This is a genomic window from Gordonia sp. 852002-50816_SCH5313054-c, assembly GCF_001665925.1.
GTDB lineage: Bacteria > Actinomycetota > Actinomycetes > Mycobacteriales > Mycobacteriaceae > Gordonia > Gordonia jacobaea.
In genome coordinates this window covers 1-115,343 of the sequence record NZ_LZTE01000058.1, presented here as the reverse complement: position 1 = coordinate 115,343, position 115,343 = coordinate 1, and the positions used below count along the sequence as shown (strand labels likewise).

At 65.8% G+C, this 115,343-nt stretch carries 109 protein-coding genes, 3 tRNA genes and 1 pseudogene (1 of these 113 running past the window's edge); 78 read left to right on the top strand and 35 right to left on the bottom strand.

Annotated features, from left to right (window positions below; all coding sequences use genetic code 11):
- Positions 1-629 carry the 5' portion of a hypothetical protein gene (locus A5788_RS14380; RefSeq protein WP_231894271.1) on the bottom strand. Its footprint begins 73 nt before the window's first position, so only the first 629 of its 702 coding nucleotides appear in the window; the start codon lies at positions 627-629; the stop codon falls past the left edge of the window.
- 181 nt (positions 630-810) lie between these two features.
- Between A5788_RS14380 and A5788_RS14375 the strand changes: the two genes are divergently transcribed.
- The 4 genes from A5788_RS14375 to gatB all read left to right on the top strand — a co-directional run bounded on the left by A5788_RS14375 (position 811) and on the right by gatB (position 5,550).
- Positions 811-2,115, top strand: coding sequence for a sensor histidine kinase (locus tag A5788_RS14375; protein WP_442902899.1), 1,305 nt, complete (start codon positions 811-813; stop codon positions 2,113-2,115).
- Positions 2,116-2,125: 10 nt separating this feature from the next.
- Positions 2,126-2,821: a LuxR C-terminal-related transcriptional regulator gene (locus A5788_RS14370; RefSeq protein WP_064870409.1), complete on the top strand. Its 696-nt coding sequence runs from the start codon at positions 2,126-2,128 to the stop codon at positions 2,819-2,821.
- A gap of 119 nt (positions 2,822-2,940) precedes the next feature.
- Positions 2,941-3,975 carry an ATP-dependent 6-phosphofructokinase gene (locus A5788_RS14365; protein ID WP_005205247.1) on the top strand — a complete coding sequence of 345 codons (1,035 nt, stop codon included), beginning with the start codon at positions 2,941-2,943 and terminating at the stop codon, positions 3,973-3,975.
- A 72-nt stretch (positions 3,976-4,047) separates the two neighbouring features.
- Positions 4,048-5,550, top strand: a complete 1,503-nt coding sequence (gatB, locus tag A5788_RS14360) for an Asp-tRNA(Asn)/Glu-tRNA(Gln) amidotransferase subunit GatB (protein WP_064870245.1) — start codon at positions 4,048-4,050, stop codon at positions 5,548-5,550.
- A 15-nt stretch (positions 5,551-5,565) separates the two neighbouring features.
- Here the strand turns inward: gatB and A5788_RS14355 are convergent, their stop codons facing one another.
- The 3 genes from A5788_RS14355 to A5788_RS14345 all read right to left on the bottom strand — a co-directional run bounded on the left by A5788_RS14355 (position 5,566) and on the right by A5788_RS14345 (position 8,019).
- Positions 5,566-6,003, bottom strand: coding sequence for an Imm63 family immunity protein (locus tag A5788_RS14355; RefSeq protein WP_064870244.1), 438 nt, complete (start codon positions 6,001-6,003; stop codon positions 5,566-5,568).
- Entirely contained in the window at positions 6,000-6,728 is a 729-nt protein-coding gene (locus A5788_RS14350) for a TNT domain-containing protein (protein WP_064870242.1), read from the bottom strand. The genes A5788_RS14355 and A5788_RS14350 overlap by 4 nt, the downstream gene beginning before the upstream one ends.
- 121 nt (positions 6,729-6,849) lie before the next feature.
- Positions 6,850-8,019: a PQQ-dependent sugar dehydrogenase gene (locus A5788_RS14345; RefSeq protein ID WP_231894270.1), complete on the bottom strand. Its 1,170-nt coding sequence runs from the start codon at positions 8,017-8,019 to the stop codon at positions 6,850-6,852.
- Positions 8,020-8,101: 82 nt separating this feature from the next.
- On the opposite strand from A5788_RS14345, the gene A5788_RS14340 reads away from it, so the two are divergent.
- Positions 8,102-9,505: a DoxX family protein gene (locus A5788_RS14340; protein WP_231894269.1), complete on the top strand. Its 1,404-nt coding sequence runs from the start codon at positions 8,102-8,104 to the stop codon at positions 9,503-9,505.
- A 102-nt stretch (positions 9,506-9,607) separates the two neighbouring features.
- On the opposite strand, the gene ilvD is transcribed toward A5788_RS14340, so the two are convergent.
- The 3 genes from ilvD to A5788_RS14325 all read right to left on the bottom strand — a co-directional run bounded on the left by ilvD (position 9,608) and on the right by A5788_RS14325 (position 13,691).
- On the bottom strand, positions 9,608-11,452 hold the full coding sequence (ilvD, locus tag A5788_RS14335) for a dihydroxy-acid dehydratase (RefSeq protein WP_049698402.1): 1,845 nt from the start codon (positions 11,450-11,452) through the stop codon (positions 9,608-9,610).
- Positions 11,453-11,781: 329 nt separating this feature from the next.
- The gene (gene mgtE / locus A5788_RS14330; RefSeq protein ID WP_064870240.1) at positions 11,782-13,125 is read right to left on the bottom strand and encodes a magnesium transporter; all 1,344 of its coding nucleotides are present in this window, start codon (positions 13,123-13,125) and stop codon (positions 11,782-11,784) included.
- Between the two features lie 56 nt (positions 13,126-13,181).
- Positions 13,182-13,691, bottom strand: coding sequence for a PH domain-containing protein (locus tag A5788_RS14325; RefSeq protein WP_064870239.1), 510 nt, complete (start codon positions 13,689-13,691; stop codon positions 13,182-13,184).
- A gap of 335 nt (positions 13,692-14,026) precedes the next feature.
- Here A5788_RS14325 and A5788_RS14320 point away from each other — a divergent pair, with 335 nt between their 5' ends.
- From A5788_RS14320 to ilvC, 3 genes are all read left to right on the top strand, one after another.
- The gene (locus tag A5788_RS14320) at positions 14,027-15,997 is read left to right on the top strand and encodes an acetolactate synthase large subunit (protein ID WP_064870237.1); all 1,971 of its coding nucleotides are present in this window, start codon (positions 14,027-14,029) and stop codon (positions 15,995-15,997) included.
- Positions 15,994-16,494, top strand: a complete 501-nt coding sequence (gene ilvN / locus A5788_RS14315) for an acetolactate synthase small subunit (protein ID WP_049698398.1) — start codon at positions 15,994-15,996, stop codon at positions 16,492-16,494. The genes A5788_RS14320 and ilvN overlap by 4 nt, the downstream gene beginning before the upstream one ends.
- A gap of 98 nt (positions 16,495-16,592) precedes the next feature.
- Positions 16,593-17,606: a ketol-acid reductoisomerase gene (gene ilvC, locus A5788_RS14310; protein ID WP_049698397.1), complete on the top strand. Its 1,014-nt coding sequence runs from the start codon at positions 16,593-16,595 to the stop codon at positions 17,604-17,606.
- 168 nt (positions 17,607-17,774) lie between these two features.
- Here ilvC and A5788_RS14305 read toward each other — a convergent pair whose 3' ends face one another.
- A complete protein-coding gene (locus A5788_RS14305; protein ID WP_049698396.1) occupies positions 17,775-18,437 on the bottom strand; it encodes a peptidase S1 family protein in 663 nt (220 codons plus the stop codon).
- Positions 18,438-18,781: 344 nt separating this feature from the next.
- Here A5788_RS14305 and serA point away from each other — a divergent pair, with 344 nt between their 5' ends.
- The 4 genes from serA (at position 18,782) to A5788_RS14285 (ending at position 22,973) form a co-directional block, all read left to right on the top strand.
- A complete protein-coding gene (gene serA, locus A5788_RS14300; RefSeq protein WP_064870235.1) occupies positions 18,782-20,377 on the top strand; it encodes a phosphoglycerate dehydrogenase in 1,596 nt (531 codons plus the stop codon).
- Entirely contained in the window at positions 20,374-21,384 is a 1,011-nt protein-coding gene (locus tag A5788_RS14295) for a 3-isopropylmalate dehydrogenase (RefSeq protein ID WP_049698394.1), read from the top strand. Before serA ends, A5788_RS14295 begins: the two co-directional genes overlap by 4 nt.
- Before the next feature lie 249 nt (positions 21,385-21,633).
- Positions 21,634-21,984 carry a GntR family transcriptional regulator gene (locus tag A5788_RS14290; protein ID WP_064870233.1) on the top strand — a complete coding sequence of 117 codons (351 nt, stop codon included), beginning with the start codon at positions 21,634-21,636 and terminating at the stop codon, positions 21,982-21,984.
- Positions 21,981-22,973, top strand: a complete 993-nt coding sequence (locus A5788_RS14285) for a hypothetical protein (RefSeq protein ID WP_064870231.1) — start codon at positions 21,981-21,983, stop codon at positions 22,971-22,973. The genes A5788_RS14290 and A5788_RS14285 overlap by 4 nt, the downstream gene beginning before the upstream one ends.
- Before the next feature lie 33 nt (positions 22,974-23,006).
- Here A5788_RS14285 and A5788_RS14280 read toward each other — a convergent pair whose 3' ends face one another.
- Positions 23,007-24,224 (bottom strand): MFS transporter, encoded by a 1,218-nt coding sequence (locus A5788_RS14280; RefSeq protein WP_064870230.1) that lies wholly within the window; start codon positions 24,222-24,224, stop codon positions 23,007-23,009.
- Positions 24,225-24,395: 171 nt separating this feature from the next.
- On the opposite strand from A5788_RS14280, the gene A5788_RS14275 reads away from it, so the two are divergent.
- From A5788_RS14275 to A5788_RS14245, 7 genes are all read left to right on the top strand, one after another.
- A complete protein-coding gene (locus A5788_RS14275) occupies positions 24,396-25,169 on the top strand; it encodes a fumarylacetoacetate hydrolase family protein (protein WP_064870228.1) in 774 nt (257 codons plus the stop codon).
- Positions 25,166-25,990, top strand: a complete 825-nt coding sequence (locus A5788_RS14270; RefSeq protein WP_064870226.1) for an alpha/beta fold hydrolase — start codon at positions 25,166-25,168, stop codon at positions 25,988-25,990. Before A5788_RS14275 ends, A5788_RS14270 begins: the two co-directional genes overlap by 4 nt.
- A 43-nt stretch (positions 25,991-26,033) precedes the next feature.
- Positions 26,034-27,512: a glutamate--tRNA ligase gene (gene gltX, locus A5788_RS14265; protein ID WP_064870225.1), complete on the top strand. Its 1,479-nt coding sequence runs from the start codon at positions 26,034-26,036 to the stop codon at positions 27,510-27,512.
- 85 nt (positions 27,513-27,597) lie between these two features.
- Positions 27,598-27,669: transfer RNA gene (locus A5788_RS14260), tRNA-Gln, on the top strand.
- A gap of 50 nt (positions 27,670-27,719) precedes the next feature.
- Positions 27,720-27,792, top strand: a tRNA-Glu gene (locus A5788_RS14255).
- Positions 27,793-27,953: 161 nt separating this feature from the next.
- Positions 27,954-28,199: a hypothetical protein gene (locus A5788_RS14250; protein ID WP_156525527.1), complete on the top strand. Its 246-nt coding sequence runs from the start codon at positions 27,954-27,956 to the stop codon at positions 28,197-28,199.
- 199 nt (positions 28,200-28,398) lie between these two features.
- On the top strand, positions 28,399-28,989 hold the full coding sequence (locus A5788_RS14245) for a site-specific integrase (RefSeq protein ID WP_231894268.1): 591 nt from the start codon (positions 28,399-28,401) through the stop codon (positions 28,987-28,989).
- A 123-nt stretch (positions 28,990-29,112) separates the two neighbouring features.
- On the opposite strand, the gene A5788_RS14240 is transcribed toward A5788_RS14245, so the two are convergent.
- Together A5788_RS14240 and A5788_RS14235 are read right to left on the bottom strand one after the other, a co-directional pair.
- Complete coding sequence (locus A5788_RS14240; RefSeq protein ID WP_064870220.1) at positions 29,113-29,628, bottom strand: pyridoxamine 5'-phosphate oxidase family protein; 516 nt, start codon at positions 29,626-29,628, stop codon at positions 29,113-29,115.
- 18 nt (positions 29,629-29,646) lie between these two features.
- Positions 29,647-30,384: an IclR family transcriptional regulator gene (locus tag A5788_RS14235; RefSeq protein WP_049698386.1), complete on the bottom strand. Its 738-nt coding sequence runs from the start codon at positions 30,382-30,384 to the stop codon at positions 29,647-29,649.
- 114 nt (positions 30,385-30,498) lie between these two features.
- Here A5788_RS14235 and leuC point away from each other — a divergent pair, with 114 nt between their 5' ends.
- The 3 genes from leuC (at position 30,499) to A5788_RS14220 (ending at position 33,417) form a co-directional block, all read left to right on the top strand.
- Positions 30,499-31,926: a 3-isopropylmalate dehydratase large subunit gene (leuC, locus tag A5788_RS14230; RefSeq protein WP_064870407.1), complete on the top strand. Its 1,428-nt coding sequence runs from the start codon at positions 30,499-30,501 to the stop codon at positions 31,924-31,926.
- Between the two features lie 70 nt (positions 31,927-31,996).
- Positions 31,997-32,590, top strand: a complete 594-nt coding sequence (gene leuD / locus A5788_RS14225; RefSeq protein ID WP_049698385.1) for a 3-isopropylmalate dehydratase small subunit — start codon at positions 31,997-31,999, stop codon at positions 32,588-32,590.
- 176 nt (positions 32,591-32,766) lie between these two features.
- On the top strand, positions 32,767-33,417 hold the full coding sequence (locus A5788_RS14220; protein ID WP_049698384.1) for an HU family DNA-binding protein: 651 nt from the start codon (positions 32,767-32,769) through the stop codon (positions 33,415-33,417).
- Between the two features lie 97 nt (positions 33,418-33,514).
- Here A5788_RS14220 and A5788_RS14215 read toward each other — a convergent pair whose 3' ends face one another.
- The 3 genes from A5788_RS14215 to cofC are packed head-to-tail and all read right to left on the bottom strand — an operon-like array spanning position 33,515 to position 37,592.
- Positions 33,515-34,429, bottom strand: a complete 915-nt coding sequence (locus A5788_RS14215) for an NUDIX hydrolase (RefSeq protein ID WP_049698383.1) — start codon at positions 34,427-34,429, stop codon at positions 33,515-33,517.
- 45 nt (positions 34,430-34,474) lie between these two features.
- A complete protein-coding gene (locus A5788_RS14210) occupies positions 34,475-36,673 on the bottom strand; it encodes an RNA degradosome polyphosphate kinase (protein ID WP_049698382.1) in 2,199 nt (732 codons plus the stop codon).
- Positions 36,674-36,680: 7 nt separating this feature from the next.
- On the bottom strand, positions 36,681-37,592 hold the full coding sequence (gene cofC, locus A5788_RS14205; RefSeq protein ID WP_231894323.1) for a 2-phospho-L-lactate guanylyltransferase: 912 nt from the start codon (positions 37,590-37,592) through the stop codon (positions 36,681-36,683).
- Positions 37,593-37,729: 137 nt separating this feature from the next.
- On the opposite strand from cofC, the gene A5788_RS14200 reads away from it, so the two are divergent.
- The gene (locus tag A5788_RS14200; RefSeq protein ID WP_049698380.1) at positions 37,730-38,743 is read left to right on the top strand and encodes an NAD(P)H-dependent glycerol-3-phosphate dehydrogenase; all 1,014 of its coding nucleotides are present in this window, start codon (positions 37,730-37,732) and stop codon (positions 38,741-38,743) included.
- Positions 38,744-38,780: 37 nt separating this feature from the next.
- On the opposite strand, the gene A5788_RS14195 is transcribed toward A5788_RS14200, so the two are convergent.
- Positions 38,781-39,455: a DUF3515 domain-containing protein gene (locus A5788_RS14195; protein ID WP_064870603.1), complete on the bottom strand. Its 675-nt coding sequence runs from the start codon at positions 39,453-39,455 to the stop codon at positions 38,781-38,783.
- A gap of 46 nt (positions 39,456-39,501) precedes the next feature.
- On the bottom strand, positions 39,502-39,747 hold the full coding sequence (locus tag A5788_RS14190; RefSeq protein WP_049698379.1) for an Lrp/AsnC ligand binding domain-containing protein: 246 nt from the start codon (positions 39,745-39,747) through the stop codon (positions 39,502-39,504).
- Positions 39,748-39,961: 214 nt separating this feature from the next.
- Here A5788_RS14190 and thiL point away from each other — a divergent pair, with 214 nt between their 5' ends.
- The 3 genes from thiL to A5788_RS14175 are packed head-to-tail and all read left to right on the top strand — an operon-like array spanning position 39,962 to position 42,268.
- A complete protein-coding gene (gene thiL, locus A5788_RS14185) occupies positions 39,962-41,020 on the top strand; it encodes a thiamine-phosphate kinase (protein WP_064870602.1) in 1,059 nt (352 codons plus the stop codon).
- Positions 41,021-41,063: 43 nt separating this feature from the next.
- Positions 41,064-41,585, top strand: coding sequence for a gamma carbonic anhydrase family protein (locus A5788_RS14180; RefSeq protein ID WP_049698377.1), 522 nt, complete (start codon positions 41,064-41,066; stop codon positions 41,583-41,585).
- Positions 41,586-41,587: 2 nt separating this feature from the next.
- Positions 41,588-42,268 carry a uracil-DNA glycosylase gene (locus A5788_RS14175; protein WP_049698376.1) on the top strand — a complete coding sequence of 227 codons (681 nt, stop codon included), beginning with the start codon at positions 41,588-41,590 and terminating at the stop codon, positions 42,266-42,268.
- A 49-nt stretch (positions 42,269-42,317) separates the two neighbouring features.
- On the opposite strand, the gene bluB is transcribed toward A5788_RS14175, so the two are convergent.
- The 3 genes from bluB to rpmB form a co-directional block, all read right to left on the bottom strand.
- Complete coding sequence (gene bluB, locus A5788_RS14170; protein WP_064870601.1) at positions 42,318-42,950, bottom strand: 5,6-dimethylbenzimidazole synthase; 633 nt, start codon at positions 42,948-42,950, stop codon at positions 42,318-42,320.
- Complete coding sequence (locus A5788_RS14165; protein WP_082938112.1) at positions 42,947-43,759, bottom strand: enoyl-CoA hydratase/isomerase family protein; 813 nt, start codon at positions 43,757-43,759, stop codon at positions 42,947-42,949. Before A5788_RS14165 ends, bluB begins: the two co-directional genes overlap by 4 nt.
- Positions 43,760-43,846: 87 nt before the next feature.
- Positions 43,847-44,038, bottom strand: coding sequence for a 50S ribosomal protein L28 (gene rpmB / locus A5788_RS14160; RefSeq protein WP_005180428.1), 192 nt, complete (start codon positions 44,036-44,038; stop codon positions 43,847-43,849).
- A gap of 317 nt (positions 44,039-44,355) precedes the next feature.
- Here rpmB and A5788_RS14155 point away from each other — a divergent pair, with 317 nt between their 5' ends.
- The 14 genes from A5788_RS14155 (at position 44,356) to holA (ending at position 60,299) form a co-directional block, all read left to right on the top strand.
- A complete protein-coding gene (locus A5788_RS14155) occupies positions 44,356-46,017 on the top strand; it encodes a DAK2 domain-containing protein (protein WP_064870608.1) in 1,662 nt (553 codons plus the stop codon).
- The gene (recG, locus tag A5788_RS14150) at positions 46,017-48,299 is read left to right on the top strand and encodes an ATP-dependent DNA helicase RecG (protein ID WP_064870599.1); all 2,283 of its coding nucleotides are present in this window, start codon (positions 46,017-46,019) and stop codon (positions 48,297-48,299) included. Before A5788_RS14155 ends, recG begins: the two co-directional genes overlap by 1 nt.
- A 167-nt stretch (positions 48,300-48,466) precedes the next feature.
- A complete protein-coding gene (locus A5788_RS14145; RefSeq protein WP_197494612.1) occupies positions 48,467-49,225 on the top strand; it encodes an HNH endonuclease family protein in 759 nt (252 codons plus the stop codon).
- A gap of 151 nt (positions 49,226-49,376) precedes the next feature.
- The gene (locus A5788_RS14140) at positions 49,377-50,660 is read left to right on the top strand and encodes a glutamate-5-semialdehyde dehydrogenase (protein WP_064870606.1); all 1,284 of its coding nucleotides are present in this window, start codon (positions 49,377-49,379) and stop codon (positions 50,658-50,660) included.
- The gene (locus A5788_RS14135; protein ID WP_064870598.1) at positions 50,660-51,592 is read left to right on the top strand and encodes an AAA family ATPase; all 933 of its coding nucleotides are present in this window, start codon (positions 50,660-50,662) and stop codon (positions 51,590-51,592) included. The genes A5788_RS14140 and A5788_RS14135 overlap by 1 nt, the downstream gene beginning before the upstream one ends.
- Entirely contained in the window at positions 51,592-53,031 is a 1,440-nt protein-coding gene (locus tag A5788_RS14130) for a vWA domain-containing protein (protein WP_064870597.1), read from the top strand. The genes A5788_RS14135 and A5788_RS14130 overlap by 1 nt, the downstream gene beginning before the upstream one ends.
- A gap of 23 nt (positions 53,032-53,054) precedes the next feature.
- Positions 53,055-53,825 carry a nicotinate-nucleotide adenylyltransferase gene (gene nadD / locus A5788_RS14125; RefSeq protein WP_064870596.1) on the top strand — a complete coding sequence of 257 codons (771 nt, stop codon included), beginning with the start codon at positions 53,055-53,057 and terminating at the stop codon, positions 53,823-53,825.
- Positions 53,822-54,184, top strand: coding sequence for a ribosome silencing factor (rsfS, locus tag A5788_RS14120; RefSeq protein ID WP_005205149.1), 363 nt, complete (start codon positions 53,822-53,824; stop codon positions 54,182-54,184). The genes nadD and rsfS overlap by 4 nt, the downstream gene beginning before the upstream one ends.
- Positions 54,181-54,894 carry a histidine phosphatase family protein gene (locus tag A5788_RS14115; protein ID WP_064870595.1) on the top strand — a complete coding sequence of 238 codons (714 nt, stop codon included), beginning with the start codon at positions 54,181-54,183 and terminating at the stop codon, positions 54,892-54,894. The genes rsfS and A5788_RS14115 overlap by 4 nt, the downstream gene beginning before the upstream one ends.
- Complete coding sequence (gene octT / locus A5788_RS14110; protein ID WP_064870594.1) at positions 54,891-55,664, top strand: diglucosylglycerate octanoyltransferase; 774 nt, start codon at positions 54,891-54,893, stop codon at positions 55,662-55,664. Before A5788_RS14115 ends, octT begins: the two co-directional genes overlap by 4 nt.
- A gap of 9 nt (positions 55,665-55,673) precedes the next feature.
- Complete coding sequence (locus A5788_RS14105; protein ID WP_049698367.1) at positions 55,674-56,555, top strand: DegV family protein; 882 nt, start codon at positions 55,674-55,676, stop codon at positions 56,553-56,555.
- Between the two features lie 76 nt (positions 56,556-56,631).
- Positions 56,632-57,741, top strand: a complete 1,110-nt coding sequence (locus A5788_RS14100) for a ComEA family DNA-binding protein (protein WP_231894322.1) — start codon at positions 56,632-56,634, stop codon at positions 57,739-57,741.
- A gap of 7 nt (positions 57,742-57,748) precedes the next feature.
- Complete coding sequence (locus A5788_RS14095) at positions 57,749-59,278, top strand: ComEC/Rec2 family competence protein (protein WP_064870593.1); 1,530 nt, start codon at positions 57,749-57,751, stop codon at positions 59,276-59,278.
- A 46-nt stretch (positions 59,279-59,324) separates the two neighbouring features.
- A complete protein-coding gene (holA, locus tag A5788_RS14090; RefSeq protein ID WP_049698365.1) occupies positions 59,325-60,299 on the top strand; it encodes a DNA polymerase III subunit delta in 975 nt (324 codons plus the stop codon).
- A gap of 249 nt (positions 60,300-60,548) precedes the next feature.
- Here holA and rpsT read toward each other — a convergent pair whose 3' ends face one another.
- Positions 60,549-60,809, bottom strand: a complete 261-nt coding sequence (rpsT, locus tag A5788_RS14085; protein ID WP_049698364.1) for a 30S ribosomal protein S20 — start codon at positions 60,807-60,809, stop codon at positions 60,549-60,551.
- A gap of 244 nt (positions 60,810-61,053) precedes the next feature.
- On the opposite strand from rpsT, the gene A5788_RS14080 reads away from it, so the two are divergent.
- The 4 genes from A5788_RS14080 to A5788_RS14065 all read left to right on the top strand — a co-directional run bounded on the left by A5788_RS14080 (position 61,054) and on the right by A5788_RS14065 (position 65,871).
- Complete coding sequence (locus A5788_RS14080) at positions 61,054-62,187, top strand: hypothetical protein (protein WP_064870592.1); 1,134 nt, start codon at positions 61,054-61,056, stop codon at positions 62,185-62,187.
- 107 nt (positions 62,188-62,294) lie between these two features.
- Positions 62,295-64,046 carry a circularly permuted type 2 ATP-grasp protein gene (locus A5788_RS14075; RefSeq protein WP_049698362.1) on the top strand — a complete coding sequence of 584 codons (1,752 nt, stop codon included), beginning with the start codon at positions 62,295-62,297 and terminating at the stop codon, positions 64,044-64,046.
- Complete coding sequence (locus A5788_RS14070) at positions 64,046-65,026, top strand: alpha-E domain-containing protein (RefSeq protein WP_197494616.1); 981 nt, start codon at positions 64,046-64,048, stop codon at positions 65,024-65,026. Before A5788_RS14075 ends, A5788_RS14070 begins: the two co-directional genes overlap by 1 nt.
- Positions 65,023-65,871 carry a transglutaminase family protein gene (locus A5788_RS14065; protein WP_064864607.1) on the top strand — a complete coding sequence of 283 codons (849 nt, stop codon included), beginning with the start codon at positions 65,023-65,025 and terminating at the stop codon, positions 65,869-65,871. Before A5788_RS14070 ends, A5788_RS14065 begins: the two co-directional genes overlap by 4 nt.
- A gap of 111 nt (positions 65,872-65,982) precedes the next feature.
- Here the strand turns inward: A5788_RS14065 and A5788_RS14060 are convergent, their stop codons facing one another.
- Together A5788_RS14060 and A5788_RS14055 are read right to left on the bottom strand one after the other, a co-directional pair.
- On the bottom strand, positions 65,983-66,399 hold the full coding sequence (locus tag A5788_RS14060) for a type II toxin-antitoxin system PemK/MazF family toxin (protein ID WP_064864609.1): 417 nt from the start codon (positions 66,397-66,399) through the stop codon (positions 65,983-65,985).
- A complete protein-coding gene (locus A5788_RS14055) occupies positions 66,396-67,079 on the bottom strand; it encodes an alpha/beta hydrolase family protein (protein ID WP_064864611.1) in 684 nt (227 codons plus the stop codon). Before A5788_RS14055 ends, A5788_RS14060 begins: the two co-directional genes overlap by 4 nt.
- Between A5788_RS14055 and A5788_RS14050 the strand changes: the two genes are divergently transcribed.
- The 11 genes from A5788_RS14050 to A5788_RS14000 all read left to right on the top strand — a co-directional run bounded on the left by A5788_RS14050 (position 67,078) and on the right by A5788_RS14000 (position 79,299).
- A complete protein-coding gene (locus A5788_RS14050; RefSeq protein WP_064864613.1) occupies positions 67,078-67,527 on the top strand; it encodes a hypothetical protein in 450 nt (149 codons plus the stop codon). The two genes, A5788_RS14055 and A5788_RS14050, sit on opposite strands and share 2 nt — an antisense overlap.
- A gap of 143 nt (positions 67,528-67,670) precedes the next feature.
- Positions 67,671-69,554 carry a translation elongation factor 4 gene (gene lepA, locus A5788_RS14045; protein ID WP_039855239.1) on the top strand — a complete coding sequence of 628 codons (1,884 nt, stop codon included), beginning with the start codon at positions 67,671-67,673 and terminating at the stop codon, positions 69,552-69,554.
- A gap of 4 nt (positions 69,555-69,558) precedes the next feature.
- On the top strand, positions 69,559-71,598 hold the full coding sequence (locus A5788_RS14040) for a M3 family metallopeptidase (protein ID WP_064864615.1): 2,040 nt from the start codon (positions 69,559-69,561) through the stop codon (positions 71,596-71,598).
- A 110-nt stretch (positions 71,599-71,708) separates the two neighbouring features.
- The gene (locus A5788_RS14035; protein WP_082938110.1) at positions 71,709-72,311 is read left to right on the top strand and encodes a TetR/AcrR family transcriptional regulator; all 603 of its coding nucleotides are present in this window, start codon (positions 71,709-71,711) and stop codon (positions 72,309-72,311) included.
- A gap of 57 nt (positions 72,312-72,368) precedes the next feature.
- The gene (locus A5788_RS14030) at positions 72,369-73,295 is read left to right on the top strand and encodes a cation diffusion facilitator family transporter (protein WP_064864618.1); all 927 of its coding nucleotides are present in this window, start codon (positions 72,369-72,371) and stop codon (positions 73,293-73,295) included.
- A gap of 110 nt (positions 73,296-73,405) precedes the next feature.
- Positions 73,406-74,782 (top strand): APC family permease, encoded by a 1,377-nt coding sequence (locus A5788_RS14025; protein WP_064864620.1) that lies wholly within the window; start codon positions 73,406-73,408, stop codon positions 74,780-74,782.
- Between the two features lie 179 nt (positions 74,783-74,961).
- On the top strand, positions 74,962-75,162 hold the full coding sequence (locus tag A5788_RS14020) for a hypothetical protein (RefSeq protein ID WP_049698351.1): 201 nt from the start codon (positions 74,962-74,964) through the stop codon (positions 75,160-75,162).
- A gap of 241 nt (positions 75,163-75,403) precedes the next feature.
- Positions 75,404-76,480 carry a sulfate ABC transporter substrate-binding protein gene (locus A5788_RS14015; RefSeq protein ID WP_197494615.1) on the top strand — a complete coding sequence of 359 codons (1,077 nt, stop codon included), beginning with the start codon at positions 75,404-75,406 and terminating at the stop codon, positions 76,478-76,480.
- A complete protein-coding gene (cysT, locus tag A5788_RS14010) occupies positions 76,477-77,376 on the top strand; it encodes a sulfate ABC transporter permease subunit CysT (RefSeq protein WP_082938109.1) in 900 nt (299 codons plus the stop codon). Before A5788_RS14015 ends, cysT begins: the two co-directional genes overlap by 4 nt.
- Positions 77,373-78,302, top strand: a complete 930-nt coding sequence (cysW, locus tag A5788_RS14005) for a sulfate ABC transporter permease subunit CysW (protein ID WP_049698350.1) — start codon at positions 77,373-77,375, stop codon at positions 78,300-78,302. The genes cysT and cysW overlap by 4 nt, the downstream gene beginning before the upstream one ends.
- A 1-nt stretch (position 78,303) precedes the next feature.
- Positions 78,304-79,299: a sulfate/molybdate ABC transporter ATP-binding protein gene (locus A5788_RS14000; protein WP_005205094.1), complete on the top strand. Its 996-nt coding sequence runs from the start codon at positions 78,304-78,306 to the stop codon at positions 79,297-79,299.
- A gap of 27 nt (positions 79,300-79,326) precedes the next feature.
- Here the strand turns inward: A5788_RS14000 and A5788_RS13995 are convergent, their stop codons facing one another.
- From A5788_RS13995 to A5788_RS13975, 5 genes are read right to left on the bottom strand one after another with little or no spacing between them, the layout of a single operon-like run.
- On the bottom strand, positions 79,327-80,058 hold the full coding sequence (locus tag A5788_RS13995; protein ID WP_064864622.1) for a sirohydrochlorin chelatase: 732 nt from the start codon (positions 80,056-80,058) through the stop codon (positions 79,327-79,329).
- On the bottom strand, positions 80,055-81,365 hold the full coding sequence (locus A5788_RS13990; protein WP_064864624.1) for a sulfate adenylyltransferase subunit 1: 1,311 nt from the start codon (positions 81,363-81,365) through the stop codon (positions 80,055-80,057). Before A5788_RS13990 ends, A5788_RS13995 begins: the two co-directional genes overlap by 4 nt.
- Complete coding sequence (gene cysD, locus A5788_RS13985; RefSeq protein ID WP_064864626.1) at positions 81,365-82,309, bottom strand: sulfate adenylyltransferase subunit CysD; 945 nt, start codon at positions 82,307-82,309, stop codon at positions 81,365-81,367. Before cysD ends, A5788_RS13990 begins: the two co-directional genes overlap by 1 nt.
- A complete protein-coding gene (locus A5788_RS13980; protein WP_064864628.1) occupies positions 82,306-83,055 on the bottom strand; it encodes a phosphoadenylyl-sulfate reductase in 750 nt (249 codons plus the stop codon). The genes cysD and A5788_RS13980 overlap by 4 nt, the downstream gene beginning before the upstream one ends.
- A complete protein-coding gene (locus tag A5788_RS13975) occupies positions 83,052-84,866 on the bottom strand; it encodes a nitrite/sulfite reductase (RefSeq protein ID WP_049698345.1) in 1,815 nt (604 codons plus the stop codon). Before A5788_RS13975 ends, A5788_RS13980 begins: the two co-directional genes overlap by 4 nt.
- On the opposite strand from A5788_RS13975, the gene A5788_RS24080 reads away from it, so the two are divergent.
- Both A5788_RS24080 and hemW read left to right on the top strand, forming a co-directional pair.
- Entirely contained in the window at positions 84,865-85,044 is a 180-nt protein-coding gene (locus tag A5788_RS24080; protein WP_197494610.1) for a hypothetical protein, read from the top strand. The genes A5788_RS13975 and A5788_RS24080 overlap by 2 nt on opposite strands.
- 229 nt (positions 85,045-85,273) lie before the next feature.
- Positions 85,274-86,482 carry a radical SAM family heme chaperone HemW gene (gene hemW / locus A5788_RS13970; protein WP_442902840.1) on the top strand — a complete coding sequence of 403 codons (1,209 nt, stop codon included), beginning with the start codon at positions 85,274-85,276 and terminating at the stop codon, positions 86,480-86,482.
- Here the strand turns inward: hemW and A5788_RS13965 are convergent.
- Positions 86,469-86,990, bottom strand: coding sequence for a MarR family winged helix-turn-helix transcriptional regulator (locus A5788_RS13965; protein WP_064864630.1), 522 nt, complete (start codon positions 86,988-86,990; stop codon positions 86,469-86,471). The genes hemW and A5788_RS13965 overlap by 14 nt on opposite strands.
- Positions 86,991-87,025: 35 nt before the next feature.
- Here A5788_RS13965 and A5788_RS13960 point away from each other — a divergent pair, with 35 nt between their 5' ends.
- The gene (locus A5788_RS13960) at positions 87,026-88,093 is read left to right on the top strand and encodes a substrate-binding domain-containing protein (RefSeq protein ID WP_064864632.1); all 1,068 of its coding nucleotides are present in this window, start codon (positions 87,026-87,028) and stop codon (positions 88,091-88,093) included.
- 25 nt (positions 88,094-88,118) lie between these two features.
- Here the strand turns inward: A5788_RS13960 and A5788_RS13955 are convergent, their stop codons facing one another.
- Complete coding sequence (locus A5788_RS13955; protein ID WP_049698342.1) at positions 88,119-89,183, bottom strand: AAA family ATPase; 1,065 nt, start codon at positions 89,181-89,183, stop codon at positions 88,119-88,121.
- Positions 89,184-89,427: 244 nt separating this feature from the next.
- Here A5788_RS13955 and A5788_RS13950 point away from each other — a divergent pair, with 244 nt between their 5' ends.
- A complete protein-coding gene (locus tag A5788_RS13950; protein WP_064864634.1) occupies positions 89,428-90,465 on the top strand; it encodes an aliphatic amidase in 1,038 nt (345 codons plus the stop codon).
- A 26-nt stretch (positions 90,466-90,491) separates the two neighbouring features.
- On the opposite strand, the gene A5788_RS13945 is transcribed toward A5788_RS13950, so the two are convergent.
- Complete coding sequence (locus A5788_RS13945; RefSeq protein ID WP_049698340.1) at positions 90,492-90,968, bottom strand: type II toxin-antitoxin system VapB family antitoxin; 477 nt, start codon at positions 90,966-90,968, stop codon at positions 90,492-90,494.
- A gap of 243 nt (positions 90,969-91,211) precedes the next feature.
- Here A5788_RS13945 and hrcA point away from each other — a divergent pair, with 243 nt between their 5' ends.
- The 13 genes from hrcA (at position 91,212) to A5788_RS13880 (ending at position 103,499) form a co-directional block, all read left to right on the top strand.
- A complete protein-coding gene (gene hrcA / locus A5788_RS13940) occupies positions 91,212-92,246 on the top strand; it encodes a heat-inducible transcriptional repressor HrcA (RefSeq protein WP_049698605.1) in 1,035 nt (344 codons plus the stop codon).
- Positions 92,247-92,410: 164 nt separating this feature from the next.
- Positions 92,411-93,556, top strand: coding sequence for a molecular chaperone DnaJ (dnaJ, locus tag A5788_RS13935; RefSeq protein ID WP_049698339.1), 1,146 nt, complete (start codon positions 92,411-92,413; stop codon positions 93,554-93,556).
- A gap of 55 nt (positions 93,557-93,611) precedes the next feature.
- Complete coding sequence (locus A5788_RS13930) at positions 93,612-94,361, top strand: 16S rRNA (uracil(1498)-N(3))-methyltransferase (protein WP_049698338.1); 750 nt, start codon at positions 93,612-93,614, stop codon at positions 94,359-94,361.
- Positions 94,349-95,143 (top strand): alpha/beta hydrolase family protein, encoded by a 795-nt coding sequence (locus A5788_RS13925; RefSeq protein ID WP_156525526.1) that lies wholly within the window; start codon positions 94,349-94,351, stop codon positions 95,141-95,143. Before A5788_RS13930 ends, A5788_RS13925 begins: the two co-directional genes overlap by 13 nt.
- A 156-nt stretch (positions 95,144-95,299) precedes the next feature.
- On the top strand, positions 95,300-96,394 hold the full coding sequence (locus A5788_RS13920; protein WP_049698603.1) for a PhoH family protein: 1,095 nt from the start codon (positions 95,300-95,302) through the stop codon (positions 96,392-96,394).
- Positions 96,391-96,984 (top strand): rRNA maturation RNase YbeY, encoded by a 594-nt coding sequence (gene ybeY, locus A5788_RS13915; RefSeq protein ID WP_049698337.1) that lies wholly within the window; start codon positions 96,391-96,393, stop codon positions 96,982-96,984. The genes A5788_RS13920 and ybeY overlap by 4 nt, the downstream gene beginning before the upstream one ends.
- A 2-nt stretch (positions 96,985-96,986) precedes the next feature.
- A complete protein-coding gene (locus tag A5788_RS13910) occupies positions 96,987-98,462 on the top strand; it encodes a hemolysin family protein (protein ID WP_197494614.1) in 1,476 nt (491 codons plus the stop codon).
- Complete coding sequence (locus tag A5788_RS13905) at positions 98,459-98,794, top strand: hypothetical protein (RefSeq protein WP_064864638.1); 336 nt, start codon at positions 98,459-98,461, stop codon at positions 98,792-98,794. The genes A5788_RS13910 and A5788_RS13905 overlap by 4 nt, the downstream gene beginning before the upstream one ends.
- Entirely contained in the window at positions 98,791-99,705 is a 915-nt protein-coding gene (era, locus tag A5788_RS13900) for a GTPase Era (protein ID WP_064864640.1), read from the top strand. The genes A5788_RS13905 and era overlap by 4 nt, the downstream gene beginning before the upstream one ends.
- A gap of 27 nt (positions 99,706-99,732) precedes the next feature.
- The gene (locus A5788_RS13895) at positions 99,733-101,397 is read left to right on the top strand and encodes a YhgE/Pip domain-containing protein (protein ID WP_064864642.1); all 1,665 of its coding nucleotides are present in this window, start codon (positions 99,733-99,735) and stop codon (positions 101,395-101,397) included.
- A gap of 48 nt (positions 101,398-101,445) precedes the next feature.
- Positions 101,446-102,252 (top strand): DNA repair protein RecO, encoded by an 807-nt coding sequence (recO, locus tag A5788_RS13890; RefSeq protein WP_064864644.1) that lies wholly within the window; start codon positions 101,446-101,448, stop codon positions 102,250-102,252.
- Positions 102,218-103,054: an isoprenyl transferase gene (locus A5788_RS13885; RefSeq protein WP_064864646.1), complete on the top strand. Its 837-nt coding sequence runs from the start codon at positions 102,218-102,220 to the stop codon at positions 103,052-103,054. The genes recO and A5788_RS13885 overlap by 35 nt, the downstream gene beginning before the upstream one ends.
- 13 nt (positions 103,055-103,067) lie before the next feature.
- Complete coding sequence (locus tag A5788_RS13880) at positions 103,068-103,499, top strand: hypothetical protein (RefSeq protein ID WP_064864648.1); 432 nt, start codon at positions 103,068-103,070, stop codon at positions 103,497-103,499.
- Positions 103,500-103,530: 31 nt separating this feature from the next.
- Here the strand turns inward: A5788_RS13880 and A5788_RS13875 are convergent, their stop codons facing one another.
- Together A5788_RS13875 and A5788_RS13870 are read right to left on the bottom strand one after the other, a co-directional pair.
- Complete coding sequence (locus A5788_RS13875) at positions 103,531-103,986, bottom strand: Fur family transcriptional regulator (protein ID WP_064864650.1); 456 nt, start codon at positions 103,984-103,986, stop codon at positions 103,531-103,533.
- A complete protein-coding gene (locus A5788_RS13870) occupies positions 103,983-104,423 on the bottom strand; it encodes an ArsR/SmtB family transcription factor (protein WP_064864652.1) in 441 nt (146 codons plus the stop codon). Before A5788_RS13870 ends, A5788_RS13875 begins: the two co-directional genes overlap by 4 nt.
- Positions 104,424-104,610: 187 nt before the next feature.
- Between A5788_RS13870 and A5788_RS13865 the strand changes: the two genes are divergently transcribed.
- The 4 genes from A5788_RS13865 (at position 104,611) to A5788_RS24075 (ending at position 109,510) form a co-directional block, all read left to right on the top strand.
- A complete protein-coding gene (locus tag A5788_RS13865; RefSeq protein WP_005206493.1) occupies positions 104,611-106,014 on the top strand; it encodes a glycine--tRNA ligase in 1,404 nt (467 codons plus the stop codon).
- Positions 106,015-106,140: 126 nt separating this feature from the next.
- Complete coding sequence (locus tag A5788_RS13860) at positions 106,141-106,614, top strand: cold-shock protein (RefSeq protein WP_064864654.1); 474 nt, start codon at positions 106,141-106,143, stop codon at positions 106,612-106,614.
- Positions 106,607-107,914 (top strand): deoxyguanosinetriphosphate triphosphohydrolase, encoded by a 1,308-nt coding sequence (locus tag A5788_RS13855; protein ID WP_064864656.1) that lies wholly within the window; start codon positions 106,607-106,609, stop codon positions 107,912-107,914. Before A5788_RS13860 ends, A5788_RS13855 begins: the two co-directional genes overlap by 8 nt.
- Before the next feature lie 306 nt (positions 107,915-108,220).
- Entirely contained in the window at positions 108,221-109,510 is a 1,290-nt protein-coding gene (locus A5788_RS24075; RefSeq protein WP_231894320.1) for a PE-PPE domain-containing protein, read from the top strand.
- 14 nt (positions 109,511-109,524) lie between these two features.
- On the opposite strand, the gene A5788_RS13845 is transcribed toward A5788_RS24075, so the two are convergent.
- A complete protein-coding gene (locus tag A5788_RS13845; protein ID WP_064864660.1) occupies positions 109,525-111,762 on the bottom strand; it encodes a glycoside hydrolase family 3 C-terminal domain-containing protein in 2,238 nt (745 codons plus the stop codon).
- 143 nt (positions 111,763-111,905) lie between these two features.
- On the opposite strand from A5788_RS13845, the gene dnaG reads away from it, so the two are divergent.
- Positions 111,906-113,825: a DNA primase gene (dnaG, locus tag A5788_RS13840; protein ID WP_049698325.1), complete on the top strand. Its 1,920-nt coding sequence runs from the start codon at positions 111,906-111,908 to the stop codon at positions 113,823-113,825.
- A 6-nt stretch (positions 113,826-113,831) separates the two neighbouring features.
- On the opposite strand, the gene A5788_RS24070 is transcribed toward dnaG, so the two are convergent.
- Positions 113,832-113,990: a hypothetical protein gene (locus A5788_RS24070; RefSeq protein WP_197494609.1), complete on the bottom strand. Its 159-nt coding sequence runs from the start codon at positions 113,988-113,990 to the stop codon at positions 113,832-113,834.
- A gap of 499 nt (positions 113,991-114,489) precedes the next feature.
- Between A5788_RS24070 and A5788_RS13835 the strand changes: the two genes are divergently transcribed.
- Positions 114,490-114,566: transfer RNA gene (locus A5788_RS13835), tRNA-Ile, on the top strand.
- Positions 114,567-114,577: 11 nt separating this feature from the next.
- Here A5788_RS13835 and A5788_RS13830 read toward each other — a convergent pair.
- Positions 114,578-115,270, bottom strand: a pseudogene (locus tag A5788_RS13830) (DUF418 domain-containing protein); the annotation flags it as partial.
- Positions 115,271-115,343: the final 73 nt, after the last annotated feature.

Genomic DNA, 115,343 nt, shown 5'->3' with positions numbered 1-115,343 from the left:
ACGAGGTGCCCGACGGCCGACGACGTCGCGGCGAGCACGTTGCCGCGGTCCTGCGGTGGGCCGTCGCCTTCATGCCAGGTGTTGAGTCCGACCCCCACCCGTGCCAGCTCCGCCGCACCCATACACAGCGGATCGTGACAGGTTTCGCGCATCCGCGTCACCAGGGCGGTGTCGAGACCCAGTCGCGCCCAGGGGCCCAACGGATTTCCGACCCGCGCCGCATAGCGCAGCATGTCGTAGCCGAAATCATGTGTGCGGCACAGTGGTTCGAACCTCGCGGGCATCGGTACAGGTGACGAGCAATCGCCGCCGGGATTGCTCGCATCGTCGCCGTCGAGCACCGGCGAGTACCCCATCCTGGATGCGAAGTCGGACGGCAGCGCCGCCATCGCTCCCGCGCCGTTGCGATCGAGAAGCTGTCGGACGACCGCAGCCGCGGCGGGATCTCCGGTTCTGCCGTCGGAGACTTCGCTATTGGGCGTGGACCGGATGGTCGACGACTGCGCGGTCGCGTGGCCTGCTGGCGTCATCGGCAGTGCGGTGAACGCGGCGACGCCGACGAGCAGAATTGCGGCTGACCAGCGTCGACGTCTCTGGGTGTTACGGGGGAGTCGGTGGCTCGAAGTCATGTGATCGACGCTAGAAATGCAGAGCACAACCCCACATCGGCCGCGAGTGGGGTTGTCCCACAGTCCATTCGCAGTGCCCGCCGTCGTCGACCTGCTACCCCGGAGCGATCCCGATCTCCCTCTTAGGTATGAGGACATCGGGAACGTGCTCGCCTACGGTGGACGTCGAGGTGATCTGATGATGAAGCACGTGCGGACCGGGCTCCGTAAGGCCGGTTCCGCCTTCGTCGACGAGGTGCGCGCTACTCCAGCGCTGTCGGATCCTGATGTACGACGCTACTTCTCGTCGCGCACGAATGTCTTCTTCCTCCTGTGCGCCGCAGTGCTGTTCGCGGTGGCGTGGCCGACGTCGAGCCTGACGCACGACGTCCCGGCGTACGCGATGCCCGCGGTTGCCGCGGCAATCGCATGGCCGGTCGCGCTGGCATGGTCGGCTCCCGTTGTGGGATGGGCGATCTCGCTGCTCGCGGCGATGATCATCGGGTCGGTGGTCCCCACTGTCAACGGGTGGCCATGGTCGATCCAGGTGACGCACATCATCGCGATCTTGGTGCTGTCGTTCATGGCCGCACTCCGATGCCCACTTCGGTGGCTACCGGTGATCTGGTTGGCGTCGACGTTGGTGATGGTCGATTCGGCACCCGACGACCAGCGCCCAGGATGGATATTCGGTCTCACGTTCGGTGCCATCGTCATCGCGCTGCTGCGCGGGCTGCTGGCGTCGCGCAGGCAACTCGCCCAACGCACGCAGGAGACAAAGGTCGCTGAATCCGAGGCTGCCGTACTGCAGGAGCGGGCACGCATCGCGCGCGACCTCCACGACGTCGTCGCACACCGGATGTCCATGGTGGTGGTGATGGCCCAGACCGCTCGGTATCGACTGCCAGATGTCGGCGACGCCGCGGCCGCCGAATTCGACGCGATCGCCGTCGCGGCGCGCACCTCCCTCGACGAGGTACGTCAGCTCCTCGGCGTGCTGCGTGAACCCGACGACACGTCGGGTGAAGCGAGCGCGCGGACAGCGCCCAACCCGGGCCTCGAACACATCGAGTCGTTGGTCGAGGCGACACGTCGTGCAGGCGCCGACGTGCAGTTGCATCAGGCGATTCTCGGAACAGAGGTCGGCGAGGCGTCGGGTCTGGCGGTGTATCGGATCGTGCAGGAGTCCCTGGCCAACGCGACCCGACATGCGCAGGGGGCGCGCACAGACATCTGGCTGCGCGACGGCGCCGCAGGCCAGCTCGAACTCGCGATCGTCAACGGTCCGGGTACCGGGCCGTCGTTGGACCTTGTCGGCAACGGCGCCGGTATCCCCGGTATGACCGATCGAGCGCGCAGCGTCGGCGGATCACTTGTCACCGCGATCACCCCGGACGGCGGATTCGCCGTCCGCGCGTGGATTCCCACCGGGAACCAGCGTGCGATCGGCTCAGCGGACGCGACCGGTTCGTCGGACCCCATCGATTCGTCGGGTACAGAGAGGTAGCGTGCATCCGGTGCCGATCACGCTTGTCATCGTCGACGACCAGGCGATGGTCCGACAGGGATTCTCGGCGTTACTCGCCGCCCAACCCGACTTCTCGGTGCTCGGCGACGCCGCCGACGGCGTCGAGGCCGTCGAATTGTGTGCCAGGGTGACCCCCGACGTCGTGCTCATGGATGTGCGGATGCCCAGGCGCGACGGCCTGTGGGCGGCGCAGCGCATCCTGGCGAGCCAGACGGGTGCCGAATCAGGTACTGGCGCAGGCATTCCGGCCAACGGCGCCGCGGGCAACACGCGTGTGCTGATGCTGACGACCTTCGACATCGACGACTATGTGTACGAGGCATTGCGGATCGGGGCGTCGGGCTTTCTCCTCAAGGACGCGCCGGCCGACGAACTCGTGCGTGCTGTGCGGGTCGTCGCGGCGGGTGATGCGTTGCTCGCGCCGTCGATCACCCGCAGACTCATCGCCGAGGTGACGTCGCGTCGCGAGCGACGCACCAGGTCACCGGAGCTCGCATCGCTGACTCCACGTGAGCGTGAAGTGCTCGAGTTGGTGGCTGAGGGAAAGTCGAACGCCGAGATCGCAGGCGAGCTGTTCGTCACCGAGCAGACCGTCAAGACGCATGTGAGTGGGCTGCTGGGAAAACTCGGGCTGCGCGATCGTGCCCAAGCCGTCGTCTACGCCTACGAGCATGGTGTGAAGTGACGAACCCCAACTGTGCGGCATTCGCTGTCGCTCGGCGCACGGCACGACGGCCAACTAGATTGGACACCGATCACCCAGACCGATAGCGGGACCTCGGACGGCGGAAGGCACGAAGAGACATGGCGAAGAGATACGGCATTCTCACCTCCGGGGGCGACTGCCCTGGTTTGAATGCGGTCATCCGTGGCGCGGTTCTCAAGGGAGAGACCGTCTACGGGCAGGAGTTCGTCGGCTTTCGTGACGGCTGGTACGGACTGGTCTACGGCGACATCATCGAGCTCGACCGCGCGCGTGTGCGTGGTCTGAGCCACGAGGGCGGAACCATCCTCGGTACCAGTCGATTCGGGCCGTACTCCGAGCCGGACGGCGGCGCGGAGAACATCAAGAAGGTCCTCAAGAACCTCGAGATCGACGGGGTGATCGCCATCGGCGGTGACGGCACCGCCGCCGCGTCGCAGCGGCTTTTCGAAGACGGCATCAACATCGTCGGCGTGCCGAAGACCATCGACAACGACATCGCAGCGACCGATTACACGTTCGGTTTCAACACAGCGGTCGAGATCGCGACGGAGTCCATCGACCGGTTGCGTACCACCGGTAACTCGCACAAGCGCTGCATGGTGCTCGAGGTGATGGGCCGTCACGCGGGGTGGATCGCATTGCACTCGGGCATCGCGGGCGGCGCACACGCGATTCTGATCCCGGAGCACCCCGAGAGTCTCAATCAGATCTGCGCCTGGGTGACGAGCGTGAAGAACCGCGGTCGCTCGCCGATGGTCGTCGTCGCCGAGGGCTTCAAGCTGCCCGAGATGGAGACCGCACATTCGACGAAGGGGCTCGACGGCTTCAACCGCCCCCGACTCGGCGGCATCGCCGAGGTGCTCGCGCCGATGATCGAGGAGCGCACCGGGATCGAGACCCGCGCAACGGTCCTCGGCCATGTGCAGCGGGGTGGGGTGCCGACGGCGTTCGACCGCGTCCTGGCAACGAGGCTCGGCATGGCGACGACCGATCTCGTCGCCGACAAGGGCTGGGGTCAGATGGTGGTGCTGCGTGGCACCGAGATCGAACGCACCACATTCGACGAGGCGCTGGCCAACCACAAGCAGGTCCCGGCAGCCCAATATCAGGAAATGCGGGTCATCTTCGGTTGATGGCCCCGCGCGGCCTATCGATGCACACGACCCGACCGACCCGGCGATGCGCGCACGCATAAACTGGACGCCATGACTGCCGCGACCGCCGAACTGATGGACTACGACGAGGTCATCGAGAAGTTCGATCCCGTGATGGGACTCGAGGTACACGTCGAGCTCGGTACGGACACCAAGATGTTCTGTGCGTGCCCGACGACGTTCGGCGCCGATCCCAACACCCAGGTGTGCTCGGTGTGTATCGGCCTGCCCGGCTCTCTCCCGGTGGCAAACGCCAAGGCCATCGAATACGCGATCCGCATCGGCCTGGCGCTGAACTGTTCGATCCGGCCGTCGAGCACCTTCGCGCGGAAGAACTACTTCTATCCCGACCAGCCGAAGAACTACCAGATCTCGCAGTACGACGACCCGATCGCCTACGAGGGGTACCTCGACGTCGCGCTCTCCGACGGAACGACGTGGCGTGTCGAGATCGAGCGCGCCCACATGGAGGAGGACACGGGCAAGTCGCTGCACGTGGGTGGCGACGGCCGCATTCACGGCGCCGATCACTCACTCCTCGACTACAACCGCGCCGGCGTGCCGCTCGTCGAGATCGTCACGAAGCCGATCACCGGTGCCGGGGCACGTGCCCCCGAGGTCGCCCGCGCCTACGTCACGGCGTTGCGAGACTTACTCAAGTCACTCGACGTCTCGGACGTCCGCATGGATCAGGGGTCGCTGCGCTGCGATGCCAATGTGTCGTTGATGCGTAAGGATGCCGTGGAGTTCGGCACCCGCACCGAGACCAAGAACGTCAACTCGCTCAAGAGTGTCGAGGTCGCCGTCACCTACGAAATGCGAAGGCAGGCAGCGGTTCTCGAGTCGGGCGGCGAGGTCGTGCAGGAAACGCGCCACTTCCACGAATCCGACGGCACCACCTCGGCGGGGCGTCGGAAAGAGACCGCTGAGGATTACCGCTACTTCCCGGAGCCCGATCTGCCTCCCGTTCAACCGGATTCGGCGTGGGTGGCCGAGATCCAAGGCGCATTGCCTGAGTTGCCGTGGGTGCGACGCGCGCGCATCCAGACCGAGTGGGGCGTGTCCGACGAGGTCATGCGTGACCTGGTCAACGTCGGCGCCGTCGATCTCATCATCGCGACCGTCGACGCGGGTGCCGCTCCCGAGGCCGCGCGCGGCTGGTGGGTGTCGTTCCTCGCGCAGCAGGCCAATACGCGCGGCGCCGAGCTGGCCGACCTACCGATCACCCCCGCGCAGGTCGCCACCGTCATCGGACTCGTCGACGAGGGCAAGCTGACCACCAAGCTCGCGCAGCAGGTTGCGGTCGCGGTGCTCGACGGCGAGGGCGAACCCGAGCAGATCGTCGCCGACCGTGGGCTCGAGGTGGTGCGCGACGACTCCGCACTGCAGAAGGCCGTCGACGAGGCACTGGCCGCCAACCCCGACATCGCCGACAAGATCCGTGGCGGCAAGGTTGCGGCCGCGGGCAAGATCGTGGGCGACGTCATGAAGGCGACGCGCGGTCAGGCCGACCCTGCCCGTGTGAAAGAGCTGGTCATCGCCGCCTGTTCCTGACGGCGCCTGAGCCGATCAGCTCGGGTTCGGAAGAAGAGCGAGCACATCGTCGTCGACGCGCGCGTCGACCAGTCGTGAGCGCGTCTGAGTAAGCCACGTGTCGGCCCATTCAGGGTCGACGCCGTGCAGGATGTCGTACTGCGCCTGCCACGACACCCTGCGGAAATCAGGGGTGCCGGGCGGGTGCAGTCGCCGCGACATCGCCTCCGATATCTGTTCGGCGACGAAGAAGAGGAACTCGTCGGCAGAAGTGGTCTGTCGGTCGGAGAGGATGCGTGCACGTTCTCTGACCGTCAGATGCCACACACCGTCCTGCTGCCAGCATGACGGAACACCGTCGTCGCGCAGATGTGACAGCTCGGGGAGGTCGTCGGCGACCGCCCCCATACGACGGCCGAGCTCGACGATGCGTGTCGTCATCGACTCGCCGAGCCCGCTGTCGATACCGGTCATCCGGTGGTCACCGGCGGGAACGTCTGCAGCAGGTATCCGGCGCACAGCAGCCAGCCGACGTTGACATCGGTCCCGCACTCCGGGCGGCTCGGCAGAAGCTGTGGAACCACTTCGTACTGAGTGCCGAGACCCGGTTGTTCGAATGCCGGTGCGATCGGGCCGGTGTAGATCGGGAGTTGCTTGACCACGCGGTACACGTGGTAGTTGCAATACCGGGGGTTGGAGCTGTTGACGAGATTCGACGGCGGCAGTGACCGTTTGATGTAACTCGTGCCGGTGGGGGCGAAGAAGTTGCCGCCCTCACCGCCGTACCGGTCGATGCTCTTGCCGACGTCCAGCGCGGCGCGGTGCTTGATGGGCTTGCCGTTCCTGATGACGTAACCCTGTTGTTCCGGATAGCGCCAGTTTGCTTTGGGCTTCGCGTCCGGGTCCCACCACTTGGTCAGGAAGTCCTTGCCGTCGGTGAAGTTGCCGAGGCGCTTATAACCGGCCAGCTGAGGTCCGACCGGCGCCTCCGTCGCGAACTCCTTCGGGCCGAGACGCCAATCGCCAGGGCTGTAGAGTTCCGCCGAACAGCCGGCCGAGGTGCCCGGCAGGCCGGGAATGCCTCCGAGGCTGCCGAAATCGGATGACCCCAATCCCGGCGCCGCGGCCGCTGCACCGGCAGACCCAAATGCGAGGGTGAAAATGAACGAGAGTACGAGAACCAGACCGCGACGACGCATGGGCCGTGCCTTTCGCTGAATGATCAGTGGTGAAGGCAGCGTAGAGTGCGCCGACGCCGCTCATCGGCGGTATCGCGAAATCCGTACGACGAACAGGTGACGGTGAACGCGGCTCGTAACCTTAGGTCCGGTTCTCCGACGACGCGGGCGGGATGAAGCGCACGACGCGGTCGTCGGTGCCGACAGGGTTACCCGACGCCTTGTTGACGGTGGCGAAAAGCATTGCGCCACTTGCAGAGCTGACGATCCTGCCCAAAGCGCCGTAACGCTTCTCGAGAACGACAGCGGGCGGAGTGATCGTCGGCTTGTCGCGAGTCGGTTCGGTGAGGGCGAGAATCTGCTGGGTGCGTGTGGTGGTCACGAAGATCTGACCGGACGAGACAGCGCAACCCGCGACATCGGGTTTGTCCGGCCACGTCCACAGCACCTTGGGCCCGCCCGACTCGACGATCTGCAAGCGATCCTCGGTCGCGGTGCGATCAGCGACGTAGAGCCCTCCGCTGTCGTTGTGGCACAGCGCCACATTCGATCCGAAGCCGGACGCGACGACCTTGGGAGGCGGATTCGCACCCGACCCGAACGAGGTGACGGAGAGCAATTTGCCCGCGAGCGACGCTGGGTTTGCTGCCGCCGACGGATCACCCGCGTCGCCCGTCGCGACGAGGAGCTCGGTGGGGGAGCGGAAGTACAGTGCTCCCATGTTTCCGGTGGCGCCCTTCGGAATGCCCGTGAGAATCGGCTTGGCGACGTCGCCCGGCGCAATGCGGACCACGCGATTGTCGGACGGGGTGGTGATGAGCGCGTAGATGAGGCGGTCTTGGCTGTACGTCGGAGACAACGCGAAGTCGACGAGTCCGCCGTCGCCCGAACCGTCGACGTCGAACGAGGCGATCGCTCGTTGCGGTCCGTAGCGCTTGGCGGTGATCAGTTTGCCTGTCGTGCGTTCGGCGACAACCGTTGTGGTTGCCTGATCGTCGCCGGGCATCAGTCCTCCGGTCGACGCGAGACATGTGGCGATGACCTGGGGGTCGGGGTCGACGCACGGGCCGGTCGGCGGCGGACCCTGATTCTGCGGTGTGCTGGGCTCGGGTGTCGGCGTCTGCTGCTGCTTACGGGGCGAGTCGTTGTTGGCCGAGAATTCGCCTGCCGAGCGGTCGCGGTCCTGAGCGGAGAAATCGGCGCACCCGGTGAGTGCGACGGCCACCAGCATCATTGCGCCCGTCAGCAGTGCCCACAGGCGCACCCGCCGGGATCTGGCGGTTCGGTGCCGCTCGTTCCGCCCCTCTCGCATGCACACCACAGTAGGCGATGGTCGACGACTCACCGCGCGCTGTTGGGAGGTGGCCCGTTGACGACGCTCTACAGTCGACTGTGTGACTGAACGAGACGACCGGACTCCTGCCGACGACGTCTCCGGAGCGGCGTCGGGCTCCGACGATCACGGGCGCGGCACCGGAACCGGGCGCGTGGCGGCCGGTAACGCGGAGACCGGCAGCAACGAACCCTACGTTGGTTCCGACGGCGACTCGGCGAGTCCGTACGACGAGACGACCGGACGCATCCCCATCCAGCAACGCCCGGCCGACGACCGAGATGCCTTCTACGACAGGCATTCTCGCGGACGTATGACTCGCGTCGACGAACTCGACGATCTCGATCCGGACGAGGTGCACACCCGCCCGTTCTCTGCGACCCCGTCGGCCGCGAAGAACATGCCGACCGGGAAGACGACGCCACGGGCAGGCACGTCGACGCCGCCCTCGGTGGCGTCCCCGCCGCCGCCCGCGGGGGAGACAGGACAGCGCCGGCGCCGCAGGCCCGCGCCGCAACGCGGCGACGACGCCACAACCGAACGCTTCGAGAGTCCCGCCGCAGCACAGGAGCCCGCAACGCCTGTACCCGCAACGCCTGTACCCGCAACGCCTGTACCCGCAACGCCTGTACCCGCAACGCCTGTACCTCCAACGTCTGTACCTGCAACGTCCCAGCCCACGCGCGGGTACGCGGAGGTCGCCGATCCCTCGGCCGACAGCTCGTCGGAGCGCCACGACACGGCCATCATCGACACGGGCAACCCCGGGTCCGACCCTGCCACCCCCGAACCCGCCGATACGGCTGCCTTCGACAGTGCGCACGCCCACTCTGCCCACACCGACCCTGCGCCTGCGCAGGTGCACTCCGACCACGACGACTCGGTCGCGGTCGCCGAGCCACGCGCGCGACGCGGCACCCTCGACCTCGGGCTGCTGCTGTTACGCGTGGCCGTCGGTGTCGTCGCGATGGCGCACGGCTTGTCGCGGCTGTTCGGTTGGTGGAACGGCACGGGCCTCGACGGGTTTCAGAACGAACTCCTCAACCCCGCGAACCCCGCGATCGGGTTCGCAGCCGATGCCGCCAAGCCGCTGGCGGCAGGCATCGCGCTCGCCGAGACGATCGGCGGACTGATGGTGATCGTCGGGCTGCTCACGCCGATCGGAGCGTCGGCGATTCTCGCCGTGGCGCTGCTGGCAGCGGCATTCAAAACGACCATCGCCGGTGGATTCGAGTTCTTCGCGAGCGCAAACGGCGTCGAGTTCGAGCTCACGATGGCCGCTGCCGCCGCAGCCATCATCCTCACCGGGCCGGGGCTCTACTCGCTGGACTATCCGCGTGGCTGGGCTCGCAGGCCGTTCGTCGGCTCTGTGTTGTGGCTGGTCGTCGGGATCGCCGTCGCCTGCGTGATCTGGATCTTCTGCAACGGCACCGACCCGTTCACCTCTCCGGGCAACCCGAGCTGACGGCCCCGCAATAGAGACAGCCCCGCTACAACTACAGAACGCAATGAAGAAGGGCCCGACCAGTTGGTCGGGCCCTTCTTGTCGGCGTTCTTCGCCAGGCGCTCAGTCGACCCGGCGAACAGCGCCCTTGTCAGCGGATGTGGCCAGCTTGGCGTAGGCGCGCAGCGCTGTCGTCACCGTGCGCTGGCGATCCTTGGGCTGCCATGGACGCTCGGAAGCCTCCATCTTGGCGCGACGCTCGGCGAGCACGTCGTCGTCGACGAGCACCTTCAACGCGCGGGTCTTGACGTCGATGAGGATCGGGTCGCCGTCTTCGATCAGACCGATGACGCCGCCCGCAGCGGCCTCGGGCGAGATGTGGCCGACCGACAGACCCGACGAGCCGCCGGAGAACCGGCCGTCGGTGATCAGCCCGCACTTCTTGCCCATGCCGGTGCCCTTCATGAAGGCGGTCGGGTGCAGCATCTCCTGCATTCCCGGGCCGCCGGACGGACCCTCATAGCGCACGACGAGCACCTCGCCGGCCTGGATGGTCTTGGACAGGATGACCTGCACGGCCTCTTCTTGGCTTTCGACGACGCGCGCGGGACCCTCGAAATGCCAGAGGTCTTCGCTGATGCCTGCCGTCTTGAGCACGGCCCCGTCCTCGGCCAGATTGCCCTGCAGCACACACAGTCCGCCCTCTGCGGTGTACGCGTGCTCGACGTCGCGGATACAACCGCCCTCTTCGTCGGTGTCGAGTGAACTCCACCGGTTCTTCGTCGAGAACGGTTCGACGGTCCGCACGCCACCTGGCGCGGCATGGAACAGTTCGATCGCGGCGTCGGTGGCCTTGCCGCCGCGGATGTCCCAGTCGTCGAGGGCGTCGGCCATGGTCTTCGAGTGCACCGTGGGAACGGTGTCGTCGATCAGTCCGCCACGACGAAGCTCGCCCAGGATGGCGGGGATGCCGCCGGCGCGGTGGACGTCCTCCATGTGGTAGTCCGAGTTGGGTGCGACCTTCGACAGGCACGGCACGTTGCGGCTGATCTCGTCGATGACATCGAGATCGAAGTCGGCGACCTCACCTTCCTGAGCGGCGGCGAGGATGTGCAGCACGGTGTTGGTCGAGCCGCCCATCGCGACGTCGAGCGCCATCGCGTTGCGGAAGGCCGTCGTGGTCGCGATGCTGCGCGGGAGCACCGAATCGTCGTCGTCGCGGTAGTAGCGTTTGGCCGCCTCGACCACGGTGGTGCCTGCGCGACTGAACAGGTCGTAACGCGCGGCGTGTGTCGCCAACGTCGAGCCGTTGCCCGGCAGCGACAGACCGAGTGCCTCGGTCAGGCAGTTCATCGAATTGGCGGTGAACATCCCGGAGCAGGAACCGCACGTCGGGCAGGCCGAACGCTCGACCTCGGTGAGGCCGTCATCGTTGACGTCGTTGTTCGCCGACGCCGAGATGGCGGTGATGAGGTCGGTTGGCGCCTGCGCGACACCGTCGACGATCACGGCCTTGCCCGCTTCCATCGGGCCACCCGAGACGAAGACCGTCGGGATGTTCAGGCGCATCGCGGCATTGAGCATGCCGGGAGTGATCTTGTCGCAGTTCGAGATACACACCAGGGCGTCGGCGGTGTGCGCGTTGACCATGTACTCGACAGAGTCGGAGATGATCTCGCGGCTCGGCAGCGAATAGAGCATGCCGCTGTGACCCATTGCGATGCCGTCGTCGACGGCGATCGTGTGGAATTCGCGGGGAACGCCGCCTGCGGCGCGCACGGCATCGGCCACGATCTCGCCGACGTTCTTGAGGTGCACATGGCCCGGCACGAACTGCGTGTACGAGTTCGCGATCGCAACAATCGGCTTGCCGAAATCGTCATCGGTCATGCCGGTGGCACGCCACAGTGCGCGGGCTCCGGCTGCTTCTCGTCCGACGGTGGTGGTTCGCGACCTCAGGGCTGGCATGGGAATTCCTCGATCGTTCGGTGTCCGCGCGAGGCGGACCGTGTGGACTCGCGATGCGCCGACTACGGCGCTGTGACGTGTCAACGCCACACCAGACGCGAATATTCGCTCACCGTCTTCGTGTGCGATCGGAAACGTTCGTCTGGCCTGACACCTCGGCGGGTCCGCACCGGGTTCGACTGGGCTGAGCCAACTCGCGTCGTCACTCCGATGGGCGTGGCGACGCGGGTTCGCTCATCAACGGTACTCCCCGCTGACGTGCGGGAACAAAACAGATGTCGGCCGACGGCCCGGTCGTGCCGGCCGCCCAGCGCTTCAGCTGCAGCGGTTCAGATACCCAGTACCGATTTGGCGATCATGAAGTAGAGCAGCAGGCCCGTTGCGTCGCAGAAGGTCGAGATGAACGGAGTGGAGAACACCGCGGGGTCGACCTTGATCGACTTGGCGATCAGCGGCATGAGTCCGCCAACCGTCGCGGCCATGGTGCAGATCGACACGATGGTCACGCCGATGACCGTGCCGATCCGGAAGTCGTAGACCAGGCCCGCGACCACGAATCCGACGAGCCCCAGGCTGACGCCGAGTGTCAGTCCGACTCGGAACTCCTTGCCGACGACCCTGACAACGTCGCGAGGTGTGACGTCGTTGACGGCCAGGGCTCGGGTGACCGTCACCGCGGCTTGCGAACCGGTATTGCCGCCGATACCGGTCAGCAAGGGGATGAACAGGGCAAGAGCCACCATTTCGTCGAGCGTCGCCTCGAAGATCTCGAGCACGTTGACGGTGAGTATCGCCGAGATGGCAAGGACGAAGAGCCACACGATCCGTGATCGCGTGATGGAGAAGACCGAGGCGAGCAGGTACGGCTCGTCGAGTGGTTCGCTTGCGCCCGCACGTGCCTCGTCGACGTCGCGGGCCTGCTCGATCACCTCGACTGCGTCGTCGAGGGTCAGCACCCCGACGACCCTGTTCTCGCTGTCGACGACCGGCATCGCGAGGATGCCGCGGTCGACGCAGCGCTGTGCGGTCGACTCCGCGTCGTCGTCGGCGTTGGCCGCGACGGGCTTGCGCATGAGGTTGCCGACGGGGGTCTCGGGCTCGGCGAGCAGGAGATCGCGCAAGCTCACCACGCCCTCGAGGACGCGATGGCGATTGATCACCGGGATCGTGTAGATCGTCTCGACCTCGGAGCCGCGCTCCTTGACGCGCGCGAGAGCCGCGGCGACCGGTTCGTCGACGTAGGCATGGACTATTTCGGGGCTCATCCTCCTGCCGACCGAACCTCGTGGGTAGCCGAGGACGACGCCGGTCGCGTCACGTTCTTCGGGCGTCAGGTCTGCGATCAACGTCTTGGCGACGGCCGCGGGCAATTCATCGAGTAGTTCTGCGCGGTCGTCGGGATCGAGGTTGTCGAACGCCTCGGCGACCGCCGTGGTGCCGAGGTCGTCGATCAGGTGACGCTGCGACCGCGGGCTGAGGTCGTCGAAGACGTCTACGGCGACGTCCTTGGGCAGTAGTCGAAACGCGATACCGCTGTGCTCGCGGGGGAGTCTGTCCAGAATGGCCGCAACGTCGTGGTGGGGGAGGCTGGCCAGGTATTCAGACGTCTGGGCCAGCTCGCCCGCGTTGATCAGGTCGTCGATGTCGTGGGCGGAAACAGTGGGGCTTGCCACCTGAAGAACCTTAACGCGAAGGCCGGGATCGGGCCGGGCCAGCAGCGCAGGTGATGTCAGGATTCTGCTGCTGCGGCCGCGGCGTACGGATCGGGGATGCGGCCGCGACTCGCAGCCGACAGCAACGGGAGGTCGCGGAACATCAGCGCGGGCAACCGGACCCTCGATCCGTCGGACAACACCGCGCGCACGGGTCCCCACTTGGAGAACTGGAGGCCCGCGATGTCCGACCACGCGATGTGCCTGGTGCGGAACGTGCCGACCGCGGTGATCCCGTCCTCGGTGACGACGGTCCGGATTCGTCCGATCCACAGGGCGAGCAGGATCGGGATGATCAGCGTCCAGCCGAGCCACACCAGCGACGTGCCCGCCAGGATGATCGCCACGACGAACGCCGCGGGCACTGCGAAGTACGCCAGCTTCTGTACCCGGAATGCCTGTGGCAACTCGACTGCGTCCTCTGCCGATGAGTCCTCGTGTGACAGGTGATCCTCACGAGACAGGTCCTCGCTCGGGGGGACGTCGTCGGGGAGGTCGCTGGAAGTCGGCTGGTCAGACGAAGGCACGACCCCATTGTGACATCCTCGCGAGACTGCCCTTCATGCAGTGCATTCCCACGATGTGGGACTCAAGTGTCCGTAGTTTGACTCAGTGATGTGCACAGCCCTACCGTGAACGACGTGATGCACAAGGATCTTCTCGTAGTAATCGGCCGGCGCGTCGTCGCCTGATCGGTCACTTCGTAGACCCAACAAGCATCGACGCGCCACCCTCGAACAGCCTTGCTGTCGGGGGTTTTTTGTTGTCAACGACATGGTGAACCGATCTCCATGCGCAATCACAAATCAATCGAATCCCAGTCCGTCGCAGGACGCCGAACAGAAGATGTGAGGACCGTGCAGTGAGCGCACCAACAGCACGCGCCGCCAGCGGGGCCGATGCCACAACCGAGCCCGCAGCCAAGAGTAATGGCACCGCAGCCAACGTGCTGCGCGAACAATCACCGGCGGCGGGCACGCTCCGCGCCGTGCCGCAGAACACCGTCGCACCCGAGCGGGTCAGCGGCGCGCAGTCGGTGGTTCGATCACTCGAAGAGCTCGGCGTCGAGGTGGTTTTCGGTATTCCGGGCGGCGCTGTTCTGCCGGTCTACGACCCCCTCCTGGACTCGCAGAAGGTGCGCCACGTTCTCGTTCGTCACGAGCAGGGCGCTGGTCACGCTGCCACCGGCTACGCACAGGTCACCGGCCGCGCCGGTGTCATGATGGCGACTTCGGGTCCCGGTGCGACCAACCTCGTCACGCCGCTGGCCGACGCGCAGATGGACTCGGTGCCCGTCGTGGCGATCACCGGCCAGGTCGGCCGGGCACTGATCGGTACCGACGCGTTCCAGGAGGCCGACATCTCCGGCATCACGATGCCGGTCACCAAGCACAACTTCCTGGTGAGCAATGCCGTCGACATCCCCCGGGTCATGGCCGAGGCGTTCCACATCGCCGAGAGTGGCCGTCCCGGAGCGGTTCTCGTCGACATCCCCAAGGACATCCTGCAGGCGCAGACCACCTTCTCGTGGCCGCCGCAGATCGATCTGCCCGGCTACCGTCCGGTGACCAAGCCGCACGGCAAGCAGGTTCGTGAGGCAGCTCGACTGATCAACGCCGCGAAGCACCCCGTGCTCTACGTGGGTGGTGGTGTGATCAAGGCCAACGCGTCGCCCGAGTTGCTCGAGCTTGCCGAGCTGACCGGCATCCCCGTTGTCACCACGCTGATGGCTCGCGGTGCCTTCCCGGATTCGCACCAGCAGCACCTCGGCATGCCCGGCATGCACGGCACCGTGGGAGCCGTTGCGGCACTGCAGCGTTCGGACCTGTTGATCACTCTCGGCGCCCGCTTCGACGACCGCGTCACCGGACAGTTGGCGTCGTTCGCGCCCGACGCGAAGGTGATCCACGCCGACATCGATCCCGCCGAGATCGGCAAGAACCGCGTTGCCGATGTCCCGATCGTCGGCGACTGCAAGGCGGTCATCTCCGATCTGATCGAGACGCTGCGCAACGAGCGCGCCACCAGCGACACGTCGCAGGATCTCACCGAGTGGTGGGCCTACCTCGACCGCATCCGCCGCACCTACCCGGTGAGCTACGACCGTCCCGCCGACGGCTCGATGTCGCCGGAGTTCGTCATCTCCCGCGTCGGGCAGCTCGCGGGCCCCGACGCCGTGTACTGCGCGGGCGTCGGTCAGCACCAGATGTGGGCAGCACAGTTCATCTCCTACGAGAAGCCGCGCACCTGGTTGAACTCCGGTGGTCTCGGCACGATGGGCTACGCCGTTCCCGCGGCGATGGGCGCCAAGATGGCCGATCCCGACGCCGAGGTGTGGGCCATCGACGGCGATGGTTGCTTCCAGATGACCAACCAGGAGCTGGCCACCTGCGCGATCGAGGGCATCCCGATCAAGGTGGCACTGATCAACAACGGCAACCTCGGCATGGTCCGTCAGTGGCAGACGCTCTTCTACGAGGAGCGCTACTCCAACACCGACCTCTCGACCCACTCGCGACGCATCCCCGACTTCGTCAAGCTCGCGGAAGCGTTGGGCTGCGCGGCATTCCGCGTCGAGAACGAAGCCGACGTCGACGACGTGATCGCCCAGGCGCGTGAGATCAACGACCGCCCGGTCGTCATCGACTTCATCGTCGGCGCCGACGCCCAGGTCTGGCCGATGGTCGCAGCCGGTACCGGCAACGACGAGATCATGGCCGCACGCGACATCCGGCCGCTCTTCGACGACGACGAGTCGGCCGCCGAGGACGTCGCCGACATCCACGAAATCGTCAACCAGCAGACCAATCTCGGCCAGGAGGGTCGGAAGTGAGTACTCATACCCTGAGCGTTCTGGTCGAGGACCTTCCCGGTGTCCTCGCACGCGTGTCGTCGCTCTTCTCGCGCCGCGGATTCAACATCGAATCACTCGCTGTGGGCCCGACCGAGATGAAGGGTGTCTCGCGAATGACCATCATGGTCTCCGTCGAGGACTTCCCACTCGAGCAGGTCACCAAGCAGCTCAACAAGCTGATCAACGTGATCAAGATCGTCGAGCAGGACCCGGCGTCGTCGGTGTCCCGCGAGCTGATGATGGTCAAGGTGCGCTCCGACGCTTCGGTGCGCAGTGAGGTCATCGAGGTCGTGAATCTGTTCCGCGCCAAGGTGATCGACGTCTCGCCCGAGTCGTTGACTGTCGAGGCGACCGGAACGTCGGAGAAACTGGAGGCCCTGCTGCGGATGCTCGATCCGTACGGCATCCGCGAGATCGCGCAGTCCGGTGCGGTCACACTGGGTCGAGGACCCAAGAGCATGTCGGCCAACCGCTGACGTTCTGAAGAAAACAACCTGTCGTAAGACAACATACGAGCCCCGGCCGCGAGACCACTTCGACTGGGGCACAAGTAGATATCGAAGGGAATCCAACTGTGGCGATCGAATTGTTCTATGACGACGATGCCGATCTGTCGATCATCCAGGGCCGCAAGGTTGCTGTGATCGGCTACGGCAGCCAGGGCCACGCGCACTCGCTGTCGCTGCGCGACTCCGGCGTCGACGTGGCGATCGGCCTGCGTGAGGGCTCCAAGTCGCGCGAGAAGGCGCAAGAGCAGGGCCTCAAGGTCATGTCGAACGCCGAGGCCGCCGAGTGGGCCGACGTCATCATGCTGCTCGCACCCGACACCTCGCAGGCCAAGATCTTCACCGAGGACATCGAGCCGAACCTCAAGGACGGCGACGCGCTGTTCTTCGGCCACGGTCTCAACATCCACTTCGGCCTGATCAAGGCTCCGGAAAATGTCACCGTCGCGATGGTTGCCCCGAAGGGCCCCGGTCACCTCGTGCGTCGTCAGTTCGTCGACGGCAAGGGCGTTCCCGCCCTCATCGCCGTCGACCAGGACCCCAAGGGTGAGGGACAGGCGCTCGCACTGTCGTACGCCTCGGCCATCGGTGGTGGCCGCGCCGGTGTCATCAAGACGACCTTCAAGGAAGAGACCGAGACCGATCTCTTCGGTGAGCAGGCTGTGCTCTGCGGTGGCACCGAGGAACTGATCAAGACCGGCTTCGAGGTCATGGTCGAGGCGGGCTACGCACCCGAGATGGCCTACTTCGAGGTGCTGCACGAGCTCAAGCTCATCGTCGACCTGATCTACGAAGGTGGCATCGCCCGCATGAACTACTCGGTGTCCGACACCGCCGAGTTCGGTGGCTACCTGTCGGGCCCGCGCGTCATCGACGCCGACACCAAGGACCGGATGCGCGCCATCCTCTCCGACATCCAGGACGGCACCTTCGTCAAGCGCCTCGTCGCCAACGTCGAGGGCGGCAACAAGGAGCTCGAGGATCTGCGTAAGAAGAACGCCGAGCACCCCATCGAGGTCACCGGCAAGAAGCTGCGCGACCTGATGAGCTGGGTGGATCGTCCGATCACCGAAACCGCCTGATAACCAAGCACTCAGCGCCGGCCCGGTTCCCGTCAGGGAGCCGGGCCGGTGTCGTTGTGGGGGTGGCGGTGGCGCTCGGCGTCGACTTGAAGTCGTTCACGCGAAAACGCAACACCCCGAGGCGGATTGCTTGCCTCGGGGTGTTGCGTCGGTTCTGGGGTCAGTCGATCAGATCAGCGAGAAGCCCTTGTACCTGGTCGATTTGACGTAATCGAGCACGGGGCCGATGTTCGTTCCGGTCTCCGGTCCGATGCAGCCGACGAAGTAGTACGCGTTGACCATGCCGACGAGTCGGTCGCCGACAACCACGGGGCTACCCGAATCGCCTTCGATGACGCAGATCTGTGAGAAGTGAGCGTCACCGTCGGAGAACCACGCGATGCCGCAGGTGTTGCCGGTGGTGCGACCCTGCTTGCACGCGATGGTGGGGAAGCTGAGGGGCGTGGGGTCGATGCGGTTGATCGTCACACCGTTCACGGTGCGCAGCGGTACGACGCGGCTTCTGTCGAACTCGATGATCGCCACGTCTTCTTTGGGATCCGAATAGGTGATGGTGCCCGCCTGGCCGCGGCTCTGGAACGTCTCGGAGACCACCTTCTGTCCCGGCTTGCCACAGTGGCCCGCGGTGATACCGATCAACTCGCCGGTCTTGGCGTTGCCGATCGTGGTGAGGGTGCAGGCGGCCGCGCTGTTGCCTCCTTTGAGGACCAGGATTCCCGAGCCGCCGCCGAGATAGATTTTTGCCGGGGCAGCAGTGGCGCTACCGGACCCCCAGCCGGCAAGCAATACCGCTGCGAGAACAGCCAGCATCGCTGTCAGCTTCCTCATCATTCACATGCTCCACTCTTGTTAACACCGGTCCCGCCTGAGCGGCGGGTCATGCACACCGTAACGGTCAGCGGCCAAGACGATCTGCACCTGGAATCCAGATGCGGTTGCTTTGCAACCTGCTCGTGATGACTCGTGTTGACGATCGCCAGCCGCGTAATGACGATCACAATGTACAGGTGTTTCCTGAGTAAGTGCTTCGACGACGCAGACCGGCTGTTCAGGCGCCTCGGACGCCCCTCTAAGCTGAGTCCCGTACGTCCTTGGCGCTTCGATCACGTCCCTCGACATGTCGACACGTCTTCGGCGTCTCGATTCCTGTGTAACCGATCTACGGAGAATTCACTGTGACCTCAGCTGGCAGTCCGGTCGTCCTGATCGCCGACAAACTGGCCCCCTCGACCGTGGAAGCGCTCGGCGATGGCGTCGAGGTGCGGTGGGTCGACGGCCCTGACCGTCCCAAGCTCCTCGAGGCAGTGGTCGACGCGGACGCAATCCTCGTGCGGTCCGCGACCACCGTCGACGAGGAGGTGCTCGAGGCGGGCAAGAACCTCAAGATCATCGCCCGCGCAGGCGTGGGTCTCGACAACGTCGACGTACCTGCCGCGACCGCGCGTGGCGTGATGGTTGTCAACGCCCCCACCTCCAACATCCACACCGCCGCCGAGCACGCGGTCTCCTTGCTGCTCTCGGCCGCACGTCAGATCCCGGCTGCCGACGCGACCCTGCGTGAGCACACCTGGAAGCGTTCGTCGTTCAACGGCGTCGAGATCTTCGACAAGACGGTCGGCGTCGTCGGGCTCGGTCGCATCGGCCAGCTCGTCGCCGCGCGTCTCGCCGCGTTCGAGACACACGTCATCGCCTACGACCCCTACGTCTCGCCCGCGCGTGCGGCGCAGCTCGGCATCGAATTGGTCAGCCTCGACGAACTGCTCGAGCGTGCCGACTTCGTCACCGTGCACCTGCCGAAGACGCCGGAGACCCTCGGGTTGATCGGCGCCGACCAGCTCGCGCGCACCAAGAAGGGCGTGATCATCGTCAACGCCGCCCGCGGTGGACTCGTCGACGAGCAGGCTCTCGCCGACGCGATCACCTCGGGTCAGGTGCGTGCCGCGGGCCTCGACGTCTTCGCCACCGAGCCGTGCACCGATTCGCCGCTGTTCGAGCTGCCGCAGGTCGTCGTCACGCCGCACCTCGGTGCGTCGACCAGTGAGGCGCAGGATCGCGCAGGCACCGACGTCGCCAAGAGCGTGCGTCTTGCGCTTGCAGGTCACTTCGTTCCCGACGCGGTCAACATCACCGGTGGAGCCGTCGACGAAGAGGTCGCTCCGTGGCTGGAGATGTCGCGCAAGCTCGGCGTCCTGATCGGTGCCCTGAGCAGCGAACTGCCGTCGTCGATCGTCGTCGACGTTCGCGGTGAGCTCGCGTCGAGCAACGTCGATGTCCTCGCACTGTCTGCCCTTCGTGGACTCTTCTCCGCCGCACTCGACGAGCCCGTGACCTTCGTCAACGCACCGACGGTTGCTGCCGAGCGTGGCGTGACCAGCGAGGTCGTCACCAACACCGAGAGCCCCACCCACCGCAGCGTCGTCGACGTCAAGGCCGTCTACGCCGACGGCTCGGTGCAGAACGTCTCGGGTGCGATCACCGAGCCGCGCCAGGTCGAGAAGATCGTCAACATCAACGGCCGCAACTTCGACCTGCGGGCCGAGGGCCTCAACCTGCTCGTCAGCTACGTCGACCAGCCCGGTTCGCTGGGCAAGATCGGCACGCTGCTCGGAAACGCGGGTATCGACATCCTCGCCGCGGCGCTCTCGCAGGACGCCGACGGCGGCGGCGCGACCATGATGCTGCGCGTGAGCACGAAGGTCGACGACGCCGTGGTCGCCGAGATCTCGAACGCTGTCGACTCCACTCTGATCGAGCAGGTGGATCTGTCATGAAACTCGCGGTCATCGCCGGAGATGGCATCGGCCCGGAGGTCATCTCCGAGGCACTCGGAGTTTTGACGACGCTCGTGCCCGACGTGGCGGTCACCGAGTACGACCTCGGTGCTCGTCGCTACCACCGCAACGGAGAACTGCTCACCGACGACGATCTGGCGTCGCTACGTGAGCACGACGCGATCCTCCTCGGCGCCATCGGCGATCCGTCGGTGCCCTCAGGAGTGCTCGAACGCGGCCTGCTGCTCAAGATGCGGTTCGCGCTCGACCATCACGTCAATCTGCGGCCGTCGCATCGCTTCCCGGGGGTGACCTCGCCGTTGGCGGGCGACCCGGACATCGACTTCGTCGTGGTCCGCGAGGGCACGGAGGGGCCGTACACCGGAAACGGTGGAGCGATCCGCGTCGACACCCCGCACGAGGTCGCGACCGAGGTCAGCGTCAACACCCGCTACGGGGTGGAACGAGTGGTGCGCAACGCCTTCGAGCGTGCGACCAACCGTCGTAAGCATCTGACGCTGGTCCACAAGACCAACGTGCTGACGTTCGCGGGATCGTTGTGGAGTCGCACCGTCGACGCCGTCGCCGCGGAGTACCCCGACGTGAGCGTCGACTACTGCCACGTCGACGCCGCGACGATCTACCTCGTGACCGATCCTGGCCGGTTCGACGTGATCGTCACCGACAACCTGTTCGGGGACATCATCACCGACATCGCGGCAGCGGTCAGCGGCGGCATCGGCCTGGCGGCGTCGGGCAACATCGACGCCACGGGCACCAACCCCTCGATGTTCGAGCCGGTGCACGGCAGCGCCCCTGACATCGCAGGGCAGCAGAAGGCCGACCCGACCGCGGCAATCCTGTCCGTGGCGCTCCTGCTTGATCACCTCGGATACGCCGACGAGGCGCGCCGCGTCGAAAAGGCCGTCGCCGACGATCTTCTCGACCGCGACGGCGCGACGCTGTCGACCGGCGAGATCGGCAAGCGCATCCTGGATCGTCTCTAGTCAGCTGTCCTCTTCTCGGGCCGGAACCTTCGGGTTCCGGCCCGAGTCGTTTGTGGCCACTGGCTCAACCCGCGCAGATACTTTCACCCGCTACTTTCACCCGCAGAAACCAACGCCCCTCGGGACATCCGCATGTACCGGTACATACGAGCGACCCACTGGACGTAACTTTCTGCGCAGCGCAGCGCGCGGCAGATCGACCCGGCGACGATAGTTGTTCTACTTGAACTAGAACTATATGATTGGGATGTGCTCATCCGCATCGATACCGCAGATCGCGCGCCGATCTTCACCCAGATCGCCGCGTCGGTACGTGGCGGCATCGCGCGGGGAGAGCTGACCAAGGGGGAGCGGCTTCCGTCTGCTCGCGACCTCGCTGCATCGCTCGACGTCAATATCCACACCGTGTTGCGCGCCTACCAGGAATTGCGCGACGAAGGACTGGTCGAGCTCCGCAGGGGCCGAGGTGCTGTGGTCTCCGGCGATGCGCCGCGCAATGCCGAACTCGCTGATGCGCTGGACCGACTCGTCGACGCGGCCCGCCGCTTCGGAGTCGGGCCAGCGGAACTGAACGTCGAAATCACCAGGAGGATGTCATGAACCATCCGTCGTCTCAACGCCGTTCGGGGAGGGTGGCAGCCGTCCTGTTGGGCACGCTTCCGTCGATCGCGGTGCTCGTCGTCGCGCTGGTGCTCTTGCGGATCTGGCGTGCGGAGCTGCCGAAAGAGATTGCTACGCATTGGAACTCACACGGAGTCGACGGCACGATGAGTGTGATCGGCGTCGTCGCCTCCGTGGTGGTGATTGCGGTTCTCGGCGCGGTTCTCGGAGGTGCGGCAGGGTGGTTCATACGTGACAGTAGGCTGCTACGACTGACGCTCGCACTCGTCAACGGACTGACCGTGTTCATGGTGCTCGGGATCGTGGGTAGCGTTGGCTCCCAACGCGGTACCGCCACGGTGTACGAGATCGGTGTTCCGGCAATCGAACTCGCTGTCGCGGGAGTGATCGGACTGGTCGTGGGTCTGATCACCGCTGCGCTGGTGCGCCCGACCCAGCAGGCAGCACCTGTGTCGGTCGGCGAACTACCGATGGCCGAACTCGCAGTGGGAGAGCGCTTTTTGTGGCAGCGTCGGGTTTCGACGTCGGCGGGTTCGCTGGTCATCCTTGGACTGGTGCTGGTGTCGATCGTCGTGCTCGCGGTGCTCCTGCGGGAGCCATGGTTGTTGCTGCCGGGTGTCATCGCCGCGTTGGCCGGCGCGATCCTGTGGTCTGCCCGCGTGACTGTTGATCGGGAGCGGATCGCCGTGCGAGGCGTTGTCGGATGGCCTCGGATGACCGTCCCGATGAGTGACGTCGTACGCGCTGAGGTCACTCAGGTCAACGCGCTGCGCGACTTCGGCGGTTACGGCGAGCGGCTCTGTGTGCACGGGCGGTTGCGTGGGGTACGCGGGATCGTCCTGCGGTCGGGCCCGGCTCTGTTGATCACTCGAACCGACGGAAGCCGTCAACTCGTCGTCGTTCCCGATGCGCAGCAGGCCGCAGGGTTGGTGAATGCGAGTCTCGCGCAGGCATCCTCGCATCGATGAGTGTCTCACCAGGTGGTGAAAAGCGTCGCGCACTCAGGCGACCAACTCCTCCTGCGGCACTGCGTCTTTCGGGATGAGTGGGGTCGCCACAGCGGGAGCGACAGCGCTGACGAGAAAGGCGAGCGGAAATCCTGCAGCGCCGATCAGGAGTCCGAAGAGGGGTGTGCTCGCCGCCGTTGCCAGGTACTGGGCGGTGTTCTGAATAGCGAGTCCGCGGCCACTCCACTGCGGCCCTGCATATTCGGCGATCGCGGTGAATGCGAGACCGTTGTCGGCAACCGTGATCACCGAGGCAATCATCATCAATGCGGGCGCCAACGGCGTGTGCAGCCAGTCGGTGACGGCGAGCAGCGCCATCGCCGCCGCCGCGCCGAGCGCTATCAGCCGAATCGGCCGCATCCGTGACAACCAGGCATCCGACCAGCGACCGGCCGCGATCCTGCCCAACGCGCCGATCACCTGGGTGATCGTCACCAAAATGCCCGCTGCGGCGGGTGACCAGTGCCGCGCGACGATCAGCCAGGTCGGTACGAATGTCCACAGCATCTGCTGCGGGATCACCAACAAGACGCTGACCGCGTGGACCCGCGCCAGAAACCAGCTCTCGCGGTAGGGGTTTCGACGTTGCGCTGCGGCGGTGGCGCCGGTTGTCGACGGTGTGGGCGGATCGATCACACCGAACACGACGGCAGCCAAACCGATTGCGGTCACGACAGCGGGCACCGCCAGCGCGGCCGCGACGGAGTGTCGTGCGGCGATCACTGGCATCGTCAGTGCGCAGACGCCGATGCCGAGCGGCTGTGCCATTTGCCTGATTCCCATTGCCGTGCCACGCAATTCGGGAGGAAACCATCCGACGACGATGCGTCCGCTCGCGCCGTTGGCCGCACCAGAACCCACTCCGGCGATGAACAGACAGGCCGCGATCGCGACGTACGACGCCTGGGCGGCCGCGGTGATTGCGGCAGCGGATGTGCCGACAAGGGTGACGGAGACCGAGATCAGCAGGATCGTCCGCTCGCCGTATCGATCGAGCAGCGTGCCCCAGCCGACGATCGCGATCATGAGGCCGATCGTCGGGATCGTGGCCAGCACAGAGGCCTGGGCGAGCGACATGCCCTGCTGGGTGTGTAGCGCGGGAATGAGGTAGGCGACACCTCCCACGACGACCGCAGTCGTCATCGCGGCGATGAGCGAGCACGCGAGCATGGTCCAGCGCCTGGTGTTGGTGATGGTGGACGTGGTCGTCATCGCGGACCTCCCTCAGGTGTGTCCTGGCAGCGGTGGCCAGGTGGCGTCGTCGCACATCTCGAACGACTCTCAAATAATGAGATGCAGTGTTCACATTCTAAGACTGATGCGACGTCGGCTCAATTTCACGTCCCACAGAGTGGACGCGATGTGTGCGCTAGTGTTCTAGGTATGCGTCTTGGCCGAACTGCGAGTCCTGATGGTGTGGCTTTCGTCTCGATCGAAGAGTCGGATGGCTCCTCGATCGCCAAGGAAATCGCCGAACATCCCTTTGGTACACCGACGTTCACGGGCAGATCGTGGCCTTTGGCCGACGTCCGATTGCTGGCGCCGATCCTCGCGTCCAAGGTGATCTGCGTCGGGAAGAACTACGCGGCACACGCCGCCGAAATGGGCTCGGAAGCGCCGGAGAGTCCTGTGATCTTCCTCAAACCCAACACCTCCATCGTCGGACCCGAGGTGCCCATCGTGCGTCCGCCGTCGTCGGAACGTGTCGACTTCGAGGGCGAACTCGCCGTCGTGATCGGACGTCCGTGCAAGGACGTGAAGGCTGCCGACGCCGCTTCTGCGATCCTCGGTTACACGGTCGCCAACGATGTGACCGCCCGCGATCAGCAGAAGATCGACGGCCAATGGACGCGCGCCAAGGGCTACGACACCTTCTGCCCCCTCGGACCCTGGATCGAGACCACGTTCGACCCGTCCGACGCTGCGATCACCACCGAGCTCGACGGCGAGGTACGTCAGCGGAGCCGCACGTCGCTGATGCTTCACGACGTCGGCGCACTGGTGGAATGGGTCTCACGCGTGATGACTCTGCTCCCAGGCGACGTGATACTCACCGGAACTCCCGAGGGAATCGGTCCGATGGTTGCCGGACAACGTGTTTCGGTCACGGTCGAGGGCATCGGCACCTTGAGCAATCCGGTGGTCGACAAGCCGTGAGCGGATCGGGCGTCGCACGCGTCAACGGAATAGAGATCGCCTACGAGCGCACGGGGACTGGTCCCGCCGTCGTGATGGTGATGGGCAGCGGCAGCCCCGGTCGGGTGTGGAAGGCCAATCAGGTTCCCGCGCTTGTGAAAGCCGGGTACGAGGTCGTCACATTCGACAACCGCGGGATCGCGCCATCGTCGGAGTGTGCCGACGGCTTCACCCTCGACGACATGGTCGCCGACACCGCGAGCCTGATCGAATCGCTCGGCATTGCACCAGCATTCGTCGTCGGAACCTCTCTCGGCGCACGGATCACGCAGGAGCTTGCGCTTGCGCGACCGGATCTCGTCCGCGGCGCGGTGATGATGGCGACCTATGGGCGCACCACCGTTCTGCAGGAGACCTTCTCGGTGGGCGAGCGTGCGCTCTACGACAACGGGGTCGAGCTGCCTCCCGAGTACGAGGCGGCGATCACTGCCGAGCTGAACCTCTCGGCGCACACACTCGCCGACGATCGCACGACCCGCGACTGGCTCGACGTCATGATGTTCTCGCAGCAGAAGATGACGCCCGGTATGCGCGCGCAACTCGGAATCCACACGAACGAGCCCAACCGACTCGACGCGTACCGACGCATCGCCGTCCCATCGCTGGTCGTCGGATTCAGCGACGACAGACGGCTTCCTGTCGAGCTCGCTCGTGAAGTGGCCGACGCGATCCCGACAGCGGAGTATGCGCAGGTCGAGAAGGCCGGGCATTTCGGATATCTCGAGCAGCCGGCCGAGGTGAATCGACTGCTGGTCGACTTCCTCGGTCGCCACCGCGACTGAGCACGCGGTCGGCGGTCGGTACCCATTCGATACGCTGACCTCCATGAGCAGCGCGCAGGGAGTCCGTGTCCGTTTCTGTCCGTCGCCGACGGGCACACCGCACGTCGGAATGGTGCGGACCGCGCTGTTCAACTTCGCCCAGGCGCGTCATGACAAGGGCACCTTCGTCTTCCGGATCGAAGACACCGACGCCGCGCGCGACAGCCAGGAATCCTACGACGCCATCCTCGAGTCACTGCGCTGGCTCGGACTCGACTGGGACGAGGGTCCGGAGGTCGGGGGCCCGTACGCGCCGTATCGACAGTCGGAGCGTCGCGGCATCCACCAGGACGTCGTCAAGCAACTCCTCGACGCGGGTGAGGCCTACGAGGCGTTCTCGACGCCCGAGGAGGTCGAGGCTCGCCACCGCGCAGCGGGGCGTGACCCCAAGCTCGGTTACGACAACTTCGACCGCGACCTCACCGACGAACAGCGTGAGGCTTATCGCGCAGAGGGACGCAAAGCTGTTGTCCGCCTTCCGATGCCCGACCACGACATCACCTGGAACGATCTCGTACGCGGGCCGACGACCATCAAGGCCGGCGCCGTTCCCGACTTCGCACTCACCCGCGCCAACGGCGACCCGCTCTACACACTCGTCAATCCCGTCGACGACGCGATGATGAAGATCACCCACGTGCTGCGCGGTGAGGACCTCTTCTCGTCGACGCCCCGTCAGATCGCGCTGTATGAGGCGCTCATCCGGATCGGAGTCGCCGAGCGCGTCCCGGAATTCGGGCATCTGCCGTTCGTGATGGGGGAGGGCAACAAAAAGCTCTCCAAGCGCGACCCGCAGTCGAACCTCTTCCACCACCGCGACCGCGGGTTCCTCCCGGAGGGTCTGCTCAACTACCTCGCGCTGCTCGGGTGGGGCTATTCCCACGAGACCGACGTGTTCACGCTCGACCAGATGATCGACAAATTCGACGTCCGCGACGTGAACTCCAACCCGGCGCGCTTCGATCAGAAGAAGGCCGACGCGATCAACGCGGAGCACATCCGCATGCTCGCACTCGACGACTTCGCGGCGAGGCTCAAGGCATACCTGGTCACCCAGGGATTGTTCACCGATCCGATCGACGACGAGCAGTTCGCCACGATCGCAGAACTGGTACAGACCCGCATCCAGGTTCTCGGTGAGGCATGGCCGCTCATGTCGTTCCTCTACGTCAGCGATGACGAGTTCGCGATCGACGAGAAGTCGGCAGCAAAGAACCTCGGAGCCGACGCCGCGCCGGTCCTCGACGCTGCGATCTCGACGCTGTCCTCGCTTGCCGAGTGGAATACCGATGCCATCCAGGAAGCCCTGACGACCGCGCTCGTCGACGGACTCGAGCTCAAACCACGGAAGGCATTCGGACCCGTGCGGGTGGCGATCACCGGATCGCACATCAGCCCGCCGCTGTTCGAGTCGATGGAGTTGCTCGGACGCGACAAGAGCCTCGCGCGGCTCCGCTCGGCGGTGGGCCAGGTGGCCAGTTAGCGGGTCTGACCAGGCGATTTGTAGTAACCCGGTCGGCCTCTGCTAGGCTATCGCAGGTTGTTTTCCTCACGGAGAACGAGACCTTTGGGGTATGGTGTAATTGGCAACACAGCGGTTTCTGGTACCGCCATTCTAGGTTCGAGTCCTGGTACCCCAGCGAAAGCCGGGACACCAAACCCTGGCTTTTATAACTGAATATCGAGTCTTGGCCCCGTCGTCTAGCGGCCTAGGACGCCGCCCTCTCAAGGCGGTAGCGCGGGTTCGAATCCCGTCGGGGCTACAACGCAGAAAACACCCCCTCACCAGCAGTGATGCCGGTGAGGGGGTTTTATGTGTCAAAGGGTCGGTAGCCGCCGTGGACACGCTTTGGACACAGGCGCGTCAGTTCAGATGTTCGACTTCGGCGGGTGGGAATGCGGCTTCACGACCAGCGTGGAGTCCGTGGGTGATCTCGACGCCGAGTCCCTGCGCGGTTCCGACTTCGCATCAGCGTCCTTTCCCTACTCTCCGCACGGCCAGACACCGCCGCGCCGTCCCGCCGACCGAGCCCCATCCCGCCGACCGAGCCCCATCCCGCCGACCGAGCCCATCCCGCTGATCGAGCTTGTCGAGATCACCCGCAGCGCGCGTACACAACTCGGTCGTCAGCGCGACGCCAAGACAATAATCTCCTCGGCGCCCCGCTGACGTCACGATTGTGTACGCGCCCCCGCTCGAGCCAGACCTTGCGACCCGAATGCACCGCGGCATCCCGGCCCGGCTAGATGTGTGTCGAATCGAAGGATCTGTGTGCTGCAGCACCCACATCCTTCGATACGGCACAAGATTTCGGGTTATGGGCGGGGTGCGTCAGCGGCGAAGCTGTGCTCGTTCGTCGCCCTCGAAGATGACCGTGACGGTCGCGGGAGTATCGTCGACCGGCTCAGTGTTGGCCGATGTCGACATGCTGCGCCGCCGTGTGCATGTGACCCGCTCGGTCGCGTTGGTCTACGGCCAATTCACCTGGGGCGAGCCGAAGGATCACGAGCAGCGGTGGGTGCCGATACTGCGGCCGGAGGCGAATGAGCTCAGTGGGTTATTGGCGGGTAAGGGTCGTGACACGTTGGTGTTCACCGGCGAGCGCCGCGGGAACCCGTTGCGTGTGACGGTGGTTCGGAAGTCGTGGTGGAATGACGCGGTGATGGCCTCACACTGCCCCGTGGGTTTCACGCCGCACGAGTTGCGGCACACGGCGGCGTCGCTGGCGATCTCGGCGGGCGCGTCGGTGTTGGGGGTGCAACGGATGCTGGGACACGCAAAGGCGTCGATGACCCTAGATGTGTACAGCGACCTGTTCGACACCGACTTGGAGGCAGTCGCGGAGTATCTGGACAAGCTGCGTGGTGGACACCGTTTGGACACGAAGGGCAATGAGGCCGTGGGCAATACGGGTGAGCCTGGTGGGTGTCTGCGCGGTCACAGCCTCGTAGCCGCTTGACCTGCGGTGCGGGTTGAAACTCTCAAGGTGGTAGCGCGGGTTCGAATTCCGTCGGGGCTACAAGAAAACGCACTTCTCCTTTCGGAGAGGTGCGTTTTTCGTTGCCGCGCCTTCGAAAACCAGTCAGGCCTTTGACCCCGATGAATCGACGACGGCCGTCGACCCGGCGACCGGCATCGGGTCGAGGCCCAGCTTCCGGTGATCCCAGGACCGAACGCGCGCCGGGACGAGCCGCACAGCGACGCGCTTGTGCATCATCTGGTCGACGAAGGGCTTCATCTCGTCGGTGTAGGGACCGGTGTATCGCTCCCAGACGCTCACGCCGATGCGGTGGCAATGGTCGGGATCGTCGTAGATCTCCGCATGTCCTTCGAAAGCGACGCCGCGCAGAGTGTCGTAGGTGTCGCCGTCCTCGATCAGGACCGAACAGCGTGCGTCGCGGCCGAGATTGACCGCCTTCTGCGACTTGGCCTTTGTCTCGAACCAGATCTCGCCGTCGATGACGCCGTACCACATGGCGACGAGGTGGATGCCGCCGTCGGCGCCGTGGGTCGCGAGAGTTGCTGTGCGACTGCGTTCGACGAAGTCGGTGATCTCGGCGTCGGACATGACGATCTGTTGACGTTGGTTTGTTCCCATGCCCAGACGCTAACCGAATCAGCCTCGCGCGGTTGGCACTAACCGTTTCTGGATGGCCTCGGCGGCGGCGAGGAGATCGGCCGCCCACCGCGCGCCCGGGCGTCGGCCCATGCGATCGATCGGCCCGGAGACCGAGATCGCCGCAACCACATCGCCGTTGGCGTCGCGCAGCGGTGCCGAGACGCTGGCGACACCCGCGGCTCGCTCGCCGGCGCTCTGCGCCCAGCCGCGTCGGCGGATCTCGTAGAGCGCACGTTCGCTGAAGACGCTGTCGTGCAGAAGTGCCCGCTGAGTCGACGGTTCGGCCCAGGCGAGCAGGACCTTGGCCGCCGAGCCCGCGCTCATCGGGAAGCGGGTGCCCACAGGTACGGTGTCGCGCAGTCCCGTTGGCGGTTCCATGGCTGCGATGCAGACGCGTTCGGAGCCTTCACGGCGATAGACCTGAACGGATTCGCCGGTGATCTCACGCAGTCGGGGGAGCACCATGAGTGCGGCTTCCTGGATGGGATCGTGCGCGCTCGATGCCAATTCGCCCAGGGCCGGCCCGGGGTACCACCGTCCGGCGGCGTTGCGTGCGAGCAGGCGATGCGTCTCCAGGCCGACTGCCAACCGATGGGCCGTTGCCCGTGGCAGGTTGGTGCGCTCGCAGAGCTCCGTGAGGTTGGCCGGAGCCTGCGCGACGGCCCGTAATACGATCACGGACTTGTCGAGGACACCGATTCCGCTCTGCGGTTCCGGTGCGCTATCCTTTCCCATAGGACGATACTAGCGGTCCACATCGTGAGATGCACGCGAGAGACGGCACAGCCCGCCGACCCTCGCCGCACCCCACCCGAAACCACAAGTGCTACAGCCAGAATGAGTGCAGTGATGACGAACAGCGCAAGTAAGCCTCGTACTCTCGCCGAGAAGGTGTGGGACGACCACGTCGTCGTACGCGGAGACGCGAACGGTGGCAACGACCCCGATCTGATCTTCATCGACCTCCACCTCGTTCACGAGGTCACGAGTCCGCAGGCATTCGAAGGTCTGCGGCTCGCGGGCAGGCCCGTCCACCGGCCGGACCTGACGATCGCGACCGAGGATCACAACGTGCCGACGGTCGACACCAACCTGCCCATCGCCGACCCGGTGTCGCGCACGCAGGTCGACACCCTGCGAAGCAACTGTGAAGAGTTCGGTATCCGCCTGCACCCCATGGGCGACAAGGAACAGGGCATCGTTCACGTCGTCGGTCCTCAGCTGGGACTGACCCAGCCCGGAATGACGGTTGTCTGCGGTGATAGCCACACGTCGACCCACGGTGCCTTCGGTGCCCTCGCAATGGGAATCGGGACATCGGAGGTCGAGCACGTACTCGCGACGCAGACGCTGTCGTTGCGACCATTTCGGACGATGGCCATCACGGTCGACGGCGAGTTGCCGCCCGGTGTCACGAGCAAGGATCTGATCCTGGCCGTTATCGCCAAAATCGGTACGGGCGGCGGACAGGGCTACGTACTCGAGTATCGCGGTAGCGCCATCGAGAATCTCTCGATGGAAGCGCGGATGACGATCTGCAACATGTCGATCGAGGCGGGCGCGCGTGCGGGCATGATCGCTCCCGACGAGACCACCTTCGAATTCCTCAAGGGCCGTCCGAATGCTCCGAAGGGGGCGGATTGGGATGCGGCCGTCGAGTATTGGAAGTCATTGCGCACCGATGACGACGCCGAATTCGACGAGGAAGTGCATATCGATGGCGCGTCGTTGAGTCCCTTCGTCACGTGGGGTACGAATCCCGGCCAGGGAGCGCCACTCTCGGCTTCGGTCCCGGACCCGGCCGACTTCGGCGACGAGAACGCGGCCGGCGCGGCGTCGAAAGCCCTTGAGTACATGGACCTCACCCCGGGAACCCCGTTGCGCGAGATCAGCGTCGACACCGTCTTCGTCGGCTCGTGCACGAACGGTCGGATCGAGGATCTGCGTGCCGTCGCCGAGATCCTCGACGGTCGGACGGTCGCCGAAGGTGTTCGGATGCTTGTGGTCCCGGGCTCGATGCGGGTGCGTGCGCAGGCCGACGAGGAGGGTCTCGGCGAGATCTTCACCACGGCAGGCGCGGAGTGGCGTCAGGCCGGATGCTCGATGTGTCTTGGAATGAACCCAGATCAGCTCGCGCCCGGCGAGCGCTGCGCGTCGACGTCGAACCGCAACTTCGAAGGGCGACAAGGCAAGGGCGGCCGTACACATCTCGTGTCACCGGCCGTTGCCGCGGCAACGGCTGTGCGAGGCACGCTGTCGTCGCCCGCGGATCTGTGACGGGCGCGCGACGCGCCGTCTGACTCCGCCATCACCGAAGACAACTCCCAGATCGCAAGAGGCACACACCATGGAACCGTTCATCACCCACACAGGCATCGGCGTTCCGCTGCGTCGAAGCAACGTCGACACCGACCAGATCATCCCCGCCGTCTACCTGAAGCGCGTGACCCGCACGGGTTTTGAGGACGGACTGTTCGCAGGCTGGCGGACCGACCCCGACTTCATCCTCAACGTCGAGCCCTGGAATCGCGGCTCGGTTCTGGTCGCGGGTCCCGACTTCGGCACCGGTTCGTCACGTGAGCACGCCGTCTGGGCACTGTCGGACTTCGGGTTTCGCGTCGTCATCTCGTCGCGGTTCGCAGACATCTTCCGCGGCAACGCCGGAAAGGCCGGCCTCGTCGCCGCGCAGGTCGAGCAATCCGACGTCGAACTGATCTGGAAGCGTCTCGAGGAGCAGCCGGGTCTCGAACTGACTGTGAGCCTCGAAGATAGGACCGTAACCGCGGGAGACCTCGTGGTGCCGTTGACAATTGATGACTACACGCGGTGGCGTCTGATGGAGGGCCTCGACGACATCGGGCTGACATTACGGCAGGTAGACGCGATTTCTGAGTATGAGCAGCGTCGCCCGTCATGGAAGCCGACAACATTGCCGCTCTGATTTAAGGCTCTGCATAAGCCTTTCCGCGATACCACGACGGAAGTGCCCGAAAGCGTGACGAATTGGTGACACGTCGCGCTAATTGGCGTGGAAGATGGAAGTTTTCGGCGTCGACGTTTACCGTGTGGTGGTAGCTGGCCTGATAAGAGGGCCAGATCGGCTTGCGGAGGTATCCAATGAACAAGGCAGAGCTCATCGATGAGCTGACAGTAAAACTCGACACGGATCGAAAGACCGCGACCCAGGCGGTCGAGCAGTTGGTCGATTCGATCGTGCGCGCAGTCAACAAGGGTGAGAGCGTCACCATCACCGGATTCGGTGTCTTCGAGAAGCGTCGTCGCGCACCGCGCGTCGCGCGCAACCCGCGCACGGGTGAGACCGTGAAGGTCCGCGCGACATCGGTGCCCGCGTTCCGTCCCGGCGCTCAGTTCAAGGCAGTCGTCTCCGGCAAGCAGAAGCTCGCCTCGTCGGGTCCTGCCGTGAAGCGTGGCAGCGCGGCCACCACGGGCACTGCGGCCAAGAAGACCACTGCGGCAAAGAAGTCGACAGGTACCGCGGCGAAGAAGACCACCGCTGCGAAGAAGACGACGACCGCGGCAAAGAAGACCACGCCGGCCAAGAAGACCACCACCGCGGCGAAGAAGACCACCGCGGCGAAGAAGACCACGCCGGCCAAGAAGACCACCACCGCGGCGAAGAAGACCACCGCGGCAAAGAAGACCACGCCGGCCAAGAAGACCACCACCGCGGCCAAGAAGACCACGGCCACGCCGGCAAAGAAGACGACGGCCAAGAAGACAGCCGCCAAGAAGACCACCCGTCGCTGAGAGTCAGCAGCGTCGAGTACACACCCTCAACTCACCCCCGATGGCCTTCCCCCGTCGGGGGTGAGGTGTATCCGGACCGATTAACCCGTGTGACAGGTCATTCCACGTCGCGGTGGGGGAGTGGACTGTCGATATGGTCGGCGGCGACGAGCTTGCCCTGATGTGTCGACACCACCCACGCGCTCGCCTTGCGATTGCGCGCGGCGGGCAACGAGGCGCCGTCCTGTTTGCCCCACCACTCCATGAGGGGCGGAATCACCTTGCCCTGACTGCACACTGCGCGCACGACGGGTCCAGAGTCGGTCGCGAGGTCGACGATGCGTCGTTGCGCGGCAACGGGGTCGTCGCGAAAAGCCTCTTCTGACAGCGTCGATTCCATGATGATCGGCACCCCCAACGCACGCGCGGTCGGTGCAAGGGTCTGTTCGCACCTGGTCCGGTCGGCGCTGTGGATCTCGTTGGTACCGAACGCGGGAAGCATCACCGACAGCGCGTCGGCCTGTGCGCGTCCTTCGGCGTCGAGCGGACGCAGCCTGTCGTCGCCGTGATACCTGGAGCGACTGCCCGCCTTGGCGTGGCGAACCAGCACCAGTGTATCGAGATCGGCTGGGAGCCTTAGGAATTCACGTAGTACGCGGCGATCCTGCGAGTAGCTCAGGAGGCGCTCGGCGGCGTCGACGCCGAGCCACTCCATCTCGTCGACTTCATGGTTCTCGACGAAATCTCCGCCGACGGCTCGAGCCGACCAGTAGCGCACGCGCTTTCGGCCGCTCGAGATGTTGTAGCTGACATCGCGGAGATACCTGCCCACGCGCACGCGGTAGCCGGTCTCCTCGCCGATCTCGCGGACCGCGGTCATCACCAGTGTCTCGTCTGCTTCGATCTTCCCCTTGGGAAGCGTCCAGTCGTCGTAGCGAGGTCGATGGATCACACCGATCTCGACACTGTTGTTCTCCCGCGGCCGCCACAGCACGCCGCCAGCAGCCCAGATCGTCTTGTGTGTCTTAGACATTGCCTGTGATGTTAGTGGCCGAAGGTTACGAAAAGGGTGGCCTCGTCACATACCTGCGTCGCGACGGCGGGTACGCCGCATCATCTGTCGCTGATGGTCGCGTACCTCCTCGCCCGCAGCGGGCGAGGCCCGCCAGCTACCGTCCGACTGCAGGACCCAGCATCGCGTGCGGGGGTCGAGTGCCGAATCGAAGATGTCGCCGAGTTCAGCGGTGAGTCGGTCGTCGCGCACCTGCACCATCACCTCGATGCGTCGATCGAGGTTCCGGTGCATCATGTCGGCGCTGCCGATCCAATACTCATCCTGCGCCCCGAAGTGGAAGATGCGTGAGTGTTCGAGGAATTGGCCGAGGATCGAGCGCACATGAATGTTGTCGCTGACGCCCGGCATCCCGGGACGCAAGGCGCAGATCCCACGCACGACGATCTCTACCGGAACACCGTTTTGTGATGCGCGGTACAGGGCATCGATCACCTGCTCGTCGACGAGAGCGTTGGCCTTCAACCGAACTCGGGCGCGCGGATCGCCCTCGTGCTTGAGTTCGATCTCACGGTTGATGCGCTCGACGATGCCGGAACGAATCCCGGTGGGAGCGACCAGGATGTTGCGGTACTCGCGTTTGCGGGAGTAACCGGTGAGCGTGTTGAACAGGTCGGTCAGGTCGGCGCCGATGTCCGGTGCGGCAGTGAACAACCCGACGTCCTCGTAGAGCCGCGCGGTCTTCGGGTTGTAATTGCCGGTGCCGATGTGGCAGTAGCGTCGGATCGACGATCCCTCACGACGCACCACAAGGCATGTCTTGCAGTGGGTTTTGAGTCCGACGAGGCCGTAGACGACGTGCACGCCTGCCTGCTCGAGCTGTCGCGCCCACTTGATGTTGGCCTGTTCGTCGAAGCGCGCCTTGATCTCGACGAGCGCAACGACCTGCTTGCCTGCCTCGGCAGCGTCGATGAGCGCGTTGACGATCGGCGAGTCGCCCGAGGTGCGATACAGCGTCTGCTTGATAGCGAGAACCTGCGGGTCGGCAGCGGCCTGTTCGATGAAGCGCTGCACGCTCGTCGAGAACGAATCGTAGGGGTGGTGGACCAGGACATCGCCTTCGCGCAGCGTCGAGAACACACTCTTGGGTGTCTCCCGCTCGCCGAAGGCGGGATGCGTCGACGGAACGAACGGCGGGTCCTTGAGCTGCGGCCGGTCGAGTGAGCCGATCTCGAACAGCGACGCCAGGTCGAGCAGCCCGGGAACCTGAATGACGTCGGCGGGGTTGACGTCGAGTTCACGCAGAAGCAGTTCGAGCATGTGCTCGGTCATGTCGTCGGCGACCTCGAGTCGGACCGGCGAACCGAACCGGCGCCGTGCGAGTTCACGTTCGAGCGCCTGAAGCAGGTCTTCGTCGCGATCCTCTTCGACCTCGAAGTCTGCGTTGCGCGTGATGCGGAACGCGTGGTGCTCCACGATCTCCATGCCGGGGAACAGATGTCCGAGATTGGCGGCGATCAGATTTTCCATCGGCAGGAAGATCGCGGTGCGATGTCCTTTTCCGTCTTTCTCTGTGCTCGGCGGCATCAGTCGATCGACACGGACGAACCGATTGACGTTGTCGGGCACCTTGACTCGCGCGAAGTGCTCGCCGCCTTCGCCCGCGTCACGCACGGTGACAGCGAGGTTGAGACTCAGTCCGCTGATGTAGGGGAAGGGGTGGGCGGGATCGACGGCGAGGGGCGTCAGTACCGGGAACACGTCATCGTGGAAGTACTCGACCATCCGGGCCTGCTGGGCCTCGGTGAGTTCCGACCACCCGACGACGTAGATGTCGTTGTCCGCCAAGGCAGGACGCACCGAGTCGAGAAACACTCTGGCGTGCCGGTCGGCAAGAGTCTGAGTGCGGCCGGCGATGCGCAGCAATTGTTCGCGTGGGGAGAGCCCGTCGGCTGAACGGACCGACAGGCCGGTTTCGTCACGGCGCTTGAGACCCGCGACGCGGACCATGAAGAACTCGTCGAGGTTCGACGCGAAGATGGCGAGGAACTTCGCGCGTTCGAGCAGCGGGATCGACGTGTCCTCGGCGAGGGCGAGGACACGCGAATTGAAGTCGAGCCAACTCAGCTCGCGATTGAGATATCTGTCCTCAGGAAGATCGGCTGACTCGCCCGGTTCGAGAGTTGCCGCGGGCGGCGCACCAGGAATCGCACTGATCGGTTGTGTTGAGACCTGAGTCGTCGTGGTGTCGTCGGCTGTGCTCACCGTTCAATCATGACGCATCGGACTGTTCGCCGACACCGCTGGCCGTCGCGCCGGGAATCCGGACATCTCCGAGTACCGACCTCGTGTGCTCGCCGACGCCGAGTCGCAGTGCTGCGATGAGATCGCCGACGGTGTCGACGTCGGTGCGCACGTCGGGCCAGAGGAGATGCTCGGGGTCGAGTTCGACAACTCCCGCGGCACGGTGTGCCGCAGCCGAATCCGGCCCGAAACGCGGTAACTCGTGTGCCGTCATCGGCCGCAGCAGAAGCGACGTGCCGGTGCCCGCACGGTCGGTCACCATCGACTCGCCTCGTTCGACCGCGGCGTCGACGATCTCGCGCAGACTCGACGGCTGCGCGGCGGGAAGGTCGGCCTGGACGATCAAGACCTGCCGATGCGCAGGCCACCTGGTCCGAGCCGTGGCGGCACCGAGTGCGTACGCAGCATTCAAGTCGCCTGCGACGTCGCCGGGCTCGTCGACGACGTGTGCCGCGAGCTGCTGCGCCCGCTCGCGAACACGGTGATCAGGGGTCACGACGACGACGTCGCGAATCCCCGCTTCGTGCAGGGTGGCGATGGTGTCGGCGAACATGGCGAGCACGAACGCACCGGGGTCGGCGCGCAGGCGCTCGCGCTGGGCGGGCGAGAGCGTTGCGCGAGCACTGTCGGCAGCGATCTCCCCGCCGCTCGTCTGCCCACCGCTCGTCTCCGCGCCATGCGCCGCGTCGTCGCTCATGGTGGAGACGAGGCGTGATTTGGCGTCGCCGAGTCGCTTGACCGCGAGGACCGCGACCATGCTGCCGAGCGTGCACTCGTCGCCGGAGTCGTCGCGGTGCTGACCGCGATCGGCGGGTCGCGGAGCGTCGGCGGGCATGCGTCGTCGCTCGTTCGGATGACCGCGTACACACGAGAGGGTCATGTAGACATGATGACCCATGCGGGAGAGCACGTGTGGATGCCCGGGGTGCTGGGCGCCGCAGGTTCTCGAATCGACCGGACGGGCATCATCGGCGGTCTACCCTTGACCGAAGCGACGTCGGGCGAATGAGGAGAGTTGTGCGGGCGGTTGTGATGGGTGCCGGGTCTTGGGGCACGGCGACGGCGAAGGTACTCAGCGACGCGGGGACCGACACCACTCTGTGGTGTCGGCGAGAAGAACTCGCCGATCGGATCAACGAGTCGCACACGAATGCCGACTATTTGGCGGGAATCACCCTTCCCTCGAATCTCACGGCGTCGAGCGACATCGCGCACGCACTGACCGGCGCGGATCTCGTGGTGTGCGCTGTCCCGGCGCAGTCCCTGCGCGACAACCTCTCCGACTGGCGTCCGCACCTGAGCGATGACGCCACGCTGGTCTCGCTGGCCAAAGGCATCGAGACGTCGACGCTGATGCGGATGAGCGAGGTGATCGCGGAGGTCGCGGAGGTTCCCTCCGAACAGATCGCGGTGCTCACCGGGCCGAACCTCGCCCGTGAGGTCGCCGAGGGTCAGCCCGCGGCCACGGTGATCGCGTGCACAGACCTCTCGCGTGCCGAGCAACTGCAGCAGATGTTCAACACCGGCTACTTCCGGCCCTACACCAACACCGACGTCATCGGGTGCGAGATCGGCGGGGCGGTCAAGAACGTCATCGCGCTCGCGTGCGGTATGGCCAGCGGCGTCGGGTTCGGGCAGAACACCCTCGCGACGATCATCACGCGTGGCCTCGCGGAGACCATCAGACTCTCGAGCGCGGTCGGTGGGCAGATAGAGACCCTCGCCGGTCTCGCGGGTATCGGCGACCTCGTCGCAACCTGCTCGTCGCCGCTGTCGCGCAATCGCACCTTTGGTGCTCATCTCGGGCAGGGAGCGACGATGGAAGAGGCGCAGGCTGCAGCGTCGGGTCAGGTCGCAGAGGGCGTGAAATCGTGTACGTCCGTCACGGCACTCGCCGAGAAGTACCAGGTCTCCATGCCGCTCACCGAAGCGGTGAACAGCGTCTGTCACGACGGACTGCCGGTGGCGGACGCGGTCAGCTCATTGCTGGGTCGCAAGACCAAACCGGAGTTCCGTTCCGGCCACGCATAAGCCACTCGCGCTCGAGCCGCGCGAAAGGGGTTGCCACTCAGCCGAAGTCGAGTGGTCCCCGGGGTAGTGTCCGTTCGATGGCGGCCGACACGTCGGTGATCGGTCCGTTGCCCGCGTTCACCGGAACCCACAGCGCGACGTAGGGGCGGTGATCGACGCACACGAACGCCTGCCCGGAACCCTCGATGGAATCGGTGATGAACCACTGCACGGGGTTGACCACCTGCAGGTTGCTGGTGGGGGAGAGCTCCGCCGGGCGGGAGACGCCGCACCGCACGATCACCGGATCGCCCTCTTTGTTCGCAGGCCAACTCGCCTGCGTGTCCGAAACCTTTTTGTCACCGTAGCCCTCGAAGGTCTGTGGCAGCGCGGCGAGGAACTTCGCGCATTCCGCGGGAGTCGACGACTCCGCGGTGTACGACTCGACGGGCGTCGAGTCCGAGGTGTCCGGGCGGAGCGCCGCGAAGACGATGAAGCCCACGATCACCATCACCGGGATCGTCACCAGAGTGGCGATCAGCGCCGGATTCAGCCGCGGGCCGGAGTCGCCGTAGCGTGCGTGCGATGTGTCCTCGGCGCTTTCGGTGGCGTCGGCGTCCTCGGCGTCGTCGGGCTTCTCGACGCTTTCGGCGGAGTCGGCCGCGCGGACGGTGTCGGGCTTCTCCGCACGGTCGGCGTTGTTGTCGGGTTCGTCCGGTCCGGGTGGGGTCACGACGACAACCCTAGGACATCGCCTCGCCGCTCCTGTGGCGTGCCGGTCAGTGCGCCGCGTTCACCACCGGGCAGGTCAGGGTGCGTGTGATGCCGTCGACCTTCTGGATCTGAGGTACGACGTCGTTGGTCAGGTGGCCCGCATCGGTGGCCTCGACCCGCACGATCACGTCGTAGGGTCCACTGACCTCCTCGGAGGAGGCAACTCCGGAGATCTCTGCGATCGTCGCCGCCGCCAATGCGGCTCGTCCGACCTCCGTCTGGATCAGTATGTATGCCTGAACCACGGCCATCCTCTCGTATCCACTGTGCCGTCGGCCCCGGGCTGGGGAGCGGCGAGTCGACGCCCGCGGCAAGCCGCCGAAGGCATCCGGCTCCGGTCTCCCGGAAACCACTTCGCGCGTCGAAGCGCCACACGAAGTCACTACACTGTGGGGATATTGTCACCACAACGCCGCGAGAGCGCGAACCGAAACGAATAACCGTGGAGCCGACGAGGAGTTGACAGTGGCAGGTGGCGACGAGAACGCCACGACCCCCGACCACGCCCATCCCGCCGACGTCACCGTCGGTGACCTGGGCGAGCGGGCACTCATCTCGCTGTTCACCTCGGCGGCGACGACCGCAACGTCGGGCGACATCGTCGTCGGATCCGGCGACGACGCCGCCGTCTTCGACGCGGGCGGCCCGACCGTCATCAGCACGGACACCGCCGTGCAGGACCGCCACTTTCGTTTCGACTGGTCGACGCCGCGCCAGATAGGCGAGCGTGCGGTGATCCAGAGTGCAGCAGACATCGCGGCGATGGGAGCACGTACGGTCGGCGTGGTCGTGTCGATCGCATGTCCGGTGAGCACCCCCGCTACCACTGTGACCGAGATCAACGACGGCATCCTGGCCGCGACACATCGTCTCGGCGGTCGTGTGCTGGGCGGCGACCTCGTCGCCGCAGATCAAGTGGTGCTCACCGTCACGTCGGTCGGCGCGCTCGACGGGCTCACCCCGGTGGCGTTGACCGGTGCGCAACCAGGCGACGTCTTGGCCGTGAGCGGTCCGCTCGGAAGTGCCGCCGCCGGGCTCGCCGTCCTGCTTGCCGCTGAGAAGCGCGACGCGGACGAGTGCGACGGTGACGATTCGGAGCGCTCCAACCGGCTACTCGCACAGCATGCCGAGGTGGTGGATGCGCACCGTCTGCCCAACCCCGACCTCTCGGCGGGTGTCGTGGCGGCGCGCGCAGGTGCTCACGCCATGACCGATGTCTCCGACGGGCTCGTCGAGGAGCTCGAGACCCTCGCGGCGGCGTCGAATGTCGCTCTCGCAGTAGACGTCTCGCGAGTTCCGCGAACAGAGGCGACCACGCGCGCCGCGACCGAACTCGGGGAGTCCGACGACGTCTGGGCACTCACCGGGGGTGAAGACCACCAGTTGCTGGCCGCGTTCGCGGCATCCGACGTCCCCTCGGGGTGGGTCGTCATCGGAGATGTCCGCGAACGCACCGGCGATCGCGCACCGGTGTCTCTCGACGGCATTGCGGCGGGTGACCTGCGCGGATGGCAGTCCTTCTGACACCAGTAGGTGGCGGCCGTCACGGCGGTGATTAGATCGTCACATGGCGATTTACGCACTCGACGATCGTGAACCGGTCCTCGGTGACGACGTGTACATCCACCCCGACGCGACGGTGATCGGCGCCGTGACACTGGCAGACGGCGTGTCGGTGTGGCCCGGAGCGGTGCTGCGAGGGGACTACGGGACCATCTCCATCGGCCGGCGAACCAACATCCAGGACGGCACGGTCATCCACTGCACGCCGATCGATCCGACGGTCATCGGCGCCGGTTGCGTCGTCGGACACAACGCCCACATCGAGGGTTCGACGATCGGCGACAACTGTCTGATCGCGTCGGGATCTGTTGTCCTCAACGGGTCGACGGTCGGCGACGGCGCGATTGTCGGAGCGGGAGCCGTTGTGCCGTTCAAGTTCTCGGTTCCCGCGCGTGCGATGGCGCTCGGCGTGCCCGCGCGCATCCGTGAGGGATTCGAGGTGCCCGCCGACCATGTCGACCTGAACGTCGAGATGTACTACCAGAATTCGCTGTACTACCGATCGAAGCTCAGGAGACTCGACTGATCATGACCCCACAACCGTTGAGCGAACTCATCGATCCCGGTTGGGCGCACGCACTCGCGCCGGTCGAAGACGACATCGCCCAGATGGGGCAGTTCCTGCGCGACGAGAACGCCGCGGGCCGCGGCTACCTACCGGCCGGACGAAATGTGTTGCGCGCGTTCACGCAACCGTTCGACGACGTCCGCGTGCTCATCGTCGGGCAGGACCCATATCCGACACCAGGGCATGCGGTGGGGCTGAGCTTCTCTGTTGCAGAAGACGTTTCGCCCGTCCCGCGCTCGTTGGCCAACATCTACACCGAGTACTGCTCCGACCTCGGGTATCCCAAGCCCGCCAACGGCGATCTGACACCCTGGGCGAAATCGGGTGTGCTACTGCTCAACAGAGTGTTGACGGTTGCTCCCGGCGAGCCCGCGTCGCATCGCAATAAGGGGTGGGAGGCGGTGACCGAGTGCGCGATCAAGGCGCTTGTGTCGCGCGACGAGCCACTCGTGGCCATCCTGTGGGGACGCGACGCCGCCGGCCTGCAGCAGTGGATGCCCGACGTCCCGGTGATCGTGTCGCCGCACCCTTCGCCGTTGTCGGCGAGTAAAGGCTTCTTCGGCTCGCGTCCGTTCAGCCGGGCCAATACCGAACTCGAAGACCTCGGCGGCGAACCGATCGACTGGCGCCTGCCTTCCTGAGCCCCTGCTCTCCTGCAGCCGCTGCCCTCGTGGGGACACTGCCTTCCTGTCAGCGGACTAAGCGTCGGGCATCGGCGTCGGTGCGCTCCTGCCAGCCGACCCTCTCGAGTTCGGGAATGTCGTCGGCCTCGGTGGGATAACCAAGGCACAGATATGCCGTGAGTCGCCACGTGTCGGGTACACCGAGATCGGTTGCCACGGTGGGTCCGTCGAGGATGGACACCCAGCCGACTCCGACGCCGCGCGCCCGTGCGGCCAGCCAGAGCGTCGTGACGGCGGTGACCGTCGAGTAGTCGAGGGTCTCGGGCATCGTCCGCTTACCGAGGCCGTGTCCCTGTGTGCCCGCGTGGTCGGTGAAGACGGCGAGCTGGATCGGGGCGTCGTCGAGTCCGGAGAGCTTCAGCTCCGCGTACGCACGCTTGCGCTCGCCCGCGTACCCGTCGAGTGCCTCGGCGTTGCACTCGACGAAGTTACGGCGGATGCGAGCGCGAGCCTCGGCCGAGTCGACGCGCACCCAACGCCACGGTTGGCTGTTGCCGACCGACGGCGCGAGTTCGGCTCGTGCGAGGAGTTCGTCGAGCAACTCTGGCTCGAGTGGATCGGAGCGGAAATTTCGGACGTCACGACGCCACGCGAACAACGTGTCGAGGTCTTCGATGAACGAGGCGTCGAACGTCGTCACCGCTCGCGTGCCGCTGCGAAGTCGGGGGTCCGCTTGCCCACGAACGCGTCGACGCCCTCGACACCCTCCGCTGAGCCGCTGTTGGTCGAGATCGCGTGTGCCTCGGCAGCGAGCTGATCGCGGAGGGTTGCGGTGGCCGACCCGCTCAGCAGTGCACGCGTCGCGGCCAGTCCGGCGCGCGGACCCGCGGCGAGTGTGCGGGCGATCTCGGCGGCGGTGTCGTCGATCTCGGTGTCGTCGACGAGGCGCGAGAGGATGCCCCACGCGAGTCCCTCGTCGGCGGTGATGACTCTGTCGGTGAGGATGATGTCGCGGGCGCGGGCCGCTCCGACGGTGCGCGGGAGGGTCCACGTCATGCCGCCGTCCGGCGACAAGCCGATTCCGGTGTAGGCCGGACGCAGGTTGGTCGACGGCCCACCGATCGCGATGTCGGCGTGCAGCACGATGCTCAGCCCGGCCCCTGCGGCCCAACCGCGCACACCCGCGACGACCGGACGATCGGCGTCGAGCAGGGCGGTGACGAAGTCGTGGAAGGTGTCGGCGAGAGCGCGGATGAAGGTGGGGCGGTGCTCGGCAGCGGCGAAATCGCGCACGTTGCCGCCCGCGCAGAAGTTTCGTCCAGCGCCGAGCAACAGGATCGCGCCGACTTGGCGTTCGCCGCGTGCGATCTCACGCAGGGCGGTTGTTGCCGATTTCAGTGAGGCGTCGTCGAGTGCGCCGCCCTTGCTCGCATCGGAGATGCGTAGGACGAGGACGTCGCCGTCCTGTGTCACAGCCGATTCTGCCGGGGACGTTGTGGTCGAGGTCATGGACGACACCCTAACCCGGAGATGCAGACAACCCGACCCCGGGGCCGAGCGTTCGCTCGGTCGGGATCGGGTTGTCAGTTCTCGCGATCAGGCGAGAGTGGTCTTGCCGGCCTTCAGGCAGGAGGTGCAGACGTTCTTACGCTTGCGGTTGCCCGGGGCCACCTCGACACGCACAGACTGGATATTGGGATTCCAGCGGCGGTTGGTACGGCGGTGCGAGTGCGAAACGGACTTGCCGAAGCCCGGACCCTTGCCGCAGACGTCACAGACGGCAGCCATTGTCGAACTCCCTTGATAGATGGAATGATCTTGCGGTTACGCCAGCTCGCTGCTCGCGGAAACGCAACGTCATCCACGGCGGCGGCAAGGCAACCCTGCAAGGGTAACCGTCCGGGTGCGTCACCACCAAATCCGGGCCGAGCGTGATCTACCGCAGGGCTTGGGGCGAATGCGCCGGACCCGCCGACGGCGACCGTGTCGGCGACTCCGAGTAATCTCTCACACATCCTGGGCAGCGCGTGGCGTGGCACTTTTCGACGACGTGGATTTTCGACGGCGTGGAGACACGCGTGAGCCCCCGCGGTGAAGGAGGACCCATGTCGACTGACGGTGGACTCGTTCGCGTGATGAATCCGCAGGTTCTGCGTGACTGGGCGCAGGAGTGTGTGGCCCGGCTCGAGGAACTGCGCGGCGAGATCAATGACCTCAACGTCTTCCCGATTCCTGATTCGGACACCGGCAGCAACATGCTGTTCACCATGCGGTCTGCTGCCGACGTCGTCACCGCCCTTCCGGTCGACGCCGACGTGGTCGCCGTGACGCGGGCCATGGCAGAAGGTGCTGTGGCCAACGCGCGCGGCAATTCCGGCGTCATCATGTCGCAGATCCTGGTCGGCCTCGCCGACGCCGTGGAGATCGGCGCACCGGACGGACAGTTGACGTTTTCGCAGCTCGCGGTGTCGGGTCTGAGGCTTGGATCGTTGGCAGCGCAGCGCGCGGTGAGCGACCCCAGGGAGGGCACCGTCCTGACGCTGCTGACCATCGCCGCGGAGTCTGCGGCGCGTCACTCCGGCGAGACCGCCGCCGACCAGGCCCGCGCGATCGCCGACGATGTGGCCGATGGTCTGGAGCGGACTCCCGAACAGCTCCCCGAACTGGCGTCGGCGGGCGTCGTCGACGCCGGCGGTCGGGGTTTTCTCGCCATGCTCGACGCGATGGTCGGGGTGCTCACCGGTGTCACGCAGCGACGTCGTCGGTACCGCGGAATCCTCACCGGGGGAGGGCAGCCCGGTCATCCCGTCGACGAGACGTGCGACGGCCCGGGCGACATGGACTTCGAGGTGATGTATCTGCTCACCGGGGCTGCGGGCGAGAGCATCGCGACGCTGCGATCCGAACTCGGCGAACTCGGCGACGCCGTGGTGATCGTCGGCGACAGTTCGCCGTCGGGTGAACGGTTCTCGGTGCACGTACACACCGACGACCCGGGCGCCGCGGTCGAGGCGGCGATAGCGCACGGCAACGTCTCCGACATCCGGATCTCCTGCTTTGCTCTAGATTCGATTCGTGCACAAGCCAATTCGATGGAGCCGCCGCCTCGTCACCGGCGCGCCGTCGTCGCGGTCGTGCGCGGCGACGGGGCCGCGGAACTCTTCGCCGAGGCAGGGGCAGCCGTTGTCCGCGCCGACGACGGTGTCACGCCGGAAGCGCTTGCCGCCGCCATTCGCGCCACCGATTCGGCACACGTAGTGGTCATGGCGAACGGGTCGTTGACGTCGCAGGATCTCGTGAGCGTCGCAGCGGAGGTCCGGTCTGCGCAACGGTCGGTGATCTCGTTGCCGACCTCATCGATGGCGCAGTGTCTCGCGGCCCTCGCGGTCCACGACCCCTCCGAGTCGCCGGATGCCGACGCCTACGCGATGGCCGAAGCCGCAGCGGGCGCACGCTGGGGTTCGCTACTGCTCGCCGACGAGCGGATGATCACCCTTGCCGGAACCTGCGACGTCGGAGATGTGTTGGGCCTCATCGGCTCTGATGTCCTTGTCATCGCGCCCGAGCAGACAGCCGCTGTCGTGTCGCTGGTCGATCTCATGTTGGCGACAGGTGGCGAGATGGTCACCGTCCTTGCGGGCTCGGGTGTCGACCGTGACGCGTTGGCGGCGCTCGAGGCGCAGATCCGGCGGGCATATCCAGGCGTCGAAATGGTCGTGTACGAGACCGGTCAGACCGACGATCTGATGCAAGTGGGTATCGAATAGTGGTCCGTGCATCCGACTCTCTGTCCGATGTCTTCAACACCGAACGTGCGGCGAGTCTCGCGTCGTTGGGGCTCGCGACCGTCGGGGAACTGCTGCGTTACGCACCGCGTCGGTATCTCACGCATGGTCAACCCTCGGAGGAGCAGGACCTGACCGAGGGGGAGTGGGTCACGGTTGTCGGACGCATCACGCGTGCCGACCTGATCCGGATGAAGAAGCGTCACGGGCAGTTCCTGAAGGTCACCGTCGACGACGGCAACCGCTCCTACGAGGTCAGCTTCTTCAACCCGCGCTTCATCAAGAACGCACTGAAACCCGGCACCCGGCTCATGGTGGCGGGAACCGTGAAGTTCTTCCGCGAGCAGCCGCAACTCTCCCATCCCGAGTGGATGGTCCTACCGGACGGCGACGTCGAGGTCGATCGTGTGGTCGGGTCGGCGATGCTCGCCGAGATGTATGCGGCAGAGGCCGAGATCACCGGCGAGCAGCGGCGCCCGGGTGCGCACTCGGCCGACATCGCCGCCGCGTTCGATCGAGCAATCGTGCCGCTGTATCCCGCGAACCGTGAGATCCAGACGTGGGACATCTGGGCGTCGATTCGTCAGGTCCTCGACGACGTCGAGCCGTTCGTCGACCCGCTCTCCGACGACGAACGCGAACGCCGCGGGTTGATGTCGCTCGACGAGGCGATCCGCACCATCCATGTCCCCGACTCCGATGCGAACGTCACCGCCGCGAACGAACGCCTGAAATTCGATGAGGCGCTTGCGATCCAGACCGTACTAGCGCAGCGCCGCCTCGCGGGTCGTGCAGAGTCGGCACCCGCGTGCCCGCACGTTCCCGGCGGCCTGGAAGACCGCCTGCTGCAACGACTTCCGTTCACTCTCACCGACGGGCAGCAGTTGGTGCTCGCCGAGATCGCCGACGACCTCGGCCACCCGACGCCGATGAGCAGGCTGCTGCAGGGTGAGGTGGGTTCGGGCAAGACCCTCGTGTCGTTGCTCGCCATGCTGCGCGTCGTCGACAACGGTCACCAGTGCGCGATTCTCGCGCCGACGGAAGTTCTTGCCGCACAGCATCTTCGGACAATCACGACGATGCTCGGCGATCTGGGCACTGCTGGTGAACTAGGCGCCGCCGACGGCGCGACGAGTGTGGTGTTGCTGACCGGATCGATGAAGACCAAGGGCAAACGCCAGACGCTGCTCGACGTGGTGACCGGCAAGGCGGGCATCGTCGTCGGAACCCATGCGCTGCTCGAGGAGAGGGTCGAGTTCTTCGATCTCGGCATGGTCGTCGTCGACGAACAGCACCGCTTCGGCGTCGAACAACGAGATGTGTTGCGGGGCCGTGGCCGCGACCATCTCATGCCCCACTTCCTGGTGATGACGGCGACACCGATCCCGCGGACGGTGGCGATGACGGCATTCGGCGACCTCGACACGTCCGTGCTCACCGAACTCCCCAAGGGACGTCAACCGATCACCACGACCGTGGTGCCGACGGCGAAACCCCAATGGATCGAACGCATGTGGGGGCGCGCCGCGGAGGAGATCGAAGCCGGGCGGCAGGTGTACATCGTGTGTTCGCGCATCGGCGACATCGAGCCTGCCGCACCCAAGCGTGGCGCGAGCAAACGCACTGCGGGCGAGGAAGCCGACGCGCAGCAGCAGACCACCTCCGTGCTCGACCTCTACGACGAGCTGCTCGCAGGACCGCTCGGCCACCATCGGCTCGCGATCCTGCACGGGCGGCTTCCCGCCGATGAGAAGAACGAGGTCATGGACGCGTTCGGGCGGGGCGAGATCGACGCGATCGTGGCGACAACCGTGATCGAGGTCGGTGTCGACGTACCCAACGCGTCGATGATGATCATCGTCGACGCAGAGCGATTCGGGGTCAGCCAACTGCACCAACTCCGCGGACGTGTCGGTCGTGGCGGCCATCCCGGCCTGTGCCTGCTGATGACGTCGACAAAACCGGTGTCGCAGGCGATGGAACGACTGCGGGCCGTCGAGGCGTCGACCGACGGATTCGAACTCGCTCGCGTCGACCTGCTGCAGCGCCGCGAGGGTGATCTGCTCGGCTCGCTGCAGTCGGGTGGGGTGTCGTCGCTGCGTCACCTCTCGCTGCTCGACGACGTCGACGTGATCGCCGACGCCCGCGAGCTGGCCGAGTCCGTGGTGGCAACCGACCTCCCGCTGGCCGACCACCGGCCACTCGCCGACCTCGTCGACGCCATTCTCGTGCCCAACAAGGTGCGCTACCTCGACAAATCCTGACCCGGCTCGCCTGCGTCCCGAAACTGCGTCCCGAACCCGCGCACCAAACGCGGCCCGAACCCGCAGACGCGGCTGGTGTACCGACCGCGTTCACCAGATCGAGCCGCGTCTGCGACGCCGTTGCCGGATAGGGGAACCGCGGGCCGCCGCGCGGCGTCGAAGATGGCGTGAATCCCGTCATCGCGGTGCCGCTGTACCGGCTGCGCATGCGCTACCGGCACGCCCGACGCGACGCGCAGTGGCCCGCGCGCAGGTGGGCGGTCACGGTCGCGTTCGTGCTCACGGCGGTCGTCGTGGCCGTGGGTGTGTACCGCGACGTCCCGCGCGCGGGATCGGGGCAGTGGCACGCCGCTGCTCAGCAGGCATTGCGCGAACTCGCAGGGGTGCCCGTCGTCGCGGCGCGTACCGGTCGCGACGACTACGAGCGGTCGGCGTTCGGGGCGTCGTGGACCGACGATGCGAGCGTGACGGGAGGCGGAAACGGCTGCGATACCCGAAACGACGTGCTGACCCGCGACCTCGGAGATGTGCGCGTCGGGCCGGTGACGTCGTGTCCGCGCGCTGTCCTCGCGGGCGAGCTGCGCAGTCCGTACACGGGCAAGACCGTTGTGTTTCGGCGTGATCGCAATGCGACGGCCGTTCAGATCGACCACATCGTGCCGCTGGCCTTCGCGTGGGACATGGGTGCGTTCGGGTGGTCGGCTCGGCGTCGCGTCGAGCTGGCAAACGACCCGGCCAACCTGGTCGCCGTCGACGCGGCGTCGAATCAGGAGAAGAGCGACAGCGAACCCGCCCGTTGGCTGCCGCCCAATCGCGGTTTCCACTGTCAGTACGCGATCGAGTTCGTCGTGGTGAGCCGCGTATACGGATTGGCGGTCGATGCCGCGTCGCGGCGTGTGCTCGCCGGGATACTCAACCGCTGCTGACATGCGGCGTCTCGACGTCCGGCCCGCGGTGGCGTTCTCGGGTGGGCGATCTTGGGGCGGAATGGTGCGGGGACGTACCCTGGACATGTTGTCCACCGGCAGTGCCGCGCAGGACGCAATCGTCTGCCGTGAACTCGAAACCGAGGTATTGATGAGCGCACCCACCGTGACCGGAAGGCAGGCCGCGACCGGGCCCGACGTCGAAGAGGTCGTGCACGCGCAGGCCCGCGCGGCCCGCACCGCTTCTCGGGCGCTGGCAGCGCTCACCACGACGGCCAAGAATGCTGCGCTGCTGGCCGCTGCCGACGCCGTCGACGCGAACACCGAGACCATCCTGGCCGCGAACGCCGACGATGTCGCGCGCGCGGAGGAGGCCGGAACCGAGGCGAACCTGATCGACCGTCTGCGTCTGACCCCGGAGCGCGTCGCGGGGATCGCCGACGGACTGCGTCAGGTTGCGATCCTTCCCGATCCGATCGGCGAGATCGTCGCGGGCAAGACGCTTCCCAACGGTCTGCGCCTGCGGCAGGTACGCGTGCCGCTCGGTGTGGTCGGCATCGTCTACGAGGCGCGGCCGAACGTGACGGTCGACGCTTTCGGAATCGCGTTCAAATCCGGAAACGCTGTGCTGCTTCGCGGTTCGTCGTCGGCGGCGTCGTCGAACGCCGAGCTCGTCCGCATTCTTCGTGACGTCGTCGCAGGCGCGGGCATTCCGTCCGATGTCGTGTCGCTGCTGCCCAGTGACGACCGTTCGAGTGTCACCGCGCTGATCCGCGCGCGTGGGCTCGTCGACGTCGTCATTCCGCGCGGTGGCGCCGGTTTGATCAACGCGGTCGTCGCGAACGCCACGGTCCCCACGATCGAGACCGGAACCGGAAACTGCCACGTCTACGTGCATGCGCTCGCCGATGTCGGCGTCGCGACCCGCATCATCCTCAACGCCAAGACCCGACGACCGAGCGTGTGCAACGCGGCGGAGACAGTGCTCGTCGACAAGGCGATCGCCGCCGACGCGCTGCCCAAGATCAGTCAGGCGCTGCAGTCACAGGGTGTCGTGATCCACGGCGACGAGCCGGGCATGGAGCCGGCCGACGAGTCCGACTGGTCCGACGAGTACCTCTCGATGGACATCGCGATAAAGGTGGTCGACGGACTCGACGCCGCTGTCGCTCACATCGACACCTATGGAACCGGGCATACCGAGGCCATCGTGACCACCGACCTCGCCGCGGCCGAGGAGTTCACGAACCGGGTCGACGCCGCAGCCGTGATGGTCAACGCGTCGACCGCCTTCACCGACGGCGAGCAGTTCGGCTTCGGAGCGGAGATCGGCATCTCGACGCAGAAGCTGCACGCTCGCGGACCGATGGGACTGCCGGAACTCACCTCCACCAAGTGGATCGTGTGGGGCGACGGCCAGATCCGGCCCGCGTGATGACCGACTCCGCAACGACGAACGGCCCGGCGACACAGGACGCGGCTCCTATCGTTCCCTCGTTCGCAGCCGTGCCCGACGTCGTCGACAGGCTGCGCGCCACCGGCTATCTGGCCGACGACGCGACGGCGACGTCGACCTTCCTCGCCGACCGGCTCGGTAAGCCGCTGCTCGTCGAAGGTCCTGCGGGAGTGGGCAAGACGGAGTTGGCGCGTGCCATCGCCGCGGCCACCGACGCAGAGCTCGTGCGTCTGCAGTGCTACGAGGGAATCGACGAGGCGCGCGCACTCTACGAGTGGAACCACGCCAAGCAGATCCTGCACATCCAGGCGACCGGCACGCGCGACTGGGCCGAGGCGAAGACCGACATCTTCTCCGAGGAGTTCCTGCTCCCGCGACCACTGCTGACAGCGATCTCCCGCACCGATCCCACCGTGCTCCTGATCGACGAGGTCGACAAGGCCGACGTCGACGTCGAGGGGCTGCTGCTCGAGGTGCTCAGCGACTTCGCGGTGACCATCCCGGAGATGGGGACCGTCGTCGCGTCGCGTCGACCGATCGTGATCCTGACGTCGAACGCGACGAGGGAGTTGTCGGAGGCGCTGAAACGTCGCTGCCTCTACCTCTTCATCGATTACCCCGACGCTGCGCGCGAGAAGGAGATTCTCGAGTCACGAGTTCCGAACCTGCCCGACGCTCTCGCGTCCGAACTGGTCCGCATCGTCGGTGTGCTGCGCACCCTCGACATTCGGAAGAAGCCGTCGGTCGCCGAGACCATCGACTGGGCGAACACACTGCTCGCGCTGGGCGCGGGTGAGGAACGCTCGAAGGGCGGGCGACTCGACGAAGGCCTGATCGCACGCACCCTGGGCGTCGTGCTCAAACATCGTCCTGACCTGAAGACCGCCGTCAAAGAACTCAAGCTGGGCTGATGTCCGGGGCCGGACCCGAAACGGGCGACATCGCGACAGCAGTGCCGCTCGTCGCTCATCTCACCGACTTCGTCGACGCGCTGCGGCGACGGGGGATCGCGGTCGGTCCGTCGGCGCTGATCGACGCCGCGCGGGCGATGGAGGTCCTCGACCTGCTCGACCGCAGCAGTCTGCGCGAGGGACTCGCGGCGACCCTCGTCGACGATCACATGCACCGGCCGGCCTTCGACCGCATCTTCGACCTCTGGTTTCCCGTCGCGATCGGCGCGCGCAGCGCGGAGGAGGAGCTGCCGCGCGACGAGTCCGGCGAGGTCGACGTCGATGCCGTGCGCGAGATGCTCGCAGAGTTACTCGCAGACGAGTCGGCCGACGCCGACGGACGCCTGTCCGCCGCGGTGGCGCAGGTGGTCGACGAGATGGGCCGCTACCAGTCGAGCCGCGGGGAGGCGTACTCGGCATATCAGGCGCTCTCGAGCATCGATCCCCAGACACTGATCGCACGGATCGCCGCCGCGATGGCAGGCGGATCGGGTGACGACCTGAGCGTCGGCGACGATCCGACGTTCCGGCGGGCCGCCCGCGAACGCGCCAACCGCCTGCGCACCGCGATCGAGGTGGAGACGCAGCGTCGGATGGCCGACCGAAACGGACGCGAGAAGGTCAGCGACTACGCGGTGCCGACGCTGCCCGAGAACATCAACTTCCTCTCGGCAGGCAAGAAGGATCTCACCGAGATCCGACGGACCGTCGCACCGCTCGCGCGTCTGTTGGCCTCTCGCTTGGAGATTCGACGACGCCGCGCCCACCGGGGTGCTGTCGACGTCCGTGCGACGCTGCGCGCGTCGATGTCGACGGGCGGGGTGCCGATCGAACTCAAGAACCGCAAGCCGCGCCCCGGTCGCCCCGAACTGGTGATCATCTGCGACGTATCGGGTTCGGTGTCCGGGTTCTCGCAGTTCACGCTGCAACTCGTCTACGCGCTGCGTCAGCAGTTCGCGAAGGTTCGGATCTTCGCATTCGTCGACACCGTCGACGACGTCACCGAGTACTTCACCGACGACGAGGGGTTCGGCGGCACCGATATCGGTGAGGCAATGCATCGCATGTTGACGCAGGCCCGGCTCATCACGCGTGACGGTCATTCCGACTACGGGCACATGCTGCGCGGGTTCGTCGACGCCTACGGCGACACGCTGACACATCGCGGAGCGCTGCTGATCCTCGGCGACGCCCGCAACAACTACCACGACGCCTCCGAGGACACGCTGCGCGAGTTGGTGGAGCGTGCGCGTCACGCGTACTGGCTCAACCCGGAGGCGCACGGCGACTGGGGTACCGGCGATTCCGCGGCCGACGACTACGCGGAGATCATCGACATGTTCGAGTGCCGCAACGCCACCCAGCTGTCCGCGGTCATCGCCGACCTCCTGCCGGTGTGATCGCTCGCGTAAACTGACCCCTCATGGCACATGACCGTCCGCGTGCACGCCGGATCGGTGTGATGGGCGGAACGTTCGATCCCATCCACAACGGGCACCTCGTGGCAGCCAGTGAGGTCGCCAACCGGTTCTCGCTCGACGAGGTGATCTTCGTCCCGACCGGACGGCCATGGCAGAAGCTGACCGAAGACGGCGGGGCGGTTCCCGACCGGACGAAGCAGGTCAGTCCCCCCGAGGACCGCTATTTGATGACGGTCATCGCGACGGCGTCGAATCCGCAGTTCAGTGTGAGTCGCGTCGACATCGATCGGGAGGGATTCACCTACACGGTCGACACACTGCGGGATCTGCGCAAAACCCTTCCCGACGCGCAGCTCTACTTCATCACCGGCGCCGACGCGTTGGAGTCGATCCTGTCGTGGCAGGACTGGGAGGAACTGTTCGAACTCGCGAACTTCGTCGGGGTGAGCCGACCGGGATACGAGTTGAACGCCAGTCATCTGGCCACGCACCTGCGAAATCTGCCAGCCGATACGCTTCATCTGATGGAGATTCCCGCCCTGGCGATCTCCTCGACGGACTGTCGGGCACGCGCGGCGACGGGACGACCGGTCTGGTACCTGGTGCCAGACGGCGTCGTCCAGTACATCGCCAAGCGCAGGCTCTACCGCAGGCCGCGGGTGAACTCGCCGGGTGTCTCGGCGCCACTCAAGAGCGACGCCGACGATGAACCGACAACCTCCGACACCTCAACACCCCGTGCGGAAACGCAACGCTCGAAAGGACGAACGTGACAGCAGCAGCTGAGTCACTGGACATGGCGAAGGTGGCAGTCGCTGCCGCGCAGGACAAGGTCGCCACTGATGTCACGGTGATCGACGTGTCCGAACAACTCGTCATCACCGACTTGTTCGTGATCGCGTCGGCCGACAACGAGCGTCAGGTCAACGCGGTCACCGACGAGATCGAAGACAAGATGCGCGAGGCGGGCTACAAGCCGGTCCGACGCGAAGGCACACGTGAGGGTCGCTGGGCGCTGCTCGACTACGTCGACATCGTCGTGCACGTCCAGCATGCCGACGAGCGCGCCTACTACGCGCTCGATCGGCTGTGGCAGGACTGCCCGGTCATCGACCTGGAGCCGCAGGCGTGAGTGGAGCGCCCGACGACCACGACACCTCCGTCGAACGACTCACCCCGGTGGTCCGCAGACTGATCCTGTTGCGGCACGGGCAGACCGAGTACAACGCGACGAGCCGGATGCAGGGCCAACTCGACACCGATCTCTCCGATCTCGGTGTGCGGCAAGCGAAGTCGGCCGCCGCCGCGCTCGCCGAACGTAATCCGATGCTCATCCGATCGTCGGATCTGCGGCGTGCTCGCGACACCGCCGAAGCGCTCGCTGTGCTGACCGGGCTGCCTGTCGAGACCGATCAACGGCTCCGCGAAACACATCTCGGTGAGTGGCAGGGTATGACGCACTACGAGGTCGACGACGTCATGCCCGGTGCGCGCGCACTGTGGCGCGACGACGCCACATGGCGCCCGCCGGGCGGGGAGAGCCGCGTCGACGTCGCTGCCCGCGCCCTACCGGTCGTCGACGAACTGCTCGCGAGTGTGGACGACTGGGGGAGCGGCGCGACCCCGGAGTCGCCCGTCGTGCTCGTCGCGCACGGAGGTGTGATCGCTGCGATGACCGCCGCGCTCCTCGACCTTCCCGTCGCCAACTGGCCGGTGTTCGGCGGTCTCGCCAACACGAGCTGGGTGCAACTGTCGGGCCACGGACTCCCCGGTGAGAAGCCGCGGTGGCGGCTGGACGTGTGGAACGCCTCGGCCGAAGTCGCCGACGCAGGGGTGCAGTGACCGACGCGGTTGTCGCGAGCACGCCTGACGACTGCCTGCTCATCCTCTCCGACTCGCTCGCCTACTTCGGACCCAAGGGTGGGCTGCCCGCTGACGACGCTCGCATCTGGCCGAACATCGTCGGGGCGCGGTGTGGTCTGCCGGTGCGGCTGTTCGGTCGGATCGGCTGGACCAGTCGGGATGTCTGGTGGGCGATGACCCAGGACCCGAACATCTGGGCTGCGGTACCGCATGCACGCGCGGTGGTCCTCGCGTTCGGCGGAATGGATTCGTTGCCGTCGCCGCTTCCGACCGCGTTGCGTGAGCAGATCAGGTACGTGCGGCCGGGCCGACTCCGCCAGGTCGTCCGGTCGGCGTATCAGTGGGTCCAGCCGCGTGCGTCGAAGATCGGCTGGCCGGTGGCCCTGCCGCCGTCGGTGACCATCGACTACCTCGACAAGATCTACGCGGCGCTGACCCAGTTGCGCCCCGACCTGCCGATCGTCGTGTGCCTGCCGTCGACGCATCGGAGCCCCTATTACGGGTACGTCCACAGCGGGCGGATACCGACGACCGCGGCGATGCGGGCGTGGTGTGAGCGACACGGCGTCTCCTACGCCGACTTCTATCCGCCGACCCGCGATGCGTACGACGAGCCAGACGCTGCGATGAACCCCGACGGCATCCACTGGGGCTTCGCGTGCCACCGGGCGGTCGCCGACGTCGTCGCGGCGCCGGTTCTGCGGGTGCTCGACGATCCGGATGTCCGAACCGGACGGCGCACCGGCTAACGTAGACGGGTGCCTGTTGTCGTCGTCACAGATTCCTCTGCGCGGTTACCCGCTGCCGTCGCCGACAGCTACGACATCATCCAGGTTCCGTTGCATCTGACGCTCGACGGAGTCGACTACCTCGAAGACGACGACAACGTTCCCGCCGACATCGTGTCGACGCCGGGAGTCACGACTGCGGGCGCCACTCCGCACGATCTGGTGCAGGCGTACGGCGAAGCCATCGAACGCAGTGAGGGCGACGGGGTCGTCGCGGTCCACATGTCGCGAAAGCTGTCCGGCACGTGGAGTGCTGGGCGCCTGGCCGCGGAGGACTACTCGGGGCAGGTGCGGGTGGTCGACTCGCGGTCTGTCGGATTGGCAGTCGGATTCGTCGCCATCGCAGCTGCGCAAGCCGCTCGCGACGGCGCCGATCGGGATCGCGCCTACGAAGCCGCCATCCGCCAGGCCGCGACTGTCGAATCGCTGCTCTGCGTGCAGAATCTCGACAATCTCCGCAACAGCGGGCGAATCAGCGCGGCGAGCAAGATGCTCGGGTCCGCGTTGTCGATCAAACCGATCCTGCACGTCGTCGACGGCACGCTGACTCTGCGTGAACGCACGCGCACGTTCTCCAAGGCGCTGGACAAGATGGCCGAAGCGGCCGTCGACTACGCCGACGGCCGCGCGGTGACTCTCGGAGTGCAGCATTGCCAAGCTCCCGCTGCCGCAGCCGATCTCGTCGTCCGGTTGCGGGAGAACCTGCGGAGCGTGACGTCGAGCATCACCGTCGATCTCGGTCCTGTGCTCGGCTGTCACGTCGGTCCCGGCGCGGTCGGCGTGGTGATCGGTACCCAACTCGATCCCATCACCAGGGGACAGTCGGAGGCCGAGGGGTTGTCCACACCCTGACCGTCGTCCACAGGGCGGCGTCGATGCACGGTCGACGAGCCGGTGTGATCGTGCGTCGGCCGTAGCGTCAGAGGCTATGAGCGACAAACCAACCCGGACGGCCCGCGGATTCGCCGCGCGAGGTGTTGTCGAGCGCGGTTCGCGAACCGCGCCCACCGCGGTCGGACGCTCGCCGCTCGACCGGTTGTCAGCCCCCGCACCCGGCACCACTCGGACGCCCGAACTCGACGCCACCTCGCCGCCTGTGGATGACGGCATGTCGCCGAGTTCGTGGGGGGTCGACACGACGCCGGGTTGGCTGGCTCCCGAGGTGGAACGCAGGCGCCCTCTCGATGGTCGGGAACGACTCCGTGCCAACGGATTCGACGACGATCATCGACAAGACTTCGACCTCGACCCCGATAGAGATGTCGATTCGGATGAGGACGAGTACCGCCCACGTCGTCGATTCGCAGTGGCGCCTGCCGGTGCCATAGCGTTGATTGCCGTGGGCGTAATCGCCTGTGTGATAGCGGGATTCGGGCTACTCCGCAGCGACGACGTCGTGCCGACCGTCGCCTTCCCCGCGTCGGCGGGTCCGTCCGCGTCGATTCCTTCCGTCGCTGCAGTGCCGTCGGCCGGCACCCCCGCCATGCCTTCTGTCGCCGCGCCGTCGGCTGCATCAGCACAGATCGTGGTCAGCGTCGTCGGATTGGTGCGGAAGCCCGGGCTGGTGCGGTTGGCGCCGCGGTCCCGAGTGGCCGATGCGCTGTCGGGTGCTGGCGGTGCCCGCGAGGGAGCCGACACGACGTCGCTGAACCTCGCTCAGGTGTTGGGCGACGGCGACCAGGTGCTGGTCGGCTACGCGAGCAAGGACGGCAACGCCTCACTTCGCAGTGCGGTAGTCGCGTCGGGTGCGGGGAGGTCGGACTCTTCGTCGCCGCCGACGGCCGGTGACGCCCCCGAGTCGAGCTCCGGCGCAAGGGATTCGGGAGCGTCGGACAGTGCTGGTGGAAAGGTCGACCTGAACACCGCGAGTGCCGAGCAGCTCGACGCTCTCCCTGGGGTCGGCCCGGTCACTGCGAAGGCCATCATCGACTGGCGGTCGCAGCACGGAAAGTTCACGTCTGTCGACCAACTCGGCGAGGTCGACGGCATCGGACCCGCGCGGCTGGCGAAGCTGCGAGACCTCGTGACCGCCGGCTGACACCGCGGTGGATCTACGACTCGTCGCGCCCGCGCTCGGGGTGTGGCTTGTCACGCTGCTCGGGCTGCACGGGCCGTCGTGGTCGATGCCTGTCGTGCTGGTCATAGGCGGATTGATCTGCGCTGCAGCTCTGTTCGCACATCGGCGCAGGAATCTTGCCTGGCAGATGGTCGGCATCGTGGTGATCGGCGCGGGGATGGCGGCGACATGCGCACTGGCGCTGTGGCTCAGGCTCGAGACCCGCGACGCACATCCGCTGTCGGGGATGTCGGGCAAGGCGACGGTGACGATGTCGATCCGCGACGACCCGCGCAACTTCGGACCGGCACAACGGGGTCAGGTGACCACGCGTGTGACGGTGCTGGCCGTCGGGGAGCGTCGAGTTCCCTCCGCCATCGCCGACGTCGTCGCGCGTGCGCCCGGATGGGTGGGCTTGCTGCCGGGTCAGCATGTGCGGGTCCTGGTGAGTATCCGCGCACCTCGAGGGGGTGACTTGAGTGTTGCGAGGTTGGCGGCGTCGGGCCCGCCGACGCTGCTGGGACGTCCTCCTCCGCTGCAACGGGGAGCAGGTGTCGTGCGATCAACGCTGCAGCAGAACTCGGCGCAGGCGTTGAGCGGCGAATCGGCGGGACTGCTGCCGGGGTTGGTCATCGGCGATGAGAGTGCATTGTCGGAAGATGTCCGAGATCAGTTCCGCGCGGCCGGGCTCGGTCATCTGACCGCTGTCTCCGGCGCCAATTTCGCGCTCACCTGCGGCGCGGCGATCGCGTTGATCCGGTTGATCGGTGGATCGCCGAAGGTGGCGGCGGTCAGCGGAGTGGTCGTCATCGTCGGATTCGTCGTCCTGGTACGGCCGTCGCCGAGTGTGCTGCGGGCAGCGATGATGGGCGGAGTCGGTCTGCTCGCGTTGTTGTCGACGCGGCGTGCCCGCGCAGTGCCAGCGCTCGGTGTCGCCGTGATCGGGGGTCTTCTGTGGTGGCCGGAGCTTGCGAGTGCGCCGGGGTTCGCGTTGTCGGTCGTGGCCACGGCCGGACTCGTGCTGATCGCGCCGTCGATCCGAGACACGCTGCGCGAGTGGAGAATCCCACCTGTCGTGGCCGAGGTGCTCGCGATCGCCATCGCCGCCCAGGTCGTGACAGCGCCGCTGATCGCGATGATCAGCGGGACATTCAATGTGGTCTCGATTCTGGCCAACGTCGTCGTGGCGCCTGTCGTCGGAGTGATCACTGTGGTGGGAACACTCGCCGCGTTGATCGGACTCGCCGGAGACGTGGGTTCCGTGGTTGCCCAAGTGTTGCTACGCGCGATGTCGCCAGAACTATGGTGGATGATCACCGTGGCGCGCGTGCTCGGCGGATTGAGTTGGGGGGCAATCGATATACCAGACGGGCTTGCCGGGATGGCGCTTGTCATGACGTTCACCGCCCTGGGTGCGGCGCTGCTGAATCGGCGCGTGATCGGGTGGGCGCGGCGTCGTGCGCACGGTCGGCGCAACGAGACGCACAGTCGGCAGAACGAGGCGCACAGTCGGCAGTAGGGGAGGTGTCCGGTGGGCCGTCGGGCTGTCGGGGTGTTCTGGCACCATGAGTGACGTGACCGATCGCCTGCATCTGCTCCTCGGAGACGACGACTTCCTCACCGGACGCGTGATCTCGGGTGTGACGAGCGAGCTGTCCCACCACGCAGGCGCCGACATTCCGGTCACGCGTGTGCGAGCTGGCGATGTCAGCGAATACGAACTGGCCGAACTGTTGAGTCCGTCGTTGTTCGCCGAAGACCGCGTCGTCGTCGTCGAGTCGGCGGCGGAGGCGGGCAAAGAGCCCGCAGCGCTGATCACGCGGGCGGCACGCGAGCTTCCCGACGGCATCACGCTGATGGTGATCCATACCGGAGGCGGTCGTACGAAGTCGATGGTCGGCGAACTCCGCAAGGCAGGAGCGGTCGAGCACGACTGCGCGGCGCCGCGCTGGCCGTCGGAGCGAATGGACTTCGTCCGCAAGGAGTTTCGTGAGCTCGGTGTCAAGGTCAGTGCCGAGGTCGTCGAGCAGGTCGTCGAAGGGGTCGGTGCGGAGCTCCGCGAGCTTGCCGCGGCGTGCAGTCAGCTCGTTGCCGACACCGGCGGCAAAATCGATCGCGATGCGGTGCGGCTGTACTACCAGGGGCGCCCAGAGGTGACCGGGTTCGAGGTCGCAGACAAAGCTGTCACCGGTGATCGGGCCGGGGCGCTTGAATCGCTGGCGTGGGCGGTGCATCACGGGGTACCGCGAGTGCTGCTCGCCGACGCGCTCGCAGAGGCGGTGCACGCGATCGCGCGCGTACGCGGAATCGGGTCGATGGACCAGTACGCGGCCGCGTCGGAGTTGGGTATGCCGCCGTCGCGTGTCAAGAAGGTGCAGTCGCAGGCTCGGGCGTGGGATTCGTCGTCGATCGCACAGGCGGTCGTGGTGGTCGCCGGGCTCAACGGCGATGTGAAGGGACAGGCCGCCGACGCAGACTACGCGCTCCTGCACGCGGTCGACGCCGTGGCTTCGCTGCGTCCGTCATCGCGTCGACGCTGAAGCGCGCTGGGCTGAGCTCGAGCGACCGAAGCGTTGTAGGACCGAAGCCTTATAGGACCGAAGCTCGCAGGACTGAAGCGCGCCGGACCACGCAACTCACCCCGGCGACCGCGTGGAAGTCGCCGGGGTGAGTTGTCTCGAAAGGGGAACGGTCGGCGCTGCGACCCGGCGTGCTCCCGTGGGCACGGGGCGCGTCGCGGGTGCGCGCTCTGACTCGTTCAGTTCCGGCTGATGCCGGAGGTTGTTACCTCAGAGCTTGTTGACGGCCACAGCGATGGCCGACTTCTTGTTGGCTGCCTGGTTGGCGTGGATAACGCCCTTGCTGGCTGCCTTGTCGAGCTTGCGGCTTGCGGTCTGTCCGAGCTCGGCGGCCTTGTCCTTGTCGCCGGCGTCGACAGCTTCGCGGAAGCTACGGATCGCGGTGCGCAGCGAGGAGCGCACGGACTGGTTGCGCTGCCGACGGATCTCGTTGGTGCGGTTGCGCTTGACCTGGGACTTGATGTTTGCCACGCGTGTGTACCTATCAGTTGTTGGTGATTGTTGCTGGGTGTTCCTGAGCAGGTCAGACGGGTGGACAGCACGTGTCCGCCGTCGACTCTGCGACAGCGGTCTACTTTACCAGCCGGAAACAGGGGTCCCAAATCCGCAGGCGTCGGCACGCGAAGGCCCGCCCTGTCACCGATCTCCCGTGAATCCACGCGGCATGTGACGAGGTCGCAGATATGTGCCCGAGCGCAACTAAGCTCGATCCATCATGTCAGTTGTTTTCATTCACGTCGGATTACCCAAGACAGGCACCACCCACCTCCAGGATCGCCTGTGGTGGAACCGCGACCTCGCTTTTCGTCACTCCGGGCTGCTCTACCCGGGAAACGAGATGGCCGATCACTTTCACGCCGCAACGCATCTACAGCCGGGCAGGTATCTCGACTGGGTCGACCCGGCCTTCGCCGGGAGTTGGTCGACGATGGTCTCGCAGATGCGTGCGTGGCCAGGGGCGTCGCTGGTGTCGCACGAGTTGTTCGCGACGGCGCGTGAGGAACAGATCGAGTCGTTGGTGAACGATCTCTCCTTCGCCGACGAGGTCCATGTGATCGTGACCGTTCGCGATCTGGCCCGACAACTGCCGTCGGTGTGGCAGGAGAACGTCAAGAACCAGCGTCTTGCGTCGTTCGACGATTTCGTGACCTCGGTGCGTCGGCACGCGCCACGTCGAACCGGGTCTTGGGGTGGCGACATGGAGGAGGAGCCCTTCTGGGAATTCCAGGACTACGTGGGCATCCTCGGACGGTGGGCCAAGTTCGTCGGACCGGAACGGGCTCACCTGGTCACCGTGGCGAAGTCGGGAACCGGCGCATCGTCGTTGTGGGACAGATTTCTCTCCGTGCTCGACGTGGATCCGGCTCCGATGACGATCGACGTTCCCAACAACAACACCTCGCTCTCGGCAGCGCAGGCAGAACTCCTGCGACGGCTGAACTCGCGCCTTCAGCCCGACGACATCGAGTGGGATCGGTACGAGCGCGTCGTCAAAGGTCACATCATCGCCAAGGTCTTGTTCGCACAGACCGGCGGCACGCCACGTGGGCTGTCCGCCGAACAGCGTGCGTGGGCGGCCGACGAAGCCGAGACGATGATCGACGCCGTGCGCGTGGCCGGATATCCCGTGACCGGTGATCTCGGCGATCTCGCGGTGAGCACGACGGCAGGCGACGACGCCCAGCCGCCGACGGTTGACGAAATTCTCGACGCCTCACTCGACGCGATCGCAGGAATCGCGAAGACGATGCCTTTCCCCGAGACCGGAGCCCGATTGCAGACGCGCGCCGCGAACGTGGCTCGCCGGGTCGGGCGGCGCGTCGTTTCGCTGCGTCGAACCCTGGGCTAGCGCTGGCCTCGGCCTGCAGCGAGGAATGGGGCCAGGAGAAGGGCCGCCGCGACGCGCCCACGCAGACGTCGTGCCGAGTGGGGCGATCTGAGGCACCATGTGTGTCTATGAGTCCCGCGTCAACCGGTGCGCAAGCCAAGAAGGCATCGCGCAAAACCGCGCCCCCGTCGTCGTCGAAGTCAGTCACCGCCGCCAAGTCGGCAAACGGCAAGGGCGCCGAGCCGGGACAGGTTGCCAAGAGCGCCAAGGCCAAGGTCGTCAGGGAGACACTCCCCACCGAGACCGGAATTTTCAAGGGATATTCGAAAGGGCCGTACGGCAAGGCCTTTGACGAGATGTTCGACGCCGACGGCGAGGTACGCCCCGCGTATCGGGGCATCTTCAAGGTCATGGCCGAGTCCGATCGCGCCGACCTCGAGGCACGCGTCGATGCGCTCGGGCGCGCGTTCATCGACCAGGGCATCACGTTCTCGCTCTCGGGTATGGAGCGCCCGTTCCCGTTGGACGTTGTGCCACGGGTCATTTCGGCCGGCGAGTGGAACAAGCTCGAAGCGGGTATCACCCAGCGCGTGCAGGCGCTGGAATTGTTCCTCGACGACGTCTACGGCGAGCAGGAGATCCTGCGCGACGGTGTGTTGCCCAAGCGGCTGGTCCATTCGTGTGAGCACTTTCACCGTCAGGCGGCAAACATCCGTCCTCCCAACGGAGTTCGCATTCACGTCGCGGGCATCGACCTGATCCGCGACGCCAACGGTGATTTCCGGGTGCTCGAGGACAACCTGCGATCACCGTCGGGTGTGTCGTACGTGATGGAGAACCGCCGCACCATGGCGCGGGTCTTTCCCGACCTGTTCTCCACGCACAAGGTGCGCCCTGTCGCCGACTACCCGAGTCACCTGCTGCGGGCCCTGCGGGCCTCGGCCGCCTTCAACGAGGCCGACCCCAACATCGTCGTGCTCACTCCCGGTGTCGCGAACTCGGCGTACTTCGAGCACTCGCTGCTCGCGCGGCTGATGGGCGTCGAGCTCGTCGAGGGTCGAGATCTGTTCTGCCGCGACAACGTCGTCTACATGCGCACCACCGAGGGCGAGCAACGCGTCGACGTGATCTACCGACGCATCGACGACGACTTCCTCGATCCCATGCAGTTCCGTCCGGATTCGATGCTCGGCGTGGCAGGTCTGCTCAACGCCGCGCGCGCGGGCAACGTCGTGATCTCGAGCGCGGTGGGCAACGGTGTCGGCGACGACAAGCTCATCTACACCTACGTGCCGGACATCATCAACTACTACCTCGGCGAGAAGCCCATCATCGGCAACGTCGACACCCTGCGCTGCTGGCTCCCCGAGGAGTGCGACGAAGTGCTCGACCGGATCGACGAACTCGTCGTGAAACCTGTTGAGGGATCGGGTGGTTACGGGATCGTCTTCGGTCCCGACGCCACCAAGGCCGAGCTCGACACCCTGGCCCGCAAGGTGCGCAACGACCCCCGCGGATGGATCGCCCAACCCGTGGTGCAACTGTCGACGGTGCCGACAAAGGTCGGCGACTCACTGCGACCGCGGCACGTCGACCTACGTCCCTTCGCCGTCAACGACGGTGAGAAGGTCTGGGTGCTCCCGGGTGGACTGACCCGCGTCGCACTGCCCGAAGGTTCGCTCGTCGTGAACTCCAGTCAGGGTGGCGGCTCGAAGGACACGTGGGTGCTCGCCAGCAGGGCCACACAGAGTGAGCGCGAACTCGGCGGTGGCAAGGTGGTCACCTCCAAGGCCGCCAAGGCGGCACGGCCCGCCGAGAGCGCACCCGACCCGGTTTTCGAACAGACACAGCAGCAACAGCAAAGCGGTGATCCCCGATGATGTTGGCCCGCAACGCCGAATCCCTCTACTGGATCGGCCGCTACGTCGAACGTGCCGACGACATGGCGCGTCTGCTCGACGTCGCTATCCATCAGCTCCTCGAGGACACCTCCGCCGACGTCGACGGTGCGGTTCGGATGGTCATCCAGGTTCTCGGACTCGAGGTGCCCGACACCGACGGGCCGCTCGACGTGTGGTCGCTCACCGAGCATGTGGCGTATGCGAAGGGGTCGGCCGGATCGGTCGTCGACCTCATCCGTGCGGCGCGCGAGAATGCCCGTGGCGCACGGGAAGTCACGTCCAGCGAGATGTGGGAGTGTCTGAACACCACCTACAACGGACTGGCCGAGGCGGAGCGTCGGGGGCGTCGACTCGGACCTCACGAGTTCCTCTCGTACGTGAAGAACCGGGCCGCCATGTTCGCCGGACTCGCCGACGCGACGATGAGTCACGACGACGGCTACCGCTACCTGTTGCTCGGTCGTTCGGTGGAGCGGGTCGACATGACCATCCGAATGCTGCTCTCGCGCGCCAACGATCCGATCAACTCGCCTGCGTGGGTGAATGTTCTGGTGTCCGCCGGTGCACACGACACCTACCTGCGGACCTATCGCGGTCTGCTCGACGCCGAGAACATCGTGCAGTTCATGTTGCTGGACAGGCTCTTTCCGCGATCGGTGTTCCACGCACTTCGTGTCGCGGAGCAGAATCTCGCGGAGATCGAGAAGCGCCCGAGCCGCGTCGGCGAGCAGGCCGAAGCGCTGCTGCTGCTGGGTCGAGCGCGCAGCTCGCTCGAGTTCCTGGAACCGGGCCGACTGCTCGACGGACTGCAGGAACGACTTCTCGATCTGCAGGACACCTGCCGTGCCGTCAACGAGGCGGTCACGGGTCAGTACTTCCATGTGTCACCGTATGTGTCGTGGGCAGACGCCCGGGTCAGCGATGGTGAAGAACACTTCATCGAGGAGAGTGAACTGTGAGCTGGCGTCTGAGGGTCGTGCATTCGACGGGCTTCGGCTACCAGAGTCCGGTCACCTCGTCGTTCAACGAGGCACGGCTTACCCCGCGAAGCGATACTCGGCAGAACGTGATCGTCAACCGTGTGGAGACGGTGCCCGCGACCCGTGCGTACCGCTACACCGACTATTGGGGCACCGCGGTCACCGCCTTCGACCTCCACGCTCCGCACGAGGAGCTGGAGGTGTCGGGGATGTCGGTCGTCGAGACCGAGGCCGGCGAGCGTCCAGCCCCCGACAAAGCTGTGACGTGGGAGGAATTGGAGAGCGAGTACGTCGCCGACCGCTACGACGAAATGCTCTCGTTCACAACGTATGTGCCGAAGAACGGGCGGCTGGGTGCGACAGCGCGGCGCATCGCCAAGGGACTCGAGCCGGAGGACGCCGTCGAGGCGATCTGCAAGTTCGTGCACGAGGAGATGGAGTACGTACCGGGTACGACAGGCGTGCACAGCACCGCCGTCGACGCCTGGAACGAGCGCAAGGGTGTGTGTCAGGACTACGCGCACGTCAGCCTTTCGATGCTGCGCGGTCTCGGCGTGCCCGCACGGTACGTCTCGGGATATCTGCACCCGAAGCCCGACGCGAAGATCGACAAGACCGTCGAGGGGCAGAGCCACGCGTGGATCGAGGTGTGGACAGGCGGCTGGTGGGGCTACGACCCGACCAACGACACCCCCATCACCGAGCAGCATGTCTCGGTGGGCGTCGGCCGCGACTACTCCGACGTCTCGCCGCTCAAGGGCATCTACACCGGCGGCAAGGCGACGGACCTCGACGTCGTCGTGGAGATCACGCGCCTGGCGTGACCGGCCCGCGGCGCCGCCGGTGAATGTGTGTCGAATCGAAGGAATTGGGTGCTGCAGCAACCACATCCTTCGATTCGACACACATCTATAGCGTGACGGGCCGCGAGCGATCTACCGCCAGCCGTAGTCGCGCCGCAGCCGGTCGGCGACGGCGTCGAAACGCTCCTCATCGAGGATGGCGCCCTCGCGTCGAATTCCGTGTTCGAGGACGTACAGCACGCGGTCGAGGCGGATGTAGCTCTCGCGGTGTTCGTCGTCCCAGACGCCGGTCCCGAGTTCCATCCAGTTCGGGTCGTCGCGGTGGTAGTCCTGGCTCGAGAGCATGAGGCCGAGGAGATGCGTGTGCTCTTGGTTGTTGTCGCGTCCGACGACCAGCACCGGACGGTCCTTGCCCTTGCTCGGATCGTCCTCGTAACGCACCCAGGTCCAGACGATCTCGCCGGGATCGGCCGCGCCGTCGAGGTCGGGGGAGTAGACGATCTCGCGGGCCGCCTCATGGGTGGGGCGCACCCGCGTGCGAGCGGTCATCGCGTCGGTCCGTTCAGGATCAGGTCGTCGACGGCGTCGGCCGCGAGCTGAGCAGTCGGTTTCTTGTCGGGTTTGAGGTCGTGCCCGGTTTTCTCGATCTCGACGAGCCGGGTCGGCGCGGCAATGAGCGCGATGGCGTCGGTGATTTCCTCCGTCGTCGCGAAGGGATCCGACGCCCCGTGCACGATCACCGTCGGTACCGTGATGTCGCCGAGGTGCTCGGTGCGTGCGCGTTCGGGTTTGCCGGGCGGATGCAACGGATACGACGACAGCAGCAGCCCTGCCGCGCCTGTGGCGGCACCATCCTCCGCGACGACCATCGACGCCTGCCTGCCGCCGTACGAGTGGCCACCGAGGACGAGTGGACCGTCGGATTCGGATGCGAACAGCGCGGCCGCCTCTCGGATGCCGTCCCGATCGCCTGCCGCACCCGACGGGCTGGGCGGACCCTTGGGCCTGCGCTGCCGGTACGGCAGATCGATACAGGCGACGAACAGCCCGCGGGCGCTGAACTCGGCGCCGTAGGCCCGCATGATCGCGGTCTGCCGGTTGCCTCCCGCGCCGTGCGCCAACACGAGCACCGCGCGAGGTGGGCCGTCCGGACGGTAGATGTCTGCGACGACGCCGTCGCCGGTGAAGGTCTCGGGACTCACGGCGTCCACGTTATAAGTTGCAGGCATGAGAGCCATACGAGTGGCGTGGCTTGCGATGGCAGTGGCGGCTCTTGGTTACGCGGTGGCGTGCGGGTTCATGCCGGTGGGCGAGGTGACGGTGAGTTGCGGCAAGAGCGGCGAACTGTCGGTCGCCGGTGCGCACGCCGGCGCCACGTGTGAGGACTCGATCTTCGCTGCGCTCGGTCCGCGCAGGCTGATCGAGATGGGGGTGCTGCTGGCGTCACCTCCACTGATCGCCGCGGTCGCGCTGCGCGTCTGGGTCTCATGGCTCGTCGTGCCCGCGATGGCCGTGCTGGTGTTCGTCGGCGTCGCGAACTGGGCTGACTTCTGGCTCCTGCTCTCGTTAGGCGCGCTTGTGCTGCTCGTCGCATCGATCGTCGTTGCGACGGCTCATCTCGCCGTGCGCGCACGCCGGGATTCGCACCGTGCTCGGGGCGCCGCAGCGGGTATGTGACCGAATCCGACCAGCGCGAGCTGACCGGATCGAGTGGACTGGCTCGCTCCGACACTTCTCTCGCAACCCGGCCCCGACCCGCCGACGGCCCGCCGTGAGAAACTGGATACGACGACCCACACCCGCATCGCACTCGAGTATTGGTGCGCACCTGTAGGAGCAGTTCGATTCCCACCTTCGCCGACACCACGTTCACCGATCCCAGCCGGATCCGGAACTTCTGCATCATCGCGCACATCGACCACGGCAAATCGACGCTGGCCGACCGGATGCTGCAGCTCACGGGCGTGGTCGCCGAGCGGGACATGCGCGCCCAGTACCTCGACCGCATGGACATCGAGCGCGAGCGTGGCATCACGATCAAGGCGCAGAACGTGCGCCTGCCCTGGAAGTCCGACGGTCCCGACGGCCCGCAGACCGACTACGTGCTGCACCTCATCGACACTCCTGGTCACGTCGACTTCACCTACGAGGTGTCGCGTGCGCTCGAAGCGTGTGAGGGTGCCGTTCTGCTCGTCGACGCCGCGCAGGGCATCGAAGCGCAGACACTCGCGAACCTGTACCTGGCGATGGACAAGGACCTGACCATCATCCCGGTGCTCAACAAGATCGACCTCCCTGCCGCCGACCCCGACCGCTATGCCGAGGAGATCGCGCACATCATCGGCTGCGAGCCCGACGACGTGCTGCGCGTGTCCGGCAAGACGGGTGCGGGCGTCACGGAACTGCTCGACGAGGTGATCAAGCTGGTGCCCGCGCCGCAGGGCGACCCCGATGCGCCCGCGCGCGCCATGATCTTCGACTCCGTCTACGACACCTACCGCGGCGTGGTCACCTACGTCCGCGTGGTCGACGGCAAGATCGTCCCGCGCGAGAAGATCGCCATGATGTCGACCGGGGCGACGCACGAGCTGCTCGAGGTCGGCATCGTCTCGCCGGAACCGAAGCCGACAAAGGGTCTCGGCGTCGGCGAGGTCGGCTACCTCATCACCGGGGTGAAAGACGTGCGGCAGTCGAAGGTCGGCGACACCGTCACGACCGCGCGCCACGGCGCCACCGAGCCGCTGACCGGCTATCGCGAACCGCGCCCGATGGTCTACTCCGGCCTCTACCCGCTCGACGGCTCCGACTATCCGGTGCTGCGCGACGCTCTCGACAAACTGCAACTCAACGACGCCGCGCTCACCTACGAGCCGGAGACGTCTGTCGCGCTCGGCTTCGGCTTCCGCTGCGGCTTCCTCGGACTGCTGCACATGGAGATCACCCGTGAGCGGCTCGAGCGCGAGTTCGACCTGAACCTGATCTCCACCGCACCCAACGTCGTCTACCGGGTGGTCATGGAAGACGGCTCCGAGTCGATCGTCACCAACCCGTCCGACTGGCCGGAGGGCAAGGCACGCCACATCTACGAGCCGATCGTCAAGACGACGATCATCGCGCCGAGCGAGTTCATCGGCGCGATCATGGAGCTGTGTCAGTCACGGCGCGGTGAGCTCGGCGGCATGGACTACCTGTCGGAGACACGCGTTGAGATGCGCTACACCATGCCGATGGCCGAGATCATCTTCGACTTCTTCGACTCCTTGAAGTCGCGCACCCGCGGGTACGCCAGCCTCGATTACGAGGAGGCGGGCGAGCAGGAAGCCGACCTCGTGAAAGTCGACATCCTCCTCCAGGGCGAGGCGGTCGACGCGTTCAGCGCGATCGTGCACCGCGACGCCGCGTTCGGCTACGGCAACAAGATGGCCACCAAGCTCAAGGAACTCATTCCGCGGCAGCAGTTCGAGGTGCCCGTGCAGGCGGCCATCGGATCGAAAATCATTGCGCGCGAGAACATCCGGGCGATCCGCAAGGACGTGCTCGCCAAGTGCTATGGCGGCGATATCAGCCGAAAGCGCAAGCTGCTCGAAAAGCAGAAGGAGGGCAAGAAGCGGATGAAGACCATCGGTCGGGTCGACGTCCCGCAGGAGGCGTTCGTCGCCGCACTCTCCACCGACTCGATGGGCGACAAACCGAAGGGCAAGTGAGGTCATGGGTACAACCAACGTGAATCCCGTTCTCGCGCAGAGCGATCTACCGCACGGCCTGCCCGACTTCGCCTCGATTTCCGACGACGACTTCCTGCCCGCGTTCACCGACGCGATGGCATCGCAGTTGGCGGAGATCGACGAGATCGCGAACAACGCGGAGCCGCCGACGTTCGGCAACACCGTCGAAGCTGTCGAGTTCTCCGGACGCGATCTCGCTCGCGCGGCCGGCATCTTCTTCAACCTCGTCGGTCCGGACACCAACCCGAGACGCAACGAGATCAGCCGCGAGCTGTCGACGCTGCTGACCGATCACCAGAACACCATCGCCATGAACCCCGTTCTCTTCGAGCGTATTTCGAAGGTGCACGGCGACGCCGACGACCTCGACCTCGACGAGCCGCGGCGGCGGCTACTCGACAAGCACTATCGCGGCGCGGTGCGCGCCGGTGCGGGTCTGTCGCCCGATCAGCAACAGGAGATGCGCGAGATCTCGTCGCGACTGGCCCTGCTCACCACGACGTTCTCGCAGAAGATCCTCGACGACTCCAACGATTCGGCAGTGTTCGTCGACGACGCATCCGCGCTCGACGGTATGTCGGCCGGTGAGATCGCCGCCGCGCGTCGCGCCGCCACCGAAGCGGGACACGACAGTGGATATCTGATCGCCCTCGAACTGCCGACCAGCCAGAGTGTCCTCACCGAACTGACCGACGGCGCTGTTCGACGCCGCGTCTTCGAGGCATCGATCAACCGCTGCGCTCGCGGAAACGACAACGAAACAACCGAATTGGTGTTGGAGATCGTGCGGCTGCGCGCCAGGCGTGCGGAGTTGCTCGGATACAGCGATCACGCCGACTACGTGATCGCGGAACAGACCGCACCGTCGGCCGAGGCCGTCGACGACCTATTGCGGGAACTCAGCGAGTCGGCGATGCGAGCGGGGGAGCGCGAACTCGACGACTTGCGGGTCCTCGCGGGCGACGCCGAGATCGGTGCCGCGGACTACACGTACTGGCTCGCGCGCGCGGCACGGTCGAAATCCGATGTCCCGCTTGATGATTTCGCCGACTACTGCGAACTCGAGACGGTCCTGACCCGCGGGGTGTTCTACGCGGCCAACGTGCTCTACGGGCTGCGTTTCGTCGAGCGTCCTGAACTGCCCGCCTACCATCCCGACGTTCGTGTGTGGGACGTACTCGACGAGAGCGGGCGCAGCATCGGCCTGTTCCTCGGCGACTACTTCGCACGCCCGTCCAAACGCGGTGGGGCATGGATGAACAGCATCGTCGACCAGTCGACGATGCTGCAGACACAGCCCGTCGTGGTCAACGTATTGAACCTGACGAAGCCCGATGACGGTGAGAAGTGCCTGCTGACCGTCGATCAGCTCACCACCCTGTTCCATGAGTTCGGTCATGCCCTGCACGGGTTGCTCTCGGCCGTCGACTATCCGTCGCAGTCGGGTACGTCGGTGCCGCGCGACTTCGTCGAATTTCCGTCGCAGGTCAACGAGATGTGGGCGCTGCACCCGTCTGTCCTGGCCAACTACGCGCGCCACCATGAGACCGGCGAACCCATTCCCGCGGAGCTCGCCACGGCGGCACGCGAGTCGGCGGGAACCGAATCTGCCCACGGCACAATCGAATACCTGGCGGCATCCGTCCTCGACCTCGCGTGGCACCAACTCGACACCGCGCAGGCCGAGGCGATCACCGACGTCGCGGGCTTCGAGGCGCAGGCGCTTCGTGCGGCGGGCATCGGGACCGACTTGATCCCGCCGCGCTACCGGAGCACCTACTTCAACCACATCTTCGGCGGCGGCTACTCGGCCGGCTACTACTCGTACATCTGGTCGGAGGTCCTCGACGCCGACACCGAGCAGTGGTTCTTGTCCGAGGGTGGCCTGCAGCGCGAGAACGGTCGACGATTCGCACAGTCGACGCTGTCTCGGGGAGACAGCGTCGACCCGCTTGTCGCGCACGAGGAATTGATCGGACGCAAGCCCTATATCGAGCCGTTGTTGGCGCGGCGCGGGCTGTGACGGCGCTTGCCCCGGGCGGCGGCGCCGACTGATCTGACCCGGAGGATCGGTGCGTGAGCTGGGGTAGGTTGGGGTTCGACGGGTGTTGATGCGGCGGGAGGTGTATCGCGATGGCGGCCGCTGCCCCCATGCCGACGCGCAAGGACGCCGTACGGAATCGTAAGAAGATTCTTGTCGCAACGGGCGAAGTGCTGCGCGACGACTATGAGAACGTCAGCATTCCGGTGATCGCGGAGCGCGCCGGAGTCGGCACCGCGACGGTCTACCGCTACTTTCCCTCGTTGGAGACGCTCGTCCGTGAGTATCTGCAGGGTGTGATCGTCGAACTGCGTGACTACAGCCAGGATTCGACGAAAACCGGCACGGCGCTGTTCGAAGACGTTGTCGCTCAACTCGGTCGGCTTCTTGTGATCAACGGTCCCGCAATGGTCCGGTTGCGTCGGCCGGTGGGCTTCCTCACCCGACTTCGCGAGGGCGACCCGACGATCCAGACGGTACGTGACGCCTGGGAGCGTCCGATTCGGGCGGTATTGCGCAGCAAGGGAATCGACGACTCCCACTTCGATCACGCGTTGTTTCTCTATAACCAGATGTTCGATCCACGCGAGGTACTCGATCTCTTGGCCAGCGGCCTGTCGCTGGACCAGACGATGCGTCTGCTGACGTCGGCGTACTACGGCGCCCTCGACGGGATGGTCGCTGCGGAGATCTGACGTCGCTGCCCGGTTCAATGGCGGCGCGAGTCGCCCGTCCTGTGGTCCAATTGGTCAGTGGCGAATGCATCCGCAACTTCGCGTCCTGATCTGACGCGGTACGCGCTCCTGAGCATTGTCACGGCCTTGGTCGTGATCGTGATGAAGCTGATCGCATGGCGCGTCAGCGGGTCGGTTGGTCTGCTCTCCGACGCACTCGAATCGGTGGTCAACCTCGCTGCCGCGATCGCCGCATTCTTTGCGCTGCGGGTGGTCGCGAAACCCGCTGACGCAGAACACAATTTCGGGCACGCGAAGGCCGAGTACTTCTCCGCGGTGTTCGAAGGCATCCTGATCGTCGTGGCGGCCATCGCGATCATCGTGGCCGCGGTGGATCGGCTCCTGCATCCCGCCGAACTGGAGGCGGTGGGACTCGGACTCGCCATCTCGGTCGCCGCAACCGTGCTGAACGGTGCCGTCGCGGTGATCCTGCTCCGGGCGGGCAGGCGCTATCGCTCGATGACTCTCGAAGCCGACGGCAAGCATCTCCTCACCGATGTCTGGACCACTGTCGGCGTCATCGTTGGCGTGTTCCTTGTTGCGGTCACCGGCTGGCTGCCGCTCGACTCCATCGTTGCCATCCTCGTCGCGGTGAACATCATCGTCGTCGGGGCGCGACTCATCTGGCGCTCGGGTGACGGGCTTCTCGACGCCGCGCTGCCCGCCGTCGACCTCACGACGGTCAACGACGTGCTCGACCGGTTCCGTACCGACGAGGTGGCATTTCACGATGTGCGCACACGCGAATCGGGACACGAGCGGTACGTGCAGATGCACATGCTGGTGCCGGGGGTGTGGAGCGTCGACCGTGCCCACGATGTGTCCGAGCGCGTCGAAGACGAACTGCACGCTGCCCTCGATCATCTGCGGGTGAGCATTCATATCGAGCCGATCGAGGATCCGCGCGCGTACGAGTCGTGGAGATTGGACTCAAACCCGCACTAGCGCAACCGTTCCCGCAAGGGCCTGCCAGTGAGAATAAGCTGTGCAATACTGCATCGCATGACTCGCAGTGTTGACCGCGTCACTGCTGATCGGCGGCGGGACCTACGTCGATGACCCACAAGGATTCTTCCCGAAATGGTTCGTCACAGAACGGCTCCTCGCAGAAGGCGTCCATCACGGTCGCGTCGGCGACGGCCATCGGCGTTGGCGGGATGATGGGTGCCGGTCTCTACACACTCGTCGGACTCGCCGCGACCACAGCGGGCGTGTGGATTCCGGTGGCGTTCCTCAGCGGTGGTCTGGTCTCACTGTTCAGCGTGTACTCGTATGCCAAACTGGGCGCTCGGTTTCCGAGTCGCGGCGGCGCGGCGCAATTCCTGATCCGCTGTTTCGGCGACGGTGTCATCGCGGGCGGGCTCAACATCTTTCAGTTCCTCGGCTGGATCATCGCGATGGCCCTGTATGCCTCCGGTTTCGCGGGCTATGCACGGCACCTACTGCCCTTCGATACGCCGGACTGGTCGGGCAAGGCCATCGGCGTCGGGCTGGTCATCGTGTTGATCGGTGTGAACGCAATCGGGTCAAAACTCGTTGGCAGATCTGAGATGTTTGTCGTAGCGATCGAGGTGGCCATCCTCGTCGCATTTGTGGTCGCGGCGTCGTTCAAGGCAGATGGGTCGAACTTCGAGCAGAGCGGTGGAGAAGGTGTGATCGGCATCTTCTTCGCTGCCGGTCTGCTCTATGTCACCTACGAGGGATTCGGCGTCGTGACGAACTCCGCAGGCGACATGAAGAACCCCGCCAAAGAGCTTCCGCGTGCCATGTATCAGGCGCTGTTCATTGTGATCGTCATCTATGTCGTGATCAGCTCTCTGATCGTCATGGTGATGACGCTCCCCGAGATCGAGGCGAACCAGGGCCATGTGCTTTCCGACGCCGGGCGTGCGGTGCTCGGACAGGTCGGGTTCATCGTGATCGGTGCCGCAGCGCTGCTCGCCACCGCATCCGGCGTCAACGCCACGTTGTTCGGAGACGCCAACCTTGCCTTCACCGTCGCCAAGTCCGGTGAGATGCCTGCCGACTTCGCGCGTGGGGTGTGGCGCAGCGGTACGTGGGGACTCTTGATGGCTGGTGCGCTCACCTGCGCATTCGTCGTCTTCTTTCCGCTGTCGTCGGTCGGGCAGATGGCGAGTCTCGCCTTCTTGATCGTCTACGGGGCGGTCAGCGTCGGCCACATGCGGGTCCGTCACCAGACGGGCGCAAAGGCATGGCTGTTGATCGCGGCGGTCACCCTCAATCTCGCGTTGTTCTGCCTTCTGCTCGGATACGCGATCCACACCGGACCCGCGAGTACGTGGATCACCCTCATCGTCGTACTGATTGCGAGCTTCGTCGTGGAGATCGTGTATCGGAAGGTGACGCACCGGAGCTTGCGCCTGGAGACCGCGCCCGCGTCTGGTGACGCAGGCGCGGCGGCCGCGAGCTGACCCACTCGGGCAGAGGGGGAGTGAGCCGGTCCGGCGCATTTCGATACGATCGAGTGGCCGCGTGAACGCGGCTCTCGACTCGAGCTGGTTTCGCGATGCGATGGTGAAGCCTCGAGCGCGGAATTCGAATCACACTGATCCAAACTCGGCGGAGGCCGGGCAGACGCGAGGAGACAGGCATGGACAGCTTCCTCGCGTGGTGGGATTCGGTGGAGGAGTGGCTCACCGGATTGTCGTTCGTCCCGCAGCTCCTGGTCACTCTCGCAGTGGTGGTCCCAGTCGCAATCGGCATCGCACTCATCCTGAATGTGCTGGTCGAAGCCGTGATGAACGTGTTCGATCGTCGACGGTTCGCCGACGACGACGGAAAGGGGCTGTGACCGCAATGATGAAGTCACGGGTGACCTGGGCGCTGCTGGCGCTCATCGTTCTCGTCGTGCTCGCCTGGCTCCTCACGCGCTGATCCGCCCGGACCGACTGCGAGGCGTCGGATCTCGTCTTGGGGGAGGCGCTCGGCGTTGCTAGCGTGATCCTGCTCCGGCCGCGACGTCCCGCGAAGCCGGGAATCATCGTGGAGGATCCGTGAGTCCAAGTCTGGCCCGCAGATGGCGCCTACCAGTTGTGGCGTGCTTACTAGCGCTAACTGTTGCACTGGTCGCCGGATGTGGTGGCGGCTCGACGGACACTCCTGACGGTGTCGACATCTCCAGCGGAAGCCGTCACCTCGATCTCGTCGCCTACGCGACTCCCAAGCCTGGATTCGACAAGATCATCCCGGCCTTCCGCGCAACTCCCGAGGGCAAGGACATCGGCTTCTCGGCGTCGTACGGGGCATCGGGTGACCAGTCGCGCAAGGTCGCTCGCCACGTGCCGGCGGACGTCGTCAACTTCTCCGTCGAACCCGACGTGACGCGCCTGGTCAAGGCGGGACTCGTCGACGAGGACTGGAAGAAGGCCGAACCGCACAACAGCATCCCGTTCGGCTCGGTCGTCGCACTCGTGGTTCGCAAGGGCAATCCCAAGAACATCCACGACTGGGACGACCTGCTCAAGCCGGGTGTTCAGGTGATCACCCCCGACCCGGGCAGTTCCGGCTCGGCGAAATGGAACCTGCTCGCGCCGTATGCGGCGAAGAGCGAGGGCGGCAAGAATCCGCAGGCCGGACTCGACTACGTCGGCGACCTCGTGCGCGACCACGTCAAGGTGCGCCCGAAGTCGGGACGTGAGGCGACCACCACGTTCCAGCAGGGTCAGGGCGACGTGCTGATCAGCTACGAGAACGAAGCGATCATGCTGCAGCGCAAGAACGCCGGAGCGGTGGAGAGTTCACAGGTCGAGTACCTGATTCCGCCACAGACGTTCAAGATCGAAAATCCTGTCGCCGTGGTCAACACGTCGAAGGACCTGCCGGCGGCCAAGGCTTTCGTCGACTTCCTGTTCACCGATGAGGCACAACAGATCTGGGCAAAGCAGGGGTTCCGTCCGGTCGTGCCTTCGGTGATCGCCGAGACGAAACCCCTTTTTCCCGGCGACATCACGAAACTATGGACAATCGACGAACTCGGTAAGACCCTGGGTAAAGGCACCGCGGCCAAGAACAAGGGCAAAGACCTGAAGGGGTGGAAAGCCGTGGACAACGCACTCTTCGGCACCAAGGGCTCGATCACCAAGATCTACAATGAAGGCGGCAAGCAATGACCGCCGCGGGAGAGGTCGCGAGCGCTCCCGACAACGCGTCGGTGCAGCACGCAGCGTCGTCGAATTCGCTGCCGCCCAAGGGATTTCTCGGTCGCTCACGGACCTTCGCGGGTGTGAGTCCCGCGGCAATCGGTACGGCGTGGCTCTGGCTGAGCATCATCGTCCTGCTGCCGCTGGCCGCCATCACCGTTCAGTCCTTCGACGACGGCTGGAGCGGCTTCTGGGATGCGGTCACTGCGGAGAACGCGATCGATGCGATCTGGATCACCGTCCTCGTCTCTATCGTTGCCGCCCTCATCAACGTCGTGTTCGGCACCATCATCGCCTGGGTGCTGGTGCGAGATGACTTCCGCGGCAAGGGCTTTGTCAACGCGATCATCGATCTACCGTTCGCACTGCCGACCATCGTGGCCAGCCTCGTGCTGCTCTCGCTGTACGGGCCGAACAGTCCAATCGACATCCATCTCGCGGCGACGAAGCCCGCGTTGATCATCGCGCTGACGTTCGTCACGTTGCCGTTCGTCGTCCGCCAGGTGCAGCCGGTGTTGATCGAACTCGACACCGACGTCGAAGAGGCCGCGGCGGTTCTCGGGGCACGGAACGGCACCATCTTCCGCAAGATCGTGCTGCCCTCGCTGCTTCCCGCGATCCTCACGGGTGCGGGCCTCGCATTCACCCGTGCGATCGGTGAGTTCGGTTCTGTCGTCCTCATCGGCGGAAACATCCCCGGCGACACCCAGGTCGCCTCGCAGTACATCCAGCAGCAGATCGAGATCGACGAGCCGGTCAACGCCGCAGCCATCTCGGTCGTACTCCTGCTGATCGCCTTCGTCGCACTTCTGGTGCTGCGTATCGTCGGTCGGCGCCAGACCAAGCGTGAGGAACTGGACCGATGAAACTATCGGCGACGACCCGCTACGGGCTCCGCACCATCGCGCTCGTGTACCTGTTCGTTCTCCTGATCGTTCCCGTGGCACTGATCTTCTGGCGGTCCTTCGAACACGGCCTCGGCCAGTTCTGGGAATGGATCACCACGCCGGCCGCGATCTCGGCGTTGCAGCTGAGCCTGCTCATCGTGGTGATCGTCGTGCCGTTGAACGTCATCTTCGGCATCATCATCGCGTTGGCGCTCGCCCGAGGTCGATTCCCCGGCAAGGGCGTTCTGCAGGCCGTCGTCGACCTCCCGTTCGCGGTGTCACCCGTGGTCGCGGGCGTCGCGCTGATCCTGCTGTGGGGATATGGGGGGTGGTTCGGCGGTGTCGAGAGCTTGGGCTTCCGCGTCATCTTCGGCTTCCCTGGCCTTGTTCTGGCAACGCTCTTCGTCACACTGCCGTTCGTTGCGCGTGAGGTGGAGCCGGTCCTCCGCGAGATCGGTACCGAGCAGGAACAGGCGGCCGCGACCCTGGGCGCGAGCGGGTGGCAGACCTTCTGGCGGATCACGCTTCCCGCGATCCGCTGGGGACTGACCTACGGCATCGTGCTGACGGTCGCACGCTCGCTCGGCGAGTACGGCGCCGTGACGATGGTGTCGTCGAACTACCCCGGCATCTCGCAGACGCTGACGCTGCTCGTGCATTCCCGCTACACCGACGACTACAACGAGTACGGCGCCTACGCCGCCGCGACGCTCCTGATGCTTGTCGCGGTGCTCGTGCTTGTCGCGATGTCGTTCGTCGATCGACGCGCACGGAACCGCTACGCGGAGGCGAGTACGACCACCGGCGACGACGAGGTCGAACCCGACGACATCCACCTGACCCCGCCGTATGCTCCCGAGTCCATCGATTCGCAACAGGTGCTTCACGAGAAAGAAAGAGTCTGACATGTCCATCTCGGTGGTTGGTGCCAATAAGCGATACGGCGATTTCGCCGCACTCGACGATGTCTCGATCGAGATCCCGGCCGGTTCTCTCACCTCACTGCTCGGTCCGTCCGGCAGCGGTAAGTCGACGCTCCTGCGCGCGATCGCAGGTCTCGACGACCTCGACTCGGGGACCATCGTCATCAACGGTGACGACGTTTCCGGCGCGTCGCCGCAGAAGCGCGACATCGGCTTCGTGTTCCAGCACTACGCGGCGTTCAAGCACCTGACGGTGCGCGACAACATCGCGTTCGGACTCAAGATCCGTAAGCGCGCCAAGAAGGACATCGACGCCAAGGTCGACGAACTGCTCGACATCGTCGGACTCACGGTCTTCCAGAAGCGTTTTCCCGCGCAGTTGTCCGGCGGACAGCGTCAGCGTATGGCGCTCGCGCGTGCGCTGGCCGTCGACCCCAAGGTGCTGCTGCTCGACGAGCCGTTCGGCGCGCTCGACGCCAAGGTGCGCGAGGATCTGCGAAAGTGGTTGCGCCGCTTGCATGAGGACATGCAGGTGACGACGGTCCTCGTCACGCACGACCAGCAGGAGGCGCTCGACGTGAGCGACCGGATCGCGGTGCTCAACAAGGGCAAGATCGAGCAGATCGGCGCACCCGATGATCTCTATGACCGCCCGATCAACCCGTTCGTTGCGTCGTTCCTCGGCTCTACCGTGCGACTCAACGGAGAGCTGGTGCGCCCGCACGACATTCGTATCGGACGCAACCCCGAACTCGCGCTTCCCGCGGCCGATGCCTCACTCGACACCGGCGTCATCAAGGCGACGGTCCAGCGCGTGGTGAACCTCGGATTCGAGACCAGGGTGGAGCTGGTCGCCGCTGCGACCGGTGACGAGTTCCAGGCGCAGATCACCCGCGGCGACGCCAACGCGCTGCACCTGCAGCAGGGGGAGACCATCTACGCCCGTGCGACGAAAGTGCCTGCACTCAGCGAGGTGTGAGAGTGTGAGGGCGCGGCGGCCGGCGACTCAGCTTGCGGCAGAGTCCATGTCGACTGCCGCGGCGGCGCATGCGCGGCGATAGCTGTCGACGACCGCGTCGACAAGCACCGGATGCGTTCCGATCGGACCTGCGACGACGGCGTCGGAGACCAGCCGATCGAGCGCGGTCTCCACGCGTTCGGTGAGCAGTCCCGCCGACAAGAAGTACGGACTCAGCGCGATGCGTTCCGCTCCGGCGGTGCGGAGTCGTCGAATCGCGTTGCGCAGCATGATGTCTCCGGTGCCCAGCTTCGTCGCGAACACCACGTCGACCGGACGGTGCAGGCGTGTCGACAACTCGATGGCGCGTCGTCGAACCACATGTGCGGCAGTGGGATTCGTCGAACCGACCGCCGTCACGACGATGCCGTCGCCGGGCTGTGCGCCCGCCTCGTCGAGTCGATCCGCGAGTGCGTCGGTCAGTCGGTACGCTCCGACGACGTCGGTGGTCGTCACACTCGCTCGACGGTGCTCGGCCACCAGGGCAGGCAGGTCGACTTCGCTGTGGTAGCCGGGCGCGAGAAGTAGCGGCACGACGACGCACTCGCCCCGCAGTGCCGCCAGTTGTGCTGCGACAGAAGGGGTATCGAGATCGAGGAAGCCGAGCTGGACGTCGACGCACGGTAGTCTGCGTGCCACGACTGACCGTACGCGTCGTGCGGTGTCGCCGAAGCGTGGATCGCGGCTACCGTGCGCGACGAGGAGCAGTGTCGGTGTCACACCAACTCTTTGAGGTGCAGCGTCGACAGCGCGTCGCCCACCAGGCCTGCCGCGAGGGTGTTGCCGCCCTGCGGATCGATCAGCAGGAAGCTGCCCGATTCGCGACTCACCTGGTAGTCGTCCGCGGGGATCGGCTCCGCGGTCTGCACCGTTATACGGCCGATCTGGTTGAGCTCCACGGTGTCCGGGGCGTCGACGAGTGTGAGGTTCTGCTCGTCGAACAGGGCGTCGAGCCCACCGACAATGGCCTGCGTGGTCTTGGTGCCGTGCTTGAGGAGTAGCCGCGCGCCGGGACGCAGTGGCTTCTCGGCCAGCCAGCACACCGTCGCGGTGAACTGAGCGATCGGCTCCGGGGCGTCGGCAACGGCGGCGATGAGGTCGCCGCGCGAGATGTCGACGTCGTCTGCGAGCAGCAGGGTGACGCTGCGGCCGGTGTGCGCCGTTGCCAATTGGCCGTCGGCGGTGTCGATCTGGGTGACGGTGGTGCGCACGCCGGAGGGCAGAACGGTGACCTCGTCGCCGACGGACACACGCCCGGCGGCGATCTGTCCGGCGTATCCGCGGTAGTCGGGGTACTCGGGGGTGCGCGGTCGGATGACGTACTGCACGGGGAAGCGGAGTCCGACCTCGTCGTGGCGTTCGACGGCGTTCGGCACGGTCTCGAGATGCTCGATCAGCGTGGGGCCGTCGTAGAACGGCGTGTTCTCCGAACGGATGGCGACGTTGTCGCCGTGCAGTGCCGACACGGGAATCGAGGTCACCTGCTCGGGCGACCAGCCGAGCGTGCGGGTCAGCTCACCGAACTCCGCGGAGATGTCCGCGAACACCGACGCGGCGTCGTCGACGAGGTCGATCTTGTTGACCGCCAACACGAGCTGCGGCACACCGAGCAACGCCATGACCGCGGCGTGGCGGCGCGTCTGGGAGACGACACCATTGCGGGCGTCGACGAGCAGCATGACCAGCTGGGCTGTGGACGCGCCGGACACCGTGTTGCGGGTGTACTGGACGTGGCCCGGGGTGTCGGCCAACACGAAAGACCTTGCGGGCGTGGCGAAGTAGCGATACGCGACGTCGATGGTGATGCCCTGCTCGCGCTCTGCTCGCAGACCGTCGACGAGTAGCGAGAGGTCGGGTCCTTCGAGACCGCGGTCGACCGATGCCTTGGTCACGGCGTCGATCTGGTCTGCCAGCACCGATTTGGTGTCGTAGAGGAGTCGGCCGACGAGCGTGGACTTGCCGTCGTCGACGCTGCCCGCGGTCGCGATGCGGAGCAGGTCGGGGACGTGCTGGGTGGTCGATGCCATCAGAAATATCCTTCGCGCTTGCGGTCTTCCATGGCGGCTTCGGAGACGCGATCGTCGCCACGGGTTGCGCCGCGTTCGGTCAGTCGGGACGCGGCGACCTCTGCGAGGACCGCGTCGTTGGTTGCGGCATCGGAGAGCACCGCGCCGGTCGTCGAGCCGTCGCCGACGGTGCGGTAACGCACCGAGAGTCGTTGCACCTCTTCGCCTTCGCGCGGGCCACCCCACGAGCCGGACGTCATCCACATGCCGTCACGGTTGAAGACTTCGCGCTCATGCGCGTAGTAGATCGGTGGGAGCAGGACCTGCTCACGCGTGATGTAGCGCCACACGTCGAGCTCGGTCCAGTTGGAGAGCGGGAAGACGCGCACATGCTCGCCCGGAGCGTGGCGACCGTTGTAGAGGTTCCATAGTTCGGGGCGCTGACGCTTGGGGTCCCACTGGCCGAATGCGTTGCGCAGGGAGAAGATCCGCTCCTTGGCGCGCGAACGCTCCTCGTCGCGACGGCCTCCGCCGAACACCGCGTCGAATCGGTTCTCGGTGATGGCGTCGAGCAGGGGAATGGTCTGCAACGGGTTACGCACGCCGTCGGGGCGCTCGGTGAGCCTGCCGTCTGCGAGGTAGTCCTCGACCTTGGCGACGTGCAGTCGCAGATTGTGCCGCTCGACGACCTGGTCGCGGAACTCGAGAACCTCGGGGAGGTTGTGGCCGGTGTCGACGTGGAGCAGCGAAAACGGAAGTGGCGCAGGCCAGAAGGCCTTGAGTGCCACATGCAGCAGCACCGTCGAGTCCTTGCCGCCGGAGAACAGGATCACCGGGCGCTCGAACTCGCCTGCCACCTCGCGGAAGATGTGGATGGCCTCGGACTCGAGTGCGTCGAGAGTGGTGAAATCGTCCGGTTCGGTCACGGCACGTCCTGCGCTCGCTGAGGGTTCGGTGATGGTCATGCGTGGAGCCCACATTCTGTCTTGGCGCGACCGGCCCAGCGGCCGCTGCGCGGATCGGATCCGGGTTCGGGTTTCGCGGTGCACGGAGCGCAGCCGATCGACGGATAGCCCTCGTCGACAAGGGGATTGACGAGGACGCCGTTGGCGTCGATGTAGTCCTGCATCTGCTCGTCCGACCACGCGGCGATCGGGTTGATCTTGACGAGACCGAATCCCTCGTCGAACGAGATGAGCGGCGCGTTGGCGCGTGTCGGAGCCTCGACGCGTCGGATGCCCGTGACCCACGCGTCGTAGTTGCCCAGGCCTGCCTTCAGCGGAACCACCTTGCGCAGCCTGCAGCACTCGCCGGGATTGCGGGCGAAAAGGTTGCGGCCCAGCAGTTCATCCTGTTCGGCGACGCTGTGCTGTGGTGTCAGGTTGATCATGTCGACGCCGTAGACCTGCTCGACGGCGGCGCGCGTGCCGATGGTCTCGGCGAAGTGGTAGCCCGTGTCGAGGAACAGCACCTTCACCGGGTCGCCGTCGAGCAGGGCGCGGTCGACGTGCTTGACGGCGAGATCGACCAGCGCGGCATCCTGCATGTTCGACGCGACGACGAAGTTGTCGCCGAACGTCTCTGCCGTCCAGCGCAGCAACTCCTCGGGAGTCGCGCTGTCGCCGAGTTCGGCTGCGCCGCGCGCAGCGATCTCACGCAACTCGTCCTCGCTGAACCGCCGTCCGGTTCTGCTCTGGGTGCTCGTCGTCATCGCAATGCCTCCTCGTCGGCCCGCACTGCCCACTGTGCGAACCGCTCTCCTTCTTCGCGTTGGTCGACGAAGTTGCGGACCACGCGTTCGATGTAGTCGCCGAGCTCGGTGGATGTCACCTTGTGCTGGCGCAGTTTTCGGCCGAAGCCCGCATCCTGGCCGAGGCTGCCGCCCAGGTGTACCTGGAAGCCCTCGGTCTGTCCGCCGTCGGCGTCCTCGACGAGCTGGCCCTTGAATCCGATGTCGGCGATCTGTGAACGCGCGCACGAGTTGGGGCAGCCGTTGATGTTCACGGTGATGGGGACGTCGAGCTCGGAGTTGATGTCTGCCAGGCGTTCCTCGAGTTCGGGAACGAGGACCTGCGAGCGCTTGCGCGTCTCTGTGAACGAGAGCTTGCAGAACTCGATTCCACTGCACGCCATCAGGTTTCGACGCCAATTCGACGCGCGTGCGACGAGTCCGAGCTTGGCCAGATCGGCGATGAGCTCCTCGACCTTGTCGTCGGCGACGTCGAGCACGACGAGCTTCTGGTACGGCGTGAACCGGATGCGGTCGGAGCCGACGCGCTCGGCGGCGTCGGCGACAGCGGTGAGCTTGGTGCCTGTCACGCGCCCCGCGATGGCCGCGAACCCGACAGCGTTGAGGCCGTTCTTGAGCTTCTGCACGCCGACGTGGTCACGCGGCTGCGTGAGCGGGGTGGGGGCAGGGCCGTCGATCAGCTTGCGGTGCAGGTACTCGTCCTCGAGCACCTGGCGGAACTTCTCGATGCCCCAGTCCTTGATGAGGAACTTCAGCCTGGCCTTGGCGCGCAGACGGCGGTAGCCGTAGTCGCGGAAGATCGACACGACGCCTTCCCAGACGTCGGGAACCTCGTCGAGCGGAATCCACGCACCGACACGCTGAGCGAGCATCGGGTTCGTCGACAGCCCGCCGCCGACCCAGAGGTCGAGGCCGGGGCCGTGCTCGGGATGCTCGACACCGATGAAGGCGATGTCGTTGGTCTCGTGACTGACGTCCTGCAGACCTGAGATGGCCGTCTTGAACTTGCGGGGCAGGTTGGAATACTGCGGATCGCCGATGTAGCGGCGCACGATCTCGTCGATCGCGGGGGTCGGGTCGAGGACCTCGTCGATGGCCTCGCCCGCCAGCGGGGACCCGAGGATGATGCGCGGGCAGTCGCCGCACGCCTCGGTGGTCTTGAGGCCGACGCCCTCGATGCGCTCCCAGATCGTCGGGACGTCCTCGATGCGAATCCAGTGGTACTGGACGTTCTCACGGTCGGACAGATCGGCGGTGTCGCGGGCGAACTCGGTGGAGATCTGGCCCAGCGTGCGGAGCTGTTCGACGTTGAGGGCTCCGGCGTCGCACCGGATGCGCATCATGAAGTGGCTGTCTTCGAGGATGTCGATGTTCTCGTCGCCGGTCCAGGTGCCGTCGTAGCCCTGCGCGCGCTGCGTGTAGAGGCCCCACCAGCGCATCCGGCCGCGCAGATCCTGTTTGTCGATCGAGTCGAAGCCCTGCTTGGAGTAGATGTTCTCGATGCGGGCGCGCACGTTGAGCGGGTTGTCGTCCTTCTTGACCTGCTCGTTGGGGTTCAGCGGCTCGCGATACCCGAGCTTCCACTGGCCCTCCGCGCGACGCTTGGTCGGGCGGGGCTTGCGAGCGGGGCGGTCGCCGTTCTGCGCACGGGGGGTGCGGGCAGGACGTTCGCGGGTCGTGCGGCGATCGCCGTTCTGACCCGACGCGCCGTCACCGGGCTGCTCGTTCGAGCCTGCACCGCTGTCGGGCGTGATGTCTGTCGTGGACGTCATGAAGTCTCCTGATGCCGGGCGCACGGGCACCGGCTTTCGCGCGGTCTGGGCTGTGTCTGGGCGGTTCCGTGTGGGCGCAACGGTGGTGTTCCGTCGGGCGACACCGTCGGTGTTCCACCGGGTATCTGCCGGCATTCCCGCAGCGTGCGGGGAACTCTCGGGGCCGGTCGTCGTCTAAGGACGACAGCTAGCGCTACAGACGCGCTTGAAATCGACGTGGCGTCGTGCTGCGAGCCACACCCCGGGGAAATTCACGCCATCCATAGTGCCACGGGAGGGCACCCGTCGTCTACTTGCACTTATTTTGCGTCATGCTGAGGCAAAGTCGGCCGACGGCCTGCCCCGCACAGAAGTCGACGTGAGGCGGCGAGCATCATGGACGGGTGGATGTCGAGACGATTGTCGAGCTGCGGGGCGATGCGCCCGCTCGCGTGACCGAACCGATCGTCGATGCGTGTTCTCGGGTCGATCCGGATACCGGGTTCGGCCTGTACCTGCATGTGCCGTTCTGTGCCACGCGCTGCGGGTATTGCGATTTCAACACCTACACGGCGGGGGAGCTCGGCTCGTCGTCCTCGCCCGAGTCGTGGCTCGCGGCGGTGGGCCGCGAACTCGACACCGCGGCAGCCCTGCTGAGTCCCCGACGCCCCGTCTCGACGATCTTCGTCGGCGGCGGGACGCCGTCGCTTCTCGGAGCCGACGGCCTGCGGCGACTGCTCGACGCCGTGCGCGGACGCTTCGATCTCGCCGCCGACGCCGAGATCACGACGGAATCCAACCCGGAGTCGACGTCGCCCGCGTTCTTCGACGGTCTGCTCGAGGCGGGATTCACCCGGATCTCGCTGGGCATGCAGTCGGCCGCTCCGCACGTGCTCGCGACACTCGATCGCACCCACACGCCGGGACGGGCGGTCGCAGCCGCGCGCGAGGCGTCGGCAGCGGGATTCGAGCACCTCAACCTCGACCTCATCTACGGCACGCCCGGTGAGACGGACGCCGACCTGCACCGCAGCGTCGACGCCGTCCTCGACACCCCTGTCGACCATGTCTCGGCGTACGCGCTGATCGTGGAGGACGGCACAGCGCTCGCACGTCGAATCCGCCGCGGCGAACTGCCCGCGCCCGACGACGACGTGCTCGCCGACCGCTACGTTCTGCTCGATCAACGACTGCACGACGCCGGGTTCGACTGGTACGAGGTCTCCAACTGGTCGCGCACACCGGCGGGCGAGTGCCGGCACAACCTCGGCTACTGGCGCAGCGACGACTGGTGGGGAATCGGTCCCGGCGCCCACTCGCACGTCAACGGTGTGCGCTGGTGGAACGTCAAGCATCCCGCGCGCTATGCGCGTGCCCTGGAGATGGGCGGTCTTGCCGTCGACGACTCCGAGACGCTCACGGCGACCGATCGGCACGAAGAGCAGGTCATGCTCGCGCTGCGCTGCCGTGAGGGACTGCCCACCGAGGTCCTCAGCGAGGGCGAGTTGGTGGCGGCGGAGCGCGCACGCGCGGCGGGGCTGTTGCGCGACGACGACGCAGAGCGACTCGTGCTGACCGACCGCGGCAGGCTCCTCGCCGACGGCGTGATTCGCGACATCCTGCTCATGGACGGTTGAGCGAACCCGGGGGTGCGACGGCCGCGTCAGGGGTGCCGGCGTGGTCGTCGGGTCGAATGTGAGCGATCAGGTCGAGTGACGTCGCAACGCCGAGGTACCCGCGAGGTCCCAATTCCTCGACAACCGCACGCTCGAGCGTTGCCTCGGCGTCGAGGATCGGCGCCACCGTGCGCCGTCCCCGAGCACTGAGATGCACGACGACCCGACGTCGATCGGCGGGATCGGCGCGGCGATAGACCAGGCCGTTCGAGACCAACTGATCGACGATGCGCGTCGCGGTGGCCGCCGGCACCACCGCGGTCTGCGCGAGATCGCTCATGGTGCGGCCCCCACCCGCCTCGAGGACGCTGAGGACGCGCCACTGCTCGGGCGTCACACCCGCCGCCGACAGCGCCTCCGAGATGCCGGATTCGACGCTGCGCGCCGCGCTGAGCAGGCGTAGGAGTAGCGGGAGCTCGGCTTCGTTCGCGCGCCGCTGCGTCGATGCGCGTGTAGTCTTGCGGCTCATATGCAGGCCGCGATCGCGGATGTCAGGGGAGTCCAATGACCCATCGCGAGTTGCCGATACGCATCGCCTATGTGGTCCCCGTCCAGGGATCCGCGGGCATCTTCGGGCCGTCGTGTGAGGCCTGCGGTGATCTCGCCGTCGCCGAATTGAGCTGCGGCGGAGGAGTTCTGGGCCGTGAAATCGAACTCGTGATCGTCGATGGGGGTCGACGTCCCGCAGTCGTCGCGCAGGAGGTGGCGACTCTGTGGCGAGCAGGTGCGATCGACGCCGTCGTCGGCTGGCACATCTCCGCGGTGCGCAAGGAGATCCTCCGGTACGTCGGCGGCGAGTTGCCCTACGTGTATGCGGCACTGCATGAAGGCGAGTTTCGCACACCGGGTCTGTTCATGACCGGCGAGTCGCCGGGCGCACAGGTATTGCCGGCACTCGACTGGTTGCGCCGCCAATTCGGAGCGCACACGTGGTGCGTCGTCGGCAACGACTACGTGTGGCCGAGGCAGATCGCGGCGCGCGCCGAGGCGCACCTGGCCGGTGCGGGCATGTCGCACCTGGGATCGACCTTCACGCCGCTGGGTACGTCGGACTTCACCGAGACACTCGACTGGCTGGAGGTGCATGGTCCCGACGCGGTGCTCGTACTGCTGATCGGCGACGACGCCGTCCGGTTCGGCCGCGCGTTCGCCCGTCGCGGCCTCGACGAGATCAGTCTGCGATTCAGTCCTATTCTCGAGGAGAACCAGGTACTCGGCATGGGGGCGTCGGCGACTGCCAACATGTACTCTGCCGCAGGCTATTTCGATTCGCTCGCCACCACGTCGACGCTCGACTTCGGTGCCCGCTACCACCGATTCCACGGTGTCGACGCGCCGATGCTCAACAGCATTGGTCAGTCCTGCTACGAGGCGATCAACGTGCTCGGCGAAATCGCAACGCGCGCCGGCACGCTCGCGGTTCCGGCGCTCGAGGCCGCGGCTCGCGGTGCGACGATCGACGGCTCGCGCGGTGCCCTGCGGCTCGGCGCCGGTCATACGGATCAGGACGTCTACGTGGCCGCGGCGCGTCATCTCGACCTCGACGTGCTCGAACGTATCCACGTTGCGTGATTCCCGCGTTGTCGTCTCTGCATCGTCATTGCTGCGACGTGACGATCGAGCCGCCACGAACCGTACTGCTCATCGAGAGTGGGCCGTCGGCGTCGTGATGAACGATGACCTGCGCGACCGACGCGTGCAGTTCACGTCGGATGACGCGCTTGAGATTGCGCGCGCCGTACACCCTGTCGAAGCCGTGCGCGAGCAGGTAGCGGCGCACGGAATCATCTGCTGCCCAAGTGATTCCGCGGTCGCCGAGCGTCTCGGTCAGTCGCCGCAGCTCGAGGTCGACGATGGCTCCCGCGTTGTCTTCGTCGAGCGGGGTGAACCGGACGATCTCGTCGAATCGGTTGTAGAGCTCGGGATCGAAGAACTCCTCGACGGCTCGATCGACGAGCTCACCGTCGGAGTGCGTCGTGTCGGGAGACCGGCCGACGCCGGACAGGAAACGTCGCAATGTCGAGGGATTCTGGGTGCGGGTCTTCGCTGCGAGTTCCGCGGATCCGAGATTGGACGTCAGCAGCACCACGCTGTTGCGAAAGCTGATGCTCGACGTGCCCGCGGTCAATCGCAGTGTGCCGCTGTCGAGTATCTGCAGTAGCGAGCGCAACACGGTGGTGTGCGCTTTCTCGACCTCGTCGAACAGCACGATGCCCGGTCGGGAGATGTTGCCCTCCACCAGCTCTCGGTCGAAGAGCGTGAAACCCTCCTTGGCGCCCGCGTATCCGGGCGGTGCGCCGGACAGCGACGCGGCGTAGTGCTCCTGGGCAAGCGAATTCATGTCGATGCGGCACAGTCGGTCCGGATCGCCCGCTATCTCGGCGGCGAGTCGGCGGGCGAGCTCTGTCTTCCCGACTCCCGTCGGTCCGACGAAGAGCAGGGAGGCGATGGGCCGGTGGGGATCCCGGATTCCCGCGGCGGCGATCGTCAATCCACGGACGACGGCGTCGATGGCGTGATCCTGGCCGATGATCGCGGCTCGCAGCGACGCCGAGAGTTGCTCGGGCGACGACGCTCGGCCCATGCGGAACGATCGCGCGCGTCCCGCGGTGAGGTGACCGGAGTTGAGGTCGTCGACCTTCTGCGACAGGTATCCCGACACTGTTGGTCCCTTCGTCGTTCGTCGCTTCGCTCGGTCTCGTAGATCCACACCTACTTTCGAATGAAAGCAGATGTGCGGGCGTCGTGCAGTGTGTTGCTGTCGAAGACAGCCCACAACTGTTGTGGGTAACCATCTTCGAACATCGACGCAATCCGACGGTAATGCCCTGCCTCCTACTCTGGCGGTGATAGTACTTCCAAGTGGAAGAGAAAAGTCGAAGCCCACGAGGCTGGAGGAGGCAACAATGCGGCACGGAGACATCTCATCGAGTCCGGACACTGTCGGCGTCGCGGTGGTGAACTACAAGATGCCGCGCCTACACACGAAGGCCGAGGTTCTCGAGAACGCACACAAGATCGCCGACATGGTGGTCGGGATGAAGACCGGCCTCCCGGGCATGGATCTCGTTGTTTTCCCGGAGTATTCGACGATGGGCATCATGTACGACAACGAGGAGATGTACGCGACGGCCGCGAGCATCCCGGGCGACGAGACCGACATCTTCGCCAAGGCGTGTCGTGATGCAAAGACCTGGGGTGTCTTCTCGATCACCGGTGAGCGCCACGAAGACCACCCGAACAAGCCGCCGTACAACACCCTCGTCCTGATCAATGACGAGGGTGAGATCGTGCAGAAGTATCGAAAGATCTTGCCGTGGACGCCCATCGAGGGCTGGTACCCCGGTGGTCAGACGTATGTGACCGACGGTCCCAAGGGCATGAAGATCTCGTTGATCATCTGCGACGACGGCAACTACCCGGAGATCTGGCGCGATTGCGCGATGAAGGGTGCGGAACTCATCGTGCGTCCGCAGGGATACATGTACCCCGCCAAGGACCAGCAGGTGCTCATGGCGAAGGCGATGGCGTGGGCGAACAACTGCTACGTCGCCGTCGCGAACGCCACCGGATGGGACGGCGTCTACACCTACTTCGGTCACAGCTCGATCATCGGATTCGACGGTCGAACACTCGGCGAGTGCGGCGAGGAGGACTACGGCATCCAGTTCGCGCAACTGTCACTGTCGACCATCCGGGATGCCCGCAAATACGACCAGTCGCAGAATCACCTCTTCAAACTTCTCCATCGCGGCTACACCGGTGTGCTCGCCGGTGGTGACGGCGACAAGGGGGTTGCCGATTGCCCGTTCGACTTCTACAAGAACTGGGTCAACGATGCGGAGGCAACGCAGGCGGCCGTCGAGGCGATCACCCGCGACACGATCGGAGTCGCCGAGTGTCCCGTCTACGACCTGCCGACCGAGAAGACGATGGAGGTGTGAGGGCGGGTAGGTAGGGGAGCGTCGGATCAGGGTCGGCGTGGCGGCGTCGACCAGCCCGTGCCGCGGGTCGGTCGACGATGCGCGCCGCCCTGGCCGGAGGGGCTTCGAGGTGGCTCGACCGGTCGGGTCGGACGGCTCGACGTCGTCGGAATCTCGGCGGTGTCGTCGAGTTGTTCCTCGAGGGGTAGAGCGCCCGGTGAGAGGTCATAGGCGTCGAGGTCGAGTAGCCGTGCGTGGATGATGTGCCGGTTCCGGAGCGCCGAACGCACCGCGCGGTGCAGGCCGTCCTCGAGATAGAGGTCGCCCTGCCAGCGCACGACATGGGAGAACAGGTCGCCGTAGAACGTCGAGTCCTCGCTGAGGAGTTTGTCGAGAGCCAGCACTGTGGTGACGGTGACGAGTTCGTCGAGTCGTAGCTGACGAGGAGGGATCTTGGCCCACCCGCGGACCGACAATCCGTGGTCGGGGTAGGGCTTCCCCTCCCGCACACCCTTGAAAATCATCCCGACGCTCTCACTGTCTTTCTCTTTCGAGTCGTCCCGGCTCCTGAGCAGTCCGGGCCGGCTCACGGCGACTTACGCCCGCGCGATGGCCCCGATTCGTCGTCGGCCGTCGCTTAGGATGGAGTCTGCGAACTGGATTGACCAGACTGTATGTGCCTGAGTTTATTGCCCAGAGCTCATTTGCCCAGAGCTCATTTGCCCTGAAGCTTATTGCACAGTAGGCCCCGAGGAGGTGTGGCGGACGTGTCGGCGACCGACGATCGGCGGTTCGAGGTGCTGCGTGCCATCGTGACCGACTACGTGGACACGCAGGAACCCATCGGTTCCAAGGCCTTGGTCGAACGACACCATCTCGGTGTGTCGAGTGCGACGGTCCGAAACGACATGGCCGTGCTCGAGGCGGAGGGCTACATCGCGCAGCCGCACACCAGCTCCGGTCGTGTTCCCACCGACAAGGGCTACCGGATGTTCGTCGACCGGATCAGCGAGGTCAAGCCGCTGTCGGCGGCGGAACGTCGGGCCATCCTGTCCGTTCTCGACCGCGGCGTCGACCTCGACGACGTGCTGCGGAGGTCTGTGCGCCTGCTCGCACAGTTGACCAGGCAGGTCGCGGTCATCCAATATCCCGTGCTGTCGACGGCGACGGTCCGCCACCTCGAGGTGGTCACGTTGTCGCCGTCGCGTCTGCTGCTGGTGGTCATCACCGATACCGGTCGCGTCGAGCAGCGGATGGTGGCGCTCGGTGCCGACCGTTCCGAGGACGACATCTCACGGCTGCGTGACATGTTCTCGGCGGCACTCCACGGCAAGCGTCTCGAGGAGGCGTCCGCAGCAGTCGCCGAACTCGCCAACGAGGCCCCCGGCGATATTCGCGACGAGGTCATCCGGCTCGCGACCGTCCTGGTCGAGACCCTCGTCGAACGCGGCGTCGACCGTCTTGTGCTCGGCGGAACGTCGAATCTGGCGCGCTCTGCCGCTGATTTTGCTCCGATGAACGGCGGCATGGACACGGTGCTCGAAGCGCTCGAGGAGCAGGTGGTCGTGCTCAAGTTGTTGGCGACGACACAGCGGATGGGCCGCGTCACCGTGCAGATCGGCGAGGAGACGCAAACCGAGAACCTCCGTGGAACCTCGGTGGTCTCCACAGGGTACGGTGCATCGGGAACGATATTCGGCAGCGTTGGCGTGGTTGGCCCGACCCGCATGGACTACCCGGGAACAATCGCCTCGGTGGCGGCCGTTGCGAAGTATGTGGGAGAGGTCCTCGCCGAGCGCTGATCGGCGCGACGCGCAGCGAACCATCCCGTCACATTCCCGGCACCGAGCCGGACTGCCCAGTCCCGGCGCATGCTGGGAATCGACCCCCGGCGCATGCTGGGAATCGAGACCGTACATAGCGGGGCCGGATAGACCGGCCCGGACACAGAGGACCGGACGACAGCGTGGCAACTGACTACTACGGAGTTCTTGGCGTGGCGAAGGGTGCCAGCGACCAGGAGATCAAGCGGGCATATCGCAAGAAGGCCCGAGAACTGCATCCCGACGTGAACCCCAACGAGGAGGAGCGCTTCAAAGAGGTCACCACCGCCTACGAGGTGCTCAGTGACCCGGAGAAGCGTCGAATCGTCGACGCGGGCGGTGATCCGTTGGCTGGGCCCGGCGCCGGTGGATTCGCAGGAGGCTTCGGTGGAGGCGGCCTCGGCGACGTCTTCGAGGCGTTCTTCGGTGGGGGCGGTGGCTTCGGCGGAAGTCGCGGACCCAAGGGACGCGTGCAGCCCGGCGAACCGGCCCTCGTATCGGTGGAACTGACACTCGAAGAGTGCGCGTCCGGTGTCAACAAAGAGATCACCGTCGACACGGCCATCCTCTGCGACGTCTGCCAAGGTTCGGGCACCAATGGCGACTCCAAGCCCGTCACGTGCGACACCTGTAGGGGTGCGGGCGAGATCCAGGCCGTGCAGCGCTCGATCCTCGGCCAGGTCATGACCGTCCGCGAATGCCCGACCTGCCACGGCACGGGCGAGGTCATCCCGGATCCGTGTCACAAGTGCGGCGGCGACGGCCGCGTGCGTTCGCGACGCACCATGACGGTGCGCATCCCCGCGGGTATCGAGAGCGGTATGCGGGTCCGCCTGGCAGGCCAGGGCGAGGTCGGCATGGGTGGTGGACCCGCAGGCGACCTGTATGTCGAGGTCTCCGAGCGTCCGCACGACGTCTTCATCCGCGACAAGGACGATCTGCACTGCACGCTGCGGGTGCCGATGGCCGACGCCGCGCTCGGTGCTGAGTTCACGGTTGCATCGATCCTCGGCGACGACATCACCGTCGCCATCGAGCCGGGTACTCAGCCCGGCCAGGTGGTCAAGGTTCGCGGGCAGGGTATGCCCCATGTGAACAGCGGTGTGCGCGGCACCTTGCACGTGCACCTCGACGTGCATGTACCGACCAAGCTCGACGCCGGACAGTCGGCGGCGCTTTCAGCGTATCGCGAGACGTCGGGGGAGCAGATCGATCTGGTCACCACCACTGCCGCCGCGGCGCCCGGCGGTCTGTTCTCGCGGCTTCGTAACGCCTTCGCCGGACGCTGACAGGTCACAGCGGAGTGGCGCGACGAGTGGATCGTGAGCTGAAGGGTCGACGTCGGTGAGTCCTCCGCTGTTCTGGGTCGACGAGGTGCCTCGCGTGGGCGGTGAGGTCGTGCTCGCCGGTAGCGAGGGGCGGCACGCCGTGACCGTCACCCGCCTCGGAGTCGGCGAGCAACTTCTCGTCGGTGATGGCCGGGGTTCTGTCGCCGACTGCGCAGTCGAGGCGATCCGCTCGAAGGACACGCTCGTCGCGCGCGCTCACGGATACACCTTCATCGACCGTCCGCGCCCGACCGTCACGGTCATCCAGGCGCTTCCGAAAGCCGAGCGTTCGGAGCTCGCCGTCGACCTTGCGACGGAGGCGGGTGCGGATCGCATCGTGCCCTGGCAGTCCGCGCGGTGCGTCGCGCGATGGACTGGCAAGGCGGACAAGGGAATTGCGAAGTGGAAGGCTGCGGCGTCCGCGGCGGCAAAGCAGAGTCGACGCCCGTGGATCCCCGACATCGGCGACCTCGCGACGACGATGGATGTGCGCGCGATCTGCGCGGGCGTCGCCGCAGACGGTGGTGTGGTCGCGGTGCTGCACGAGGACGGCGCAGTGCCGCTGCGGTCGCTACCGCTGGCAGGTGCCTCCGAGATCGCCCTCGTGGTGGGGCCGGAAGGTGGACTCGACGACGCCGAGATCGCCGATCTGACGGCGCTGGGGGCGACCTCGGTGGTCCTGGGTCCCGAGGTACTGCGGACGTCGGCCGCCGCCGCCGTCGCGCTCGGAGCGATCGGCGTTCTCACCGATAGGTGGGAGCGGTGAAGCGGTGCGCGGTACACCGCACGAAGATCGCGTACGGACCCGAGCCGTCGCAGTTCGGTCACCTCTACCACGTCGCAAGCGCCGACGACCGTCCGGACCGGATGCGCCCGGTAGTGCTCGTGCACGGCGGCTACTGGACAACCGAGTTCAGCCTGACCATCGAATCGGCGATCGCGCGGCAGTACGCCGAGCGGGGCGCCCTGGTGTGGAACGTCGAGTATCGACGTATCGGTGAAGCGGGTGCCGGGTGGCCCGCGACGGGAACCGACGTCCGCTCCGCGATCGAGGCGCTCGATACCGAGATTCCCGACGCACTCGAACCCGACCTGCGGGCGTGCGTCGACTGGACCGACGTGGCCGTCGTCGGACACTCCGCAGGTGGGCAACTCGCGCTCTGGTCGGTGGCGCAGCTCGGAGCGAAGACAGCGTCGACGTCCATCACCACGGTCGTCGCGCAGGCATCGGCACTGGATCTCGTGGGTGCCGGTCGTGCCGCGCGACCCTCCGTCGAGGGGTTGATGGGAGGCCCGTACGACGCCATGCCAGAGCGCTACCGGCAGGCGTCGCCGATCGAACAGGAGCCGTTCGACGCACACGTCGTCGCCATTCACGGCACCCTCGACACCGCGATCCCCGTCGACGTCAGCAGGCATTACGTCGAAACAGTCTGTGCGCGAGGGCAATCCGCGGAGCTCATCGTGGTGCCCGACGAGGGGCACGATGCCTTCGTCGATCCGCGAAGCGTGTGTAACCGGCAGACACTGCGCGTTCTCGGGATCTGAGTGCCGGGGGCGGTGTGGCGTGGCACCACGGTGCCCGGAATATTGCCTGCTGATCGGCCGTTGTGGCGCGATAGACTCGTATCGGACACGGATTCGATCCGAATCCGAGTGCACGCATAGAGCCCAAAGCCCCAGACACCAGGAGTGATTGCATACGTGAGTGACGGCACCCCCGACGTGAACGCGCCGAGCAGCGGAACATCAGGGGGCAGACCTGTGGTCACCTCCAACGTGGAAATCTCTCCCGAGGTGGTCTTTGGCCTGCTCGGGGCAAGTGACATCAACCTGCGCACCCTCGAGAAGCTGCTCCCCGCCGATATCCATGTTCGCGGCAACCAGGTGACGCTCAGCGGTCAGCAGGCCGACGTCGCGGCGTCGGAAAGAGTTGTGGCCGAACTGGTCGACCTGGTGGGACGCGGAACTCCGCTCACCCCTGATCTCGTGCGGCACAGCGTGTCGATGTTGAGCGAAGGGTCGTCGGAGTCGCCGGCAGAGGTGCTGTCGCTCGACATCATCTCCCGCCGCGGAAAGACGATCCGGCCCAAGACGCTCAACCAGAAGAAGTACGTCGACGCCATCGACAACAACACCATTGTGTTCGGGCTCGGACCAGCGGGAACCGGCAAGACGTACCTCGCGATGGCCAAGGCGGTCCAGGCGCTGCAGGGCAAAGCGGTCAACCGCATCATCCTCACGCGCCCGGCAGTCGAGGCAGGGGAGCGGCTCGGCTTCCTTCCGGGAACGCTCAGCGAGAAGATCGACCCGTACCTGCGGCCGCTGTACGACGCTCTGCACGACATGATCGACCCGGAGTCGATACCGAAGCTCATGGCGGCGGGCGTCATCGAGGTCGCGCCGCTGGCGTACATGCGTGGGCGCACGTTGAACGACGCCTTCATCATTCTCGACGAGGCGCAGAACACGACCAGCGAGCAGATGAAGATGTTCCTGACCCGTCTCGGGTTCGGGTCGAAGGTCGTCGTCACCGGCGACGTCACGCAGGTCGACCTGCCCGGCGGAGCGCAGAGCGGCCTCAACGCCGCGACGCGCATTCTCGAGGGCATCGACGACATCCACTTCTCGCATCTGAACAGCTCCGATGTCGTGCGTCATCGCCTGGTGGCCGACATCGTCGATGCATACGGTCGCGACGACGAGGCACACCGTTCGTCGGGTCGGTTGCGTGACGCCGGGGCCCAGGGTGGCAATCGTGCGGCTCGACGCGCCGCGGGACAGGGACGACGCTCATGAGTATCGAACTCGCCAACGAGTCGGGCGTCGAGGCCCCGGCGGAACTGATCATCGGCGCCGCGCGGTTCGCCGTGGGGGCGATGGATGTCAATCCGGCAGCCGAGCTCTCGCTGCTTCTCGTCGACGAGGACACGATGGCCGACATGCACGTCCAGTGGATGGACCTGCCCGGCCCGACCGACGTCATGAGCTTCCCGATGGACGAACTCGTACCCGGCGGCCGCCCCGACGCCGCGGAACCCGGTCCGGCGATCCTCGGGGACATCGTGATCTGCCCCGCATTCGCGAAGCGTCAAGCCAAGGAGGCACGACGCTCCTTCGACCATGAACTCGCGATGCTCACGATCCACGGTGTCCTGCACCTCCTCGGCTACGACCACGCCGAGCCGGAGGAGGAAAAGGAGATGTTCGGGCTGCAGAACAGCATCCTCGAAGAGTTCTACGCCGAACGTCACCGCGTCGCGCAGGTGCAGCGACAGTCCGATCGTGACACCAAGCTGTTGACCAACATCGGCTTCTCCGACGTCGCGTCGGTCGACGCGGCTCCCGACGCCCCCGACTCGGGTCAGACCCCGGCCAAGGACACGTGACCTTGTCGCAAGACATCTGGTTCCTCATCGTCGCTCTGGTACTGCTCGCTTTCGCAGGCGTGTTCGCCGCGGTCGACACCGCGGTGTCGACGGTGTCGATCGCTCGTGTCGAAGACATGGTCAAAGAGCAGCGTGCCGGTGCGCGCAGGCTCGTGTCGGTGTTGGATGCGCGCGCCACCTACGTCGGGCTCGCCGTGTTCCTTCGCGTCGCCTGCGAGACCGCAGCGGTCGCACTCGCCGCTGTCGCGGCCGTCGATGCGCTCGGGGTCGGCTGGGGGCTCGTCGTCACGATCGCGGGCATGACCGTGCTCTCCTACATCGCGGCGGGGGTCGGGCCTCGCACGCTGGGCAGGCAACACGCCTACAGCGTCGCGCTGGCCTCGGCGGTGTTCCTGCAGGCCCTCGGTGTGCTGCTGACACCGGTCACCCGACTTCTCATCCTCATCGGCAACGCGTTGACCCCCGGACGCGGTTACCGCAACGGCCCGTTCGCCACCGAGGTCGAGTTGCGGGAGGTCGTCGACCTCGCGGAGGCAAGCGGTGTGGTCGCGGCAGATGAGCGCCGGATGATCCAATCCGTGTTCGACCTCGGAGACACCAACGCCCGCGAGGTGATGGTCCCGCGCACCGAGATGATCTGGATCGAAGACGACAAGACCGTCGCGCAGGCGCTGAATCTGGCACTGCGGTCCGGGCATTCGCGCATACCCGTGATCGGTGAGAATCCCGACGACGTGCTCGGCGTCGTCTACCTCAAAGATCTCGCGTCGACGTTGAATGCGGGAGAACCGATCACAGTCATCCGGGTGCGAGATCTCATGCGTCCGGCCGAGTTCATGCCCGACTCGAAGCCACTGGACAAGGTCCTCGCCGACATGCAGCGCACCCGCAACCACATGGCGCTCCTTGTCGACGAGTACGGGGGCATCGCAGGCCTGGTCACCATCGAGGACGTACTCGAGGAGATCGTGGGTGAGATCACCGACGAGTACGACACCGACGAGGTCGCTCCGATCGAGGATCTGGGTGATGGCCGCGTTCGGGTGTCGGCACGGCTGCCCGTCGAGGATCTCGGCGAACTCTTCGACATCGAGATCGACGACGACGAGGTGGAAACCGTCGGTGGACTCGTCGGGCTGGAGTTGGGCCGCGTGCCGCTGCCAGGTGCAGACGTCGAATCGCACGGACTGCGGCTTGTCGCAGAGGGAGGCCCCAATCAGCAAGGGCGCCAACGTATCACCACTGTGTTGGTGACCAAGTTGGAATCTGCCGATGATGACGACGCAGACGCCACGTCGCGGGATGACGACGATGTACGGCGTGATCGACGACGCGGTGACGCCCGCGCGGATTCCGACGCGGGCGCGCTGCGCCGAGTGCGTGACGCCGACACCGACACCGATGGGGAATACTCTGAGCGGAACGGCTCGGACCGCGGCACGTCGGTTCACGCACGCAACGGCAAGGATCACAGGTGACCCAGACACTCGACGACGAGGACAACAAACTCGTCGTGCTCGCCCGGGGAGCGCGCGCCCGCGCGGAGACCGCATCGGGGGCGGCAGTTCGCGACGGTGACGGGCGTACCTACGCCGGGGCAGACGTCGAGACGCGCTCGCTGCGGTTGACGGGTCTTCAGGTCGCGCTCGCGACAGCGCTCGGCAGCGGTGCAGGCGAGTTCGAGGCAGCCGTCGTCGTCGGCGGCCGGGCCGACGATCCCGGCCTGGCGACCCTGCACGAGATCAGCCCGTCGGCGCCTCTGATCGTCGCCGACGGAAGCGGCGCCGTCGTCGATCGCGTCGACTCATGAGCGACGAGTTCCGCTCAGGATTCGTCTGTTTCGTCGGCAGGCCCAACACGGGAAAGTCGACGCTCACGAACGCCCTCGTCGGCGAGAAGATCGCGATCACGTCGAATCGTCCTCAGACCACACGGCACACCATTCGTGGAATCGTGAACCGGCCGGACGCTCAGCTGATCATCGTCGACACCCCCGGTCTGCACCGACCGCGCACACTCCTCGGGCAACGACTCAACGATCTCGTCCGCGACACCTACTCAGAGGTCGATGTCATCGGGATCTGCATCCCGGCCGACGAGGCGATCGGTCCCGGTGACCGGTGGATCGTGTCGCAGGTGCGACAGATGGCACCCAAGACGACGGTTCTCGGCGTCGTGACAAAGATCGACCGTGTCACAACCGACAAGGTCGCGGCCCAACTGCTCGCACTGAGCAACCTGCTCGGCAGCGAGTCCGAGGTGGTTCCGGTGTCGGCGACCAGCGGCGCGCAGCTCGACGTACTCACAGACGTCCTCGTCTCGCTGATGGAACCGGGCCCCGCGTTCTACCCCGACGGCGAGCTGACCGACGAACCCGAGCAGGTCCTGATGGCGGAGTTCATCCGCGAGGCCGCGCTCGAGGGTGTGCACGACGAGTTGCCGCATTCGCTGGCGGTCGTGATCGAGGAGGTCATCCCGCGCGAGGACCGACGCCCCGATCAGGCACCGATGGTCGACGTCCACGCGATTCTCTACGTGGAGCGCGACAGTCAGAAGGGCATCATCATCGGACACAAGGGTTCGCGTCTCAAGCAGGTGGGTACCACTGCTCGGGCGCAGATCGAGAACCTGCTCGGCGTGAAGGTCTACCTGGATCTGCACGTGAAAGTGGCAAAGGACTGGCAGCGAGACCCCAAACAGCTGGGACGAATGGGCTTCTGACGGCCGATCTCTTCAGGAGGTACGACGGTGGGCAAGCACGAGGGATCGGACGAATCGGCACCAGCCGACGCGGTCGATTCGACGCAAGACGGTCACGATCAAGACGGTCACGATCACGACAGTCACGACAACGACGGTCACAGCACGGAGACTCTCACCGACGAGAGTGGGTCCGCGCAGACCGGCGCTGACGGATACCCGCACGAGGAGCAGGCGGTCAGCACGATCTCAGAGGTGCTGGGTGCGCCCAAGTTCTGGGTCCTACCGGTGTTGCTCGTCGTCGTCATCATGTCGTTCATGGCGGCGTTGTACATGGGCGCTATCGCCGATCCGGAACGCAATCTGCACGACTTCCCGATCGCATTGGCCAACCAGGACAACGGTGGCGAGGTTCCCAACGCCGACGGCGGGACGGACAAGCAGAACTACGGCGACCAGATCGCCAAGGGCATCATCGACGAGGCGGCGAAGAGTGGGATCGCGGTGCACAAGACCGACCGCACCACCGCGCTGAACGAGTTGAACACGGGCAAGGTCTACGGCGTCGTGATCATCAGCCCGAACTTCACCAATCGGGCTGTGGCACTTGGCCAATCGGCGGTGCTGCAGGCCAAGCCCGAGAAGCTGCCGATCGACATCTACATCAATCGTGGCTCGGGAACGTTCGCCTCAGCCATCACGACACAGTTCTCCGAACGCGTGTCGACGCAGGTCAACAAGCAGGTGGGTGACCAACTCACGCAGTCGGTGAGTGAACAACTCGCGAAGGCCAACGTGCCATTCAGTGGTGCGGCTCAGCTTGCTCTCTCGCAGCCGGTGGACGTGCGGACCGTCGAACCCAATCCGCTGCCCGAGGGCTCCGGGAACGGCTTGTCGGCCTTCTACTACACACTTCTGTTGATTCTCGCCGGCTTCACCGGTGCGATGATGGTGAGCATCGTGGTTGACGCCGCGCTCGGCCAGACGCCCATCGAGTTCGGCCCGTTCTACCAACTGCGTCTGCGACTGCCGATCTCGCGCTGGGGAACTCTCGCCGCCAAGTGGACGATCATGTTGCTGATCGCGTTCATCCAGTCGGCGCTGTATGTCGGGGTGTGTACGGCGGTGGGGACCTCGTTACCGAATGCGTTTGTGTTGTGGACGTATTCGGTGTTGGTGATCTTCGCCGTCGGTGTGTCGGCGGCGTCGGCGATGGCCGTCTTCGGAAACCCGGGTCTGATCCTGAATCTGGTGTTCTTCGTGATTCTCGGCCTGCCGTCGTCGGGCGGCACCGTGCCGTTGGAGGCCAGCCCGCGATTGTTCGCCTGGATCGCGTCGTTCGAGCCGATGCATCTGGTGTACCTCGGGATTCGGTCGATCCTGTACTTCGATGCCGACTGGGATGCGGGCCTCGGCCGTGCCGTGATCCAGACGATCGTCGGGCTCATCGTGGGCGGACTGCTGGGCTGGGTGGGAACCAAGTACTACGACCACAAGGGCTGGCATCGCTTCCCCGGTGGCATGCGGCTCTCGCCGCGGATGGCCAAGATCTTCGACGGCGGTAGCGGCAGTCTCCCGACGATCACCACGCCGGCACCACAGCATGTGGCCGGGGTCGCGGGCGCCAGCGTGCGCAAGCGCGAGGCGTCGACCGGTACTCACGTCGGTGCCCACGAGCGCGAACCGGACGACTCCGGAAGTGGCAGCGGTTAGCGGCATGTCTCGACGGACCATGTCGGTGCCCGATGGAACAATGGCAGGGTGAGGTTCTACCAGGATGAAGCGGTTGTGCTGCGTCAGCACAAGCTCGGCGAGGCCGACCGCATCATCACATTGCTGACCGCGGAGCACGGATTGGTGCGTGCGGTCGCCAAGGGTGTGCGTCGGACGAGGTCGAAGTTCGGTGCTCGGCTGGAACCGTTCGCTCACGTCGACATCCACCTCTATCCGGGACGCAACCTCGACGTCGTCACACAGGTTCATTCGATCCACGCGTTCGCCGATGCGATCGTCGCCGACTACGCCCGCTACACCACGGCGTGCGCCGTCCTCGAGACCGCGGAACGCCTTGCCGGTGAGGAACGTGCTCCCGCCCCACAGTTGCACCGGCTCACCGTCGGTGCCCTCGAGGCGCTGGCAGCTGATCGGCGCCCGGGCGGGCTGATCCTCGACGCCTTCCTGCTCAGGGCGATGCACTGTGCCGGCTGGATGCCCGCCTTGGATGTCTGTGCACGCTGCGCTTCGCCTGGCCCGCATCGGGCGTTCCACGTCGCTGCCGGCGGTGCGGTATGCCTGCACTGTCGTCCGCCGGGAGCCGCGACCCCGTCGCCCGGAGTCCTCGACCTCATGGACTCGCTGTACCGAGGGCAGTGGGAGCACACCACGGACGCGACCGAGTCGCTACGACGTCAAGCCAGCGAATTGGTCGCCGCGCATCTGCAATGGCATCTCGAGCGCCAATTGCGCACCCTGCCGCTCATCGAACGCGCAACCCCTCATAGTCTGGTTTCACCGAATGTGAGAGGAGCCGGCGATGGCGCTACGGTCGCGGTCCGCGGCTCGGGATGAACGGGCAAAGCAAGCCGCAGCACAGGAACGACGCGCGGTTCGTCCACCCGACCCGCATCCGAGCGGCGCCACACCACCCGCATTGCCCACCGAACTGATCCCTCGCCACGTCGCGCTCGTGATGGACGGCAACGGCCGGTGGGCCACCGAGCGCGGGCTGCCACGCACCGAGGGGCACAAGCGTGGCGAGGCGGTGCTCATGGACACCGTCTGTGGCTGCATCGAGATGGGCGTCACGTGGCTCTCGGCGTACGCGTTCTCGACGGAGAACTGGTCTCGCAGCCCCGACGAGGTCCGGTTCCTGATGGGCTTCAACCGCGACGTGATCCGTCGCCGTCGCGATGAGATGAACGAGATGGGCGTGCGCGTGCGCTGGGCCGGACGCCGACCACGCCTGTGGCGCAGCGTGATCAAAGAACTCGAGGTCGCGGAGGAACTGACCAAGGACAACACGGTCATGACCCTCACCATGTGTGTGAACTATGGTGGGCGGGCCGAAATCGCCGACGCGGCAAAGGAGATCGCTCGACGCGCCGCGGCGGGCGAGCTCGATCCCGAGCGGATCACCGAGGCGTCGTTCGCAAAGTATCTCGACGAGCCGGACATGCCCGATGTCGACCTGTTCCTGCGTCCGTCGGGGGAGCAGCGCATCTCGAACTTCCTGCTCTGGCAGTCGGCATACGCCGAGATGGTCTATCAGGAGAAGCTGTTTCCCGACTTCGATCGCCGCGACCTGTGGGCAGCGTGTGTCGAGTACGCATCACGCGACCGCCGCTTCGGCGGCGTGATGACGACGGAGTGAGCGTGAGTCGTCGGTGAGCAATGAGTCGAGCCCGAATTCCTCTGCCGCGCAACAGGTTCTACTCGAAAGGGTGGCCACGCTCCTGACCGAGATCGGCGACGTCACCGACGTCGACGCCGAATCAGTGGTCGTCGCTGTCGGCTCGACGCGGGCGTCGGTTCGTGTCATCTCGCTGGCCGACGACCTTCAGGTGGTCTCGGTGACACAGTTGCTCGCGCTCAACCTTCCCAACACCGACGCGCTCCGTTCCGACGTCGAAGAACTCGACGCGACGCTGAGCTTCGGTAACCTACGACGCTCCGATCTGACCGGCGTGACCACAGATGTGTTGCAGTACTACACATTTCCGGCCGACGGCCTCACCGACATCCCATTGCTGACGGTGCTGCACATCGTACTGTCCGGCGGCGACGACATCGCCCGTAAGCTCGTCGACGCGAGCTGAACCCCGCCGAACATACTCGCGCCGACTCAAGTCAGCGCGCGGCGCGGCAGTCGGCACACACCCCGAACACCTCGACGGTGTGGTGGATGTCGCTGAAGCCGTGTTCTGCCGCGATCTTCGACGCCCAGCGCTCCACCGGATCTGCCTGCACCTCGACCGTCGTGCCGCACACCCGGCACACCAGGTGGTGGTGATGCACCGACGAACAGTTGCGGTAACGCATCTCGCCCGAACCGTCCCAGAGTGCGTCGATCTGTCCGGCCTGGCTCAGCGCCTGCAGGTTGCGGTAGACGGTGGTCAAACCGATCGATTCGCCACGGGCTTTGAGTTGCTCGTGAAGCTCCTGTGCCGAGCGGAAGTCGTCGCCCTCCGACAGTGCGTCGGCGATTGCCGCGCGTTGTCGCGTGGAACGGATTCCGGTGACGGGACGCTCGCGGCCCGTGGTGTCGGTGGTCGCGGCGTTGTTAGTCGTGTCGGTGCTGCTCATCGTTTCGTTTCGTCGCTGTGCGCGGTCGATCGCTGTGTTGTCGCTGCGGCCGTGGTGTTCGTGGCGGGCGCGTCGGGGTCACGTGTCTGCGGCGTCGGACGAGGCTCGGTTGCGTGTGTGAGGGCGTCGGTGACGATGTGTGCGAGGTGGTCGTCGATCAGCGAGTACATGATCTCGCGGCCATTGCGTTCGCCGCTCACGACGCCGGCGTCCTTCAAAACTCGCAGGTGTTGGCTGACCAATGGCTGGCTCACGCCGAGCGAGCCCACCAGTTCGTGCACGCAGCGGGCGTCTTCCTGCAGTGCCAACACGATGGCGATCCGCATGGGCGATGCGAGTGCCCGGAGCAGGTCGCTGGCAGCCTCACGCGCAGCGACGTCGCGGGCACCGACGCCGCGCGAGCCGAGGCCGTCTGAACACTGGCCGCGAGTTCCCATCTCTCCATCTTAAGGGAAGTGGTTGTCATTTGTGGTCGACGCCCCACTGGTCGCGCTGCTCGGACCGGAGGATGCTCCACGGCGCTGGTCAGGCGTCGTCAGCGGACGGCTAGGCTGTAAGGGTTGCCGGCCAGCGTGCCGGCGAAAAGTTTGTGACCTGTCCCAACGTCCGTGGAGAAAGATCCCTGTGGCCTCCCGCCCGTCGAATGCTGCCCCTGCCAAAGTCGAAGCCGTCGTCAACCTCGCCAAGCGTCGGGGTCTTGTGTACCCGAGCGGCGAGATCTACGGCGGAACACGGTCGGCGTGGGATTACGGGCCGCTCGGAGTGGAGCTCAAGGAGAACATCAAGCGGCAGTGGTGGCGGAGCATGGTCACCAGTCGCGACGACGTCGTCGGACTCGATTCGTCCGTCATCCTCCCGCGGCCCGTGTGGGAAGCCAGTGGCCACGTCGAGGTCTTCACCGATCCGCTCGTCGAATCGCTGTACACCCACAAGCGCTACCGCGCCGACCACCTGATCGAGGCGTACGAACTCAAGCACGGACATCCTCCGGAGAACGGGCTTGCCGACATCAACGACCCGGAGACGGGTCAGCCGGGCAACTGGACCGAGCCGCGTGCGTTCAGCGGATTGATGAAGACCTACCTGGGGCCGGTCGACGACGAGGAGGGGCTGCACTACCTCCGTCCGGAGACCGCTCAGGGAATCTTCGTCAACTTCAAGAACGTCATGACGACCTCGCGCAAGAAGCCGCCGTTCGGCATCGCACAGATCGGCAAGAGCTTCCGTAACGAGATCACCCCCGGCAACTTCATCTTCCGTACTCGCGAGTTCGAGCAAATGGAGATGGAATTCTTCGTCAAGCCGGGTGAAGACGAGGAATGGCACCAGTACTGGATCGATCAACGCTTCGCCTGGTACACCGATCTCGGTATCAATCCGGAGAACCTGCGGCTCTACGACCATCCCAAGGAAAAGCTGTCGCACTATTCCAAGCGCACCGTCGACGTCGAGTACAAGTTCGGCTTCTCGGGTAACCCGTGGGGCGAACTCGAAGGCGTTGCCAATCGCACCGACTTCGATCTGTCCACCCACGCCAAGCATTCGGGTGAAGACCTGTCCTTCTTCGACCAGGCGACGGGCGAGCGGTACACCCCCTACGTGATCGAGCCCGCCGCCGGTCTGACGCGTTCGGTGATGGCGTTCCTGTGTGACGCGCTGACCGAGGAAGAGGTGCCGAATGCCAAGGGCGGCACCGATACTCGTACTGTGCTCCGCCTCGATCGTCGACTCGCTCCGGTGAAGGTGGCGGTGCTTCCGCTCTCGCGCAACGAGAAGCTGTCGCCGAAGGCCAAGGACCTCGCCGCGGAACTGCGCAAGTACTGGAACGTCGACTTCGACGACGCCCAGGGGATCGGAAAGCGTTACCGCAGGCAGGACGAGGTCGGAACGCCGTTCTGTGTGACGGTCGATTTCGACACCCTCGACGACCAGGCCGTGACGATTCGCGAACGCGACACGATGAGCCAGGAGCGGATCGCGCTCGACCGCGTCGTCGAATATCTGGGGAGCAAACTGCTCGGGGCGTGACGTCTGCGGTTCGCCAGTCGGTCGTTGGGTAGGCCTGACCTGCGGTGGTCTGTCACAATTGAGAAGAGTTGCCGTGCGCGGTCGGACACGGGGTCCGACCGGGCGGCGAGGAGAGTGAGTGGAGTCGTGGCGGTCAGCGGGAAAGTTGTTCATTACGACACGAACAGAGGATTCGGATTCTTGGCTCCGGAGTCCGGCGGTGCCGATGTGTTCTTGCACATCAATGACATCGATATCGACGAGGATTCGCTGAAGCCGGGCGCCAAGGTCTCGTTCGACATCGAGGAAACCGACCGCGGAGCCAAGGCGGTCAACGTCGCGGTCACCGAAGAAGCGCCCGCCGACGAGTCGGGATCGGGGCGCCCACATCGTCGTGATTCACACGACCACCACGGTCGGTCGCACGGTTCCGACCGCTCGCACGGAGCCGACCGTCGACGTCCCCGTGGAGGCGGCGGGTCACTCGATGCAGCGGCATTCACCGAGGAGATCACCGAACTGCTCCTCGACGCCTCCGGTGACCTGACTGCCAAGCAGATCGTCGCCATCCGTCAGCGCGTCACCGACTTCGCGGTCGGTCGGGGCTGGGTGCTTGACTAGTACCCCGCTCTCTGGCCTGACCGGTATACCTCCGACTGCTGAGTACGGCGAGGAGGCTGTCGAGCGCATCGTTCGTGAGGGCGCGAAGACAGCCAGCCTGCCCGGTACCAGGACAGATCACCGCAGTGAGTACGCGCGCGACCGTGCGCGCGTACTCCATTCGGCCGCATTGCGTCGGCTTGCGGACAAGACCCAGGTCGTCGGACCACGCGAGGGTGATACTCCGCGCACCCGCCTCACGCATTCGCTCGAGGTGGGACAGATCGGACGCGGCATCGCGATCGGTCTCGGCTGCGAGCCCGATCTCGTCGAACTCGCCGGTCTCGCTCACGACATCGGGCATCCGCCGTACGGACACAACGGCGAACGAGCGCTCGACGAGGTTGCCGTCGACATCGGCGGGTTCGAGGGCAACGCGCAGAACCTGCGCATCCTGACTCGACTCGAACCGAAACTGCTCGACGCCGACGGTGCTTCCGCGGGCCTGAACCTGACCCGCGCGTCGCTGGACGCCACGCTCAAGTACCCGTGGCTGCGCCGGCCACCGGCCCGCAAGTTCGGTGCCTACGACGACGACGCTGACACCCTCGCGTGGGTTCGCAAGGGTGCGCCGGGCGATCGGCAGTGCATCGAAGCACAGGTCATGGACTGGTCGGACGACGTCGCATACTCGGTGCACGACCTTGAAGACGGGGTCATCGCCAACCGTATCGATCTCCGGTCACTCGGCGACCCTGACGATCAACGCACGCTGGCGGAGATAGGTGTCGCGGAGTTTCCCGAGCTGGAACCGGAACCGCTGATCGACGCCGCGGGCAGGCTCTCGCAAATGGACATCGTGCGTGTAGTAGGGGTGTTCGACGGCAGTCTCGACGCATCGGTGCGACTCAAGAGACTCACGAGCGAACTTATCGGCAGGTTTGCGTCCGCCGCCATCACGGGTACCCGCGAACAGGTCGGTGGGCGCTCGATCGCTCGCTACGACGCCGATCTGACGGTGCCGCCGCTGATCGCCGCCGAGGTCGCGATCCTCAAGACCTTGGCGCTGCGATTCATCTTCTCCAACGAACGCCACAAGTCGCACCAGGCCCGCCAACGCGAGCGTATCCACCGAGTCGCGGGATGGTTGATGGCCGCGGCTCCTGGCGGACTCGATCCGATCTTCGTCCCGACCTGGCAGGCCGCCGAGACCGACGCCGCGCGATTGCGCGTCATCGTCGATCAGATCGCGTCGATGACCGAGGGGCGCCTCGAGCGCATGGACAAGCAGAACTCCGGAGCCCAGGCGCACCTCGGCTGAGGTTCAGACTGGCCGGGCCTTGGCGTGCACCGGCACCCGGGAGCGCGCAGGACTCGGATGCGACCCAGAATCGGGATACGCCAGGGTTTCAGAATGTATCGACTAGTTGCGTGTGCATTGTGATTCGCCGCGGTTTGTACAAGCGGATTCTTACGGTATCTGGGTTCAGTGAATTTATTGACGTAAAAGGCAATTCCAATTCGGATTAACGCGCGTCTGGTTCGCTATCTATGCGTACAGTTTGTTTTGGGAGACCTCCGGGGGCTGTCGAAAGGAATGACGCGGATGGCCCGCCTCCGGAGTCGATTGAGCAACACTGGAATCATTGCATTCTTCGCCTGCAGCATGGTCAGTCTCGCGTTGTTCAGTGGTAGTCCGCGGGCGACTGCGGCGGTACTGCCGGCCCCGTCGTCGGACACATCGATTTACACGCTCGAACCACTCGACTACAACCTTTTTCCCGTGATGAAAACGCTGTTGCGGGGAGCGTGTCTGAAAGCTGAACCGAACTGCACGAAGATCTGGACTCCGGCAGCGCTTGACCCGTCGCATCTGCGGGGAGTCCTCGGCGAGGTTGGTCCGATCTCGATCGGCGCCTTCGCGCTCGACGCTGCGTTTCGTAGCGACGGCGACAAGAACGTCGTGGTTCTCGGGTACTCACAGGGCGGCCAGGTCGCGGCATTCTGGCTGCGCAACCTGAGCCAGAACGCATCCTCGTACGCGCCGCCGTCGACGACGTCGTTTCTGCTCGTTGGCAACCCGGAGAACACCTACAGCCCGCCCTGGTTGCCGAAGACACCAACTGACACCGGCTACCAGGTCACCGAGTTGTGGCGGCAGTACGACGGGTGGGCGGATTGGCCGACGCACTTCAACCTCATCGCCTACGCGAATGCCATCGCAGGCATGTTGTACGTCCACCCGTTCGCCTATGTGGACGCCGATCCCGACGATCCGAACAATGTCAGGTGGACCGACGGCAACACCACCTACGTGATGATTCCGTCCCACGACCTCCCGCTGCTGCAGCCGCTGCGATTCATCGGACTCGGGTTTGTCGCAGACGCGCTCAACGATCCGCTCAAAAAGATCGTCGACAGCGCTTACGACCATCCGCAGAGCGCCTCCGACGTCGCAGCCCAAACGCCTTCCGCCACGGCGGCCGACGCGGCGGACTCTGGCGCCGCGACTGCGGCGGCACGCACGACCACGGGTCTGTCGAGAGCCGCAGCCACGTCCGAACCGCGAGCGACTGCCCCCGAATCCGCTGACACGACCGAATCCGCTGCCACGACCGAATCCTCGAGCACGCCCGAATCCTCGGACAGCTCTGGAACATCCGGGCCTGCAACCGAATCGAGCGTCGTGGAGTCGCCGCCCGCGTCACCGGTGCCGACCGAACCCGCTGTGCCCACCGAACCCGCTGTGCCGAGCAGTCCGACCGTGTCGAACGGAACGGAGGGGTCGGCCGGCTCCGAGGGCGCGACGACTGAGGGCGGGACGACTGAAGGCGCGACGACTGAGGGTGCGACGACAGGGGCGCCGTCCGAAGCTCCTGCCCGTGCGGCGGATGCCTCAGCGGCAGGTGGCGCGTAGCCGTCGATCGGCGACTACTCGGCGGATGAGTTTCCGGCGTCGACGTTGACGGCGTCGAGCTTCTCGGCCAGCGCCCTCTTGGTGACCGCGCCCGTGGTGAATTCGGGCAGTCTGTCGACAGGAACCGAGCCGATCATGGCCAGCAGTCCCGGTCCGTCGGCCTCGGTGACGTCGGGGAAGGAGCTCTTGACCAGGTCGGTCAACGCATCCTTGCCGCTGGGGACCGAAACCACCTCGGCGATGGTCGAATTGGTGGTCAGTGGGATGGTGATCTCGTCTCCCTTGACCTCGACATCGGCGTGCAGGCGGATATCGCGACTCGACGCTCCGACGTCGATCCGATACGTCGCGCCTTCGACGACGAAATCGTGGACGCGAACATCCCAGTACGCCAACACATCCCGCGGCACGCTGATGGTGACGCGCTGCTCTTCGCCGGCCTTGACGTCAACGCTGGCGAAGGCCTTCAGTTCGCGCACCGGTCGCGAGACGGACGAGGTCTCGATGCCAGAATAGACCTGCACGACCTCGCGTCCGTCGACGCTACCGACGTTCGCGATGGTGACCTCGACGGCCAGGCCGTCGGCGGTCTCGGTGACCGATAGGTTGCGGTAGTCGAAGTCGGTGTAGGACAAGCCATGTCCGAACGGATAGGAGAGGTTCATCTTGCGTGCGTCGTACCAGCGGTAGCCGATGAACAGTCCCTCGCCGTAGGTGACGTGCTGGAATTCGCCAGGAAAGTTCAGGTAGCTCGGGTTGTCTTCGTGGCGCAGCGGGATGGTCTCCGACAGTCGCCCGGACGGATTGACGCTACCGAACAGAACGTCGGCGATGGCGCCTCCGCCTGCCTGGCCGAGAAGCGCACCGTCGAGGATCGCGGGAGCGAGAAGCGGCGCGACGCGGAGCACTCCGCCGCGTGAGAGCACAACGGCCGTACGGGGATTCGCGGCCAGAACCGCCTCGGCGAGTTCGAGTTGATCGGCGGGAAGGTCGATGGTGGTCCTGTCGAATCCCTCTGACTCCTGGTGCTCGGCGAGCCCGAGGAACAGCACGACGTTGGTGGCCGATCGCGCCGCGGCGACGGCATCGGAAATGAGGTCGCTGCGGTTCTGGGAATCGTTGTCGTCGGTGGTGTAGCCGGCGGCGTAGACGACTTCCGAGCCCGCATGGCTCTTGATCTCGTCGAGCGGGATGTCGACCTTGGTGGCGTTGACCTTCGACGACCCGCCGCCCTGATAACGCGGTTGCGCGGCCATCGTGCCGATGACGGCCAGCGATTCGGAGGTGTCGAAGGGGAGGAGGTTGTCGTCGTTGCGCAACAACACGATTGCCTGGGCAGCGGCCTCGCGTGCCAGCGCGTGATGGGCGTCGACGTCGAATGTGCCGTTCTCCGAACGGATGTGCGGTGCTGCTCGTTCGACGAGCGCGATCATCCGGTCGGCAGACTCCTGCAGTGCCTGCGGGTCGAGGCGGCCGTCGTCCACGGCAGCCGCCACGTCGTCGTCGAGTTCGTCGCCCCCGAACGGCATCATCAGGTCGAGTCCGGCGGCCACCGAGCGGACACGGTCGACAACTGCGCCCCAGTCGCTGACCACCACGCCGTCGAACCCCCATGTGTCTCGCAGGATGTCGGTGAGCAGTTCGCGGCTCTCACTCGCGTGGACGCCGTTGATGCGGTTGTACGAGCACATCACCGTCCACGGTCGGGCGGTGCGGACGATGTGGCCGAACGCTCGAAGGTACAGCTCGTGCAGTGTGCGCTCGTCGATCGCGGCGCTCACCCGCATGCGATCGGTCTCCTGGTTGTTGGCCGCGAAGTGCTTGAGCGACGCACCCACGTCGACGCTCTGCACGCCGCGTACCCACGCTTCGCCGAATGCTGCCGAGAGAACAGGATCCTCGGAGTAGTACTCGAAGTTGCGGCCGCCGAGTGGGGAGCGTTTGAGGTTGATACCGGGGCCGAGAACGACCGAGACCTGGCGGGCGAGTGCCTCGGTGCCGATGGCTTTGCCGATGCGGGCGGCGAGGTCGGGGTTCCAGGTCTGGGAGAGTCCGACAGCGGGCGGGAAGCAGGTCGCGGGAACGCTCTCCGACAACCCGAGGGCGTCCGACGAGCCCTCTTGTTTACGCAGTCCGTTCGGGCCGTCGGTCATCGCGATCGACGGCAGGCCGCCTTCGGACTTGGTCTGCCAGAAGTTCTTGCCGCTGGTGAGTCGGGCCTGCTCTGCTGTGGACAACGACGGTGTAGCCATAGGTACTCCTCGGTGCGACGACTCGTGCCCCCCCGGTCTCGACCGTAGCCGATCCGTCGTCGCAAGCCGGGCGGGTTGGCGCCGGTCCGCGTGCTTGTGGATGTAGCGGACGACCGAACCGCCGAGGTCACTACACTGGGGACGTGGCAGGCCGAATTCCCGATCGTGACATCACGGCAATCCGTGAACAGACACGCATCGAGGAGATCATCGGCGACTACGTCGCGTTGCGTCCGGCAGGTGCGGACCGGCTCAAAGGGTTGTGTCCCTTCCACGACGAGAAGACGCCGTCGTTCCACGTCCGTCCGCATCACGGTCACTTCCACTGCTTCGGCTGCGGCGAGGGTGGCGACGTCTACAGCTTCTTGCAGAAGCAGGAGCACGTCAGCTTTGTCGAGGCCGTCGAGCAGCTCGCCGACCGGCTCGGGTATCAGATCCACTACGAGGGTGGCGGGACATCGGTCGCACGAGATCGCGGAACCCGTGCACGCCTGGTGGCCGCCAACGCCGCCGCGCAGAAGTACTACGCCGAGCAGTTGCGAACCCCCGACGCCCAGATCGCGCGCGACTACCTCACCGAACGGAACTTCGACGCCGCTGCGGCGTCGACCTTCGGTTGCGGGTACGCACCCGCAGGCTGGGACACGATGACCAAGGCGTTGTTGGCGCAGGGCTTCGAGTTCGCCGAACTGGAGGCGGCCGGCCTGTCCAAGCAGGGACGCAAGGGTCCCATCGACAGATTCCACCGCCGTCTGCTGTGGCCGATCCGCAATCTCGGCGGAGACATCATCGGTTTCGGCGCGCGCAAGCTGTTCGACGACGACAACCTCGGCAAATACATGAACACGCCAGAGACCATGCTGTACAAGAAGTCTCAGGTGTTGTTCGGACTCGATCACGCCAAGAAGAACATCGCCAAGAGTCACCAGGTCGTCGTGGTCGAGGGATATACCGACGTGATGGCGATGCATCTGTCAGGGGTGACGACGGCGGTCGCGTCGTGTGGCACCGCGTTCGGTGAGGATCACCTGGCGCTGATCCGTCGACTGATGATGGACGACTCGTACTTTCGCGGTGAGGTGATCTACACCTTCGACGGCGACGCGGCCGGAAAAGCCGCGGCGCTCAAGGCGTTTGAAGGCGAGCAGTCCATCGCCGGCCAGACCTTCGTCGCCATCGCGCCGGAGGGGATGGACCCGTGCGAGTTGCGGCAGAACAGGGGAGACGCCGCAGTCCGTGATCTGATCGCGCGTCGGGTGCCGATGTTCGAGTTCGCGATCAAGGCACTTCTGGCCGGGTTCGATCTGAACACCGCGGAGGGTCGCGTTCACGCCCTCCGCGACACGGTGCCGGTGGTGGCCCGGATCAAAGACGTGGCGCTGCGCGACGAGTACGCACGTCAGCTCGCGGGTTGGGTTGGCTGGGAAGAAGTCGGGCAGGTGCTCGCGCGAGTCCGTGAGGAGGGCGCGCGGGTCGCCCGGGTGAACGGACGTGCGTCGGCATCCGGGCGTGGACGACAGATGCGTCGTGATCGGCCCGAAGCGGAGAAGGCGCCGGGACCCGGGCGACCCAACCCGGATGACCCCCGCCTGTGGCCGCAACGCGAGGCGCTCAAGGCCGCACTGCAATACCCGGCCATCGCGGGCACCGTCTTCGATTCGCTGCCCGAGGAGTGCTTCACCGAACCCGCGTACACCGTCGTCCGAAATGCGATGTCGGCGTTGGGCGGCACGTCGTCGGGGATGGGCGGCACCGAGTGGATCGACGCCGTCAACCACGAGGTCGACAACCCCGTGGTCGGGCCGATGGTGACCGAACTCGCCGTCGAACCGATGCCGGTCAGCGAGCAGAACATCTCGCGCTACATCGGCAGTGTGCTCGCCCGACTGCAGGAGGTCTGGGTCGGCGCGCAGATCGCCGACATCAAGTCACGCCTGCGACGCATGGCCCCGGGCGATGATCCCGACGGCTATCACGCGGTATTCGGCGATCTCGTGGCGTTGGAGGCGTATCGACGCAGTCTGCTCGAGCAGGCCGTCGACCCTGTCGTCGACGTCGGATGACGGTGGTCAGGCGGCGTTGAGCCTGCCGCCGGGTCGCAGTTCCTCGGGGAACATCGGCCGGTGCGGGTCCTCGGAGTTGTATCGGCAGCCACCGGAGTACGTGTGGGTGCCTTCGCAGCGGTCGGGCGTGGGGCGCGGGCGTCCCCAGATGTGGTCTGCACTCATCGGCTCGCCTCCTCGGGCTCGGATAGTGGGCGACGGTGGCGCTGCGACAGCGAAGCGACCGGGATTCTCGGCTCGATGGCCTACCGAAAGTATGGGGCGACACCTGACCGGTCGGCCAGTTGACGCGAGGTTTCACTCGTGGTTGCGCGAATGTGGGTCGGGTCACCGGGCGGGCGGTTCGGCGCTCGGGGTTGGGCGGCTGCTCGGGTCCGGGGGCTCGCAGAAAGTAGGGGAAAGGACTCTTCCCGCAGTTGCTGACCGTTTCCCTGGAAGTTGTGCGGGGAAATCGAAGAGACCCGCGGAAAGAACGCTTCCCCTAGTTTCTGCGCCCCGGGACCGCGGCTCGACGTCGCGCGGCGCGGCTCCTCGGCTCCGCGGCGCCCGCAGGAAGTAGGGGAGAGAACCCCGTCGGGTATCGGCGGCAGGGCGACGGAGACGACCCGCGCGAGCCTCGGCGAGGAGGCCGTGCGGTAATCTGCCACCGGGCACGTGCCCGAACGGGGCGGTAGCTCAGTTGGTTAGAGCCGCGGACTCATAATCCGTAGGTCGCGGGTTCGAGCCCCGCCCGCCCCACCACATTTGGTGATTCAGTTGCGCACCCGTTCGCGCGTAGCACCACTGAGAACGTCATACCCGCGGTGCCACATCCATTCGAGCGGCCCGCGCTCGTGATGTGCCAGCCACAGGCGCGATCCCACCATCAGTAGTCCGGCGATCACGAGGAACAGCATCACGGTGACCGGGACAACCGTGGTGGAGTCGAGTTCGGCCGCAAGGCCGAGTCCCCATCCGTAGCAGACCGCGCCTGCGAGCGCGTTCTGCAGGACGTAACACGTCAGGGCGGTGCGTCCTACGGGAGCGAGTGCACGACCAATAGCACCGGGTGCACGTCCGTCGACGTAGAACTGTGCCACCCATGCCAGGATGCCGAACGCAACGATCGGGGCAAATCCGTAGCGGCCGAGGACGAGCCCGGCATCGCCTCCGAAGAGGCCTGCCGCAAAGTCGAGTGGCAACGCGATCGCGCCTGCGACCATCAGTCGACTCCGGAGCGCGGCACCGTGCGGTTCGAGCACACCCGCGCGCAGTAGTGCCGCTCCCGCGAGGAACAGCGCGATGGACATCGGCAGGATGAAGATGACTTCGCTTCTGAACAGCACCAGGTGTTCGGCACGGAAGGCGACGAGTTCGAAGAAGGAGCCATCGGCATACGGATTCGGTGAGAGTTGTTGTTGCGCAACGGTAGTAGGGGTAGTGGTGGCGAGCGCCCACACCACTAGTGTCGCGTTTCGTTAGTTGGTTTTCGGTTGAGCTTTCTTGAGAATCTCCTCGACCGGTTTCGTCCACACGAAG

Coding starts and splice junctions, on each gene's coding strand:
- A5788_RS14375 (WP_442902899.1), top strand. CDS start 811: ATGAAGCACGTGCGGACCGGGCTCCGTAAGGCCGGTTCCGCCTTCGTC.
- A5788_RS14365 (WP_005205247.1), top strand. CDS start 2,941: ATGGCGAAGAGATACGGCATTCTCACCTCCGGGGGCGACTGCCCTGGT.
- gatB (WP_064870245.1), top strand. CDS start 4,048: ATGACTGCCGCGACCGCCGAACTGATGGACTACGACGAGGTCATCGAG.
- A5788_RS14355 (WP_064870244.1), bottom strand. CDS start 6,003: ATGACCGGTATCGACAGCGGGCTCGGCGAGTCGATGACGACACGCATC.
- A5788_RS14350 (WP_064870242.1), bottom strand. CDS start 6,728: ATGCGTCGTCGCGGTCTGGTTCTCGTACTCTCGTTCATTTTCACCCTC.
- A5788_RS14345 (WP_231894270.1), bottom strand. CDS start 8,019: ATGCGAGAGGGGCGGAACGAGCGGCACCGAACCGCCAGATCCCGGCGG.
- ilvD (WP_049698402.1), bottom strand. CDS start 11,452: ATGCCAGCCCTGAGGTCGCGAACCACCACCGTCGGACGAGAAGCAGCC.
- A5788_RS14305 (WP_049698396.1), bottom strand. CDS start 18,437: ATGATGAGGAAGCTGACAGCGATGCTGGCTGTTCTCGCAGCGGTATTG.
- A5788_RS14295 (WP_049698394.1), top strand. CDS start 20,374: ATGAAACTCGCGGTCATCGCCGGAGATGGCATCGGCCCGGAGGTCATC.
- A5788_RS14285 (WP_064870231.1), top strand. CDS start 21,981: ATGAACCATCCGTCGTCTCAACGCCGTTCGGGGAGGGTGGCAGCCGTC.
- A5788_RS14280 (WP_064870230.1), bottom strand. CDS start 24,224: ATGACGACCACGTCCACCATCACCAACACCAGGCGCTGGACCATGCTC.
- A5788_RS14275 (WP_064870228.1), top strand. CDS start 24,396: ATGCGTCTTGGCCGAACTGCGAGTCCTGATGGTGTGGCTTTCGTCTCG.
- gltX (WP_064870225.1), top strand. CDS start 26,034: ATGAGCAGCGCGCAGGGAGTCCGTGTCCGTTTCTGTCCGTCGCCGACG.
- A5788_RS14245 (WP_231894268.1), top strand. CDS start 28,399: ATGACCGTGACGGTCGCGGGAGTATCGTCGACCGGCTCAGTGTTGGCC.
- A5788_RS14240 (WP_064870220.1), bottom strand. CDS start 29,628: ATGGGAACAAACCAACGTCAACAGATCGTCATGTCCGACGCCGAGATC.
- A5788_RS14235 (WP_049698386.1), bottom strand. CDS start 30,384: ATGGGAAAGGATAGCGCACCGGAACCGCAGAGCGGAATCGGTGTCCTC.
- leuC (WP_064870407.1), top strand. CDS start 30,499: ATGACGAACAGCGCAAGTAAGCCTCGTACTCTCGCCGAGAAGGTGTGG.
- leuD (WP_049698385.1), top strand. CDS start 31,997: ATGGAACCGTTCATCACCCACACAGGCATCGGCGTTCCGCTGCGTCGA.
- A5788_RS14220 (WP_049698384.1), top strand. CDS start 32,767: ATGAACAAGGCAGAGCTCATCGATGAGCTGACAGTAAAACTCGACACG.
- A5788_RS14215 (WP_049698383.1), bottom strand. CDS start 34,429: ATGTCTAAGACACACAAGACGATCTGGGCTGCTGGCGGCGTGCTGTGG.
- cofC (WP_231894323.1), bottom strand. CDS start 37,592: ATGACCCTCTCGTGTGTACGCGGTCATCCGAACGAGCGACGACGCATG.
- A5788_RS14190 (WP_049698379.1), bottom strand. CDS start 39,747: ATGGCCGTGGTTCAGGCATACATACTGATCCAGACGGAGGTCGGACGA.
- A5788_RS14180 (WP_049698377.1), top strand. CDS start 41,064: ATGGCGATTTACGCACTCGACGATCGTGAACCGGTCCTCGGTGACGAC.
- A5788_RS14175 (WP_049698376.1), top strand. CDS start 41,588: ATGACCCCACAACCGTTGAGCGAACTCATCGATCCCGGTTGGGCGCAC.
- A5788_RS14165 (WP_082938112.1), bottom strand. CDS start 43,759: ATGACCTCGACCACAACGTCCCCGGCAGAATCGGCTGTGACACAGGAC.
- rpmB (WP_005180428.1), bottom strand. CDS start 44,038: ATGGCTGCCGTCTGTGACGTCTGCGGCAAGGGTCCGGGCTTCGGCAAG.
- A5788_RS14155 (WP_064870608.1), top strand. CDS start 44,356: ATGTCGACTGACGGTGGACTCGTTCGCGTGATGAATCCGCAGGTTCTG.
- A5788_RS14140 (WP_064870606.1), top strand. CDS start 49,377: ATGAGCGCACCCACCGTGACCGGAAGGCAGGCCGCGACCGGGCCCGAC.
- A5788_RS14135 (WP_064870598.1), top strand. CDS start 50,660: ATGACCGACTCCGCAACGACGAACGGCCCGGCGACACAGGACGCGGCT.
- A5788_RS14130 (WP_064870597.1), top strand. CDS start 51,592: ATGTCCGGGGCCGGACCCGAAACGGGCGACATCGCGACAGCAGTGCCG.
- nadD (WP_064870596.1), top strand. CDS start 53,055: ATGGCACATGACCGTCCGCGTGCACGCCGGATCGGTGTGATGGGCGGA.
- A5788_RS14100 (WP_231894322.1), top strand. CDS start 56,632: ATGAGCGACAAACCAACCCGGACGGCCCGCGGATTCGCCGCGCGAGGT.
- holA (WP_049698365.1), top strand. CDS start 59,325: ATGAGTGACGTGACCGATCGCCTGCATCTGCTCCTCGGAGACGACGAC.
- A5788_RS14080 (WP_064870592.1), top strand. CDS start 61,054: ATGTCAGTTGTTTTCATTCACGTCGGATTACCCAAGACAGGCACCACC.
- A5788_RS14075 (WP_049698362.1), top strand. CDS start 62,295: ATGAGTCCCGCGTCAACCGGTGCGCAAGCCAAGAAGGCATCGCGCAAA.
- A5788_RS14070 (WP_197494616.1), top strand. CDS start 64,046: ATGTTGGCCCGCAACGCCGAATCCCTCTACTGGATCGGCCGCTACGTC.
- A5788_RS14060 (WP_064864609.1), bottom strand. CDS start 66,399: ATGACCGCTCGCACGCGGGTGCGCCCCACCCATGAGGCGGCCCGCGAG.
- A5788_RS14050 (WP_064864613.1), top strand. CDS start 67,078: ATGAGAGCCATACGAGTGGCGTGGCTTGCGATGGCAGTGGCGGCTCTT.
- A5788_RS14055 (WP_064864611.1), bottom strand. CDS start 67,079: ATGCCTGCAACTTATAACGTGGACGCCGTGAGTCCCGAGACCTTCACC.
- A5788_RS14040 (WP_064864615.1), top strand. CDS start 69,559: ATGGGTACAACCAACGTGAATCCCGTTCTCGCGCAGAGCGATCTACCG.
- A5788_RS14035 (WP_082938110.1), top strand. CDS start 71,709: ATGGCGGCCGCTGCCCCCATGCCGACGCGCAAGGACGCCGTACGGAAT.
- A5788_RS14025 (WP_064864620.1), top strand. CDS start 73,406: ATGACCCACAAGGATTCTTCCCGAAATGGTTCGTCACAGAACGGCTCC.
- A5788_RS14020 (WP_049698351.1), top strand. CDS start 74,962: ATGGACAGCTTCCTCGCGTGGTGGGATTCGGTGGAGGAGTGGCTCACC.
- cysT (WP_082938109.1), top strand. CDS start 76,477: ATGACCGCCGCGGGAGAGGTCGCGAGCGCTCCCGACAACGCGTCGGTG.
- cysW (WP_049698350.1), top strand. CDS start 77,373: ATGAAACTATCGGCGACGACCCGCTACGGGCTCCGCACCATCGCGCTC.
- A5788_RS14000 (WP_005205094.1), top strand. CDS start 78,304: ATGTCCATCTCGGTGGTTGGTGCCAATAAGCGATACGGCGATTTCGCC.
- A5788_RS13990 (WP_064864624.1), bottom strand. CDS start 81,365: ATGGCATCGACCACCCAGCACGTCCCCGACCTGCTCCGCATCGCGACC.
- cysD (WP_064864626.1), bottom strand. CDS start 82,309: ATGACCATCACCGAACCCTCAGCGAGCGCAGGACGTGCCGTGACCGAA.
- A5788_RS13980 (WP_064864628.1), bottom strand. CDS start 83,055: ATGACGACGAGCACCCAGAGCAGAACCGGACGGCGGTTCAGCGAGGAC.
- A5788_RS24080 (WP_197494610.1), top strand. CDS start 84,865: ATGAAGTCTCCTGATGCCGGGCGCACGGGCACCGGCTTTCGCGCGGTC.
- A5788_RS13975 (WP_049698345.1), bottom strand. CDS start 84,866: ATGACGTCCACGACAGACATCACGCCCGACAGCGGTGCAGGCTCGAAC.
- A5788_RS13965 (WP_064864630.1), bottom strand. CDS start 86,990: ATGAGCCGCAAGACTACACGCGCATCGACGCAGCGGCGCGCGAACGAA.
- A5788_RS13960 (WP_064864632.1), top strand. CDS start 87,026: ATGACCCATCGCGAGTTGCCGATACGCATCGCCTATGTGGTCCCCGTC.
- A5788_RS13950 (WP_064864634.1), top strand. CDS start 89,428: ATGCGGCACGGAGACATCTCATCGAGTCCGGACACTGTCGGCGTCGCG.
- A5788_RS13945 (WP_049698340.1), bottom strand. CDS start 90,968: ATGATTTTCAAGGGTGTGCGGGAGGGGAAGCCCTACCCCGACCACGGA.
- ybeY (WP_049698337.1), top strand. CDS start 96,391: ATGAGTATCGAACTCGCCAACGAGTCGGGCGTCGAGGCCCCGGCGGAA.
- era (WP_064864640.1), top strand. CDS start 98,791: ATGAGCGACGAGTTCCGCTCAGGATTCGTCTGTTTCGTCGGCAGGCCC.
- A5788_RS13885 (WP_064864646.1), top strand. CDS start 102,218: ATGGCGCTACGGTCGCGGTCCGCGGCTCGGGATGAACGGGCAAAGCAA.
- A5788_RS13875 (WP_064864650.1), bottom strand. CDS start 103,986: ATGAGCAGCACCGACACGACTAACAACGCCGCGACCACCGACACCACG.
- A5788_RS13870 (WP_064864652.1), bottom strand. CDS start 104,423: ATGGGAACTCGCGGCCAGTGTTCAGACGGCCTCGGCTCGCGCGGCGTC.
- A5788_RS13845 (WP_064864660.1), bottom strand. CDS start 111,762: ATGGCTACACCGTCGTTGTCCACAGCAGAGCAGGCCCGACTCACCAGC.
- A5788_RS24070 (WP_197494609.1), bottom strand. CDS start 113,990: ATGAGTGCAGACCACATCTGGGGACGCCCGCGCCCCACGCCCGACCGC.